This window comes from Bifidobacterium sp. KRGSERBCFTRI (assembly GCF_025908335.1).
Window position 1 is genome coordinate 512,234 of the sequence record NZ_CP109653.1, and the last position, 115,343, is coordinate 627,576.

General features: G+C 62.9%; 92 protein-coding genes and 8 tRNA genes (1 of these 100 cut by a window edge). 74 read left to right on the plus strand and 26 right to left on the minus strand.

Going from position 1 to position 115,343, the window contains the following annotated elements:
* From OGI63_RS14240 to coaD, 9 genes are all read right to left on the minus strand, one after another.
* On the minus strand, positions 1-1,155 hold the 5' portion of the coding sequence (locus tag OGI63_RS14240; protein WP_004268375.1) for an ABC-F family ATP-binding cassette domain-containing protein. The gene continues 1,047 nt to the left of window position 1, outside the view; 1,155 of the gene's 2,202 nt are visible here — the first part of the coding sequence; its start codon is at positions 1,153-1,155; the stop codon falls past the left edge of the window.
* A 165-nt stretch (positions 1,156-1,320) separates the two neighbouring features.
* On the minus strand, positions 1,321-2,058 hold the full coding sequence (locus OGI63_RS02040; RefSeq protein WP_004268376.1) for a type 1 glutamine amidotransferase: 738 nt from the start codon (positions 2,056-2,058) through the stop codon (positions 1,321-1,323).
* A gap of 176 nt (positions 2,059-2,234) precedes the next feature.
* Positions 2,235-2,789: an acetolactate synthase small subunit gene (gene ilvN / locus OGI63_RS02045; protein ID WP_004268377.1), complete on the minus strand. Its 555-nt coding sequence runs from the start codon at positions 2,787-2,789 to the stop codon at positions 2,235-2,237.
* A 15-nt stretch (positions 2,790-2,804) separates the two neighbouring features.
* Positions 2,805-4,787: an acetolactate synthase large subunit gene (locus OGI63_RS02050; protein ID WP_014482615.1), complete on the minus strand. Its 1,983-nt coding sequence runs from the start codon at positions 4,785-4,787 to the stop codon at positions 2,805-2,807.
* Positions 4,788-5,108: 321 nt separating this feature from the next.
* Complete coding sequence (rnc, locus tag OGI63_RS02055) at positions 5,109-5,885, minus strand: ribonuclease III (RefSeq protein WP_004268379.1); 777 nt, start codon at positions 5,883-5,885, stop codon at positions 5,109-5,111.
* 324 nt (positions 5,886-6,209) lie between these two features.
* Complete coding sequence (rpmF, locus tag OGI63_RS02060; RefSeq protein WP_004268380.1) at positions 6,210-6,404, minus strand: 50S ribosomal protein L32; 195 nt, start codon at positions 6,402-6,404, stop codon at positions 6,210-6,212.
* Between the two features lie 78 nt (positions 6,405-6,482).
* Positions 6,483-7,079, minus strand: a complete 597-nt coding sequence (locus tag OGI63_RS02065; protein WP_004268381.1) for a YceD family protein — start codon at positions 7,077-7,079, stop codon at positions 6,483-6,485.
* An 84-nt stretch (positions 7,080-7,163) separates the two neighbouring features.
* Positions 7,164-7,865, minus strand: a complete 702-nt coding sequence (locus OGI63_RS02070; RefSeq protein WP_004268384.1) for a hypothetical protein — start codon at positions 7,863-7,865, stop codon at positions 7,164-7,166.
* 50 nt (positions 7,866-7,915) lie between these two features.
* Positions 7,916-8,395 (minus strand): pantetheine-phosphate adenylyltransferase, encoded by a 480-nt coding sequence (coaD, locus tag OGI63_RS02075; protein ID WP_004268387.1) that lies wholly within the window; start codon positions 8,393-8,395, stop codon positions 7,916-7,918.
* 175 nt (positions 8,396-8,570) lie between these two features.
* Here coaD and OGI63_RS02080 point away from each other — a divergent pair, with 175 nt between their 5' ends.
* On the plus strand, positions 8,571-8,864 hold the full coding sequence (locus OGI63_RS02080) for a DUF3039 domain-containing protein (protein WP_004268388.1): 294 nt from the start codon (positions 8,571-8,573) through the stop codon (positions 8,862-8,864).
* Positions 8,865-8,998: 134 nt separating this feature from the next.
* Here OGI63_RS02080 and OGI63_RS02085 read toward each other — a convergent pair whose 3' ends face one another.
* Positions 8,999-10,006, minus strand: coding sequence for an aldo/keto reductase (locus tag OGI63_RS02085; RefSeq protein ID WP_004268389.1), 1,008 nt, complete (start codon positions 10,004-10,006; stop codon positions 8,999-9,001).
* A 76-nt stretch (positions 10,007-10,082) separates the two neighbouring features.
* A complete protein-coding gene (locus tag OGI63_RS02090) occupies positions 10,083-11,405 on the minus strand; it encodes a nicotinate phosphoribosyltransferase (protein ID WP_004268391.1) in 1,323 nt (440 codons plus the stop codon).
* A 305-nt stretch (positions 11,406-11,710) separates the two neighbouring features.
* Between OGI63_RS02090 and OGI63_RS02095 the strand changes: the two genes are divergently transcribed.
* The 4 genes from OGI63_RS02095 (at position 11,711) to OGI63_RS02110 (ending at position 15,354) form a co-directional block, all read left to right on the plus strand.
* Positions 11,711-12,331 carry a hypothetical protein gene (locus OGI63_RS02095; RefSeq protein WP_004268393.1) on the plus strand — a complete coding sequence of 207 codons (621 nt, stop codon included), beginning with the start codon at positions 11,711-11,713 and terminating at the stop codon, positions 12,329-12,331.
* Between the two features lie 209 nt (positions 12,332-12,540).
* The gene (gene rph, locus OGI63_RS02100; protein ID WP_004268397.1) at positions 12,541-13,281 is read left to right on the plus strand and encodes a ribonuclease PH; all 741 of its coding nucleotides are present in this window, start codon (positions 12,541-12,543) and stop codon (positions 13,279-13,281) included.
* A gap of 28 nt (positions 13,282-13,309) precedes the next feature.
* On the plus strand, positions 13,310-14,029 hold the full coding sequence (locus tag OGI63_RS02105) for a non-canonical purine NTP pyrophosphatase (RefSeq protein WP_004268398.1): 720 nt from the start codon (positions 13,310-13,312) through the stop codon (positions 14,027-14,029).
* A 41-nt stretch (positions 14,030-14,070) separates the two neighbouring features.
* A complete protein-coding gene (locus OGI63_RS02110) occupies positions 14,071-15,354 on the plus strand; it encodes an aminoacyltransferase (protein ID WP_004268400.1) in 1,284 nt (427 codons plus the stop codon).
* 29 nt (positions 15,355-15,383) lie between these two features.
* Here the strand turns inward: OGI63_RS02110 and OGI63_RS02115 are convergent, their stop codons facing one another.
* The 3 genes from OGI63_RS02115 to OGI63_RS02125 all read right to left on the minus strand — a co-directional run bounded on the left by OGI63_RS02115 (position 15,384) and on the right by OGI63_RS02125 (position 16,726).
* Positions 15,384-16,391: an AEC family transporter gene (locus tag OGI63_RS02115; RefSeq protein WP_004268402.1), complete on the minus strand. Its 1,008-nt coding sequence runs from the start codon at positions 16,389-16,391 to the stop codon at positions 15,384-15,386.
* A 120-nt stretch (positions 16,392-16,511) separates the two neighbouring features.
* Positions 16,512-16,593: transfer RNA gene (locus tag OGI63_RS02120), tRNA-Leu, on the minus strand.
* Between the two features lie 57 nt (positions 16,594-16,650).
* Positions 16,651-16,726: transfer RNA gene (locus tag OGI63_RS02125), tRNA-Thr, on the minus strand.
* Positions 16,727-16,842: 116 nt separating this feature from the next.
* On the opposite strand from OGI63_RS02125, the gene OGI63_RS02130 reads away from it, so the two are divergent.
* The 7 genes from OGI63_RS02130 to OGI63_RS02160 all read left to right on the plus strand — a co-directional run bounded on the left by OGI63_RS02130 (position 16,843) and on the right by OGI63_RS02160 (position 25,004).
* Positions 16,843-18,054, plus strand: a complete 1,212-nt coding sequence (locus OGI63_RS02130; protein WP_004268403.1) for a mannose-1-phosphate guanylyltransferase — start codon at positions 16,843-16,845, stop codon at positions 18,052-18,054.
* Between the two features lie 289 nt (positions 18,055-18,343).
* The gene (gene pgi, locus OGI63_RS02135; RefSeq protein WP_004268405.1) at positions 18,344-20,041 is read left to right on the plus strand and encodes a glucose-6-phosphate isomerase; all 1,698 of its coding nucleotides are present in this window, start codon (positions 18,344-18,346) and stop codon (positions 20,039-20,041) included.
* A 323-nt stretch (positions 20,042-20,364) separates the two neighbouring features.
* Positions 20,365-20,730, plus strand: coding sequence for a 50S ribosomal protein L19 (rplS, locus tag OGI63_RS02140; RefSeq protein ID WP_004268407.1), 366 nt, complete (start codon positions 20,365-20,367; stop codon positions 20,728-20,730).
* Between the two features lie 213 nt (positions 20,731-20,943).
* A complete protein-coding gene (gene lepB, locus OGI63_RS02145) occupies positions 20,944-21,669 on the plus strand; it encodes a signal peptidase I (protein ID WP_004268409.1) in 726 nt (241 codons plus the stop codon).
* Positions 21,670-21,713: 44 nt separating this feature from the next.
* Complete coding sequence (locus OGI63_RS02150) at positions 21,714-22,490, plus strand: ribonuclease HII (RefSeq protein WP_004268411.1); 777 nt, start codon at positions 21,714-21,716, stop codon at positions 22,488-22,490.
* A 106-nt stretch (positions 22,491-22,596) separates the two neighbouring features.
* Positions 22,597-23,583: an ABC transporter ATP-binding protein gene (locus OGI63_RS02155; protein ID WP_004268413.1), complete on the plus strand. Its 987-nt coding sequence runs from the start codon at positions 22,597-22,599 to the stop codon at positions 23,581-23,583.
* Positions 23,580-25,004 carry an FtsX-like permease family protein gene (locus tag OGI63_RS02160; protein ID WP_004268416.1) on the plus strand — a complete coding sequence of 475 codons (1,425 nt, stop codon included), beginning with the start codon at positions 23,580-23,582 and terminating at the stop codon, positions 25,002-25,004. The genes OGI63_RS02155 and OGI63_RS02160 overlap by 4 nt, the downstream gene beginning before the upstream one ends.
* A 183-nt stretch (positions 25,005-25,187) precedes the next feature.
* On the opposite strand, the gene OGI63_RS02165 is transcribed toward OGI63_RS02160, so the two are convergent.
* A complete protein-coding gene (locus OGI63_RS02165) occupies positions 25,188-26,129 on the minus strand; it encodes an AEC family transporter (protein WP_004268417.1) in 942 nt (313 codons plus the stop codon).
* A 213-nt stretch (positions 26,130-26,342) separates the two neighbouring features.
* Between OGI63_RS02165 and dapE the strand changes: the two genes are divergently transcribed.
* The 14 genes from dapE to OGI63_RS02235 all read left to right on the plus strand — a co-directional run bounded on the left by dapE (position 26,343) and on the right by OGI63_RS02235 (position 42,087).
* Entirely contained in the window at positions 26,343-27,563 is a 1,221-nt protein-coding gene (gene dapE / locus OGI63_RS02170) for a succinyl-diaminopimelate desuccinylase (RefSeq protein WP_004268418.1), read from the plus strand.
* Between the two features lie 562 nt (positions 27,564-28,125).
* Positions 28,126-31,212, plus strand: a complete 3,087-nt coding sequence (locus tag OGI63_RS02175) for an Rne/Rng family ribonuclease (RefSeq protein ID WP_004268419.1) — start codon at positions 28,126-28,128, stop codon at positions 31,210-31,212.
* A gap of 987 nt (positions 31,213-32,199) precedes the next feature.
* Positions 32,200-32,508 carry a 50S ribosomal protein L21 gene (gene rplU / locus OGI63_RS02180; protein WP_004268422.1) on the plus strand — a complete coding sequence of 103 codons (309 nt, stop codon included), beginning with the start codon at positions 32,200-32,202 and terminating at the stop codon, positions 32,506-32,508.
* A 39-nt stretch (positions 32,509-32,547) separates the two neighbouring features.
* A complete protein-coding gene (gene rpmA / locus OGI63_RS02185) occupies positions 32,548-32,799 on the plus strand; it encodes a 50S ribosomal protein L27 (RefSeq protein ID WP_004268424.1) in 252 nt (83 codons plus the stop codon).
* A gap of 184 nt (positions 32,800-32,983) precedes the next feature.
* A complete protein-coding gene (gene obgE / locus OGI63_RS02190; RefSeq protein ID WP_004268427.1) occupies positions 32,984-34,696 on the plus strand; it encodes a GTPase ObgE in 1,713 nt (570 codons plus the stop codon).
* A 60-nt stretch (positions 34,697-34,756) separates the two neighbouring features.
* Positions 34,757-35,890, plus strand: coding sequence for a glutamate 5-kinase (gene proB, locus OGI63_RS02195; RefSeq protein WP_004268428.1), 1,134 nt, complete (start codon positions 34,757-34,759; stop codon positions 35,888-35,890).
* A 113-nt stretch (positions 35,891-36,003) separates the two neighbouring features.
* Complete coding sequence (locus OGI63_RS02200) at positions 36,004-37,221, plus strand: pyridoxal phosphate-dependent aminotransferase (protein WP_004268429.1); 1,218 nt, start codon at positions 36,004-36,006, stop codon at positions 37,219-37,221.
* 146 nt (positions 37,222-37,367) lie between these two features.
* A tRNA-Trp gene (locus OGI63_RS02205) sits at positions 37,368-37,440 on the plus strand.
* Positions 37,441-37,483: 43 nt separating this feature from the next.
* Positions 37,484-37,714 (plus strand): preprotein translocase subunit SecE, encoded by a 231-nt coding sequence (gene secE, locus OGI63_RS02210; RefSeq protein WP_004268431.1) that lies wholly within the window; start codon positions 37,484-37,486, stop codon positions 37,712-37,714.
* 130 nt (positions 37,715-37,844) lie between these two features.
* On the plus strand, positions 37,845-38,837 hold the full coding sequence (nusG, locus tag OGI63_RS02215) for a transcription termination/antitermination protein NusG (RefSeq protein ID WP_004268433.1): 993 nt from the start codon (positions 37,845-37,847) through the stop codon (positions 38,835-38,837).
* A gap of 241 nt (positions 38,838-39,078) precedes the next feature.
* A complete protein-coding gene (gene rplK, locus OGI63_RS02220; RefSeq protein ID WP_004268435.1) occupies positions 39,079-39,510 on the plus strand; it encodes a 50S ribosomal protein L11 in 432 nt (143 codons plus the stop codon).
* A 19-nt stretch (positions 39,511-39,529) separates the two neighbouring features.
* The gene (gene rplA, locus OGI63_RS02225; RefSeq protein ID WP_004268437.1) at positions 39,530-40,219 is read left to right on the plus strand and encodes a 50S ribosomal protein L1; all 690 of its coding nucleotides are present in this window, start codon (positions 39,530-39,532) and stop codon (positions 40,217-40,219) included.
* Positions 40,220-40,341: 122 nt separating this feature from the next.
* On the plus strand, positions 40,342-41,133 hold the full coding sequence (locus OGI63_RS02230) for a PucR family transcriptional regulator (protein WP_004268439.1): 792 nt from the start codon (positions 40,342-40,344) through the stop codon (positions 41,131-41,133).
* A gap of 57 nt (positions 41,134-41,190) precedes the next feature.
* Positions 41,191-42,087, plus strand: coding sequence for a biotin--[acetyl-CoA-carboxylase] ligase (locus OGI63_RS02235; protein WP_004268441.1), 897 nt, complete (start codon positions 41,191-41,193; stop codon positions 42,085-42,087).
* Between the two features lie 21 nt (positions 42,088-42,108).
* On the opposite strand, the gene OGI63_RS02240 is transcribed toward OGI63_RS02235, so the two are convergent.
* Complete coding sequence (locus OGI63_RS02240) at positions 42,109-42,738, minus strand: biotin transporter BioY (protein WP_004268443.1); 630 nt, start codon at positions 42,736-42,738, stop codon at positions 42,109-42,111.
* A 295-nt stretch (positions 42,739-43,033) separates the two neighbouring features.
* Here OGI63_RS02240 and OGI63_RS02245 point away from each other — a divergent pair, with 295 nt between their 5' ends.
* The 6 genes from OGI63_RS02245 (at position 43,034) to OGI63_RS02270 (ending at position 57,594) form a co-directional block, all read left to right on the plus strand.
* Positions 43,034-44,908 (plus strand): acetyl/propionyl/methylcrotonyl-CoA carboxylase subunit alpha, encoded by a 1,875-nt coding sequence (locus OGI63_RS02245; RefSeq protein WP_004268445.1) that lies wholly within the window; start codon positions 43,034-43,036, stop codon positions 44,906-44,908.
* Position 44,909: 1 nt separating this feature from the next.
* On the plus strand, positions 44,910-46,541 hold the full coding sequence (locus tag OGI63_RS02250) for an acyl-CoA carboxylase subunit beta (RefSeq protein WP_004268447.1): 1,632 nt from the start codon (positions 44,910-44,912) through the stop codon (positions 46,539-46,541).
* A 133-nt stretch (positions 46,542-46,674) separates the two neighbouring features.
* The gene (locus OGI63_RS02255) at positions 46,675-55,992 is read left to right on the plus strand and encodes a type I polyketide synthase (RefSeq protein ID WP_004268448.1); all 9,318 of its coding nucleotides are present in this window, start codon (positions 46,675-46,677) and stop codon (positions 55,990-55,992) included.
* Positions 55,993-56,224: 232 nt separating this feature from the next.
* Entirely contained in the window at positions 56,225-56,671 is a 447-nt protein-coding gene (locus OGI63_RS02260; protein ID WP_004268458.1) for a holo-ACP synthase, read from the plus strand.
* A gap of 60 nt (positions 56,672-56,731) precedes the next feature.
* Positions 56,732-56,805, plus strand: a tRNA-Gly gene (locus OGI63_RS02265).
* 78 nt (positions 56,806-56,883) lie between these two features.
* The gene (locus OGI63_RS02270) at positions 56,884-57,594 is read left to right on the plus strand and encodes a hypothetical protein (RefSeq protein ID WP_004268460.1); all 711 of its coding nucleotides are present in this window, start codon (positions 56,884-56,886) and stop codon (positions 57,592-57,594) included.
* A gap of 75 nt (positions 57,595-57,669) precedes the next feature.
* Here the strand turns inward: OGI63_RS02270 and OGI63_RS02275 are convergent, their stop codons facing one another.
* Entirely contained in the window at positions 57,670-58,641 is a 972-nt protein-coding gene (locus tag OGI63_RS02275; protein WP_004268463.1) for a lactate/malate family dehydrogenase, read from the minus strand.
* 307 nt (positions 58,642-58,948) lie between these two features.
* Between OGI63_RS02275 and rpsO the strand changes: the two genes are divergently transcribed.
* From rpsO to OGI63_RS02295, 4 genes are all read left to right on the plus strand, one after another.
* Positions 58,949-59,218, plus strand: a complete 270-nt coding sequence (rpsO, locus tag OGI63_RS02280; RefSeq protein WP_004268464.1) for a 30S ribosomal protein S15 — start codon at positions 58,949-58,951, stop codon at positions 59,216-59,218.
* A 341-nt stretch (positions 59,219-59,559) separates the two neighbouring features.
* A complete protein-coding gene (locus OGI63_RS02285) occupies positions 59,560-62,181 on the plus strand; it encodes a polyribonucleotide nucleotidyltransferase (RefSeq protein WP_004268467.1) in 2,622 nt (873 codons plus the stop codon).
* A 288-nt stretch (positions 62,182-62,469) separates the two neighbouring features.
* Positions 62,470-63,045, plus strand: coding sequence for a LemA family protein (locus OGI63_RS02290; RefSeq protein WP_004268470.1), 576 nt, complete (start codon positions 62,470-62,472; stop codon positions 63,043-63,045).
* An 85-nt stretch (positions 63,046-63,130) separates the two neighbouring features.
* The gene (locus tag OGI63_RS02295) at positions 63,131-65,347 is read left to right on the plus strand and encodes a DUF2207 domain-containing protein (protein WP_004268471.1); all 2,217 of its coding nucleotides are present in this window, start codon (positions 63,131-63,133) and stop codon (positions 65,345-65,347) included.
* Here OGI63_RS02295 and nrdF read toward each other — a convergent pair.
* From nrdF to OGI63_RS02315, 4 genes are read right to left on the minus strand one after another with little or no spacing between them, the layout of a single operon-like run.
* A complete protein-coding gene (nrdF, locus tag OGI63_RS02300) occupies positions 65,344-66,309 on the minus strand; it encodes a class 1b ribonucleoside-diphosphate reductase subunit beta (protein ID WP_004268473.1) in 966 nt (321 codons plus the stop codon). The two genes, OGI63_RS02295 and nrdF, sit on opposite strands and share 4 nt — an antisense overlap.
* A gap of 39 nt (positions 66,310-66,348) precedes the next feature.
* A complete protein-coding gene (nrdE, locus tag OGI63_RS02305) occupies positions 66,349-68,475 on the minus strand; it encodes a class 1b ribonucleoside-diphosphate reductase subunit alpha (protein WP_012619692.1) in 2,127 nt (708 codons plus the stop codon).
* A 9-nt stretch (positions 68,476-68,484) separates the two neighbouring features.
* Positions 68,485-68,910, minus strand: a complete 426-nt coding sequence (gene nrdI, locus OGI63_RS02310) for a class Ib ribonucleoside-diphosphate reductase assembly flavoprotein NrdI (protein ID WP_004268475.1) — start codon at positions 68,908-68,910, stop codon at positions 68,485-68,487.
* On the minus strand, positions 68,907-69,170 hold the full coding sequence (locus tag OGI63_RS02315; protein ID WP_004268477.1) for a glutaredoxin family protein: 264 nt from the start codon (positions 69,168-69,170) through the stop codon (positions 68,907-68,909). The genes nrdI and OGI63_RS02315 overlap by 4 nt, the downstream gene beginning before the upstream one ends.
* Before the next feature lie 308 nt (positions 69,171-69,478).
* Here OGI63_RS02315 and OGI63_RS02320 point away from each other — a divergent pair, with 308 nt between their 5' ends.
* The 18 genes from OGI63_RS02320 (at position 69,479) to OGI63_RS02405 (ending at position 92,147) form a co-directional block, all read left to right on the plus strand.
* Complete coding sequence (locus OGI63_RS02320; RefSeq protein ID WP_004268479.1) at positions 69,479-70,342, plus strand: aldo/keto reductase; 864 nt, start codon at positions 69,479-69,481, stop codon at positions 70,340-70,342.
* Between the two features lie 310 nt (positions 70,343-70,652).
* Positions 70,653-72,188: a peptidase U32 family protein gene (locus OGI63_RS02325; RefSeq protein ID WP_004268481.1), complete on the plus strand. Its 1,536-nt coding sequence runs from the start codon at positions 70,653-70,655 to the stop codon at positions 72,186-72,188.
* A gap of 328 nt (positions 72,189-72,516) precedes the next feature.
* A complete protein-coding gene (locus OGI63_RS02330) occupies positions 72,517-73,722 on the plus strand; it encodes a polyphenol oxidase family protein (RefSeq protein ID WP_004268483.1) in 1,206 nt (401 codons plus the stop codon).
* A gap of 26 nt (positions 73,723-73,748) precedes the next feature.
* The gene (locus OGI63_RS02335; RefSeq protein WP_004268485.1) at positions 73,749-74,576 is read left to right on the plus strand and encodes an IspD/TarI family cytidylyltransferase; all 828 of its coding nucleotides are present in this window, start codon (positions 73,749-73,751) and stop codon (positions 74,574-74,576) included.
* Between the two features lies 1 nt (position 74,577).
* Positions 74,578-75,255, plus strand: coding sequence for a pyroglutamyl-peptidase I (locus tag OGI63_RS02340; protein WP_012619694.1), 678 nt, complete (start codon positions 74,578-74,580; stop codon positions 75,253-75,255).
* 158 nt (positions 75,256-75,413) lie between these two features.
* The gene (locus OGI63_RS02345) at positions 75,414-77,132 is read left to right on the plus strand and encodes a hypothetical protein (RefSeq protein WP_004268488.1); all 1,719 of its coding nucleotides are present in this window, start codon (positions 75,414-75,416) and stop codon (positions 77,130-77,132) included.
* A 180-nt stretch (positions 77,133-77,312) separates the two neighbouring features.
* A complete protein-coding gene (locus tag OGI63_RS02350) occupies positions 77,313-78,653 on the plus strand; it encodes a C1 family peptidase (RefSeq protein WP_004268489.1) in 1,341 nt (446 codons plus the stop codon).
* 471 nt (positions 78,654-79,124) lie between these two features.
* On the plus strand, positions 79,125-80,255 hold the full coding sequence (locus OGI63_RS02355; RefSeq protein WP_004268491.1) for a 3-deoxy-7-phosphoheptulonate synthase: 1,131 nt from the start codon (positions 79,125-79,127) through the stop codon (positions 80,253-80,255).
* A gap of 214 nt (positions 80,256-80,469) precedes the next feature.
* Positions 80,470-82,473, plus strand: a complete 2,004-nt coding sequence (locus OGI63_RS02360) for an acyltransferase family protein (RefSeq protein WP_004268492.1) — start codon at positions 80,470-80,472, stop codon at positions 82,471-82,473.
* A gap of 72 nt (positions 82,474-82,545) precedes the next feature.
* Positions 82,546-83,793, plus strand: a complete 1,248-nt coding sequence (locus tag OGI63_RS02365; RefSeq protein ID WP_004268493.1) for a 3-deoxy-7-phosphoheptulonate synthase — start codon at positions 82,546-82,548, stop codon at positions 83,791-83,793.
* A 78-nt stretch (positions 83,794-83,871) separates the two neighbouring features.
* Entirely contained in the window at positions 83,872-84,564 is a 693-nt protein-coding gene (gene mtnN, locus OGI63_RS02370; protein WP_004268494.1) for a 5'-methylthioadenosine/S-adenosylhomocysteine nucleosidase, read from the plus strand.
* A 31-nt stretch (positions 84,565-84,595) separates the two neighbouring features.
* Entirely contained in the window at positions 84,596-85,819 is a 1,224-nt protein-coding gene (locus OGI63_RS02375; protein ID WP_004268496.1) for a sensor histidine kinase, read from the plus strand.
* Positions 85,816-86,523 carry a response regulator transcription factor gene (locus OGI63_RS02380; protein ID WP_004268504.1) on the plus strand — a complete coding sequence of 236 codons (708 nt, stop codon included), beginning with the start codon at positions 85,816-85,818 and terminating at the stop codon, positions 86,521-86,523. The genes OGI63_RS02375 and OGI63_RS02380 overlap by 4 nt, the downstream gene beginning before the upstream one ends.
* A gap of 86 nt (positions 86,524-86,609) precedes the next feature.
* A complete protein-coding gene (locus tag OGI63_RS02385) occupies positions 86,610-87,725 on the plus strand; it encodes a phosphate ABC transporter substrate-binding protein PstS (protein WP_004268505.1) in 1,116 nt (371 codons plus the stop codon).
* 4 nt (positions 87,726-87,729) lie between these two features.
* Positions 87,730-88,710 carry a phosphate ABC transporter permease subunit PstC gene (pstC, locus tag OGI63_RS02390; protein ID WP_004268506.1) on the plus strand — a complete coding sequence of 327 codons (981 nt, stop codon included), beginning with the start codon at positions 87,730-87,732 and terminating at the stop codon, positions 88,708-88,710.
* Positions 88,707-89,699 carry a phosphate ABC transporter permease PstA gene (gene pstA / locus OGI63_RS02395; protein ID WP_004268507.1) on the plus strand — a complete coding sequence of 331 codons (993 nt, stop codon included), beginning with the start codon at positions 88,707-88,709 and terminating at the stop codon, positions 89,697-89,699. Before pstC ends, pstA begins: the two co-directional genes overlap by 4 nt.
* Before the next feature lie 36 nt (positions 89,700-89,735).
* A complete protein-coding gene (gene pstB / locus OGI63_RS02400; protein ID WP_004268508.1) occupies positions 89,736-90,515 on the plus strand; it encodes a phosphate ABC transporter ATP-binding protein PstB in 780 nt (259 codons plus the stop codon).
* Between the two features lie 237 nt (positions 90,516-90,752).
* On the plus strand, positions 90,753-92,147 hold the full coding sequence (locus OGI63_RS02405) for an NCS2 family permease (RefSeq protein WP_004268509.1): 1,395 nt from the start codon (positions 90,753-90,755) through the stop codon (positions 92,145-92,147).
* Between the two features lie 334 nt (positions 92,148-92,481).
* Here OGI63_RS02405 and OGI63_RS02410 read toward each other — a convergent pair whose 3' ends face one another.
* Positions 92,482-93,405, minus strand: coding sequence for a metal ABC transporter solute-binding protein, Zn/Mn family (locus OGI63_RS02410; protein WP_004268510.1), 924 nt, complete (start codon positions 93,403-93,405; stop codon positions 92,482-92,484).
* Positions 93,406-93,757: 352 nt separating this feature from the next.
* On the opposite strand from OGI63_RS02410, the gene rplJ reads away from it, so the two are divergent.
* From rplJ to OGI63_RS02435, 5 genes are all read left to right on the plus strand, one after another.
* A complete protein-coding gene (rplJ, locus tag OGI63_RS02415) occupies positions 93,758-94,279 on the plus strand; it encodes a 50S ribosomal protein L10 (RefSeq protein ID WP_004268511.1) in 522 nt (173 codons plus the stop codon).
* A gap of 110 nt (positions 94,280-94,389) precedes the next feature.
* Positions 94,390-94,770, plus strand: a complete 381-nt coding sequence (rplL, locus tag OGI63_RS02420; protein WP_004268512.1) for a 50S ribosomal protein L7/L12 — start codon at positions 94,390-94,392, stop codon at positions 94,768-94,770.
* A 225-nt stretch (positions 94,771-94,995) separates the two neighbouring features.
* Positions 94,996-96,627: an FHA domain-containing protein gene (locus OGI63_RS02425; RefSeq protein ID WP_012619698.1), complete on the plus strand. Its 1,632-nt coding sequence runs from the start codon at positions 94,996-94,998 to the stop codon at positions 96,625-96,627.
* Between the two features lie 5 nt (positions 96,628-96,632).
* Entirely contained in the window at positions 96,633-100,271 is a 3,639-nt protein-coding gene (locus tag OGI63_RS02430; RefSeq protein WP_012619699.1) for a helicase, read from the plus strand.
* 34 nt (positions 100,272-100,305) lie between these two features.
* The gene (locus OGI63_RS02435; protein ID WP_004268522.1) at positions 100,306-100,548 is read left to right on the plus strand and encodes a hypothetical protein; all 243 of its coding nucleotides are present in this window, start codon (positions 100,306-100,308) and stop codon (positions 100,546-100,548) included.
* 18 nt (positions 100,549-100,566) lie between these two features.
* On the opposite strand, the gene OGI63_RS02440 is transcribed toward OGI63_RS02435, so the two are convergent.
* From OGI63_RS02440 to OGI63_RS02450, 3 genes are all read right to left on the minus strand, one after another.
* Entirely contained in the window at positions 100,567-101,124 is a 558-nt protein-coding gene (locus OGI63_RS02440; RefSeq protein ID WP_004268524.1) for an SAF domain-containing protein, read from the minus strand.
* 238 nt (positions 101,125-101,362) lie between these two features.
* Positions 101,363-101,554: an FmdB family zinc ribbon protein gene (locus OGI63_RS02445; protein WP_004268527.1), complete on the minus strand. Its 192-nt coding sequence runs from the start codon at positions 101,552-101,554 to the stop codon at positions 101,363-101,365.
* A gap of 131 nt (positions 101,555-101,685) precedes the next feature.
* The gene (locus OGI63_RS02450; RefSeq protein ID WP_004268529.1) at positions 101,686-102,423 is read right to left on the minus strand and encodes a 5-formyltetrahydrofolate cyclo-ligase; all 738 of its coding nucleotides are present in this window, start codon (positions 102,421-102,423) and stop codon (positions 101,686-101,688) included.
* A gap of 156 nt (positions 102,424-102,579) precedes the next feature.
* On the opposite strand from OGI63_RS02450, the gene OGI63_RS02455 reads away from it, so the two are divergent.
* The 11 genes from OGI63_RS02455 to dapC all read left to right on the plus strand — a co-directional run bounded on the left by OGI63_RS02455 (position 102,580) and on the right by dapC (position 110,794).
* On the plus strand, positions 102,580-103,263 hold the full coding sequence (locus tag OGI63_RS02455; protein ID WP_004268530.1) for a GNAT family N-acetyltransferase: 684 nt from the start codon (positions 102,580-102,582) through the stop codon (positions 103,261-103,263).
* A 21-nt stretch (positions 103,264-103,284) separates the two neighbouring features.
* Positions 103,285-104,508: a hypothetical protein gene (locus OGI63_RS02460; RefSeq protein ID WP_004268531.1), complete on the plus strand. Its 1,224-nt coding sequence runs from the start codon at positions 103,285-103,287 to the stop codon at positions 104,506-104,508.
* A 221-nt stretch (positions 104,509-104,729) separates the two neighbouring features.
* Positions 104,730-105,026, plus strand: a complete 297-nt coding sequence (groES, locus tag OGI63_RS02465; RefSeq protein ID WP_004268536.1) for a co-chaperone GroES — start codon at positions 104,730-104,732, stop codon at positions 105,024-105,026.
* A gap of 389 nt (positions 105,027-105,415) precedes the next feature.
* Positions 105,416-105,497: transfer RNA gene (locus tag OGI63_RS02470), tRNA-Tyr, on the plus strand.
* A 1-nt stretch (position 105,498) separates the two neighbouring features.
* Positions 105,499-105,570: transfer RNA gene (locus OGI63_RS02475), tRNA-Thr, on the plus strand.
* Between the two features lie 4 nt (positions 105,571-105,574).
* Positions 105,575-105,648 (plus strand) — tRNA-Met (locus OGI63_RS02480).
* A 46-nt stretch (positions 105,649-105,694) separates the two neighbouring features.
* Positions 105,695-105,865, plus strand: coding sequence for a 50S ribosomal protein L33 (gene rpmG / locus OGI63_RS02485; RefSeq protein ID WP_004268538.1), 171 nt, complete (start codon positions 105,695-105,697; stop codon positions 105,863-105,865).
* Positions 105,866-105,931: 66 nt separating this feature from the next.
* The gene (locus OGI63_RS02490; protein WP_035136474.1) at positions 105,932-107,179 is read left to right on the plus strand and encodes an FAD-binding protein; all 1,248 of its coding nucleotides are present in this window, start codon (positions 105,932-105,934) and stop codon (positions 107,177-107,179) included.
* A gap of 269 nt (positions 107,180-107,448) precedes the next feature.
* A complete protein-coding gene (locus OGI63_RS02495) occupies positions 107,449-109,053 on the plus strand; it encodes an amino acid permease (RefSeq protein ID WP_012619704.1) in 1,605 nt (534 codons plus the stop codon).
* A gap of 165 nt (positions 109,054-109,218) precedes the next feature.
* A complete protein-coding gene (fdxA, locus tag OGI63_RS02500; RefSeq protein ID WP_004268544.1) occupies positions 109,219-109,542 on the plus strand; it encodes a ferredoxin in 324 nt (107 codons plus the stop codon).
* 94 nt (positions 109,543-109,636) lie between these two features.
* Positions 109,637-110,794 carry a succinyldiaminopimelate transaminase gene (gene dapC, locus OGI63_RS02505; RefSeq protein WP_004268547.1) on the plus strand — a complete coding sequence of 386 codons (1,158 nt, stop codon included), beginning with the start codon at positions 109,637-109,639 and terminating at the stop codon, positions 110,792-110,794.
* A gap of 37 nt (positions 110,795-110,831) precedes the next feature.
* Here dapC and dinB read toward each other — a convergent pair whose 3' ends face one another.
* Positions 110,832-112,148, minus strand: a complete 1,317-nt coding sequence (dinB, locus tag OGI63_RS02510; RefSeq protein WP_004268548.1) for a DNA polymerase IV — start codon at positions 112,146-112,148, stop codon at positions 110,832-110,834.
* 168 nt (positions 112,149-112,316) lie between these two features.
* On the opposite strand from dinB, the gene OGI63_RS02515 reads away from it, so the two are divergent.
* The 4 genes from OGI63_RS02515 to OGI63_RS02530 all read left to right on the plus strand — a co-directional run bounded on the left by OGI63_RS02515 (position 112,317) and on the right by OGI63_RS02530 (position 115,264).
* Positions 112,317-112,404: transfer RNA gene (locus OGI63_RS02515), tRNA-Ser, on the plus strand.
* A gap of 363 nt (positions 112,405-112,767) precedes the next feature.
* The gene (locus OGI63_RS02520) at positions 112,768-113,775 is read left to right on the plus strand and encodes a D-2-hydroxyacid dehydrogenase family protein (protein ID WP_004268550.1); all 1,008 of its coding nucleotides are present in this window, start codon (positions 112,768-112,770) and stop codon (positions 113,773-113,775) included.
* 56 nt (positions 113,776-113,831) lie between these two features.
* On the plus strand, positions 113,832-114,467 hold the full coding sequence (locus OGI63_RS02525) for an IMPACT family protein (RefSeq protein WP_004268552.1): 636 nt from the start codon (positions 113,832-113,834) through the stop codon (positions 114,465-114,467).
* 110 nt (positions 114,468-114,577) lie between these two features.
* On the plus strand, positions 114,578-115,264 hold the full coding sequence (locus OGI63_RS02530; RefSeq protein WP_012619705.1) for a hypothetical protein: 687 nt from the start codon (positions 114,578-114,580) through the stop codon (positions 115,262-115,264).
* Positions 115,265-115,343 lie beyond the last annotated feature (79 nt).

Here is a 115,343-nt window from a genome sequence, read left to right on the forward strand (position 1 = left end):
CGCGTTGTAGCCGGTGACGGCCTCGCGGGCCTTGAGCCCATGCTCGGCGGCAATTTGCGCGGCACGCGAGCCGAATGCGGAGATGAGGCGCGGGTCGTCGGCATCGTCGACATCCATCGTCACCGAGCCGAAAGCCTGCGGTTCTTGGACCATCGGGGTGACGATGTCAATCTGCGTGCCGGCGGATGATTCGGAGTCCGTGCCCATGCGTTCCATGTCGGCGATGTCGGGGTCGATGTCGGCCACAGCACCCTGTTCGCGGTCGAAAATCTGCGTCACATCGACCAGGTCGACCACCTGCTTGCCAAGGCGCGAAGTGGCCATCTGCTTGAGTTCGAGCGTGTTGCGCATCGGCGGCACGTCGGCGATGAGCTCGCGCGCGGCCTTCACATGGAACTTCTGCTTGGTCGAGCGGGCACGCGCGCCACGCGACAGCCATGCCAGCTCCTTGCGGGCCAGATTGCGCCGCTTCGTCTCGCGCACATCGGCTTGGCGGTCGCGTTCCACGCGCTGCAGCATGTACGCGCTGTAGCCGCCTTCGAACGGCTCGATCTGCCCGTCATGCACCTCCCACATCGACTCGCACACCTCGTCGAGGAACCAGCGGTCGTGCGTGACGATCAGCAGCGCGCCGGTCCCCTTCGCCCAACGGTTCTTCAGGTGTTCGGCGAGCCAGTGGATCGTCACGACGTCCAGGTGGTTTGTCGGCTCGTCGAGTGCGAGCACATCCCAGTCCTTGAGCAGCAGGCGGGCGAGGTCGGCGCGGCGACGCTGGCCGCCGGAGAGCGTGCCGATCCTCGCATTGAGATTGAGGCCGCCGAGCAGCGCCTCGACGATCTCGCGGGACTCCGTCTGCGCGGCCCATTCGTAATCCTCGCGGCCTTCGAGCGCGGCCTCGCGGATCGTGGCGTCATCGTCGAGCTGGTCACGCTGGTCGAGCATGCCGAACGTCAGGCCGTTGCGCGTGGTGACACGGCCCGAATCCGGAGCCTGCGTGCCTTCGAGCAGGTGCAGCAGCGTGGATTTGCCGTCGCCGTTGCGGCCGACGATGCCTATGCGGTCGCCTTCGAACACGCCTTGCGTGACGTCGGTGAAAATGGTCTTCGTGGCGAAGTCGAGCGAGACATGTTCGAGTCCCAAATCAAAAGTTGGCATGGCAATCTTTCATTGTTCGTGACATCCCGTAAGAGTTTATGACATCCCGTAAGAAAACAAATCACGGGGGAGATGGAGGGAATCTCAAGGAATTCCAAGGAATATCAAGGAATATCAAGGAATTCAGAGAACATCGCGCATTCTGATCTTCCTTACGGGATGTCGTCAACTCTTACGGGATGTCAGAGAGAAACTGTAGGTGCTGCAACGGGCGGCGAAACCGGAGAAGACCTGTTCGCCGAGCGGCTGGATTTGCGGGTAGCTGGCGGCGAACGCCTCGCGCAGCTGCGATTTCGAGCCGCCGGAAGCCTTGAGTTGCTTGACCATGCTCGGTTCGTCAAGCCATTCCTCGAGCAGCTGCGGCGTGACCTCCAAGTGGAACTGCATGCCCAGCGCGGAGCCGAAGCGGAATGCTTGCACTCTCGTGTCGGAGGAGCGGGCGAGGAGCTCGGCGGAATCCGGCAGCGAAATGCAGTCGCCGTGCCATTGGAGCACGTTGAGTTCCTTGCTCCACATGGAGAAGAAGTCGTGTTTGGCCACGCGTTTGATGGGCGCGATGCCGATCTCCGGCGCGCTGGCCTTCTTCACCCTGGCACCGAGCGCGGCGCCGATGAGCTGATGCCCCAGGCAGACGCCGAGCACCGGCTTGCCTGTGCCTATGGCCGCGCGGATGAGCTTCATCTCGGCCTTGAGACCGGGGTAGTCGTCGAAATCGGCGGCGCCCATGGGGCCTCCCATGACCACCAGTCCGGCCACTTCGTCGAAATCGGGAAGGTCGGGTTTCTTCTGCTTCGATATATTGAGCGTCTGCGTGGGAAGATTGATCTCCTCAAGGTCGGACAGAATGAGTCCTGGTTTCTCCCACTCGGCATGTTGCAGAATAAGAACTTCCGGTTTCGTCATGGTTTCATTGTCTCATTGCCCTTAACAATTCGGCTGTCGGTGTGGGGACGACGGGTGAATGAATGCGGAAAACAGGTGTCAGCATGCGGAAAGCATGCATCAGAATGCGTAGAAGGGGACAGTGAGAAGCTTCTCACTGTCCCCTTTACACAGAATATGGAATGCGGAACGCAGATTCAGCGGCCGGTGATCTCGCTGCCGACCACTTTCTCGCTCAGCGCGCGCGGGCCGCGGGTCATCGCGACCGCGCCGGAACGCACGAGCTCGATGATGCCGTAGTGGTCGAGCAGACCGAGCAGCGCGTCGATCTTGCCGCCGGCGCCGGTCGCCTCGATCGTGAGCGACTCGGGATTGACATCGACGACGCGCACGCGGAACAGTCTGACGATCTCAAGCACATCGGAGCGGTTCGATTGGTCCGCGGCGACCTTGATGAGCACGAGTTCGCGCTCGACGGTGGTCGATTCGTCGAGGTCGACGATTTTCAACACATGCAGCAGTTTGTTGAGCTGCTTGATGATCTGCTCGAGCGGCACCTCCTCGACGTCGGCGGTCACCGTGATGCGGGAGATGTCGGGGCGCTCGGTGGGTGAGACGCTCAGCGAGTTGATGTTGAACGCACGGCGGGCGAACAGGCCGGCGATGCGTGCGAGCACACCCGGGCGGTTCTCGACGAGCACCGACAGCGTATGACGCTGGGAACCCGGCTTGGATGCTGGATATGAAGCCATTTCGACCTTCCCCTTTCAGTCCTGTTCCTCGGTGATGATGGCGGTAGCCTCATCTGCCTGCGCATCGGAATCCACCGGCATGGCGGCAAGGCCGTCAGCCTGGTGCAACGGTTTGATGCCGGGCAGGTAGGTGACGTTGTCGTTCGAATCGCCAGCGGCGACCATGGGCCACACCATGGCATCCTTCCACACACGGAAATCGACGAGCACCGGCCTGTCATTGATCTCGTTGGCCCGGCGAATCGCCTCTACCGCCTCGTCTTTGGTGCGCGCGCGCAATGCAACGCAGCCGTACGCATCGGCGAGCTTGACGAAGTCCGGAACGCCCTCCAAGCCGGTCTTCTCCTCCTCATGCAGAATCGTGGCCGAGTAGTGGTTGTTGTAGAACAGGGTCTGCCACTGGCGAACCATGCCATACACGGAGTTGTTGAGCAGCGCAATCTTCACCGGGGCGCCCTCGAGGAACGCGGCGGCGAGCTCCTCACTTGTCATTTGGAACGATCCGTCGCCGTCGATGAGCCACACCGGCTTCTTGCCGTCGAAGTAGCGCTGGGAGCCGATGGATGCGCCGATGGCTGCCGGAAGGCCGAAGCCCATGGTGCCCAAGCCGCCCGAGGAGATCCACTGGTGCGGGTGCGAGAAATTGATGAACTGCGTCGCCCACATCTGGTGCTGGCCCACGCCGGACACCCAGATCGTCTCCGGATTCGCGGCATGCGACAGCTCCTCGACCACCCACTGCGGAGCAAGCGTGCCGTCGGTCGGCTCCTGGTAGGTGAGCGGGTATTTCTCGACCCACGAGTTGATAAGCCCCCACCATGTGGTCAGATTCGGCTTGCCGTGAATGGCGTGCTGGCGTTCGATGCGCGGCATGAGCGCGCTCAGCACCGTCTTCACATCGCCGACGATCGGCACGTCGGGAGTGCGGTTCTTGCCGATCTCGGCCGGGTCGATGTCGATGTGAATAACGCGTGCGCCGGGGGCGAAGGCCTCGAGTTTGCCGGTCACACGGTCGTCGAAGCGCGCGCCGATCGCGACGAGCAGGTCGGAGCGCTGCACCGCGCCGGTCGCGGCGATCGTGCCATGCATACCGAGCATGCCGAGCACGGCGGGGTCATCATCCGGCACAATGCCACGCGCCGGCAATGTGGTGACAATCGGGGCGCCGGTCAGATCGGAGAGCGCCTTCACCTCGGCACCGGCGTCGGAACGCACTGCGCCACCGCCCACGTAGAGCACCGGGCGGAACGCGTGCTGGAACAGTCTGGCGGCATCGTCGAGCACGCGGCCATGCGCCTCGGTGGTCGGGTTGTAGCCGGGCAGAATCATGCGCTGCGGCCAGCTGTAATACATGGTGCCGTTCTGGGCGGTCTTCGTCAGATCCACGACCACCGGTCCGGGACGGCCGGAACGCGCGATGTAGTGTGCCTCGGAGAGCACACGCGGAATGTCCTGCGCGTCGGTGACCAGATAGGAATGCTTGGCGACCGGGTAGGTGGCACCCACGATGTCGGCCTCCTGGAACGCGTCGGTGCCAATGGCGTTGACGCCCACCTGACCGGTGACCACGATCATCGGGATCGAATCCATGTTCGCGTCGGCGATGGCGGTGATCACGTTCGTGGCGCCCGGGCCTGACGTGACGATGCACACGCCCACCTCGCCGGTGGCCACGGCGTAACCCTCCGCCGCATGGCCTGCCGCCTGTTCGTGGCGCATGAGCACGAAACGGAACTTCGTGTGCTCGTCAATGGCGTCGTACACGGGCAGAATGGCGCCGCCCGGAATACCGAACACGACTTTGACACCCAGGTCTTCCAGCGAGCGGACCAGCGCCTGTGCGCCGGTCATCTTCTCGCCGTCGACAATGGTGCGCTTGTGCGTATGCTGGTTGGCGTTCGCTTTGGCCACGCCGCTGAACGCCTGCAGGGGTGTTGGTGACACGGTTCCCTCTTTCGTGAGATGTCTTGTATTCAAGGCATCGGCTGCGGGTGCCATTCGCGTCCCGCGCCGGGCCTTGCGTTGATATCCTACTGGATTTCACCGTGGTGCGGCTCCTGTGACCGCATGCTGAATGCATTTATGGATATGCCCTGCTTCTTCCTGTTACGGGCTGGCATTTTCTGTTACGGGCTAGGGGCATGCAGATTTTCTTCAACAATGGCCCTTGGAAAATGGCGGTTTTGCAATTCCGACGAGGGGAATTCTTCGCGTGAGACCTATCCCGTAACAGAAAATGCCAGCCCGTAACAGGAAAATTAGCCCGTAACAGGAAGGCTAGCCCGTAAGGTGTTGGCTGTGCGGCGCAGGGCGTGCGGCTCAGGCGTCGGTCAGCGGGCGGCGTTCGCGCTTGCGCTCGGGCTTCGGCGCATGCTCGCGCTCGTCGAGCACATGCCACGCCTGTTCGGCCGCGGCCAGCTGCGCCTTGCGTTTGCTGCTGCCGTTGCCCACGCCGAGCACCTCCTTGGAATCGCCGAGCATGGCGAATGCGGTGAATTCGAGCGCGTACTCCGGTCCGCCGACGGACATCTGGTACCGCGGTTCCGGCAAGCCCATCTCGTGGGCCTTCACTGTGAGTGACGTCTTCCAATCGAGCGCCGGACCTTCGGTGGCCACCTCGGCGAGTGTGTCGTCGACGAGATGATGCACGACTTCGCGCGCCTTGTCCACGCCGTACTGCACGAAGGTCGCGCCGATCAGCGACTCCACGATGTCGCACAGAATCGAGCTTTTCTCGGCGCCGCCCTGCTCGCTCTCGCCGTGCCCCAACAGAATGTAGGGACCCACGTGCAGCCGGTCGCGCGCGATCGCGCTCAGCGACTCCTCCGACACGGCCTTCGCGCGAATCTTCGCCAACTGGCCCTCACTTTTGTCGGGATACTGCTTGAACAGTGTCTCGGTGACGACGAATTCGAGCACCGCGTCGCCGAGGAACTCAAGCCGCTCGTAGTTCTTCACACCCTCGTGCTCGTGCGAGAACGAGCGGTGGGTGAGCGCCTCGACGAGCAGATCGGTCTCCAATGTGGTGCCGAGCGCGGTGAACAGCTCCTGCATTGCCGATTCGCCGATTTCCTGCGTGCTTACACGAACACTCATAATGCTCCAGATTCCCTCGATTTGGCTTCCTTGCACAGTGTAGTCTGTGTGCCCTACGCGCGCCCTCCGTACAGGGAGAAGATTCCTTTGCGTAATCGGGGACGGTTTGACCGAATAATCTGTCCCTTTTTACGCAGGGCGGGAGATGCGGTGGGTATAAGAGATGCAGCGGGTATGAGACATGCAAGGTGAGGGGAATCTGCGTAAATGGGGACAGTTTGGGTGGGTATTTCGTCTCCGATTACGCAAGTAAAGCCGAAACAATCTGCGCGCATAAAAAAATCCCCGCCACCCGTCGATGGCAGGGATTTCGTGAAGTTCAACTCACTTGGTGTGGGCGGAACGGATCGCCTCGCGGTAGACGCGGCCGCGGTAGGAGCCGCAGCTCGGGCAGGCCACGTGAGCGAGCGTCGGAGCGCCGCAGTTCGGGCAAGTGATGGTCTGGGCAGCCTTGGCCTTCCAGGTGGAACGACGCGTACGCGTATTGGCGCGCGACATCTTGTACTTTGGCAGTGCCATTGTTTATCCTCTGTTTCGTTCGAACATATGAGCTTAAGCGTTCAGAATCTTAACGCATATGCTGTACAAACGCGCGTCTCACTCGCCCTGCTCGCGTTCGAGCTGCTCTTTGAGCGCCTCCAGATCGGCGAAACGCAGGTCGGTCACCTCATGCACATGCTCGGGACTCTCGTTGAGATCGAGACCGCACTGCGGGCACAGACCCTTGCAATCCGGCTTGCAGAGCGGATTGAGCGGCAACGCGCTCACGAAGGTGTCACGCAGCAGCGGCTCGATGTTCGCGAACGCGCCGTTGTCGATGAGCGGGTACGTGTCGCCCGACTCCTCCTCGCCGGCGATGATCTCCACATCTTCGTTCTTGGTCTTGCCGGCATCGGCATCCTCATACGGGAAGAACGCGGTGACCTGCTCGCTCCAGTCCCCGCTCAGATCCCTGTCGCAGCGCGCGCACACCGCAGTGACCGGCGCCGTGAACGTGCCGGTGAAAATGAGACCATCGATAATCGAGTCGAACTGGCCGTTCACATGGATCGGTTCGCCTTCCTTGACGCCCACGATCGAGTCGCCGATGCCGCCGGGTGCCGGGAAATCACGGTCGACCTGCATGGTCTGGCCCGCGCGCGAGCCGACCTGGGCCACCGGAACCGTCCAATCTGTGTATTCAATACGTGCCATTCGCCTGTTCCACCTTGCTTGGATTGCTTGATACGCTCAGTCAACCCGCGCCGCCGTGTCGCTATTCCGCGTGACGCGAACGGGTCAGTCCTGCGGATAGTCGGATTCCTCGGCGTGCGGGAGCTCCTCGCGCGCCTTTGCCTCGCGCTCCTCGAGCACGTTCAGGCCGCCTTCGACGTCGCGCGTCATCTTGCCGAGCTGACTGTGCAACTCGTTCATGATCTTGATGCAGTACTGGTCGGCGCCCGAGGTAAGACGGTCGCTCGCGGCCTGCGCCTTGTCGATCATCGTCTTCGCCTTCTGACGCGCGATCTCGGTCACCTTCTCCTGGGAGGCGAGATAGTCCGCGCGCTCGTTCGCATCGCGAATGATGTTCGCCGCTCGCGCCTGCGCGGTGGAGATGATCACGTTCGCCTGCGAATTCGCGTTCGCGAGTCTGCCCTCCGCCTCGCGCATCAGCGCGCTCGCACGCTCGAGCTGCACGGGCAGCTTGGTTTTGAGATCCTCGAGCTTGTCGAGGAAATCGTCACGGTCAATCTTCACGCTGGACGGGGAGAACATGGACCCCTTGGCACTCGTGATCATCTCCTCGAGCGAGTCGATGATGTCGTACACCGTGGTGAACTCGGCCTTGCGCAGCGCATCCGGGTCGGGGGCGTTGTCGCGCAGATCCGGCAGATCGTCCATGTTGAACGCGGGTCTGCGGGCGGAGGAGTCCTGCGGTGGTTGCGGGGCGTCGTTGCCGCCGTCGTGAATGGTCTGCGTGCTCGAATCGTTCTGAGTCATGCTCTCTCCTCTCAACGCGGGCGCATACCCATAGGTCCGCGGTCGCGCTACTAACGCAGCGCCTTCTCTAATAATGGCACAACATAGTCTGGAACCATGCCGGTGATGTCACCGCCATGACGTGCGACGTCCTTCACCACGGAGCTCGAGATGTGTTCCAGAACGGGATTGGCAGGCAGGAACATCGTCTCCACATAGGCGAGGTGACGGTTCACGAGCGCCATGCCGAGCTCGGCCTCATAGTCGCCGTTCTGGCGCAGCCCCTTCACAATGACGGGGGAGTCGACCTTGCGGCAGTAGTCGGTGATCAGGCCGTCGGTCCATGCGACCACATAATTCGTCATGCCCGAGTCGGCCAGCGCGTGTTTGATGATGTCCACGCGTTCGGTTTCGGTGAACAGCGGCTTCTTCATGGCATTCACCGCGACCACCACATGCACTTCGTCGAACAGGCGGCAGCAACGCGTGATTACATCGATATGGCCGTTCGTCACAGGGTCGAACGAGCCGGGGCATACAGCGATTGTCATATCTCTACAGCCTAATGGTGGGGCTATGCAATTGGCTGGCCGGGAAATCCGGGAAAGAGATGCGGCACGGGGCTATGAGATGAGACGCAGATGGGGCGAACTGGGCTGGGCGTAGAATCTGTAGACAGGAATAGAGAACGAAGTTGCAGGATTGTATAGCCGAACAGGAGGAATCATGAGCTTTGCATACAATGACGCGCTCGACGACAACACGACGGCGGCAACCGAGCCGAGCAGCGACACCGGTACCGCGGTGCTCGAAAGGCCGAAGGCACAGGAGCGGCGGGCGGACGACGGCGACGCCGACCGGTTCGCGCATTACGTGTCGCGTGACCGCATTGCCGAGTCGCGCCTGACGGGGCGCCCGGTGGTGGCACTGTGCGGCAAGGTGTGGGTGCCGAAGCGCAACCCGAAGGACTACCCGATCTGCCCGGAGTGCAAGCGCATATACGAGGAGATGACGAAGTAATCCATCGCCGCCAGCTGTCTGTTACGGGCTAGGGTTCCGGCTTATGGCCAGGGCACACACTCCGATTTCCGTGGTGTGTGCCCTGGCCATAAGCCGGAACCCTAGCCCGTAACAGTATTACGTAACGGTATGAATTAGAGCGAGATCGAATCGATCCTGGCGAGCTCCTCCGGCGTGAAGTGCGTGTTGTTGAGCGCGGCGATGTCATCGAGAATCTGCTGCGGTTTCGAAGCGCCGACGAGCACGGTGGTCACGGCAGGGTCGTTGAGCAGCCACGCGAGCGACATCTCGGCGAGCGTCTGCCCGCGGGAAAGCGCGAGGTCATTGAGTTCGCGAATCTGGGTGAGACGCGACTCGGTGAGCGCGGACTTGTTCAGGAACCGGTCGTCGTGCCCGATGCGGCTATCGGCAGGAATGCCGTTGAGATACCGGTTCGTAAGCAGTCCCTGCTCAAGCGGCGAGAACGTGATGAGCCCCTTGCCGAGCTTGCTCGTCGCCTCCTTGAGCCCATTGCGTTCGATCGTGCGGTCGAAGATGTTGTAGCGGTTCTGGTTGATGATGAACGGCACATGGCGCTCGGCGAGCATCTGCGCGGCCTGTTCGAGCAGCGGGCCATCGTAGTTCGAAAGCCCCACATACAGCGCGCGGCCGCTCGTCACCGCGGTCTCGAGCGCGCCGACCGTCTCCTCCAACGGCGTGTTCGGGTCGGGGCAGTGGTGGTAGAAAATGTCCACATAGTCCAGGCCGAGCCGTTCGAGCGACTGGTCGAGGCTGGAGAGCAGGTATTTGCGACTGCCGCCCACGCCGTTCGGTCCCGCCCACATGTCGAACCCGGCCTTCGTGGAGATAATGAGCTCGTCGCGGTACGGTCGCAGACTCTCACGCATGATATGCCCGAAATTGCGTTCCGCGGCGCCGTACATGGGGCCGTAGTTATTGGCGAGGTCGAAATGGAAGATGCCGTGGTCGAACGCAGTGAACACGATCTGCTGCATCTGCCCATACGGCGTCAGATCACCGAAATTATGCCACAGGCCGAGCGCGATGCGCGGCAATTGCAGACCGCTCGTGCCGACATGCGCGTACTGCATGCGGTCGTAGCGGTCCGGGGCGGGCGAATAGTGCGTGATGAAATCTGGCATCGGAACCTCTTTGTTTTCTGTGCTTGCGTGTGATATGCCGACTCCAGCATACCGCGAACGTGCCGCGAATTGCGGATCAGAGCACCTCGAGCTTCGTCGGGATCACCGGCTCGCCTCGCATGAGCGACTGCGCGGTGATCGGCAGCTTGGCGAGCGCCTTGGCATGGTAATCCTGCGCCGCCATGAGCCCGTCGTGACCCTGGAACTGCGGGTCAACCGTGCCATTGACGACGAAGTCGGTGAGCAGATCTTCCCAGCCCTCGCCCGGCACGAAGTTCTCGAGCGCGCTCTCCGAGCCGGAGATGACGTGTTCGCAGTCGGCGAGCGAGTATTCGTATGAACGGAAGGCGAGCTTGGCTCCCGGTGCCGTCGCCTTGTCCACAGACTTCTTCGCCACCGGTTCCATATGACCGGCGTTGTTCGCGCGTTCGGTGAGTTTGTAGACCATGGCGCAGGTGGGCGCCCCCGAACCGGTGACCAGCTGCGTGCCGACGCCGTAGGAGTCGACCGGCGCGGTCTGCAGCGAGGCGATCGCATACTCGTCGAGGTCGTTCGTCACCGTGATCTTCGTATTCGTGGCGCCGAGCGCGTCGAGCTGGTTGCGCACACGCTGGGCGAGCGCGGCGAGATCGCCGGAGTCGATGCGCACGCCGCCCAGATTCGGGCCGGCCACCTCGACGGCAGTCTTCACGGCCTCCTCGATGTTGTAGGTGTCGACGAGCAGCGTCGTGTTCGTGCCGAGCGCGGCGATCTGCGATTCGAAGGCCTGGCGCTCGCTGTCATGCACGAGTGTGAAGCAGTGCGCGGCCGTGCCGATCGCCGGCAGGTCGTACAGTTTGGCGGCGAGCAGATTCGCGGTGCCCTTGAATCCACCCACGATCGACGCGCGCGCGGCGGCGACGGCGGCCCACTCGTTCGTGCGGCGACCGCCCATATCCATGCACGGGCGGTTCTTCGCGGCCGTGACCATGCGCGAGGCGGCCGCGGCGACGGCGGAATCGTAGTTGAGGATCGACAGGATGAGCGTCTCGAGCAGCGTGCACTCGCCGAAGGAACCGCGCACCTGCAGAATCGGCGAATTCGGGAAGTACACCTCGCCCTCGCGGTAGCCGCGGATCGAACCCGTGAAATGGTAGTTCTCGAGCCACTTGACGGTGCCCCGGCTCACAATGTGGCGGTCAGAGAGGAACTTCAGGTCGGCGTCATCGAGATGGAAGTCCTCGAGCGCGTCGAGCAGACGTCCAATGCCGGCGACCACACCGTAGCGACGTCCCTCGGGCAGATGCCGCGTGAACACCTCAAACACGCAGGGGCGGTTCGCCGTGCCGTCCTGCAATGTGGCGTCAAGCATTGTGTACTCGTACATGTCGGTCATGAGCGACGGGTCGTAAACCACCATGGTGTCTCCTGTGTTAGCGGTGCGCTTCTCTTGCGTGATCTCTTCGCGATTGGCCGGGGCGGCCGTGGATTCGCCGCGCGCGGATGTCGTTGTTCCCCAGCCTAGTCGAATGAGCGCGCAAATATGCGCGGATGTCATTATTCGGAGTCTTACTCGTGCGGGGATGAGGTCCTTTCTGCTCTCTCTGCCTCTTGTTGCGTAAAAAGGGACAAATCGGAGGCCTGTGTGTCTCTTTTTACGCAAAAGGGCAGTGGCGTGTGTGGCGTGCAGAGGACGCTCGGCAGATGGGCCGGTAGGATGGGAACATGCGATATCTTGCAGGAATCTGGAGACTGGCCATTGCTGCGCTGTGCTTCATCGGCACATCGCCGGCATGGCATGCCGTGAGCCTTTGGGCGTTCCTCATGTACCAGATCGGCTTCATCGCCGGCATCGTCATGCTGTGGAGTGGCTGTGCGAGCATTCTGCGCGGTGTGCAGCCGCCGGCATTGCTGCGCGGCTTCGTGCTCACCTACGCGTTCTCGCTGGCCGCCGTGCATTTCTTCGTCACGCCGGCTGCGGAGTTCGGGGTGCCGGCGCAGCAGGTGATCCCGCTCAGCGCACAGGTGCTCGCGTTGATTGTGGTGGGCATGCTCGCCGTCGACTTCTTCGCATTCGAACCGCACCGTGCGTTCAAGCCGGTGTATCCGCTCGTCTGGCTTGTGTACCTGCCGCTCTATGCAGCGTTCGCGATTGCGCGCGCCTACTGGTTCCCGCATTCCGGCCCCACGGCGAACGCCTACCCCTACGACTATCTCATCATCACGCAATTCACCTGGGGCGGCGCGGGCGTGGCCTGCCTCAAGATCGTCGCCATCTATCTCGCCGTCGGCGTGGTGCTGTGCCTGTTCGACCGTGCGCTTCCTGCGAAATCGGCGGCAGAGTAGGCATCCGAACGATTGCAGATGGGCAGATTCTCGCGGCCCGCTTCTCGCTACCGGCTATCCCACCCCCTTACGGGCTAGGGTTGGAGTGGCTTGCAGGAGTGGGGTGCGCTGGCGCCAGGTGGCGGCAGATGACGGTTGAACACATTCGTTCGCATTCGGCCGATGTTGCCTCTCGGCCTATGATGTGAGAGAACGACGAGAGGATTACCATGACTGTTACCCGAGCAGACGGCCGTGCATACGATGAGCTGCGACCCGTGCGCATCACCCGCGCATTCACCGACGTGCCGGAAGGATCCGTGCTCATTGAATGCGGCAACACGCGCGTGATGTGCACCGCCACGTTCACCGACACCGTGCCGCGCTGGCGCAAGGACTCCGGGCTCGGTTGGGTCACTGCGGAGTATTCGATGCTGCCGCGCGCCACCGCACAGCGCACCGACCGTGAATCGGTTCGCGGCAAGGTGGGCGGCCGCACCCATGAGATCTCCAGACTCATCGGCCGATGCCTGCGCGGCGTGATTGACATGAAGGCGCTCGGCGAGAACACGATCCAGATGGATTGCGACGTGCTCCAGGCCGACGGCGGCACGCGCACCGCGTCGATCACCGGAGCGCACGTGGCCCTCGTGGACGCCCTCAACTGGGCGAAGCAGAACGGCAAGATCAAAAGCGTGAAGAACGTGCTGCTCGACAGCGTCTCCGCCGTGTCGGTGGGCGTGATCGACGGCGAACCGATGCTCGACCTGCCGTACGTCGAAGACAGCCGCGCAATGACCGACATGAACGTCGCAATGACCGGATCCGGCAAATTCGTTGAGATTCAGGGCACCGCCGAACATCGCCCATTCAGCCGCAACGAGCTCGGCGTGCTGCTCGACCTCGCCACCAAGGGCAATAGGGAACTCCAAGCCGCACAGCAGGCCGCGCTCGACGCCGACCTGCGCTAGCACATTCGAATAAGGGAATGGTGGGCATATGAACATCGTCGTCGCCACGCACAACGAAGGCAAACTGGTGGAGATTCGCGACATTCTGGCCGAGGAATTCGGCGATGGCGCGCACGACATTGAGCTCGTCTCCGCAGGCTCGCTCGGGCTGCCGGACCCGGTGGAGACCGGCATCACTTTCGAGGCGAACGCGCTGCTCAAGGCGCGCTTTGTGGCCAGGCTGACCGGTCTGCCGGCGATTGCCGACGACTCCGGACTCATCGTGGACGTCATGGGCAACGCCCCCGGCATTCTTTCCGCACGCTGGGCCGGCGAGCATGGCAACGACGCGGCGAACATAGACCTATTGCTCGCCCAGATCGAAGACATTCCCGACGACGACCGCACCGCTCGCTTCCGCTGTGCCGCCGCTCTCGTGGTGCCGATTGCAGCCGAGGAGGACGTCGCGGACTTCGAGGCGGACCCGTCCGATGGCATGGACGATGGCGACGGGCTTGTCGACGCCCGTGAAACCGTGGTGCTCGGCGAGATGCCCGGCACGATTGTGCGCCACCCGCACGGCAGCAACGGATTCGGCTACGACCCGATCTTCATGCCCGACGAGCAGCCTGCCGGAGCCGAGGAAAGCGGCGAACTGCTCACCTCCGCCGAGATGACCCCCGAGCAGAAGAACGCGATCTCACATCGCGGCAAGGCGCTGCGTGCGCTCATGCCGGCGATCCGCGAACTCGTGGAGACCGGTGAGTGAGCCGGAAGCAATCTGGAAACCCGAGACCGAATACAGGACATATGCGCAAGTTTTCTTTTGAAGTGTTGAACGAGCAGGAATTCCGTGCATTCGCGGAGGCGTCGCCGCAGTCGAATTTCCAGCAGACCGTGGAGATGGCGAATCTGCGCCGCATGCACGGCATGGACGTCGACTTCGTGGGCATGCGCGAGGACGGCGAGATCAAGGCGGGGGCCGTGTTCGCCACGCATCATGCGCCGATGGCGACGTTCTGCAGCGTGATCAGCGGCCCGCTGTGCGACTACGATGACGACGAGCTCGTCGCCGAATTCCTGCGCGCGCTCGCCCGATTCGCGAAGAAGAAGGGCGCTGTGCACCTCGACATCGCGCCGAACCAGCGCTACCGCGTGCGCGACGACCACGGCGAGGCGCTGCCCGAGAGCGAGGGCGGCGCGCCGGACAAGCGCATGATCCGCAACATCGAACAGGCAGGATACGAGCACGGCGGATTCGTGCGCGGCTACACGTCGACCGTGCGCTGGCGGTTCGCCAAGGACATGACCGGGATCGGCGACGAAAGCGAGCTGCTCAAGTCGTATTCGAAACGCACGCAGTGGAGCATCAAACGCGCCAGGTCGATGGGTGTGCATGTGCGCGAGATCGGCGTCGACGAGCTCGACACCTTCGCGCGGATAGAACAGCAGACCGCGGAACGCCGGCATTTCGAATTCCGCGGACCGCAGTATTTCAAACAGTTCGCGCAATGCTTCGGCGAACGGGCCCGATTCGTGCTGGCCGAGATCGACACCGCAGAATACCAGCGGTCGATGCAGCGCAAGGCCGACGATCTGCGCGCGCTCGTCGACGGGCTCGAAGCGAAGATCGCACAGCGCGAGACGACCAAGCTACGGCGCAGGCTCAACGAGGAATCGAGCAATCTGGCGGCCGCGAACAAGCGGTTGGCGGAGGCGAACGAGCTCGTGGAGAAGGGCGACCTCATTCCGGCCGCCGCCTCGATGTTCGTGCTCGGCCCGCGCGAAGTGGTCTACCTGTTCTCGGGCAGCGTGGAGGAATACAAGCCGTTCTATGCATCGGCACTCATTCAGCACGAGGCGATGCTGCGGTACTGCGTGCAGGGTGTGGAACCGTTCGGGCATGTGAATCTGTACGACTTCTACGGCATCGACGGCATTTTCGACGACCCGGATGACGAGGGACGCGGCGTGCTCGAATTCAAGCAGGGATTCAACGGCTACGTGGTGGAGATGCCGGGCGACTTCATGAAGGTGCTGCGGCCGGTCACCTACCGTGCCCAGCGCCTCGCGCACAAGCTGCTCGGCAGGTAGCCGAGGCGTCAGCCCGCACCGGTACCGAATCAGATGATGCCGGCGGCGATCATCGCGTGGGCGCCGGTCATCATGCCAAGACTGATCACCGCGCTCACCGACAGCGTGAAGCCGGCGAGACGGGCGTTGCCGAGCACCTCGTCGGTGAACAGCGTGGAGAAGACGGCAACCGGGGCGAGGCAGCACATCATCGTCGCCTCGCGAATGCCGGCGTCGAACGGCAGCAGGAACCAAGCCACGGCGGCGAACGCCAATCCGAAGGGAAGACGCCAGGCGAGCACCTTGAGCACGGCGAAGGTGTCGGAACGGTTCGCGGGCAGATCCATCATCATGCCCACCATGAGCATGGCCACGCAGGCGTTCGCATTCGACAGCGGCCGGAAGAGATCCGCGAACCAGGCGGGCAGCGACAGTCCGCAGACCATGAGCACGATCATGATCACATACGTGTCGAACGGAATGGAACCCACAAAACCCTTGAGCACCGTGTGCAGCAGCGAACGCCGGGCGAGACGCTTGGCATCGCGGTCCGTGGGGCGCGTGTAGGGAAGTGTGGGAGCGTCGCCGGCGCCTTGCTCGGTGAGGGGACGGCCGGGTTGAATGTGCAGGAGCGTCTGCGTCATCACATTCGTGCCGGCGGCCACCATGATGCAATTGCCAATGTCGAACATGGCGGCGGGAACGATCGCCTGTTCGCCAAGAAACGCCTGCACCACCGGGAAGCAGAAGCAGCCTATGTTGAGACCGGTCGCATTGAGCATGAGGAACGCGCGCTGCGTGACCGGCGAGTGACGGGTGGCCGAGAAGATCACGAGCACCGGCACGAGCGCCACGACGAAACCGAAGGCCGAAAGCCATAACAGCGACGGATCATGCGGATTCGTGGCGAACGAGTAGACGATGGCACCGGGCAGCACGAGATCGAAGAGCATCACCTGAATGATGCGGTAATCGCGCTGGCCGAACAACCGGCAGCGTTTGAACAGGTAGCCGGCGATGATGATAGCCAAGAGGGCGATCGGTTGTAGGAGCGTCACGGAGTACAGCCTACGCCGGGATATGGCTCGGGTGAGGGGGAACGTCCACGGGACAATCTGGAAACATGGGGAGAACGTCCACGGGACAATCTGGAAACATGGGGAGAACGTGGAGAAGGGTGCGCGAGATGGGACTCGAACCCACACGACCGAAGTCACAGGAACCTAAATCCTGCGCGGCTACCAATTACGCCACTCGCGCGCGTTGGATATGCAAAACCCTAGGCGGCGAACGCGTTTGCGCCGACGTCTAGGGCAATGGAGCCACTTGACAGAATCGAACTGTCGACCTGCTCATTACGAGTGAGCCGCTCTACCGACTGAGCTAAAGTGGCACATGCTTGGTGCACAAGAAATACAGTGTAGCCGAATTGCTGGATTTGACGAATCGGCGTGTCGCGTTTGGGCAGCATGAGGGAGCCGAATGCGCGCGAGCGGATAGAATGAGGGCATGAGTAACGGATTCGACGATTTCTACGCCATCATTCCCGCGGGCGGCACCGGGACGCGCCTGTGGCCGCTGAGCCGCGAGGCCAAACCGAAGTTCCTGTTCGACCTGCTCGGGTCGGGGCGCACGCTGATTCAGTCCACCTTCGACCGCCTCGCCGCCATCGCCGGCATGGACCATGTGTGCATCAGCACCGGCGAACGGCATGTGGACGCCGTGGAGGAGCAGATGCCCGAGGTGGCGCCGGAACACATCTTCGCCGAACCGGCACCGCGTGATTCCACGGCCGCCATTGCGCTCGCCACCGCCGTGCTCGCCCGCAGGCACGGCAACGACATTGTGGTCGGATCGTTCGCCGCCGACCATGTGATCCGCGGCAAGGTGGCGTTCGTCGACGCCGTGCGGCAGGCCGTCGCCACCGCCCGCGCCGGCTATGTGACCACCATCGGCATAGCAGCCTCGCGCCCGAGCACCGCATTCGGCTACATCCACGAAGGCGAGTCGCTCGCGGCCCGCGTTCCCGACGCCCCGGACGCCGTGCTCGTGGAACGCTTCGTGGAGAAGCCGAACGCCGCCACCGCGCAGGCCTACCTGAACACCGGCGAATACCGCTGGAACGCCGGCATGTTCGTGATGCGCGCCGATGTGCTGCTCGACCACCTGCACCGGGTCAAGCCACAGCTCGCACGCGCGATCGATGCGATAGCAGACGCCGTGATCGAAGACGATCGCGATCTCGCCCGCGCGCAGGCCGAGGCACATGAGCGCGGCGAGAACGTGCGCGAGACCGTGAATCCCGACGACTTCCACGCCCACCGCGACGAGGCCATGCGCAAGTACTGGCAGGGAATCGAGAAGATCGCGTTCGACTACGCAGTGGCCGAGCCGCTATCGGTGGAGGGCGGCGTCGCGATGATCCCGGGCGACTTCGGCTGGGATGACATTGGTGATTTCAACTCGGTGGCGGCACTGTTGCCGAGCGTGGACGAGCGGAATCTGAAAATACTGGGCAACACCGAGCAGGTGGTCACACTCGACTCCGCCGGCGACATCGTGGTGCCGAACAGCGAACGAACCGTTGCGTTGCTTGGCGTGAACGACATGGTCGTGGTGGATACGCCGGATGCATTGCTCATCACGCCACGTGCGCGGAGCCAGGAAGTCAAGTCAATGGTGAAAACGCTCGCGGAGTCGGGGTGCGACGAACTACTGTGAGAGCCAATAACTGAAACGAGACACAGGCTTGCGGATGACGCCATATGCGCGGGCGAATGTTTGAAAACGATTTCATAGGTTTGCCTGCGTGAAAGCGAACAGCGAAAATGTTCGCTTTCGTCCCGATGTTCGCACTGTTTACGATTCGTGTGCGGTCGTGGGGCAAAACTGTCGTATTTTGTGAGTATGGTGAAGCTTGATAAGCAAATGCAAACGCATGCCTTGCTAGTCTGCAATGCAGCACGGGCAACGGCGCCGCAGTGCTTGTCTGATGATGAAAGGATCACGAATGGCAATCAATCCTCCTGTCGACGCCACGGGCACCGCGGCGTGGAAGAAGCTGCAGCAGCACTATGACGAGCTGCAGGCACAGGGCATCGATCTCAAGCAGTGGTTCGAGGACGATCCCACGCGCGTGGACTCGCTGTCTTTCGACGTGGGCACGCTGCGCTTCGACTTCTCGAAGAACCTGATCAAGCCTGAGACCCTCGCACTGTTCGCAGAGCTCGCCGATGAGGTCAACCTCAAGCAACGCACCAAGGACATGTACTCCGGCGTGCACATCAACAACACCGAGGACCGCGCCGTGCTGCACACCGCACTGCGCCGCGACGCCAGCGACGAAGGCAAGCTGATCGTGGATGGTCAGGACGTGGTCAAGGACGTGCGCGAGACCCTCGACCGCATGTACGCCTTCGCCGACAAGGTCCGTTCCGGCGAATGGAAGGGCGTGACCGGCAAGGAGATCGAGACCGTGGTCAACATCGGCATCGGCGGCTCCGACCTGGGCCCCGTCATGGTGTACGAGGCGCTCAAGCCGTACGCCGACGCCGGCATCAAGGCCCGCTACATCTCGAACATCGACCCGAACGACCTCGCCGAGAAGACCCGCGACCTCGACCCAGAGACCACGCTGTTCGTGGTCGTGTCGAAGACCTTCGGCACGCTCGAGACGCTCACCAACGCCCGTCAGGCCCGCGCATGGCTGCTCGAGCAGCTGCAGGCCTCCGGCGCCATCGACGGCACCGCCGAGCAGAAGGCCGAGGCTGTTGAGAAGCACTTCGTCGCCGTTTCGACCAACCTCGAGCGCGTCAAGGACTTCGGCATCGACCCGGCGAACGCATTCGGCTTCTGGGATTGGGTCGGCGGCCGTTACTCCGTCGATTCCGCCGTTGGCCTCACGCTCGCCATCGTGTTCGGACCGGCCCGCTTCGAGGAGTTCCTCGCAGGCTTCCGCCAGGTCGACCAGTACTTCGCCGAGACGCCGTTCGAGAAGAACGCCGTGGTGATCATGGGCATGATCAACGTGTGGTACCGCAACTTCTTCAAGGTCGCCTCGCACGCCGTGCTGCCGTACGACCAGTACCTGCACCGCTTCCCGGCCTACCTGCAGCAGCTCACGATGGAATCGAACGGCAAGTCCGTGCGCTGGGACGGCACTCCGGTGACCACCGAGACCGGCGAGATCTTCTGGGGTGAGCCCGGCACCAACGGCCAGCACGCGTTCTACCAGCTCATCCATCAGGGCACGCAGCTGATCCCGGCCGACTTCATCGCGTTCGCGAACACGCCGAACCCGCTCAAGGATGGCGACCAGGACATGCACGAACTGCTGCTGGGCAACTACTTCGCCCAGACCAAGGCGCTCGCGTTCGGCAAGACCGCCGACGAGGTGCGCGCCGAGGGCACTCCGGAAGACATTGTTCCGGCCCGCGTGTTCTCCGGCAACCGCCCGACCACGTCGATCTTCGGCGTGCGTCTCGATGCCTTCACGCTCGGCGAGCTCATCTCGCTGTACGAGATGGTCACGTTCGTCGAGGGCACCGTGTGGGGCATCGACTCCTATGACCAGTGGGGCGTTGAGCTCGGCAAGCAGCTCGCCAAGCAGATCACGCCTGCGATCTCGCAGAACGACGAGGCGCTCGCAGCTCAGGACGCCTCGACCCGCAGCCTGATCAACTTCTACCGCAAGGTGCGCGAGTTCTGATCCGCACACGCTGGCTGTAATTCGCGGTGGGGCGGCGATTCACGAATGTGGGTCGCCGCCCTTCCCTGTTGTGATGCAAGGTCGGTCCGCTCGGCTTGGTTCGTCGGAGGCCGTGGGTAATCCAGTGCGCTTTGTATAATGTGAAGTCGCTGTGCCGGCACGCGGATCGCCGCATGAATCCGCCTGCCCACGAGTCCAGCCGAACCTGACTTTCGGCGGATCGGCACGCGCGTCGCAGACAAATCTGCGGCGATATTCCAGACATCCGCGAGCATGCGAATGTCGCGACCATACGCTGGCATGCGGCAGGGTAGAGGAACACCATGGTTAACGCTATTGAGGCATTTGACGCCAAGCACATGAAGCCGGCCGACGAGATCCCGGCATTCCGTCCGGGTGACACCGTCGACGTGAACGTGAAGATTCAGGAAGGCAACAACTCCCGTATCCAGACCTTCACCGGCGTGGTCATCGGCCGTCAGGGCGCCGGCGTGCGCGAGACCTTCATCGTGCGCAAGATCAGCTTCGGCACCGGTGTGGAGCGCCGCTTCCCGCTGCACTCCCCGTCCATCGACTCGATCAAGGTCGTTCGTCGTGGCCGCGTTCGCCGCGCCAAGCTGTACTACCTGCGCAATCTGCGTGGCAAGGCAGCTCGCATCGTCGAGCGCCGCGACAACTCCGCCAAGTGAGTTTCGCCATAACGGTCTTGTGAAGGCCGGGTTCCGTGTTCGGGCCCGGCTTTTGCTTTTGCGGGCGGATATGCGGCGATCTGCGGCAGAGAGCAGTATGCGCGCCGGCGATTTGTCGGCCATGGAACATTTGTTGTGAATGGTGAACGCCACAGTGGGTCTCCGCCGAAAATGATACATTGGAGTGCGGTAATCATTTCGACAGGAGGGGTCATGGATTCTTCGAACGAGCCCATGCCGCAGAGTCCGGCGCCAATGGAGACGCACGGCAATCGCGATGCGGGGGCGGGGAATCTGGACTCCGCCGGGACGGAGCAGCAGCTCGCCTCGACAAGGGGGACGGCAATACGGGATTTCTTCCTGTGGTGCGCGATTCCCGTGGCCATTGTGGTGCTGCTGCGCATCTTCGTATTCGGCATGTACGTGATTCCGTCACGCTCCATGGAGAACACGATCATGCCAGGCGACCGTGTGATCACCACCAAGCTCTCCCCGCGGCCGGTCGCGCTCAAACGCGGCGACATTGTGGTGTTCAAAGACCCTTCCAACTGGCTCGCGAGCGAGGAGACCACCTATCACAGCGACTACTTGATCAAACGACTGATCGGCATGCCCGGCGACACGGTGGAGTGCGAGGGGGCGGGCCAGCCGGTGAAAATCAACGGCGTGGCGATTGACGAATCCGCGTATGTCAAGCCCGGGGACCAGCCCAGCACCTTCCCGTTCAAGGTCACCGTGAGCGAGGGGCACGTGTTCGTGATGGGAGACAATCGCAGCAATTCCGCGGATTCGCGCTTCCATTTGAACGATGCGCAACATGGTCAGGTTCCCATCCGCGACATCGCCGGCGTCGCATTCGCGCGGTACTGGCCGCTCAACCGCATCTCGTGGCTGAGCAATTACAGCGACGTGTTCGCGAACGTGCCCGACGCGGGCTGATCTGTGCTGGATGCGCGGGTTTTCGGAGTCGAGAAAGGGGCGGTATGGCGCCGTCGTTTGCATTGGAACGGCAGATTGCCGCCGACGGGTTCGATGTAATCGTCGGATTCGACGAAGTGGGACGTGGTTCGCTGGCAGGTCCGGTGATGGTGGGCGCGGCCGCGTTCCTTGCGCGAAATCTCGACGAAGCACAGACTGCCATGCCGCAGTATCTCGCAGATTCCAAGACGCTCACCGAGCATAGGCGCGAGAGTCTGTACGAGCCATTGCAGGCGTGGGTGGACGGTTTTGCAATCGGTTCGGCGAGCAATGCGGAGATCGACGCATGGGGCATCTCGCATGCGCTCGGCATCGCCGCACTGCGCGCACTCGATGGTGTGGAACGCGCCCTCGGCATGGGTAGCCCGGGTGACAGCGAGATTCGCGGATTCGACGAGCGCTGCAAATACTCGGGAACATGGGCGTATACGAAACACAGTCCACAGCAGCATGCGGATGGGCTGCACGTCGGCGCGATACTCGACGGGCCGAACGACTACATATCCAAGGCATTGGGCACTTTCGAAGCCCCCGCGGTGCCCATGCCGGCACAGGTGCGCACGCTTGTCAAGGCGGATGCGCAGTGTGCCAGCGTCGCAGCGGCGGCGGTGCTGGCGAAAGTGACCCGAGACCGTCTGATGGAACAGTTGGCGCGCGATCATGCCGAATACGCGCGCTATGGGTGGGAGCGCAATAAGGGGTACGGCTCGAAGGCGCACCGCGAGGCGATCGCGCAATGCGGGCCGAGCGATCTGCACCGCGTGAGCTGGCATCTCGCGTGATATGCCGGTGGGCATCATCCTTAAGGCTGAGAGCGGGCGTGGTGTGCCGGGGAATTCATCCCGTTGCATGATGGGGCGTGCGGGCGCGACACCGTAGCTTGGAAGCATGAACGCAATGCAGAACAACAATCCCGGCGCGCCGATGCCACAGGCGCCGCAGAACGCGCCGCATCCCTTGCCGCAAACCCCCGCAGATGCCATGCCCCACAACGGGTATGCTCCACAGCCCCCAATGACTGCGGCACCCATGCCGTACCCTGACGGAGCGCCGATGGGAGGCCAATCACTCGCGCTGCAGGGAATCGACCTGGTGATGGATTACAACACAAGCGCTTCCGGCAACCCGGCGGCGACACAACCCGCGGCATGGCAGATGGGTCAGCCACTCGCGCTGAACCACGCGAACTTCCAGCTTGGCGAAGGCGAACGCGTGGCGATCATGGGACCGTCGGGTTCGGGCAAATCGACGCTGCTGCATGTGCTCGCCGGCATCATGAAGCCGACGGCCGGCCAAGTGCTGTTCCGCGGTGCCAACATCGACCGCATTCCGGACGCCGAACGCACCCGCATGCGCAGGCAGGCGTTCGGATTCGTCTTCCAATCCGGGCAACTGCTGCCGGAGCTGCCGGCGATCGAAAACGTGGCATTGCCGCTCATGCTCGGCGGCATGGCGTACTCGCAGGCGACCGATCAGGCCGCCATGTGGCTGGAACGCATGGGATTGCGCAATCTGATGCGCAATCGACCCGGCCAGATGAGTGGCGGCCAGATGCAACGCGTCGCCATTGCGCGCGCACTATGTGTGAATCCGGCCATCATCTTCGCCGACGAGCCGACCGGCGCGCTCGACCAGAACACCGGGCACGAGGTGATGAATCTGCTCATGCAGGCGGCGGCCGCGAACAACGCCGCAGTGGTGCTCGTCACCCACGACCCGAACATCGCCGCATACTGCGACCGCACCGTGAGCATGCGCGACGGCATGATCCTCGACGCGGCCAACCGGCGCGCAGGCATGCAGCGCCAACCGCAGAACGACGCCCCGGCACAGGCAGTGCAGATGGGCGCCCAACCACAAGGAGCGTTGCAATGAGCACCTTCGCACTGTGGAGACTCTTCCACCGGCACATGTTCCACCATGACGATGAACCGGATGCGCCGCGCGACCACACAGGCCTGCTCGCCGTCATCGCCTTCGCCGCGGCGACCGCGATCTTCCTCACCGTGCTCGGCGGTCTGCACGGCTTCATCTGGCGTGCGTCACCAGACCATACGGTCGGCTGCTTCTTCAATGATTCCGCCTGCTCCACGCACGCCAACGTGAGCGTCAACGGTGAGTTCTACGTGGTGCTCGCCATGTTCGCCTGCGTGCTGCTCGTGGTGCCCTTCACCACCCTCGCGGGTTCTGCGGCGCGCCTTGCCGCCACACGTCGCGACGAACGACTCGCGGTGCTGCGACTGGCTGGCGCCACGACGTCGCAGGTGGTGCGGCTGATCGCCCTCGAAGCGGTCGGACAGGCCGTGATCGGCTCCGTGCTGGGCATTGCCGGGTACTTCGCCGTGATGCCGCTCATCATGATGCTGCACTTCGAGAACCACACCTTCGACTTCGAACAGCTGTGGGTGGGGCCGTGGGCGCTCATCGGCACCGTCGTCGGCGTTGCCGCACTGGCCTTGGTCTCCGCGCTGCTCACGTTGCGCAAGGTGGCCATCACGCCATTGGGGGTCACCGCCCGCCAAGGCGCCGCAATGCCCGGCAAATGGCGCGTGGCGCTGTTCGTCGTCGCCCTCGTGTTCGGTTTCGCCATGCTCAATAACATGAACCTCGTGGCCGGCGCCGGTGTGGCGGTGGCGTATGGTGTCGTGTTCGCGATCATCGGCGGCTGCTTCATGCTGCTCAACGTGATCGGTTCGTGGGTGATCGCCGCCGTGGCGAAGTCGCGTGCGCACCGGCCGAAATCCGCCGCCACGATGATTGCGATGCGCCGTATTCTCGACAACCCGAAGCGTGCATGGCGCAATGTCTCGGGCATCGCGCTCGCCGTGTTCATCGCGGGCATCACCGCCGTATGCGGCGCACTGGGCACGGCATCGGGCGACGCCGACGCGGAGACGCTGATGATGATGCACGACATCTCGCTTGGCGGCACGCTCACGCTGGTGTTCGCCGCCGTGCTGGCCGCGGTGAGCTCGGGCATCATGCAGTCGGCCAGTGTGTTCGACCAGGCCGACGAATACCACATGCTCATGCTCGAAGGCACCGATGCGCTCACACTGCGCAAGGCGCGGTTCTCGGAAGTGCTCACGCCGCTCAACACGGTGATCGTCATCTCCGCAGGCTGCTCGTTGCTGCTCATGCTGCCGCTGGTGGGCTCGATGCTCAGCAACCCGGCCGTGCTGCTGCGTTGCCTGTTCGGCATTGTGCTGTGCTATGCGCTGGTGACCGTCGGCGCGGTGAGCGCGAACCACACCGCCACGCGCCTCGATTCGATCTCGCGCCGCCGCGACGACTAGTGGTGCGCATCGCCTCATAATTCTTAATCCTTACGGGATGTCATCAACGCTTACGGGATGTCGCGATTGAGTATCCTCACATTGATATCGTTGGAACATAGCCGTTTGTTTTGTGATCTACTTCGAAGAATATGAAAACCTGACATCCCGTAAGCGTTGATGACATCCCGTAAGGAGCAGGCGTCAGCTGAGGAGCGCGGCGATGATCGCGATGACGATGGGGCTCGTCATCGTGGAGATGAGTATGCCGTCGCGCGCGAAGGTCATGCCGACATTGTAGCGGGCCGCGTAGTTGTACACGTTCTGGCCGGTGGGCAGTGCGGCGAGCACGACACAGCCGTACAGCGTGGGCCCGCGGAAGCCCATGGCGAAGGCGATGCCGAATGCGATGAGCGGCATCACGATGTTCTTGAGCGCCGCCACCGTCCAGATCGCCGGCAGATTCGACTTGTTCTGCATCGGCTTCGTGCCGTGCAGCGACATGCCGAATGCCATGAGGATCATCGGCACCGCGGAATCTCCAATCATGTCGATCGGGTCGAACAGGAAGTTCGGCACAATGAAATGGCCCACCTTCGACGAGACGACCGAGACGATGATGCCGAGCACGGTGCCGATGAGCAATGGCTGGTGCAACGGCTGCTTGAGCACCTGCTTCACCGAGAACTTGCCCTTGGTGGTCACGTCGAGCACGGTGAGTCCGACCGGCGTGAACAGCGCCTGCTGCATGACGAGAATGGGCGCGACGAGCGCCGGGTTGCCGAGAATGTACGTGGCGATGGGCAGGCCGATGTTGTTCGAATTCAAATACAGCGAGTTAAGCACGCCGATCGTGGCATCCGGTGCCTTGAGGTGGAAGAACAATCTGTTGAGCACGAGGAAGACGAGTCCGACGCCGACCGCCGAGCAGAACGCGACGATGATCGTGGAATCGAACAGATGTGTGATGTTCTCCTGCGCCAGAATGGCGAACATGAGGCACGGGCTCGCAATGAAGAAGCTCAGGCGATTGAACACATACTGTGCCTGGGCGCCGCCGATCTGCAGACGCGCGGCCGCATAGCCGGCCGCGATCACGATGCCGATGACGCAGAATCCCTCCATTGCGCTGATGAGGCCGCCCATGCTTCTCCCTTGCTCCGCGTTCCTGCTCTGCCGAGTGCAAGTATATGCACGCACATGCATTTCATGCGGGCAGATTTCATTTGCATGCAGGCGCGCGGAATCTGGCTGGCGCATCGCAGATGCATTTGGAATGCATGCGCCCGCATGCGCGCGGCACTGGTAGAGTGTTGGCGAATGGACCGCGCGAGTGCGCGGCAGGCGTTTGGAGGGACTATGCAAGACGTGATCGATCGCGCGGGGGAGCCGCTCAAGCTGACGGTGGACGCCGGTGTGGGCGAGCAGGCCGCGCTCACCGACCTGTGCATGCAGGTGATGCGCGTGTACTCGGTGAGCGACGACGAGACGCATCTGACCGACATGACCGAGGCGTTCCTTCGCACGCTGCCGCATCTGGACGTGCAGCGGCATGGCGACACGCTCGTCGCGCGCACGAATCTCGGCCGTGACAGGCGCGTGGTGCTCGCCGGCCATCTCGATGTGGTGCCGGTGATCGACAACTTCCCGCCGAAACTGCTCGAACCCGGAGACCCGCTCATTCTGCCGGGCGTCGCGGAGGCGCACCCGGGCGAACGCGTGGTGTGGGGACGTGGCGCCACCGACATGAAATCGTCGGACGCCGTGCTGCTTTACCTTGCCGCGACGCTGACGAACCCGAAATACGATCTGACTTACGTGTTCTACGACCACGAGGAGGTGGCCGCCGAGAAGAACGGCCTGCGCAAGGTCGCCGAAGCGCACCCGGACTGGATCGCCGGCGATTTCGCGATCATAGGCGAGCCCACCTCATGCGGCATTGAAGGCGGCTGCAACGGCACGATCCGCTTCGACGTGGTCACGCACGGCATAGCCGCACATTCCGCACGCGCGTGGATGGGCCACAACGCCATCCACGACGCCGCCGAGATTCTGCGCCGTCTGAACGAGCATACGGACGCCACTGTGAGCGTGGACGGTCTCGTCTACCGCGAAGGGCTCAACGCGACGCTGATCAGCGGCGGCAAGGGCACCAATGTGATCCCCGATGAATGCCGCGTGCACGTCAACTACCGTTTCGCTCCCGACAAATCGCTCGCCGAGGCGAAGGCGCTGATGATGGGCGCAGACTGCGGTGCCGAACTCGGCAACGGCGAGCACCAGGCGACGGGCGGTGTGTTCGAGGGCTTCGGCATTGAGATGAAAGACGAATCGCCGTCGGCACGACCCGGCATGGATTCCGAACTCACGCGCTCGCTGGCGGCTCTGGCGAAGGCACGCACCGGCAAGGACCCCGAGGCGAAGCTCGGCTGGACCGACGTCGCCCGATTCTCGCAGCTCGGTGTTCCGGCCGTCAACTTCGGCGCCGGTTCGCCACTGCTCGCGCACAAGCACGACGAGCAGGTGGCGGAAGGCGAACTGACGCTCATGGCCGGCATTCTGCGCGACTGGCTGAGCTGAGCGCAGCAGCATGAGAACACGGCGTCTGTCTTTCCTTCTCGCTCTCTTGCTCTTCCCTGCGTAATTTGGGACATTTGGAGGCCTCTATTTGTCCCCTTTTACGCAAGAAGACGTAATTTGGGACATCTAGTGGCTGCTATCTGTCTCTTTTTACGCAGAGGAAGGCGTGGAGGAGGGGGAGGGAGAAGAGTGTAGTGTGGGGCCGCGAGGGGAGAGTGAATGACGTCCGCATGGTGGCGGAATCTTCTCGCATTGCCGTACGGATGTGAACAGATTGTTTAATCTGCATACCTTGTGGCATACTGGGCAGAGAGCGGTGCTGCAACGCCGCTCCGCAATCGATGGCGTCGATCCCGTCGCGGTTGAGCCGTACTGCATGCGTATGCATTTCGACGTGCACGCGCGCACACGCTTAGGTTCCCCGCACGCTGGTGTCCGCCCTCGACCATTTGACTTTTGGATGCTTCCATGGGCGCGAAGCGCGACTGCCGTGAGAGGGCGGGGTGACACCGTGCGAAGCCATGATTCGCGACGCCGTTGCAGCGCGCCGCACGAGGAACATATGCCCGATTTGACCGAGAACGGCTTGGGTTCGCCCGAGTTCGACAATACCGATACCACCAACACCACCAACGATTCCACCCCCACACGCCGCCGTCGCGGACGCCGTGTGGTGAGAGGCGCCGGCGAGGCGGGCGCCCAGATGCAGCTCGAAGTGCACGACCGCGTGCCGCTGTTCCAGGAACCAAGCGCCGCAATCGAAGCCGGCAAGCCGACCAAGGCGCTTCCTGCGGGCAGCCACGAGGAGGAATCCGCGGAATCCGGAGACTCCAACGAGCCTACGGCAACGCGCCGCCGCTCGCGCCGTGCCAGCACCTCCACCAGGTCGCGCAGCACGCGCACCACGAATGACGAGGCAGAGGAGCCCACGACGACGCGTTCGCGCCGGGGCCGGGGCGCGGCACAGAACGATGATGAGGAGCCGACCGTTCATACGCGCCGCCGCTCGCGTGCGCAGGCAGACGAAGCCGAGGAGCCGCGCAGCACCCATTCGCGTCGAAGCCGCCGCACGGTGTCCGACGAATCTGAGCAGACCAATGACGACAGCTATGAGAGCCGCACCCAGCACGTGCTTGATGCGTTAGATGAGTCTTTCGACGACGATGCCGAGACCCACGAGACCGGCCGCGGCCGTTCACGCTCGCGTTCCCGTTCCACCTCCCGTTCCCGCACAAGCCGTCGTGAGGTGCTCGAAGACGCGGATCAGCATGAATCTGCAGATGTGGAGAACGACGAGGAGGAAAGCAGCGCGCGCGGCAATCGCCGTGCCGGCCGCCCGATGACCTCCCTGCTGTTCCAGGAGCCGGTGCTGCCGGCACGTTCGCGTTCCACCCACGACGAGGAGAATGACGAAGGCTCCGACGACGAGCCGCTGCACGATCTCGATCTCAACGAAGGCAGCACCCGCTCCCGCAAGCGTTCACGCAATCGCCGACTGAACGCGCAGGAGCGCCGCGCGGCCGCCGAAGTCGAGCAAATCGAGGAAGACCTCGTGCTCGACGACATCGTCTATGCGCCTATCGACGACGAAACCGGAAAGTCGGGCGACGAATCCGACAGCGAGGAGAGCGGCATCCATACGCGTCGCCGTCGCCGCCGTAAGTCGCAGGAGAACGCGAATGCGGAACGCGAGGAATCCGAGAACGAGGAGGGCACCCGCACCCGTCGCCGTTCGCGCGCCGAGGACGAGGAGGAGAATGACGAGAGCACGGTGACGCGTCGCCGTCGCCGTCGCCGCAACTCGAAGGGCGGTGAGGAAGAGGAACAGCCACGCCGTTCACGCAAGCAGCAGTACATCGATGAGATCACCGATGTCGAAGGCTCGACGCGTCTCGAGGCGAAGAAGCAGCGCCGTCGCGACAACCGCCGTGAACGCAGCCGCCAGAACCAGCTGCTCGAACAGGACTTCCTCGCGCGCCGCGAGAACGTGGACCGGCTCATGGTCGTGCGTGAACGTGGACGCCATACGCAGATCTCGGTGATCGAAGACAACGTGCTCGTCGAGCATTACGTCTCCGACATCCAAGAGGTCGCCACCGTGGGCAACATCTACCTTGGCCGTGTGCAGAATGTGCTGCCGAGCATGGAGGCCGCATTCGTGGACATCGGTCAGGCCCGCAACGGCGTGCTGTATGCCGGCGAGGTGAACTGGGACGCCACGCGTTTGGAGGGTCAGCCGCGCAGGATCGAACTCGCATTCAAGTCGGGCGATCCCGTGCTCGTGCAGGTGACGAAAGACCCGATCGGGCACAAGGGCGCACGACTGACGAGCCAGGTGACGCTCGCCGGGCGCTTCCTTGTGCTCGTGCCATCCGGCGGCATGACCGGCGTGAGCCGCAAGCTCAGCGACCGCGAACGCAACCGCCTGAAGTCGATCGTCTCGAAGATCGCACCGAAGGACATGGGCGTGATCATTCGCACCGCGGCCGAGGGAGCGTCCGAAGAGGCGATTGCGAAGGATCTCGAGGGGCTGACCAACCAGTGGGCCGAGATTCAGCGCAAGCGCGAGGAGTTCCTGCACGGCAAGCGTCCGAAGCTGCTGCAGGGCGAGCCTGACGTGGCGATTCGCGTGGTGCGCGACATTTTCAACGACGACTTCAACAAGATGATTGTGGAAGGCGACGGCGTGTACCACCGCATCGAGGAGTACCTCGACCACATGGCACCCGATTTGCATAACAAGCTCGAGAGATGGGACCCGGAAGAGCACGGCGGAAAGGACGTGTTCGACAGGTGGCAGATCGACTCGCAGCTGCGCAAGGGCATGGAACGCCAGGTCTACCTGCCCAGTGGCGGCTCCATTGTGATCGACCGCACCGAGGCAATGACGACGATCGACGTGAATACCGGACGTTTCATCGGCAAGGGCAAGTCGCTCGAGGAGACGGTGACGCGATGCAATCTGGAGGCGAGCGAGGAGATCGCGCGCCAGTTGCGCCTGCGTGACATCGGCGGCATGGTCATGATCGACTATGTGGATATGGTGATGCCGGCGAACCGCGACCTCGTGCTGCGTCGTCTGGTGGAATGCCTGGCCCGCGACCGCACCAAGCACCAGGTGGCCGAGGTGACGTCGCTCGGACTCGTGCAGATGACGCGCAAGCGCATCGGGCAGGGGCTCGTCGAGGCGTTCTCCGAGGAGTGCCCGGAGTGCAAGGGACGCGGGTTCATTGTGCATGACGAGCCCACGATCTCCGCGGAATTCGACGATCCGTACGCGATGAAGGGCGGCGATCCGTTCGTGCGCACGAACAAGCACGGGCATGGCACGCCCGAAGTACATGCGCCGAAGGGCTCGTCCGCGGCGGTCAAGGCCAAGCTCGCGCAGATTGCCGCCGCGGCGGTGGCTGCGAATGTGGCCGCGGAGGCCGAGGAGAGTGTGGAGGCTCCGGCGGCCGACACGACGGAGGAAACCGCCAAGGTCGACGTGGCAGTGGAATCCACCGTGGAATCTGCGGCGGAATCTGCAGGCAACGCTGGCGACACCGAACGCGTCGAGCAGGTCGAAGGCGAAGTGATCGACGACGCCGAGCAATCTGCCGATGACGCCGCCGCGGTGACGGTGGAGGACGCGGCCGAGGAATCCTGAACCTGGCGCCGGTTCCGCGGGCGGGCAAGCGCGAACAAGTGTGAAAGAGCTGTGAAGCATGGGCGAATACGCCTGCCCGTGCGGCACAAGGGAGCATAATAGAGGTTGTGGCGGTTCACCCCTTCTCCAAAGAACCGCCGACATATTCGTAATGGCCGATTACCCAACCGGCTGTTATAATATCTCCTTCTCTCTCTGGGGCGACCGTTTTCCCGCGGCCGCCCCTCCTCGTATCTGCGTATCTGCCGATTTGCAGACGTGTCATGCGTGCGGTTTCGTTATCACTGCGCGCATAGGCGAGTGAATGGCGAAAGGAAGACTGAAGTTTCGTCATTCGCGCGGTAATCTGCGAGCCGATTACGAAAGTGGTATGCAGATTTCGTCGTTTCGCCGCGGGGAGCCGAGCAATTGACAAAAGATGTGATGCCCGCAGTGACAAGACATGCTGTAGACGGGTTGTGCGGGAATGTGAAACTCATGCCGGCACAGATGTCGGTGCCCAGCGAGCCGGTAGAATGACGAGCAGAGAAAATGCCCGCATCAACGGCGATGTGGCGTTTTCCTGTACATAGCATGTCTTGTGGCGTCCAGAAATTCGCAGATTTCGTAATATGTTCGTAGTAATTCAGTTTCGAATACGCTGCAAAGCCTCTTTGAGGTCAATGTTCTCAACAGATTTCGAAATATTGTGCATATGGACACGCGTCTTGGCGTTCGGTCGGAAGCGCGCGTATGATAGGCACGGTGGTTGATTCCCGATTCTAGCAGGTTCTACTAGTAGGTTCTATTAGTGTTGAGACCCGACTCCTCTCCTTATATCGACCGGGGCTGTTTCCACCTTCCATGCCCCGGTCTTCTCTTGCCCCGTGGAATCTGCGTGTTGAAGGTTGCGTTGTTCGCGGGGGTGTGTATAGTTGATTGATGGTGTCTGGCCGTGAGCTCGTGCGTGCTGGGCAGTAAGCTTTCCAAGTGAATAAAGGAACGGATATGTACGCAATTGTGAAGGCCGGTGGCCATCAGGAAAAGGTCGAGGTTGGCGACACCATCCTCGTGAACCGTCTCGACGCAAAGAATGGCGAAACCGTGGAGTTCCCGGTTGCGCTCGTGGTCGACGGCGAAAAGGTCATCATCGCCGCTGCCGATCTGGCAAAGATCTCCGTCAAGGCCGAAGTCGTGAACGACGACGCCAAGGGTCCGAAGATCCGCATCCAGAAGTTCAAGAACAAGACCGGCGTTGCCCGCCGCAAGGGCCATCGCCAGAAGCTGACCCAGCTCAAGATCACAGCGATCGCCTGAGCAAGCTGACAGCAGGTACAGGTACCGAAAGGAACAACAATGGCACATAAGAAGGGCGCGTCCAGCTCGCGTAACGGTCGCGATTCGAATCCTCAATACCTCGGCGTGAAGAAGTTCGGCGGCGAAGCGGTTGTCGCCGGCAACATCATTGTTCGCCAGCGCGGCACCAAGTTCCACGCCGGCAAGAACGTGGGCGTCGGCAAGGACCACACGCTGTTCGCTCTGGCTGACGGCAACGTGCAGTTCGGCGTGCGTCGTGACCGCAAGGTCGTCGACGTCGTCACCGAGTGACGCATTCGCGTACAGCACACTTTGAAAGCCTCCGCCCGTTGTGGCGGGGGCTTTCGTGTTTTCGGCGAGGTCGTCGAATGCGCACGCGGGAATCTGCAGAACGGGCACGCGGTATGGAAATGGTTCGGCGCCGGAATCTGTAGAACAGTGCAGCAATAGAAACACACCGATAGAATGAGGCGTTATGAGTGATTTTGTGGATAGAGTGACCGTACATGTGAAAGGCGGCGACGGCGGCAATGGGTCGGCCGGCATCCGCCGCGAGAAATACAAGCCGTTGGCGGGGCCGAACGGCGGCAATGGCGGCAAGGGTGGTTCGGTGATCCTCAAAGCCGATCAGAATGCCACGTCGCTGCTCGACTTCCGCTTCATGCCGCATCGCACGGCGGATTCCGGCACCATGGGTCTGGGGGACACGAAAGACGGCTCGAATGGTGCGGATCTCGTGCTGCCGGTTCCCGTGGGCACTGTGGTGTTCGAGGCGCGCGGCGCGCAGGGTTTCCCCAAGAAGCCGGGTGCGGTGCTTGCCGATCTGCGTCATGCCGGTGACACGTACGTCGCGGCGGCGGGTGGCGCGGGCGGCCTGGGCAACGCGGCGCTGGCGAACAGGACACGCCGTGCACCCGGGTTTGCGCTGCTCGGCGAACCGGGCGACGAACGCGACATCATTCTCGAGCTCAAGTCGATCGCAGACGTCGCGCTCGTGGGCTTTCCCTCGGCGGGCAAGTCGTCTCTGATCGCTGCGATGAGCGCGGCCAAGCCGAAGATCGCGGACTACCCGTTCACCACGCTCGTGCCGAATCTGGGCGTCGTGCAGGCCGGCGACATGCGCTACACCATCGCCGACGTTCCCGGGCTCATTCCGGGAGCCTCGCAGGGCAAGGGCCTGGGACTGACGTTTCTGCGGCATATCGAACGCACCGAGATCATTGCGCATGTGATCGACTGCGTGACGATCGATCCGGATCGCGACCCGCTCTCGGACTACTACGCGCTCGAAAAGGAGCTCGGCGAATACGCGGACGACCTCGATCTGCCGCTCGGCGCGATTCCGATTCCCGAACGCCCGCGCGTGATCATCCTCAACAAGATCGACGTGCCCGACGCCAAGGAGCTCGCCGATTTCGTGCGGCCGGAATTCGAGAAGCTCGATCTGCCGGTCTATGAGATCTCCACGGCCTCGCATGCCGGTTTGAAGGAGCTCAACTTCGCGTTGGCCAAGCTCGTGAAGGAGATGCGCGCGCAGATTGCCGAGCGCGAGGAGAGCGTCGACGAGGAGCGCGTGGTGATCAAGCCGCTCGAGGAACCGGGCACGCAGCGCCGCAATGGGCGCAATGCGCAGGTGCGCGAATTCGAGATCGAACGCGAAGACGATGGCCATGGCAACTTCTGGTTCACCGTGACCGGCGTGAAACCCGAACGCTGGGTGAGGCAGACGAACTTCGACAACGACGAGGCCGTGGGGTACCTGGCCGACCGTCTCGCCAAGCTCGGTGTGGAGGACTCGCTGCGCAAGCACGGCGCCCATGCCGGCGACGAGGTGCGCATCGGTCGCGGGGAGCGTGCCGTCGCCTTCGACTGGGATCCGACGATTGCCGCCGGAGCCGAGATGCTCGACGGCACCCAGCTCGGCTCCCGTGGCAAGGACCTGCGTTTGGAGGAGGAGGACGGTCGCAAACGCCGCCGCACCAACTCCGAGCGCCGCCGCGAATACCATGAGATGATGGATGCTCGCGCCGCCGTGCGCGCCGCCATGCAGGCCGAGCGCGCCGCAGGGCATTGGGCGGATCCGTCGATCGACGACGACAGGCACGATGAGCAGTCGTTGTTCGGCCGTGGCGAGGTGGAGGAATACGAGGATGAGCCCGGCGCTGACGGGTCGCGTCAGCTGGACTGAGATCCGGCACGGTAGAGGAAACAGCAGCGAGAAGGACCGAGAAGAACAGTGAGTGGAGCTATGCAGACCCCGTCCCAGGAGGAAGTACGCCGGGCGGTGGCAGCCGCGCGAACCGTGGTGGTGAAGGTGGGGTCGAGCTCGCTCACGCAGCCGTCCGGGCACTTGGACGTAGACAAGCTCAATGCGCTGGTGGGCGCGATCGCGCAGGTGCGCATGCTCGGCGGCAACATCGTGCTCGTCTCGTCCGGCGCCATCGCCGCGGGTTTCGGTCCGCTCGGCTTCGAATCGCGCCCCACCGATGTGGCCACACAGCAGGCGACCGCGTCGGTGGGGCAGGGGCTGCTCATGGCCCAGTACGAGATGGCGTTCGGCCGCTACGGCATTCGCGTGGGCCAGCTGCTCATCACCGCCGAAGACACGATGCAGCCACGGCAGTACCGCAATGCGCGGCGCACCATGGCCAAGCTGCTCGAACTCGGTGTGGTGCCGATAGTCAACGAGAACGATGCGCTTGCCAGCAACGAGATCCGTTTCGGCGACAACGACCGGCTTTCCGCGCTCATCGCGAACATGGTGCGTGCCGACGCGCTGATTCTGCTCACCGATGTCGACGCGCTCTACACCGCACCCCCAAGCGAACCGGGCTCCCATAGAATCGGCTTCGTGCCGAACATCACCGAACTGCTCGATCAGGTGCGTGTGGGCGGTTCAGAGTCGGGCGTGGGCACCGGCGGTATGGTCACGAAGCTCGAGGCCGCGCGCATGGCCGCCGTCTCCGGCATTCCGGCCGTGCTCACCGCCGCCCGCAACGCCGGTCCGGCACTCATGGGCGATGAGGTGGGCACGGCATTCGCTCCGGTGAAGCAACGCGGTTCGGCGCGCAGGTTGTGGATCAAATTCGCGGCCCATCCGCGTGGAGTGCTCGTGGCCGATTCCGGCGCGGCCAAGGCGGTGCGCGGCGGACGGGCGAGTCTGCTTGCTGCGGGTGTGCTCGAATCGCGTGGTGATTTCGCCGCCGGCGACCCGGTGTGGATCGACGACGAGGCGGGCAATCATCTGGCGCGCGGCCTTGCCGGTTACGATTCCGAGGAGATTCCGAATATGCTCGGACGCAACACCGCACAGCTGCGCCGCCTGCTTGGCGAGGAATATGCGCACCCGCTCGTGCACCGCGACAATCTCGTGCTCGTGTGATTGCCGGCCTGGTGCCTCGCGGGCAGATTCCGGCCATTGCGGCCGTCTCATATGCCGGCGCATCGGTCTTGCACCGGGGGCATGTTGTTAGTGTTTGGCAGTAGCATGGAGCCATGCCTACAGATCAGACGAGACTCCCACTTTCCAACCGCATCGACAAGGTCGCGCCGAGCGCCACTCTGGCCGTCGACATGAAGGCCAAGGCCATGAAGGCGCAGGGCATTGACATCATCGGCTTCGGTGTTGGCGAACCGAACTTCGCCACCCCCGAGGCGATTGTGGAGGCTGCGGCGGCGGCTGTGGTGAACCCGGCGAACTACAAGTACTCGCCCACACCGGGTCTGCCGGAACTGCGCCAGGCCATTGCCAGCAAGACGCTGCGTGATTCCGGCTACGAGGTGGAGCCGGAACAGGTGGTGGTGACCAACGGCGGCAAGCAGGCCGTGTACGAGGCGTTCCAGCTCATCGTCAACGATGGCGACGAGGTGATTATTCCGTCGCCGTATTGGACGAGCTACCCGGAGATGGTCAAGCTCGCCGGAGGCAAGCCGGTGGAGGTGTTCGCCGGTGCCGACGTGAACTACGAGCCGAATCTGGATGATATCGAAGCGGCGCGCACCGATCGCACGAAGGCGATCATTGTGACGAGCCCGAATAACCCGACCGGTGCCGTGTGGAGCGAGCGGACGATTCGCGACATCGCCGAATGGGCACTCGACCACAACATCTGGGTGATCAGCGACGAGATTTACGAGCACCTCACCTATGACGGCGTGAAGACCACGCACATCGGCGCCGCCGTGCCGCAGATTCGCGAACAGCTGATCGTGCTCGACGGCGTGGCCAAGACCTACGCGATGCCGGGTTGGCGTGTCGGTTGGATGGTCGCCCCGCTCGCCGTGGCCAAGGCCGCGTCCAAGCTGCAGGGGCATATGACCTCCAATGTGAACAACATCGCCCAGCGTGCCGCCATCGAGGCCGTGAGCGGCCCGCTCGACGCCGTGGCCATGATGCGCGATGCGTTCAATGTGCGCCGGCTGGCCATAGTCGCCGCGCTCAACGACATCAACGGCGTGCATTGCCCGATGCCGGAGGGCGCGTTCTACGCGTTCCCGAACGTCGAGGGGCTGCTGAACCGACCGATGGGTCCGAACGGCACGACGTTCACCACCTCCGCCGAGCTTGCCGAGGCATTGCTCGAGGAGGGCCATGTGGCGGCCGTTCCCGGCGAGGCGTTCGGCGCCCCCGGTTACATGCGCTTCTCCTACGCGGTGGCCGACGAGGAGATTACCGAGGGCATGCGCCGATTCAAGGAGTGGGCCGAGGCCTGAGCGACGTGGCCGGAGCCGTTTGCATGCAGCCTAAAATGTGTGCAAACGGCAAAGGCGGCACGCGCGAGTGGACTTCGTCGGAGCAATCCGCTACTATTTCCTCTTGGCGGTTTCACCGGCTCGGCGACGAGCTGATGGAAACACTTAGGGAAGTGGCGCAATTGGTAGCGCAACGGTCTCCAAAACCGTAGGTTGTGGGTTCGAGTCCCGCCTTCCCTGCAAAGGAACCCGAGTAAGTTCATATGAAGCCAATGGAGGGTGTATGGCACGCAAGACCGATCACGGTGAGGAAGTCATCAAGCCGAATGTGTTCATGCGCATTGGCCTGTTCATCAAGCAGATTATCGACGAACTGCGCAAGGTGGTCACCCCGACCCGCAAGCAGCTGTTCTACTGGTCGCTCGCCGTGTTCATCTTCGTCGCATTGCTCATGGTGTTCGTCACCGCAATGGACTTCGGACTCGGCAAGCTCTCATTCCTCATCTTCGGCTGAGCCGATATCCCGCAAATCGCCTACAATACCGTTAGCAATGAAGAATTGCTAACGGTATTGCCGTTAGTAGACACTGGAAAGTACCGTGTTCTCAAGGAACACGTAAGAATCCCCACGAAAGTGAAGCCGCATGACTGACGAAGTGAACTTGGAAAACATTGACGATCTGCCGATCAATTTGGACGCCGTCTCGGCCGACGACAACACCGCCGACGCGCAGGAAGTGCAGATTGACCAGGTCGAGGCCGCTTCCGAGAGCGAGGACATCGCCGAAGGCATGGCCTACGATGCCGTGAGCGCCGGCGACGACGCGCAGCCGTCGGACCAGGCGGCCGCGCAGGAGGATTCGCTCACCGATTCGGTGGACGACTCCGCCGCAGTCGATTCCGACGCCCATTCCGAAGGCACCGCCGACGAGGACACCCAGCATGCCGATGCCGAGGAAGCAGCCGCCGACGAAGCTCCCGAGGCCGCGGCCGAAGCCGAGGAAGAGGCGGAGGAAGACGCCGGAAGCAAGGCCGTGAAGGAATTCTCCAAGTCGCTGCGCACGCTCGAAGGCAAGTGGTACGTGCTGCACACCTACTCCGGGTATGAGAAGCGCGTGAAGAGCAACATCGAATCCCGCGTGCAGAGCTTCGGTTTGGAAGACACGATCTTCCAGGTCGAGGTGCCCATGGAGGAAGTGGAGAAGCACACCGAGAAGGGCAAGAAGGTCGTCACCCGCGTGCGTGTGCCCGGCTACGTGCTCATTCGCATGTACCCCGATGAGAACGCCCGCCGCATCGTGCGCGAGACCGAAGGCGTGACCGGCTTCGTCGGACCGTCCCGTGAGCCGGCTCCGCTCAGCCGCAAGGAGGTCGTCTCGATGATGGCCCCGATGATCGCCTCGCATGCGCTCAAGGAGGCCGGTGACAAGCCGGCTGCCGCCAAGAAGCGCACGCTCGAGGTCTCCTACAAGGTAGGCGATCAGGTTACCGTCACCGATGGCCCATTCACGTCGATGTCGGCCGTCGTTTCCGATGTGGAGCCGGCCACGCAGAAGCTCACTGTGCTCGTGTCGATCTTCGGCCGCGATACGCCGGTCGAGCTCGGCTTCGATCAGGTGCAGCGGCTCGACGCCTGAGCCCTGCTCCGCCGCCGCACACTCACGCACACTCATTTGCCGAACGCATCCCGCGTCCCATACGCGGGATGCGTTCTGTTATTCAGGCAGCCCGTGGCGTATGCGGGAGTCGTCCGGAATAGGTGGCATAATTGTGGGGTTGTGTGTGGAGTGCGACTTCGCATACACAGGAAATATCGATTGCGGAAGGCGTGCCATACGGCCGCCGCCACTACCGCGTCATAGAAAGAAGAACCATAACATGGCTCCAAAGAAGAAAGTCTCGGCGCTGATCAAGCTCCAGATCGAGGCTGGCAAGGCCAATCCTGGCCAGAAGCTCGGCCCGGTCCTGGGTTCCCATGGCGTGAACATCATGGACTTCTGCAAGGCGTACAACGCTGCCACGCAGGACAAGATGGGTCAGGTCATCCCAGTCGAGATCACCGTGTACGAAGATCGTTCCTTCGACTTCGTGCTCAAGACCCCGCCGGCTTCGGATCTGCTGAAGAAGGCCGCCGGCGTCGCCAAGGGTGCCTCCAACCCGCTGACCGACAAGGTCGGCTCGGTCACCAAGGCCCAGGTCAAGGAGATCGCCGAAACCAAGATGGCCGATCTGTCCGCTCGTGACATCGATGCCGCAATGAAGATCATCGAGGGCTCTGCGCGCTCGATGGGCATCACGGTGAACGACTGAGCTGAGAGGATAGAGACAAATGGCTAAGCACTCCAAGAAGTATCGTGAAGCGGCCGAGCGCATTGACCGCAACAACCTGTACACGCCAGAAGAGGCCATCGCCCTGCTCAAGAGCATGCCGGCCTATAACTTCGACCAGACCGTCGAAGCCGTGCTGCGTCTGAACGTCGACCCGCGCAAGGCCGACCAGCTCGTGCGTGGCTCCGTCAACCTGCCGAACGGCACCGGTAAGACTGCTAAGGTCCTCGTGTTCGCACGTGGCCCGAAGGCCACCGAGGCCCTCGAGGCCGGCGCCGACATCGTCGGTGACGACGATCTCGTCGAGAAGGTCGCCAACGGCTTCCTCGACTTCGATTCCGTGGTCGCCACCCCGGACATGATGGGCAAGGTCGGCCGCCTCGGCCGTGTGCTCGGTCCGCGTGGCCTCATGCCGAACCCGAAGACCGGCACCGTGACCATGGACGTCACCAAGGCGATCAAGGACATCAAGGGCGGCAAGGTCGACTTCCGCGTCGACAAGAACGGCAACCTGAGCTTCCTCTTCGGCAAGCTCTCGTTCTCCGCCGAAGCCCTCGACCAGAACTTCCGCGCCGTGGCAGACGAGGTCAAGCGCCTCAAGCCGGCCACCGTGAAGGGTCGCTACATCACCAAGGCGACGATCTCCTCCACGATGAACCCGGGCATCCCGGTCGATCCGGCCTCGATCTGATCCAGATCAGCGCTCTACGGCGCAACGCCAATCCGTTCGCCGTCCAGACACCCCGTGCAGATTCTGCACGGGGTGCTTGCTATTGAGCCCACTATTTAGGGCGTGAATCGTACACTGGAACCATGACCAAATTCGAACATGCGGACATTCTCGATTTGCTCGGCGGTGACATCGACGACAATGCCGTGATGCGACTCGTGTTCGAATGCCTGATCAGCGGGATCGACGACGACCGCGTGGTCTCGCTGATGAATCTGATCGGCTGGCGGGGTTCGTTCAGTTGCTTCGCGCTCGGGGGAACGCCGGCGGATTCCATGGGCGCCACATTCACGCAGATCAGCTCGGCGGTGCGCGATTTCGGCGGCTCGCATGCGATCTTTGGTATGTACGGGCGGTTCGTGATCGCCTGCATCGAGCTGGAGGCGGCGGTGAGCCCGGAGATAGTCTGCACGGCAGCGTTGCCTGCCTTCGCGCAATCCGAGGCCGTGTATTTGAGCCCGGTCCGGGAAGGCGTGCCGGGAGCTTCGCACGCGGTGCGTGAAACACTGTTCTCGCTGCAGGCCGCGCCGTCGCTGAGCACGCAGTCGCGGCCGCTGCGCGCCGACGAACTGCTGCCCGAGCGCGCACTGCTCGGCGACGAGGTAGCGCGCGAGGAGCTCTACCGCAACGTCTACCTGGTGTTGCATGGCGACAACGAAGACGACCCCTCGTACATCACCGTCTCCACGTTCCTGCGGCACGGTGGCTCGCTTGAGGCCACCGCGAAGGAACTCAACGTGCACCCGAACACCGTGCGCTACCGTCTGAAGAAGGCGGCGGAGACCACGGGTTGGGATGCCACGAATCCGCGCGACGCATTCGTGCTCAACACGGCGATTGCGCTGGGCCGCATGCGCGAGGCCGGCGTGCGTTGAGCGCTGTGCTCACAGAGGAATGCACCCGGCGTACATATCCGCATCAATAATCGAAGTATGACGACTGAACTGAACGGCGACTACCGGCGCGCCCGTGAGAAGGCGCATGTGATTTCGCTGGATACCGTGACCTCGACCAATGACTATGCCGCACAGCTCGTCGCTGACGGCAGACTCGACCGCAATGGCATGACCATTGTACTGGCGCGCGAGCAGACGCAGGGCAGGGGCAGACTCGACCACACCTGGGTCTCGGTGCCAGGCAAATCGTTCATCGCTTCCGTGATCTGCATCGTGAACGCCGATACCGCAAAGGACCCGCAGGTAAATGGCTGGCTGCAGATGATCGCCGGCATGTCGGTGATCGACGCCCTTCGCGAGACCGTGATGTCGGCGAATATGGATTGGCTCGACCACACCAGGGGCAACCCCTCCATGCGCAGCGAACTCCAGCTCAAATGGCCCAACGACATCGTCTACCAAGGCATGAAGCTCGGCGGCATACTCGCGCAGCTGGTGCAGATTCCCGGTGACGAGAACAGTGTGGCGATCATCTTCGGCGTCGGGCTCAACCTCGATCTCGCCCCCGACCAGCTGCCCACCGCGCAGTCGACGTCGTTGCAGCTGATCGCCTCGTGCGTCAACGGCGCGGCCTGCGTGCCTGCCGATCAGTTGGCCGATATGATCGCCGCCGGACTCGTCAACGCCCTGTCGAAACGGTTGTGGTACTTCGGCGAGAACCCGGCCGGTTACGCGCAGAATCTGCACAGGCGCATCGCTGAGGAATGCTGGACACTAGGCAAGCCGGTGCTCGTGCACCGCACGGATGGCACGACGCTGACGGGCGAGGCGGTCGCAATCAACGAAGACGCCTCGCTGAGCGTGCGCGACGACAGCGGCCAAGTGCATGTGGTGCGCACCGGCGACGTGGGCGTGCTGCCAGTGGAAGACTGACGACGCGGTATAGCGCGCGAGTCAGCGTGCGGAATCCGCAGAGGCGAGTACCGGCAGTGCCAGCAGTGAGGCGACGGCGATCTTGATTAGGTCGCCGGGCACGAAGACGAGCGTGGAGGCGGCGGTGATGCCCAGAGGCATGCCGGTGACGGTGGACTGGAAGGCGGCGCCGAAGCCGTAGCCGGCAATGAGGAACCCGAATGCGCAGGCCATGAAGCATGCGATGAAGCGGGCTGCGCCGGCAAGTGCCGGGTGCATATCGTGCTTGGTGCGCAACGAGGTGATTGCGCGGTTGGCGGTGCCCGCAAGCACGGCGGTGAGCATCACCGACGGCACGAATCCGAAGAGGAATCCGCCCGAGGGGCCGATGAGAGACAGCGTGGAGCCGCCGCCCGAGAACACGGGAAGGCCGGCGGCACCCAGCCCCAGGTACAGGACGGTGCCCGCGGTGGCGCGACGCCAACCCAAGGTGAGCGCGGCGGTCATGAGCACGAAGGTCTGCAGGGTGATCGGCACGGGCGTGCCGGGGACCGGGATCTTGCCCGCCATCGTCGAGCCGCACAGCAGCAGCGCCACGATGAGCGACGGGGCGAGGGTGCGGACGAGCGACCTGAGATTGACACGGGTGACGCTATGCATAAGTTCGTGCATAAGTATTCCTTCCGTCTCTGTGCGTGACCGGCATGTGTCCAGTGTGGCGCATGGAAATTGTGAGTGTGCAACGGGAACGTTACGGTTCGGCAACGGGCAGTGAGATTGCCCAGCCTGCGCAATACCTGCCAAAATAGGCGGAATCATAAGGCTTTGCGGGCATGCTCCCGGGTGCTGCTCGTAATCCTAGACGCAAACACAGGTGTGCATTTTGTAGAGGTCACCAAAAACGAGCGGTCAGATTTGTTCAAAGCGACGTTTCGCGAATATTCAAAAGAGAGCAAAGTTATGCACCATGACCGATACTGTCTCCAAACTACTCATCGTCAACCGCGGCGAGATCGCCCTGCGTGTGGTGCGCACCGCGCGTGAAATGGGCATCCCCACCGTGGTCGTGTACGCCGAGCAGGACCGCCATTCGCAATATGTCAAGATGGCGGACGAGGCATTCCTGCTCTCGGGTGACACCTACGCCGACACCTACCTCAACGAAGACCTCCTCATAGACATTCTCCGGCGTTCCGGCGCCGACGCGGTGCACCCGGGCTACGGATTCCTCTCCGAAGTGCCGAGTTTCGCCGACAAGGTGATTGAGGCCGGCGCCACATGGGTCGGCCCGTCGTCGCGCGCGCTCACCGATCTGGGAGACAAGATCAGCGCACGCCGCGTGGCCGTGTACGCCAAGGTGCCGCCGGTGCCGGGCATCTCGCATTCGCTCGGCGACATGCGCGTGCTGCTCGACTTCGCACACACGCACGGCTACCCGCTCATGCTCAAGCGCGCGGACGGCGGCGGCGGACGGGGCATCACGCTCGTGCGCGACGACGACGAGCTGCGCGGCTTCTACCTGAACCACAACGCCGTGCAGGGCGGCGACCTCGACGAGTACTTCGTGGAGCGTTTCATCGACCATGGCAGGCATGTGGAGACCCAATGCGGCCGCGATTCGCACGGCAACTTCACCGTGTACTCGACGCGCGACTGTTCGGTGCAGCGCCGCAACCAGAAGCTCATCGAGGAGGCGCCGGCCCCGTTCCTGGGCGACGACGTGGTCGAGCAGCTGCATGCCTATTCGCACCGGCTGTTCGACGCAGTGGACTATGTGGGCCTGGGCACCTGCGAGTTCATGGTGACCGATGCGGGCAAGGTGTACTTCCTGGAGGTGAACCCGCGCCTGCAGGTCGAGCATACGGTGAGCGAGGAGGTGAGCGGACTCGATTTGGTTCGCGAACAATTGCAGATTGCCGCCGGCGGCAAGGTCTCACCGGAACCGACCGCGCGCGGCCACAGTTTCGAACTGCGCATCACCAGCGAGGACCCGAAGACGAACCTGACCCCCAGCTCCGGCACGCTCGAACGCGTGCAGTGGCCAGCGGGACCCGGCGTGCGGGTGGATTCCGGCGTAGTCGAAGGAGACACGATCTCGCCGAAGTTCGACTCGATGATGGGCAAGCTCATCGTGACCGCACATAGCCGCCAGGCCGCCGTGGCCCGTGTGAGGCGCGCACTCGACGAGCTGCGCATCGAAGGCGTGCCCACGCCCGTCGAACTGTACCGGCAGGTGTTCGGCGACGACGAGTTCACCGCCGAGCACGGCCATGGTTTCGACGTGAGCACGAAATGGCTCGAGCGCAAATACCTGAACCATGAACCGGCCACCGTGCACGGCGGCCAGCCGGCTTCGCTCGATGCCGGCGCAGGGGCGGCGGAACCCGAACTCGACCATAGCGAGCAATTCGTGATCGAAATGAACAATCGGCGCGTGGTGCTCAATGTGCCGAGCGATATGTTCGCCAATCTCACCGGCGCGGCCCGCTCGCACGGCGAACGCAGGCCCACGCAGCCATTGCGGGGCCAGGGCTCGCACCATGTGGACCGCGGCAACGCGCGCACCGCGGAACGCCCGGGCGTCATCTCCGCGCCAATGCAGGCCCTGGTCACGCGCATCAACGTGAGCGAAGGCCAGCAGGTGGCGAAGGGCGACCTGCTCGTGGTGCTCGAATCCATGAAGATGGAGAACTACGTGTATTCGCCCGCGAACGGAACGGTGAAGGAGATCTTCGCCTCGCCAGCCACCGGCGTGGAGGCCGGCGAAACACTGCTGACCATGGAGGTCGCCGGAACGTCGAAACCAGCCAATCCCACCACCGACACCACCGAGGAGGCGTGACATGATCGACAGCATCGATGCCAATCTCGCCGCGGTCGAAGCCGCCGATGCCGCCGCAGCCAATGGCGCGGACGCGCAGGGGGCCATGCGCCAGCCGATCCGACCCGCGGTGACCAAGGCCGCGGAACTCGCGCGGGACGCAGAGAACAGGGCGCGCGACCGCCAGCATGTGAAAGGCAAGTTCACGGCGCGTGAACGCCTCGACCTGCTGCTCGACTCCGGAACCTTCGAGGAGATCGGGCGGTTCCGCGGCGGTGACATCAACAAGGGCGTCGCCGGTTCCGCCGTGATCACCGGATTCGGCGAGGTCTGGGGGCGCAAGGTGGCCGTCTACGCACAGGACTTCTCGGTGCGTGGTGGTTCCCTGGGCGTTGCGGAAGGTCGCAAGATCTGCCATCTGATGGATCAGGCGCTCGCGCTGCGCGTGCCGATCATCGCGCTCATCGACTCCGGCGGCGCGCGCATTCAGGAGGGTGTCGCGGCGCTCACCGAATACGGCAACATCTTCCGCAAGACCTGCGAGGCCAGCGGATTCGTGCCGCAGCTCTCATTGATTCTCGGACCGTGCGCCGGCGGCGCCGTGTATTGCCCGGCGCTGACCGACCTGATCATCATGACCCGGGAGAACTCGAATATGTTCGTCACCGGGCCCGACGTGATCAAGGCCTCCACCGGCGAGTCGATCAGCATGGACGATCTCGGTGGCGGCATCGTGCACAACGTGAAATCTGGCGTCGCGCACTATCTGGGCGCCGACGAGGCGGATGCAATCGACTACGCGCGCACGGTGCTCGCCTATCTGCCGGCCAACAGCGGGCAGACGGCCCCGCGCTACGCCTATATGGCCACGCGCGCGGACCGCGACATCGCCGAACGGCTCGGCACCGTGGTGCCCGGGAACGAACGCCAGCCCTACGACGTGCTCGACGTGATCCGCTGCCTCGTCGACTACGGCGAGTTCGTGCAGGTGCATGAGCTGTTCGCGCAATCCGCCGTCGTCGGTTTCGCCTGCATGGACGGCCAGCCGGTGGGCATCGTCGCGAACCAGCCGAACGTGAACGCCGGCGCGCTGGACGTCGATTCATCGGAGAAGGTGGCGCGCTTCGTGCGTCTGTGCGACGCGTTCAATCTGCCCATCATCACCCTGGTCGACACGCCCGGGTACAAACCGGGCGCCGAGCAGGAGCACGCCGGCATCATCCGCCGCGGCGCGAAGGTGATCTACGCGTATGCGAACGCGCAGGTGCCGCTCGTCACCGTGATCATGCGCAAGGCCTACGGCGGCGCCTACATCGTGATGGGATCCAAGGCGATTGGCGCGGACCTCAACTACGCGTGGCCCACCAGCCAGATCGCCGTGCTCGGCGCGGCGGGTGCCGTGAACATCATCCATCGCAAGGACCTGCAGAAAGCCAAGGACGCCGGTCGTGACGTCGAAGCGGTGCGCGCGAAGTACATCGCCGAGTACGAGGAGACGACGGTGAACGCGAATCTGTCGATGGAGATCGGCCAGGTGGACGCGATGATCGATCCCGAGCAGACCCGCGAGGTGCTCGTGGACTCCCTGAAGACGCTCGCCTCCAAACGCCGCGTGAGCCGCACCGGCAAGCATCACGGCAACCAGCCGCTCTAGGTCGGGCCCAGCATGCCGGGTTATCCACACCAGACCGTGTGCATTTGTTGACGCGCGGGAAAAGTTATCCACAATCCACATCCGCAGAACCCATCCGTAATTCATACCCACACAAGAAATGAGAGACAGCAGTATGAGCACCCCGGAATTCTTTGTGAACCGACTCAATTCGGAGCCACACGCCCTTATGTTCGCCGGCCAGTCCACGCCATGGGTCGTGGCCGTCAAGCAGCTCATGGACGATCCAGAGCTGGCACAGCGGCTCATCGACCACGTGGCTGCCGCCCACGACCTGCTCACCCCGGTTTCGGCGCAATTGCTGGCGACGACCGGCCGTGAGACCGATCTGTTCTCCTTCGAAGCGAACCCGGCCAAGCTCGGCCCCGCAGCCGATGCCACCGCCAGCATCGAAGGCATCGCGCTCGCACAGCTCGGCGCCCTGCTCGACCTCGACCAGCTCGGCTACACGCTGGCCAGTGCGAATCCGGTGGCCTTGCTCGGCCATTCGCAGGGCATTCTCGGCGTGCATATGGCGCAGGCCATCATCGACGCCGGCTCGATCGAAGCCGCACGCCCGCAGATCGACGAGATTCTCGCCATCGCCGCACTCATCGGCGCGGCAGGCACCCGCGAGGCCCGCGCCCACGGCTTGGTGCGCAAGTACGGTGACGCCACGCCGATGCTCTCGGTGAAGGGCATTCTGCCGGCCCAGGCCGACGAGCTCATTCGCCGCGTGGACGACGCCCGCGGGCCGATCGCCGTGGCCGTGATCAATTCCGCGAACCACGTCGTGCTCTCCGGCCACCCGCAGGACCTCGCCTCCTTCGCCGTCGAAGTGGCCAAGGAGCACAAGCACCAGGCGCAGCTGCGCGCCGAGAAGGTGCGTGGCGGCAGCGTGTTCGACCCGGTGCTCGAATACCTCGAGGTGACGCTGCCGTTCCACAGCCCGATCATGGAACAGGCCGTCGAGCAGACGGTGGCCTGGGCCGAGGAATGCGGCATCGACGTGGCCCGTGCCCGTGTGCTCGCCGGCGAGGTGCTCGTCAATCAGGTGGATTGGAGCGCGCAGGTGGCGAATCTGTTCAAGGAGAACGATCCGCGCACGTTGTGGGCCGTGGATCTCGGTCCCGGCACCACGCTCGCCAAGCTGTTCGGCACAGTGGCCGAAGGCACCGGCGTGGGTGTTGTGGAGGCGGCGAACGTTGCCGACCGCGCCAAGCTTGCCACGGAGACCGACGCCCCCGCCCGCATGCAGGATTGGACGCAGTACGTTCCGCAGGTGGTGCGGACCCTGCAGGGCGAGCGCATCGAGACCGCGTTCACCCGCCTGACCGGCAAGCCGCCGGTGCTGCTCGCCGGCATGACGCCCACCACCGTGGACCCCGAGATCGTGGCCGCGGCGGCCAATGCCGGCTACTGGGCCGAGCTCGCGGGCGGCGGCCAGGTGACCGCCGACGTGTTCGACCGCCATGTGGCCGAGCTCGAGGAGCAGCTCGACGAAGGCCGCACCGTGGAATTCAATGCGATGTTCATGGACCGCTACCTGTGGAATCTGCAGTTCGGCACCTCCCGCATCGTGCCGAAGAAGCGTGCCTCGGGCGCCCCGATCGACGGCGTGGTCATCTCCGCCGGCATCCCCGAGCCCGACGAGGCGGTGGCTCTGGTGAAGGAGCTCAACGCCGAGGGGTTCCCGTATGTGTGCTTCAAGCCGGGCACCGTGGACCAGATTCGCCAGGTGGTGCGCATCGCCAAGGCGGTTGCGCCCGCGAACATTCTCGTGCAGGTCGAAGGCGGCTCCGCCGGGGGCCACCACAGCTGGGAGTCGCTTGACGACCTGCTGCTCAACACGTATGCCCAAGTGCGCGAGCAGAGCAATCTCGTGCTCGTCGTCGGCGGCGGCATCGGCACCCCGGAACGCGCCGCCGACTATATCTCGGGCGAATGGTCCACACGTTACGACCATCCGCTCATGCCGGTGGACGGCGTGCTCGTCGGCACCGCGGTCATGACCGCCAAGGAGGCGCACACGTCGCCGGAGGTCAAGCAGCTGCTCGTCGCGACGCCGGGTATTGCCGACGCCGGTTCCGACGCCGCAGCCGACGTGTTTGCCCCGCTCGGCGAGGCCTGGGTGCCGAGCGGCAAGGCCGTGGGCGGCGTTTCCAGCGGCCTGAGCCATTTGCACGCCGACATTTACGAACTCGAGAACGCATCGGCCCGCTGCGGCCGCCTGCTCGTGCGCGTGATGAAGCACCCGGAGGAGCTCGAAAGCCGCCGCCAGGAGATCATCGACGCCCTGAACGAGACCGCCAAGCCCTATTTCGGCGACCTGAGCGGCATGACCTACGAGGATTGGGCACGTCGGTTCGCCGAACTCTCGTTCCCGTGGGCCGACGGCACGTATGCGGACCGCTACCTGCACCTGCTGCAGCGCATCGAAGCACGTGTGATTGACCTCGAACAGGGCGAGTTCACGCCGATGTTCTCCACGCGCGCCGACGTGGAGTCCGATCCGTTCGCCGCACTCGCCGCATTGGTGGAGGCCTACCCGCAGATGGGCGAACTCAAGGTGGTGCCCACCGACGAGGCGTGGTTCATCGAACTCGTACGCGAATACCCCAAGCCAATGCCGTTCGTGCCGGCCATCGACAACGACCTGTTGCGCTGGTGGGGGCAGGACCAGCTGTGGCAGAGCGAGGATCCGCGCTATTCCGCAGACTCCGTGCGCATCATCCCCGGCCCGATCTCGGTGGCCGGCATCACCACCGTGGACGAGCCCGTCGCCGACATTCTGGGCCGCTTCAGCGATGCGATGACCGCGCGCGTGGCGTCCAACGCGGCTTCCCGGACCGATCGCTTCGCATTGCTTGCCGACTGCGAGGACGCCGAGGACTTCATTCGCCGCAGCCCGAACATCTCGTGGATCGGCCACCAGATGGCCAACCCGGCCTTCGGCACCGCCCGCGGCGACGCGAACTACGAACTGAAGCACCTCGGCCGCGACGAGCAGGCCGGCGTGGAACAGTTCGACCTCGACATCCACCTCGACACGTTCTGGGACGACGACCCGGACGGCGGCCTTTCCAAGCACGCCGTGCGCGACATCGTCATTCCGCTCAACGTGACGCTCGACGCCACCGGCATGATCCCGGTGGTCGACCGTGAACGCCTGCCCGAACACGTGTACCGCATGCTCGCCGACACCGCCGGCATCGGCAACACCGCCATCACCGGCGACAAACTCGAGGCGATGCCGCAGATCACCGAGGTGGCCGACACCGAGACCTTCCCGTTCGGCCAGGCGCATGCGGGCTACACGCTCTCCGCCAACCTCGGCTTCGACCACGAGGCGGCCACCGGTGGCGCACTGCCAATGGATCTCACGCCGTCCCGCATCGCGCCCGACGCACTCGTGGGACCGGCATGGCCGGCCATCTATGCGGCGCTCGGCTCCGTCATGGTGGACGGGTACCCGGTGATCGAGGGCCTGCTCAACGCCGTCCATCTCGACCATCTCATCGAGCTCGAGGTGAGCGAGGACGAGCTCCTCGCACATACCGGCGAGGAAATCTCGCTGACGGGCTGGGCCGAACCCTACTTCGAATCCGCCAGCGGACGCGTCGTCACCATCCATGTGCGGCATACGGCCGCCGACGGCACCGTGTTGGCCAACGAAACCGAACGATTCGCCATTCGCGGCCGTGCCTACAACGACGCCCTGCCGGCCGCGGCACCCGACTTCGGCGGCATCGATGAGCAGATTGTCTCCACGCCACGCCGCATGCTGCGTCGCGTGAACGTCAGGGCACCCCATGAGATGACCGCGTTCGCCCGCACTTCGGGTGATTTCAACCCGATCCACACCTCGCACCGTGGCGCGGCGATCAGCGGCCTGACGCAGCCGCTCGTGCACGGCATGTGGCTCTCCGCCACCGCCCAGCACGCCGTGCAGGCGCTCGACGAGCAGGGTGCGCACTACGAGATCGCAGGCTGGACCTACAACATGTACGGCATGGTGCAGCTCGACGACGAGGTGGAGATCTCCATCGAACGCATCGGCCGTGTGGCGCACGCCGGCCTCGTGCTCGAGGTGACCTGCCGCATCGACGGCAGCATCGTCTCGCGTGCCACGGCGATCGCCCGTGCGCCGATCAGCGCGTTCGTATATCCCGGTCAGGGCATTCAGCAGCAGGGCATGGTGCTTGACGAGCGTGCCAAGTCGCCGGCCGCCCGCGACGTATGGGAGCGCGCGGACAGGCTCACCCGCGAGCGCCTCGGGTTCTCGATTCTCGCCGTCGTGCGTGACAATCCGAAGGAACTCACCGCCAACGGCGTCACCTACCGTCACCCGGAGGGCCTGCTCAATCTCACCCAGTTCACACAGGTCGCGCTCGCCACTGTTGCGTTCGCGCAGACCGCACGCATGCAGGAGGCGGGGGCAGACATTCGCCCGTCGTACTTCGCCGGCCATTCACTCGGCGAATACAACGCGCTGAGCTCCTTCGCCCATGTGATCCCGCTGGAGACCGTGCTCGAACTCGTGTTCCACCGCGGCTCCACCATGCACCACCTGATCGACCGTGACGCGCAGGGCCGTTCGAACTACCGCATGGGCGCCCTCAGGCCCAACCAGTTCGGCGTGGACGACGCGCATGTGAAGGAATACGTGGAGTCGGTGGCCAAGGCGAGCGGCGAGTTCCTCGAGATCGTCAACTACAATCTCGCCGGCCAGCAGTACGCCATTGCCGGCACGATCGCAGGCCTCAAGGCGCTCCAGGCGGATTCCGCTCGGCGCGTGGCCGAATATGGCGGCAAGCCGGCGTTCATTCTCGTGCCCGGCATCGATGTGCCGTTCCATTCGACGCTGCTGCGCAAGGGTGTGCCCGAGTTCCGCGACAAGCTCGACGCGCTGCTTCCCGCCGAGATCGACTACCGTGGCGCGCTCGAAGGGCTCTACATTCCGAATCTCGTGGCCGCGCCGTTCGAGATGACGAAGGAGTTCGCGCAGAAGATTCTCGACGTGGTGCCCAGCGAGCGCATCGCCGCCGCATTGGCCGACGACGCCGTGTGGGATTCCTATGCCGCCGACGACCAGAAGCTCGGCCGTCTGCTGCTCACCGAGCTGCTCTCCTGGCAGTTCGCCTCGCCGGTGCGCTGGATCGAAACGCAGGCGCTGCTGTTCGGTTCGGCCGAACAGGGAGGCTTGGGCGTCGAGGAGATTGTCGAAGTGGGTCTGGGCAATGCGCCCACGCTTGCGAATCTTGCCTCGAAGACGTTGCGTCTGCCGGAGTTCTCCCGCCGCCATGTGACCGTGTACAACGTGGGCCGCGACGAAGGACGCGTGTATATGACCGATTCCGACTCGCTCGTGCCCGAGGTCGACGATGTGCGGACCCCTGCGGCCGACCCGGCCGCCCCTGCGCAGGCCGTCGCCGCAGCGAACGCCTCCGCGAGCGTCGTCGTGGAAACCGCCGAGCCCGTGGCACCCGTGGCACCTGCGGGCGGTGTTTCCGGCGCCAATGTGCCGGACCTCGACTACCGTGCCCATGACGCCATCGAGATGCTGCTCTCCTACGCCGCCAAGGTGCGTCCGGAGCAGATCGGCGAGAACGACACGACCGACACGCTCACCAATGGCGTCTCCTCGCGTCGCAACCAGCTGCTCATGGACATCAGCTCCGAGCTCGGCGTGGCCAGTGTGGACGGCGCCGCCGAGGCGAGCATTCGCGACCTCAATGCGTTGGTAGACAAGGTTGCGCCGAATTACAAGGCATTCGGCCCGGTGCTTTCCGACATCGTACGTGACCGCGTACGCAGTCTCTTCGGTGCCGCCGGCGTCAAGCTGCCGCAGATCACCAAGCGCGTGACCGAGACCTGGCAGCTCGGCGAAGGCTGGGCCAACCATGTGGTGGGCCAGCTCGTGCTCGCCACCCGTGAGGGCACCAGCTCCCGTGGCGGCGACCTCGCCACGCTGGGCACCGATGCGGCGTCCAATGCGGCGGCTGCGAACGCATTGATCGATGCGGCCGTGCAGGCCGTGGCCGCGGCACACAGCGTGCAGGTGGCCATGCCGAGCGCCGGTGGCGCGTCCGGTGGCGTGGTCGATTCGGCTGCCCTCGACGCCTACGCGCAGTCCGTCACCGGTTCCGACGGTGTGCTCGCCGCCACCGCGCGTTTCGTGCTGGGCCAGCTCGGTCTCGCCGAACCGAACGCGGTGGAGGCGGAAGACGAGAATGCCGCCATCGTGGCCACGGTGGAGGCCGAACTCGGCTCCGACTGGCCGGCACAGGTGGCCCCGCGCTTCGACGAGCGCCAGGCCATTCTCTTCGACGACCGTTGGGCCTCCGCCCGTGAGGACCTCGCACGCGCCTACTACAACGGGGAAACCGACGCGATCGCCGGCGATTTCACCGGTGCGGGCGCGGCAGTGGCCCGGCAGGCGGCATGGTATGCCCAGCAGTCCGCGGGCAGCGCGCTTGCCGAGCAGTACGAGCGTATCGCACAGCAGGCCATGGAATCCACGCAATCTGCACACCTTGAATATGACGGCGAAGTGGCGGTGGTCACCGGCGTCGCCCCGAACTCGATCGCGGCACAGGTGGTGAACGGTCTGCTCGCAGAGGGCGCCACGGTAATCGCGACCTCGCACAGCTTCAAGCCGAGCGTCAAGGCGTGGGCGCAGCGCACCTACCGCGAGCATGCACAGGGCGATGCCAAGCTGTGGCTCGTGCCGGCGAATCTGTCGAGCTACCGCGATGTGGATGCGCTCGTGAACTGGGTGGGCCACGTGCAGAAGAAGACGAGCGGTGCCACCACCACGGTGCTCAAGCCCGCATACGAGCCGAGCCTGTTCTTCCCGTTCGCCGCGCCGCCGGTGCACGGTTCGCTGGCCGATTCGGGTGCATTGTTCGAATCGCAGGCGCGCCTGATGCTGTGGGGCGTGGAACGTGCGATCGCCGGATTCGCGGCGATCGGCGCCGACACCGACGTGCAGCACAAGCTCCATGTGGTGCTCCCGGGTTCGCCGAACCGTGGCGTGTTCGGCGGCGACGGCGCGTACGGCGAGGTGAAGAGCGCCTTCGACGCCATCGTCAACCGTGCGCGCAGCGAACAGGTGTGGTCGAATCGCGTCACCTTCGCCCATCCGAAGATCGGCTGGGTGCGCGGCACCGGTCTCATGGGCGGCAACGACCCGCTCGTCGAAGTTGTGGAGCGGCACGGTCTGAAAACCTATTCCACCGAACAGATCGCCGAGGAACTGCTCAAGCTCACCACGGCGGCCGCGCGTGAGCAGGCGCAGGTGGCGCCGCTCGACGTCGACCTGACCGGCGGCCTTGGCTCCGAGCCGATCGACATCAAGGCCCTGCGTGCGCAGGCCCTCGCCGATGCGGCTCCTGACGCGGCGGAGGAGACGTCGGAAACCGAAGCGGACGCGCCGATCAAGGCATTGCCGAGCCCCCGCGTGCCGCATCAGGCCGCCGTCGACCTCGCCGAATGGGAGCGCGTAAGCGCGAAGCCGGAGGACGAGATCGTCATCGTCTCGATCGGCGAACTGGGCCCATGGGGATCCGGTCGCACCCGTGCAGAAGCCGAGCTCGGCATCCATGCGGACGGCGAGGTCGACCTCTCGGCGGGCGCGGTGCTCGAACTGGCATGGAACATGGGCCTGCTCAGCTGGCAGGATTCGCCGAAGCCGGGCTGGTACGACACCGACGGCAATCTGGTCCCCGAAACCGACATCGCGGAACGCTACCATGACGAGGTCGTGGCGAAGTCCGGCGTGCGGCCGTTCGAAACCGGCATGGGGTCGGACTACCGCAGCGGCACCGACGAGGAGGAGGCCGAGGTCTACCTCGACCACGACGTGACCTTCGGTGTGCCGACGCGCCAGATCGCCGACGAATACGTGGCGATGGACCCCGAGCACACGAGCCTGGCTCAGGACGGGGAGAGCGGCGAGTGGAACGTCACCCGCCATGCCGGATCCATGATCCGCGTGCCGCGCCGCGCCGCGATGACGCGCACGGTGGGCGGCCAGTTCCCCGACGGCTTCGACCCGCTCAAGTGGGGCATCCCGGCCTCCATGGTGGGCGATGTGGACGAGATCGCTCTGTGGAACATCGTCACCACAGTGGACGCCTACCTGTCGGCAGGATTCACGCCAGCGGAGATTCTCGAGGCCGTGCACCCGTCGATGGTCGCCTCCACGCAGGGCACGGGCTTCGGCGGCATGTCGAGCATGCGCAAACTCTATCTCGACCGGTTCCTGAACCACGAGATCCCCACCGACATTCTGCAGGAGGCATTGCCGAACGTGGTCGCCGCGCATGTGATGCAAAGCTACATCGGCGGCTACGGCAACATGGTGCAGCCGGTCTCGGCATGCGCCACGGCGGCCGTCTCGCTCGAGGAGGGCGCAGACAAGATCGCGCTCGGCAAGGCCGACTTCGTGGTGACCGGTGCGATCGACGACATCGGCGTGGAATCGGTGATCGGCTTCGGCAACATGAACGCCACCGCCAATTCGCAGGAGATGCTCGACAAAGGCATTGCGCCACGCTTCTTCTCGCGGGCGAACGACCGTCGCCGCGGAGGGTTCGTGGAATCGCAGGGCGGCGGCACGATCCTGCTCACCCGCGGCGACATCGCCTTACGTCTGGGCCTGCCGGTCGCCGGCGTGGTCGGATTCGTGCATTCGTACGCCGACGGCGCGCACACCTCGATCCCGGCACCCGGTCTCGGCGCCCTGGCCGCCGGCATGGGTGGCCGCTCGTCGAAGCTCGTGCGTGACCTGGCACGGCTCGGAGTCGACCCCGACGACATCACCGTCGTGTCGAAGCACGACACCTCCACGAACGCGAACGACCCCAACGAGTCCGAGCTGCACAACACGCTGGCCCACGCCATAGGCCGCGAGGACGGCAATCCGCTGTTCGTGATCTCGCAGAAGTCGCTCACCGGCCACGCGAAGGGCGGTGCGTGCATCTTCCAGGTCAACGGCATCACCCAACTGTTCAAAAGCGGTGTGATCCCGGCGAATGCCTCGCTCGAATGCGTCGACCCTAAGCTCGAGCGTGACGACCTCATGGTGTGGCTGCGCGAGCCACTGCACATCGGTTCGCGCCACACGGTGAAGGCGGCGTTGGCCACATCGCTCGGCTTCGGCCACGTGAGCGGCTTCACGGCCATTGTGCACCCGGGCGCCTTCGAGGCCGCCGTCGAGCACACCGCCGGCGTCGAGGCCCTCAAGGCCTGGCGTGCACGCGCCAACGAGCGTCTGGCAGCGGGCCGCCGCCACTTCGAGGAGGGCATGATGGGCCGGGCGGCACTCTACGAGCCGATCGACAACCGCCGCTTCCACGAAGACGGCCGCGGCTACGACGCGCACGAGGTGGAGAAGGCCATGCTGCTCGACCCGGACGCGCGTCTCGGCGCCGATGGGTACTTCGCCTGACGGTTCACGCGGATTTCGCCGCACATGCGCGAATCTGCCCGCAATGATCCGCCACTATGACGGAACAATGCCATGAGTTTCGCCATAGCGGCGCAGATTCCCGCGTGGAGGACGAAATCTGCGGCATTCGTGGATAATCAGTGTGTTCGCCAATGTCTCGGCGAACACGAAAGACCCTCGCGAAGATGGTCGGGTAATCTGCAGCCAGAGCGCAGCGAGGGTGGAGGTGACGATGATGCTCGGTCTGGGGCACGATGTGGTCGACGTCGGCGCGTTCGCGGAACAGCTCGAGATGCCAGGCACGCGTATGACGCGGCTCTTCTCCGCGCGCGAGTGCCGGCAGGCGAGTCTGCGCGCGTCGATCAAGCACGACGGCGAGGCGTTGCATCTGGCGGCGAAGTGGGCGGCGAAGGAGTCTGTGGTCAAGGCGTGGTGCGAGGCACTCGTCGGCCGTGGAATCACCGAGCGCCCATACACGGTGGACGACACGCCATGGTCGCGCATCGAGATCGTCGACGACGCCACAGGGTGCCCACGCGTCGTCATGGCAGCGGAAGTCCATGTCGAGCTGTGCCGCTCGCTGGCAGTGACGGAAAGCGCTGAGCCGGTCTGGCACGTGTCGATTTCGCACGACGGCGGCATCGCATCGGCGGTAGCCGTGCTCGACATGCGGGAGTGACCGCCGTGGATTGCCTGCGGGGGGAGGGTTGTGTATAATGGCAACGTTGCCTCGGCACACGCGGATGTAGCTCAATGGTAGAGCCTCAGTCTTCCAAACTGATTACGCGGGTTCGATTCCCGTCATCCGCTCCACTCGAAATGGCTGGATGTGAATCCAGCCATTTTCGCTATATGGCAGAATATGCAGCAGCACGAACGGGGAGGGCACGCATGCCGGATTCCGAGCAGCAGGAGATCGCCAGGCTCCGATCCGAGCCTGCCGCCACACCGACGACGCCGAGCAGCGCGGGCGTGATGGCCCAGAACATCGTCTCGAAGCACCCCGAGGCGACGATACCGGAATCTGACATCTCGCTGGCCGACATCGAACGCAAGCAGTCGAACCCGGTGAAGTGGACCGTGTCAATCGTGCTCGTGCTCGCCGCGCTCATCGCACCGTTCTGGGTGGGGCGCTCGTTCGCCGTGCACAGCACCGCCCGCGTGATCGAGCAGCTCGGCCACTTCACGTCCTACGGCATCGCTCTGGTGAGCTGGGGCGTGACCACGATGATCTTCGTCTCGCTCATCATGATGATCGTGGACAACCGCCGCATGGCATGGTTCGGCTCGTTCATCGTCTTCCTCTCGCTCGAACAGTTCATAGGCGGCCTCTCGCTGTTCAAACTGAACTTCTGGAGCTCCACGTACGTGATCTACGGCAGTCATGCCTATGTGGCGAATGCGGCGAATCTGGGCGTCATCGCGTCGGCGCTCGCGCTCGCCGTGTTCGCGATCGTGTGGGTCGGTCTGCTCGTCATGATCCGCAAGGATTCGCCGCTCAACGTGCTCACCCATGTGTGGGTCTCGTTCATCATGTTCCTCGTCTTCGAGCTGGCCGCGCTCGCGATTCTGTTCTGCGGCGGATTCATGGCCGTCGCATAGCACACCCGGTTGCCGTACCTGGTTTGTCTCACCAAGAGGACACCAAGGGGAACCGAGGACGCGGACGAAGTCGGATCATAGAATATGCGTGCGCGCAAGGTTCTCTTTCACGTGTGCGCAGCTCTTGCGGAATTCGTCGATCTCCGCGTCGGACAGATCGAGGCGCATGACCTCCTCCACGCCGTCGGCGCCCACCACGCACGGCAGTGAGATGAAGAAGCCCTCCTCGCCATATTCGCCGGTGAGCAGCGTGGAGCATGCGGTGATGTAATGCTCGTTCGAGATGACCGCGCGCACGAGTCTGCACGCGGCGTCGGCCACCGCGAACTCGGTGCAGTGCTTGCCGGCGTACGTGACATATCCGCCCTTGCGCGCCTCGGCCTCGAGCTCGGCGTAGTCGAAGGCGAAGCGCTCCGGCTGCTCCATGGCAAGCTGGGAGAGCGGCTTGCCACCGAAATACACATTGCTCCATGCGGCGAACTGGCTGTTGCCGTGCTCGCCGAGCATGTATGCGGTGATCGAATGCTGGTCGTAGCCGGTGACGCGCGACAGCACATACTTGAGTCTGCTCGAATCGAGCGCGGTGCCGGTGCCGATGATGCGCCGCGGATCCATGCCCGATTCCTTCCAGATTTCAGTGGCCACCACGTCGCAGGGGTTCGCGATCGTGATCCAGATGCCGTGGAATCCGGCGTCCGCGATCGTCTTGATGAACGTCTTCGCCGTGTCGGTGGTGAAGAAGAGCTCGCCGTCGCGGTCCTTGGACGACAGCGAGACGTCGCCGGCGCAGTTCACGATCACATCGCACTGCGCGAGCTGCGCGTAGTCGTCGCCGCAGTTGTGCAGCGCCACATTGTGCGGGCAGAATGCGAGCGAATCGCCGAGGTCCTGCACTTCGGCGGCGAGTTTCTTGCTGCGGTCGCGCTCGCCCGAGCAGATCTCGGTCATGTACAGTTCGTCCGCGATGCCCTGCAACACCAGGCTGTTCGCCACGTGCGCGCCGACGTGACCCATGCCGACGATGCCGATCTTCGTGCAGATTCCCATTTCCTCTTCTCCTCTCTCATGCGTCTGTGACGCGGGTGTGACGCCGCCCCGCACAGATTCCGCGAATGCGGGGCGGTAAATGACTCTGAGTATATGAAGCGCAGATATCGTCAAAAGCTGGTGTGTCGGTCGCGTACGTCGTGGGCGAACAAAAAGGCCGCATCATGGTCGCCTGAGGCTGTGGTGTGCGTGAGGATGTCCATCGTCCGCTCCAGTGCGTAGAATGGTCGATTGGCGTGTTTCGCCCGCGGATAGAGAGCGCTCCGGCATGAGGTCGGTGGCACCGCGCAGTTACAAGGAGGATGCCGTGGCACTGACGGCTGAAGAAAAGCAGGACATCATCGCTAAGTACGCTACCCATGAGGGTGACACGGGCTCCCCGGAGGTCCAGATCGCACTGCTCACCAAGCGCATTGCCGATCTCACCGAGCACCTGAAGTTCCACAAGCACGATCACCACTCCCGTCGCGGTCTGCTGCTCATGGTCGGCGATCGTCGTCGTCTTCTCGACTACCTGAAGAAGGTCGACATCGAGCGTTACCGCTCCCTGATCGAGCGTCTCGGCCTGCGCCGCTAGTCTTGTGCCCGAGCTCTGCCGGAGTTCGGGCCTTTTTGTATTCGGTTCGTACCCGGCAATCCGCAAATGGGTTCGTGGATTGCCGGATTGCCGTGGAATGCTGGGAGCGCATGCGGAAGATGACGTGGCCGCCTGCGACATCGCTTAATTCGTGAGAGAACCCACGCGGGGGCGCGCGGGAGGCGGTATACAATCTGAAGTTGGTGAGAATGCGCCGGGACGGCGCAATCGGCATGTTCGCCGGCAGGGTACCGGCGATGCGGGATACGCCCGTGGGTGCGTGGATGCTTGCGCGCCTGAATGTATGTAGGTAAAGAAAAAATAACTAAAGGAGGAACCCTATGGAGGGTCCCGAAATCAAGGCTGTTGAAGCCGTAATTGACAATGGTTCGTTCGGCAGGCGCACGGTGCGCTTCGAGACCGGACGGCTCGCCCGGCAGGCGGACGGCGCCGTGGCCGCCTACCTCGACGACGATTCGATGGTGCTTTCCACCACGACCGCCGGCTCCAGCCCGAAGGAGAACTACGACTTCTTCCCGCTCACCGTGGACGTGGAGGAGAAGATGTACGCGGCCGGCAAGATCCCCGGCTCGTTCTTCCGCCGTGAAGGCCGCCCGAGCTCCGAGGCCATTCTGGCTTGCCGCATTATCGACCGTCCGCTACGCCCGCTCTTCCCGCACACGCTGCGCAACGAGGTGCAGGTCGTGGAGACCGTGCTCGCCGTGAACCCGGAGGATTCCTACGACGTGCTCGCCCTGAACGCGGCCTCCGCCTCCACGCTCATCTCCGGCCTGCCGTTCACCGGCCCGGTCGGTGGCGTGCGGCTCGCCCTGATCGACGGCCAGTGGGTCGCGTTCCCGCGTTGGAGCGAACGTGAGCGCGCCGTGTTCGAGATCGTGGTGGCCGGTCGTGTGGTCGAAAGCGGCGACGTCGCCATCGCCATGATCGAGGCCGGTGCCGGCAAGAACGCATGGAACCTCATTTATGACGAAGGCCAGCAGAAGCCGGATGAAGAGGTCGTGGCCGGCGGTCTGGAGGCCGCCAAGCCGTTCATCAAGGTGCTGTGCGATGCACAGAACGAGCTCAAGCGCCTCGCCGCCAAGGAGACCCGCGAGTTCACGCTGTTCCCGGAGTACACTGACGACCTGTACAACCGCATCGACGAGATCGCGCACGCCGACCTAGATGAGGCGCTGTCGATCGCCGAGAAGCTGCCGCGTCAGGAGCGCATCGCCGAGATCAAGCAGCGCGTCAAGGACACGCTGTCCGTCGAGTTCACCGACATGGACGAGATGGAGAAAGACAAGGAGATCGGCAACGCGTTCAAGGAGCTGCAGCGCCAGATCGTGCGCCGTCGCATCCTCACGCAGGACTACCGCATCGACGGCCGTGGCCTGCGTGACATCCGCACGCTCTCCGCCGAGATCGACGTGGTGCCCCGCGTGCATGGCTCCGCCCTGTTCCAGCGCGGCGAAACCCAGATTCTGGGCATCACCACGCTCAACATGCTCAAGATGGAGCAGCAGATCGACGCCCTGTCGGGCCCGACCACCAAGCGCTATATGCACAACTACGAGATGCCGCCGTATTCGACCGGCGAGACCGGTCGCGTCGGCTCCCCGAAGCGCCGCGAAATCGGCCACGGCGCCCTCGCCGAGAAGGCCATCGTGCCGGTGCTTCCCAGCCGTGAGGAGTTCCCGTACGCCATCCGCCAGGTCTCCGAGGCCATCGGATCCAACGGTTCCACCTCTATGGGTTCTGTGTGCGCCTCAACGCTGTCGCTGCTCGCAGCCGGCGTGCCGCTCAAGGCACCGGTGGCCGGCATCGCGATGGGTCTGGTCTCCGGTGACGTGGACGGCCAGCACATCTACAAGACGCTCACCGACATTCTCGGTGCCGAAGACGCCTTCGGCGACATGGACTTCAAGGTCGCCGGCACCGCCGACTTCATCACCGCCCTGCAGCTCGACACCAAGCTCGACGGCATTCCGGCCGACGTGCTTGCCGGTGCGCTCAAGCAGGCCCATGAAGCACGCAAGACCATTCTCGAGGTGATCAACGAGTGCATCGACGGCCCGGCCGAGATGAGCCCGTTCGCACCGCGCATCATCACCACCACCGTCCCGGTGGACAAGATCGGCGAGGTCATTGGCCCGAAGGGCAAGATGATCAACCAGATCCAGGAAGACACCGGCGCCGAGATCGCGATCGAAGACGACGGCACCGTCTACATCTCCTCCGAAGGTGGCGAGGCCGCCGAGAAGGCGAAGCAGATCATCGACGAGATCGCCAACCCGCACGTGCCGCAGGCCGGCGAGACCTACAAGGGCACCGTGGTGAAGACCACGTCGTTCGGCGCCTTCGTCAACCTGACGCCGGGCATCGATGGCCTGCTGCACATCTCGCAGATTCGCAACCTCGCCGATGGCCAGCGCATCGACGCCGTCGAGGACGTGCTCAAGGAAGGCGATTCCGTGGAGGTCGTGGTGCAGGGCGTCGACGACCGCGGCAAGATCTCCCTGGCCATCCCGGGCTTCGAGAACCAGGAGAACAATGCCGGTGGACGCCGTTCCGACGACCGTCCGCGCCGTGATGACCGCCGTCATTCCGACGACCGCCGCCGTGACGACCGTCCGCGCCGCCGTTCCGACGACCGTGACCGTGACTACGACGACCGTCCGCGCCGTCGCCGTGACTACGACGATGACCGTGATTACGATGATCGTCCGCGTCGCCGCTCACACCGTGACTACGATGACGATCGCGATTACGATGATCGTCCGCGCCGCTCCGACCGTCGCCGTGACTACGACGATGACCGTCCGCGCCGTCGCCGCAATGATGATCGCAATCCGCGCTATGTCGCCGATGAGAACTACGACGAATACCGCGAGGGACGTGAGGTGCGCCACGAGCGTCCGCGTCGTCGTGTGCGCCGCGACTTCGATCCGTTCGACGACTGAGCCGAACATCCGGGCGTTCTGAATCGACTGGATCGATTTAGATAGCGTGTTTGCATAAGGGAGGATCCGGCAATGCCGATCCTCCCTTTGTCATATCCGGGCGCCTTCCATCCATGTGTCGAGACGGACAGACATCTATGTGGTGTCGGGGAATCCGGACATTCGCAGCCATGCTGATGGGCGTGATCCGCAAAGCCTCTCATGAGCTGGACACCGATTATGTGAGGGTATGGTGAAATGCGATAATCGTGCCATTGCGTGCGCACCGGGCGCATGGAAGGAGAAGATATGAGCGGTTGGATTATCGCGCTGATTGTGATTGCAATCATTCTCGTGCTGACAATCTGGGTCATCGGCATGTACAACAGTCTCATCGGCATGCGCAACCGGGTTGGCAACAGCTGGGCGCAGGTGGATGTGCTACTCAAGCAGCGTGCGGATCTCATTCCGAATCTCGTGGAGGTCGTGAAAGGGTACGCCACGCATGAGTCGACCGTGTTCGAACAGGTGACGAAAGCACGCGCCGGCGTCGTGGAAGTCGCGAACAACCCAAATTCCACGCTCGAGCAGCGCGCTGCAGCCGAGCAGGCACTCACCAACGCGATGGTGAATCTGCGGGCGATTGTCGAAGCATACCCGGACCTCAAGGCGAACCAGAACTTCCTCGACCTGCAGGGACGCCTCGCCAGCCTCGAAGACAAGATCGCCTATGGCCGCCAGTTCTACAACGACACCGTGCTCAAGTACAACAACCGCATCATGCAGGTGCCCACGAACATCATCGCCGGCATGTTCCACTTCCAGCCGGCCCAGTATTTCGCCGCGGACGAGGCCGATCGCTCGGTCCCGCAAGTCAAGTTCTGAGTTCCCGCGCCCCGCGTATGCGCATGGCCGTATACGCGGGGCGTTCGTATACTCTGCGCGCTTCGCGTGCGATGCAAGGACATCGATGAAGAAACTCTCACGCTCCGTTTTCAGCTCATTCACCATCAGCTGCATCATCATTGTGGCGACGCTGCTCCTCGGCTACTTCGTGGCCACCGACGCCAACAATTCGGATCTGAGCTACCGTGCGCTCGACTACAATGTGCGGGTGGAAGACAACGGCGATCTGCGCATCCGCGAGACCGTCGACGTCAAGCTCGACTCCCGCAAGGACGAAGATGACAATCCGAAGCCGTGGAAACAGCTGTACCAGCAGTACACGCTCAGGTCGTCGAATCTGACCAACATCACGAACATCAGCGTGAAGAACCTCACCTCGGGGGAGGAATACACGCAGACCGAACCGCAGTCGCCCTCCGGCATCTCGAACTCCACCTGGAACGAGAAGTTCGCCAGACGCTGGTACATAGCCGATGTCACCGACGGCGACACGAACCCGAAGCCCTATGAACCATTGACCGACGGTCTCGCCTCAAGCGGCAGTGATGGTGTGGTGACGAAGACGGTGGAGATAGGTTGGAACATCCCAGCCACACAATCGTCCAGCAGCAAGCGATTCCAGATCGACATGACATGGGAGGGCGTGACGACCGCCTACAACGACGTCGCGAAATTCCAGTGGGAGCCCTTCGGTGCGAAGAACCAGACGCCGATCGGCGTGATGACGACGACCGTGGAGTTCCCCGCAGGCGTGACGAGGAGCGACTCGTGGGCATGGCTCCATTACAGCGGCAACTCAAGCACGGAGCGAACGGCCAACGGGCTCAAGTTCACCGCCTACAACGTCAGATCCGGGCAGTACCTCGACCTCGTGGCGATGATCGGCGCCAACCACATGCATGGTGTGACACGTCATGTGGACGAAGACACGAAGCAGTGGACGCTCGACGACGAGGCCCGTCAGGAGCGCGAATGGCATGAGCGGCAACGCCGGAATGCACAGCTGCGCATCGTGCTGTGGGTTGCCATTGCGGTGGCAGGTGCGCTGCTCGCGTTCTTCGGCATACGTTCCGCCATTCGCAGCGTGGATGCGGCCAAATACAAGGGCAACATCGAATACTGGCGTGAGCCGCCCAATATGAGCCCTGCGGCGGCGGCCCAGCTCTACGACATCGTGATGGGCGTGCGCAATGGTGGGGTGACACTCGCGAACCGCGAGATGGCGTCGACCATGATGTCGCTGGTGAGCAAGGGGGCAATCGCCGTGTATCCGGGCAAGGCCGAACTCTACCGTGGCATCGACATGTCGCGCGCCAACTCGGCCGGTCTCGCGCAGATGCTTTCGTCGAATGGGGCGAGCGAGAAGGAGCTCATGAAGACGAGCACGATTGTGATCATGCCGCGCGCGCTGGCCGAGCATCATGAGGAGCTGAACCTATGCGGTTCGGAGGAACGTCTGCTCGGCATTCTGATGGAGGCGTACAAGCGCATCCACTCGCCGGTGTTCGACCTCAGGCAGATGAACAAGGCGTTCAGGAAATGGACGAACGGATACAAGGCGATCGAGAAGTTCAATGCGGCCTGCAAGGCCGAACTCGAATCGCTGCACGCCACCAGATCCGTCGGCACGGCGGCGGTGACCTGCGGCATCCTCGGCATCATCGTCGGCATTGCAAGCGCGTTCTACTTCATTGCGGCGGAGCATAATTTTGCACTCGCATTGTGCATCAGCCTGCCGATCACCGTGCTGTGCCTGTTCGCGCTCGTCTACTGCACCACCACCGGCATCACCGATTCCGGCCAGCAGTATGCAGGGCAGGTGCGAGGGCTGGCCAAATACCTCGAGGACTTCAGTGAGTTCAGCGACCGCGGCGTGCTCGACCTGACGTTGTGGGACCGCTACCTCGTGTATGCGACGGCATTCGGCATCTCGAAGAAGGCGCTGCGGCAGCTGGCCGCCGCCTACCCGCAGGTCGCCGATCAGGATTGGCTCGATTCGAACGCCTCGAATCTCGGCCTGCTCTACTGGTCCACCAGACCGTCGACGATCGTCGGTTCGGGCATTGGCAATGCGCTCGCCAACGGCACCGGCTCGTTTGGTGGTTTCGCCGGCGGATTCGTGGACATCGGCACGCAGCTCAATTCGGGCTTCTCGTCGATTCAGTCCACAATCCGTTCCGCGGCCCCTTCGTCAAGCTCCGGTTCGGGCGGCTCGTTCGGTGGCGGCGGTTTCGGCGGCTCCGGCGGTGGTTCGGGCGGCGGCTCATTCGGCGGCCGTTAGAAGTCCCAATCGTCGTCGTCGGTCTCCTCGGCCCTGCCCATGACGTAGGAGCTGCCGGAACCCGAGAAGAAGTCGTGGTTCTCGTCGGCATTCGGCGAGAGCGCGGCCAGGATCGCCGGGTTCACGTCGCAGATCTCGCTCGGGAACAGGGCCGGGTAGCCGAGGTTCATCAACGCCTTGTTCGCGTTGTAGTGCAGGAACTTCTCCACGTCGTCGGACAACCCTACCTCGTCGTAGAGCGAGTGCGTGTACTCGACCTCGTTCTCGTACAGCTCGTTCAGCAGATCGTAGGTGTAGGTCTCCATCTCAGCGCGCTTGGCGTCGCTCGCCATCTCGAGGCCTTTCTGGTATTTGTAGCCGATGTAGTAGCCATGCACGGCCTCGTCGCGAATGATCAGTCGGATCACGTCGGCCGTGTTCGTCAGCTTCGCATGGCTCGAGAAGTACATGGGCAGGTAGAAGCCGGAGTAGAACAGGAACGATTCGAGCAGCGTCGACGCCACCTTGCGCTTCAGCGGGTCGTCTCCCTCGTAGTAGTCGAGCACAATCTGCGCCTTGCGCTGCAGGTGCGGGTTCTTTTCGCTCCAGTCGAAGGCCTCGTCGATCTCGCGTGTGGAGCACAGCGTGGAGAAGATCGACGAATAGCTCTTCGCATGCACGCTCTCCATGAACGCGATGTTCGTGTACACGGCCTCCTCGTGCGGGGTGAGCGCGTCGGGAATCAGGCTCACGGCGCCCACAGTGCCCTGGATCGTGTCGAGCAGCGTGAGCCCGGTGAACACGCGCATCGTGAGCGTGTGCTCGGCGTCGCTCATCTGCCGCCAATCCGGAATGTCATTCGAAACCGGCACTTTCTCGGGCAGCCAGAAATTGCCGGTGAGACGATCCCAGACCTCCAGGTCCTTCTCGTCATCCAATCGGTTCCAGTTGATGGCGGTAACGCGGTCGATGAGTTTTGGCATGACAGATCCTTTCAATAAATTTCGGCGAATGCGTGCCCGTCAGAGCATGCAGCTGACGCAGCCGGCGACTTCGGTGCCTTCGAGCGCCTGCTGGCGGATGCGTATGTAATAGAGCGTCTTGATCCCCTTGCGCCACGCATAGATCTGCGCTTTGTTCAGGTCGCGCGTCGTCACCGTGTCGGGGAAGAACAGCGTGAGCGAGAGTCCCTGGTCCACATGCGGCGTGGCCTCGGCGTAGGTGTCGACGATCGCTTTCCATCCGATTTCGTAGGCGTCGTCGTACAGGTCGAGGTTGTCGTTCGTCATGTATGGCGCCGGGTAATACATGCGGCCGATCTTGCCTTCCTTGCGAATCTCGATCTTCGAGGCGATCGGGTGGATCGAACTCGTGGCATGGTTGATGTACGAGATCGATCCGGTGGGCGGCACCGCCTGCAGATACTGATTGTAGATGCCGTCGCGCAGAATCTCGCCCTGCAGTTCGCGCCAGTCGCGTGCGGTGGGAATCCGCACACCGAAGCGTTCGAACAGTGCGCGCACGGTCCCGGTACGCGGTTCGGTGTCGAGGGAGCCGTCGAGATACTTGTCGAAGTAATTACCGTCGCTGGGCTGCCTGGCGTACGCGGAGTCGGCGAAGCGCGCGAACGCGTGGCCGTTCTCGACGGCGAGGGCATGCGAGGCGCGGTAGGCGTGGAACGCGACCGTCTCAAAATACATGTTTGTGAAATCGAGCGCTTCCGGTGAACCGTACCGTATGCCTTCGCGGGCGAGGAAGCCGTGCAGATTCATCTGACCAAGCCCGATGGCATGCCCCTCCTCGTTCGCGCGGGCGATCGAGGGCACCGCGCCGATATGCGTGTGCTGCGAGACCGCGGTGAGCGCGCGAATCGCCGTCTCCACCGGACCGGCGAGCCCGGCGTCCATCGCGCGCGCAATGTTGAGCGAACCGAGATTGCAGCTCACGTCACGGCCGACATGCGCATAGCTCAGGTCTTCGTAGTACGTGCTCGGTTCCTGCACCTGCAGAATTTCCGAGCACAGATTGCTCATCGTGATGCGCCCGTCAATCGGATTCGCCGCATTCGCCGTGTCTTCGAACAGCAGGTACGGGTAGCCGGATTCGAATTGGATCTCGGCGAGCGTGGTGAAGAACTCGCGCGCGTCGATGAAGGTCTTGCGAATGCGGTCGTCTGCAAGCATCTCCTCGTATTTTGCAGTGACATTGACATCCGCGAACGGCACGCCGTACACGCGCTCCACGTCGTACGGGCTGAACAATGCCATCTTCTCGCGGCGCTTCGCCAACTCGAACGTGATGTCGGGGATCACCACGCCGAGCGCGAGCGATTTGATGCGGATCTTCTCGTCCGCGTTCTCGCGCTTGGTGTCGAGGAACTTCAGGATGTCGGGGTGATGCGCGTGCAGATACACCGCGCCGGCACCTTGGCGAGCGCCGAGCTGGTTCGCATAGCTGAACGAGTCCTCGAGCAGTTTCATCACGGGGACGACTCCGCTCGACTGGTTCTCGATGTGCTTGATCGGCGCGCCCTCCTCCCGCAGATTGCTCAGCAGCAATGCCACGCCGCCGCCGCGTTTGCTCAGCTGGAGCGCCGCGTTGATGCCGCGTGAGATCGACTCCATATTGTCTTCAATGCGGACCAGAAAGCAGCTGACCGGCTCGCCGCGCTGCGCTTTGCCGAGGTTGAGAAACGTGGGCGTGGCCGGCTGGAACCGGCCGAGCACGATCTCGTCCAGCGTGCGCATGGCCATCGGCTCGTCGCCGTCGGCCAGCGCGAGCGAGACGGCGGCCGCGCGCTGCGGGAAGTCCTCCAGGTAATGCTCGCCGTCGAAGGTCTTCAACGCGTAGGAGCGGTAGAACTTGAACGCGCCCAGGAACGTCTCGAAACGGTGCGGCAATGCGTCGGCATGCGCATAGAACGCGTCGAGGAACTCGGGGGAGTATTTGCTGAACACGTCGTATTCGTAGTAGTGGTGGTCCACCAGATAGCGCAGGCGTTCGCGGGTGCTTTCGAAACGGATCATGCGCGGGGCCACGTGTTCGGCGAGGAAGGCATCCACGGCCTCGTGGTCCTTGTCGAACTGGATGTTGCCGTCCTCGTCGTAGAGGTTCAGCATGGCATTGAGGGAATGGTAGTCTGCGGTCATTGCGGTCTTTCAGTCGGTGGGGGTATCGGAGAAGAAGCGGCGGACGCCCTCGCGCACGGCATGGACGTCTTCCCGGGTGCCCATGAGTTCGAAGCGGTACATGAGCGGCACATGGCATTTGCGGGAGATGATGGGGCCGGCGGCCGCGTACGCCTCCCCGAAGTTCGTGTTGCCGGAGGCGATCACCCCGCGGATCCACTCGCGGTTCGCGGGGTCGTTGAGGAAGCGCTTGACTTGCGGGGGCACCGCTTTGCGCGCATCGCCGCCGCCATAGGTGGGCACGATGATGATGTACGGTTCGCGCACGTTGAGCGGTGCCGCATTGGGCTGCAGCGGTATGCGGAACACGTTGACGCCGCACGAGGGGAAATCGCAGTGTTCCACGAACCGTTCGGTGTTGCGCGACGCCGACGAGAAGTAGACAACGGCGCTCATGCGAGCACGCCGCTCGCTGAGGAGACCGTCTGCAGTCTGCGTGCGACATCGCGAATTCTGTCGGGGCGGTAGCCGGTCCAGAAGTCCGAGTCCACGAACACTACCGGCGCCTGACGGAAACCGGCTTCCTGCAGTGTGGCGAGCGCGACCGGGTCGGTGGTGATGTCGACGACGGTGTAGGGGGCGCCGAGTCTGTCGAACGCGCGTTTGGTGGCCGCACACTGCGGGCAGTTCGGTTTCGAATAGATGGTGATGTGCATTCGGTTCCTTCCGCTGTGCATGGGTGGGTACGTCTGCCAAAAACAATACCTTGTGTTTGAGTTTGCAGTGAACCACTACATCTAGTGTTTCGGTGTGTGAGGAACGCCACAAAGCGCCCGCTGCGTGCGTGTTTCAACGCGTGTTGCGCGCGGAGTGTGGATGCGCGGCTGTCGGGAGTGTGAGATTTCCCACACGGCACGCCGTCATGTTCGCCGCCAGCATGCCCGGGTGTGTCGGAGGTGAGGCGCAGTCTGTTCCCGCGCGCGCATACCATGTAAGGAAACACCGGTAGCAGATAAGGAGCAGCATGGTATTGCATAGGAATCTGGGCCCGTTTGACACCACGGCCATAGGCTTGGGCGAGATGCCGCTGACGATCGAGAACAATCTGGGGCCAAAGATGGGTGTGGAGACCATTCACGCCGCACTCGATGCGGGTTGCCGCCAGATTGACACGGCATGGGCGTACTACTGCTCCGGAGGCGAGGAGCAGACCGGCGAGAAGCTCGTGCGCGAGGCGCTCGCCAGCTGGGACGGTCCGCGTGACGAAGTGCTCGTGGCCACCAAGGTGGGGCACTTCCGCAACTTCACCGACGGCAAACCCACCTGGGATGTGGACGGCAGCCCGGAGAACCTGATCAAACGCGCCAAGCAGAGCGCATTCGAACTCGGTGTCGACATGATCGACCTGCTGTACTTCCACCGCCCCGACCCGAAGATCCCGTACGGCGAATCATGCGAGGCGATGAAGGAGATTCGCTCCATGGGCATCGCGCGCGAGATCGGCATTTCGAACGCGTCCATCGAGCAGATCGACATTGCGCGCGAGATTCTCGGCGACTCGCTGATCGCCGTGCAGAACCAGTTCTCGCCGATCTACACCGAGACAGCCGACACACTCGACTACTGCGGCAAGGTGGGGCTGAGCTTCGTGTGCTGGAGCCCGCTCGGCGGCTTCCGCAAGCCGAAGGACGAGTCGAAGTTCGACCCGTTCCGCGAGGTGGCCGAAGCGCATGGCGTGAGCTACCAGCAGGTCGTGCTCGCGTGGGAGCTCGCCAAGGGAAGCCACGTGTTCGTGATTCCGGGTGCGCACCGCCCCGCCACGATACTCGACTCGCTCAAGGCCGGCGATCTCGAACTCACGCCGGAGGAGCTCGCCAAGCTCGGCTGAGTCCGGGCGCCCGGCATAGGTTCGGCATAGGTCATGCGGCACGTTGCGCGGAATTTCCGTGTGGCGTGCCGTTTTGATGTCTCGTTGTGGTTCGTTTCGCGGAAGCATCCGTGTGATGTGCCGCAGATGCCCCCTCTTTGCGGTCGGTTGTTAGGAAGGTTCCGTGAAATGGGTCGCGGAACGGTCTGGAGACGGCACGGCATACGGAATGTTCCCAGAGACGGGGCATGGCTGTGCCGCCCGCTATACTGTGTGGTCTGCATATCCCATGTGGTCTGCATTCCCGTGAATCCAAGCGAAGTGTGGTGGCATGAAACGTCGTGGCAAACCAGAGGTGCTCGCGCCGGCAGGCAATCTGCGCGGGTTGAAGACCGCCGTCGATTACGGCGCCGACGCCGTGTATTGCGGCGGCAAGTCGTTCGGCATGCGTTCGGCGCCGCGCAATCTGAGCCTCGACGACTTCCGCGAGGGCGCCGCGTATGCGCATGAGCGCGGCGCGCGCGTCTATGTCACGCTCAACATTCTGCCGCGCAACAACGAGATCACGGCGATAGAACGGTACATCGAAGATCTGCGCACCACCGGCGTGGACGCGCTGATCGTCACCGACATCGGCGTCATGATGCTCGCGCATAGGATCGCGCCCGAACTCGAACTGCATGTGAGCACGCAGGCCGGTGTGACGAATTACCTGGCGGCGAATGCATTGCATGACCTCGGTGCGCGTCGCGTGGTGCTCGCGCGCGAGATGGATTTGCAGGCGGTGCGCGACATTCGCGCGAACATTCCCGACGACTTAGACATCGAGACGTTCGTGCACGGGTCGATGTGCATGGCGTTCTCCGGGCGCTGCCTCATCTCGAACTACCTGACCGGCCGCGACGGCAATCATGGCGAATGCGCACAGCCGTGCCGTTGGAAATACTCGCTCGTCGAGGAGAAGCGGCCCGGGCAGGTGTTCCCGGTGGAGGAGACCGCGCAAGGCACGTATCTGTTCAATTCGCAGGACATGAACATGATGGCGCATCTCGACGATCTGATCGATTCGGGGGCGACGTCGTTGAAGATCGAAGGGCGCTCGAAGTCCGCGTACTATGTGGCTGCGATGACGAACGCGTACAAGACCGCGGTGAACGAATACATGGTGCAGCGCGGGTTCGAAGACGAAGCGGGCAACGAGCTCAAGCCGTTCCATGACCGTGTGGTGCGCGCCGGTGAGGAAGGGTTTGCAGATTCCGCACGCGACACGATCATGCTCAATGCCGACGCCGCGTTCGCCGGCATGCCGAACTGGGACAGCGCGAACGACGAAGGCGAGGCCGGCGGGATCTCGAACCGCCAGGCGCGCAGAACCGGTCTCAAGCGCCAGGGGCAGCTCGTGGAGGAGTCCGACGACGGATGGCGGCATGCACCTGTGCGACCGGCACCGCATGTGGAGTTGCCGCAATGGCTCATGGAGGAGCCGTACAAGGTGGCGCACCGCGATTACAGCACCGGTTTCTACTACCCGGAGCAGAAGGTGACGCAGAACACCGATCGCAGCGCATACTTCCGCGATTGGCTCGTGGTGGGCGAGGTGCTCTCGTGGAGTCCCGAGGAGGGCGGTCGCGTGACGATCATGAGCCGTAACAAGATGGAACCGGGCCAGCTCGTCGAGTTCCTGCTGCCCGGGCGCGCGCCGCTCGAGTACGTCGTACCGGACGGCGGCATACGCGACGCCGACGGCAACGAGGTGCCGATGGTGAACAATCCGGCCCATGTGTTCTCGTTGCCGTTGGGCGTGGAGGTTCCGGTGAACGCCGCGTTGCGCTCGCGCACGAAGAAGCCGACGCTCAAGGCGGAGTGAGCGCTGCTCGTTGGCCATTGTGTGCATTGGGCGCAGATTGGCCGACGGACAGCGCTGCCCATTGGCCATTTTGCGCTGCAATGCGGAAAGAGGTCAATGGGTGGGGCAGGATTGTCGAAGATGCTTTCGGTCCGGCTCGTCGGTCGGTCATTTCGTGCAGGTGGGCACGATTCGGCCGGTGAGGAACGTGCCTCAACGACATTTTCGAGCCGAACTGTGCAAAGTGGCCGCAGGAAGACGCGACAGGATGTGTGCAAAGGGGCGCAGGATGCTTAGACCAGAGCTGAAGGCGCTTGTGCGGTTGGCGTTGGCGGCTATTGTGTGACGTATGAGTGAACAAGAACAGCATACGGATGAACAGAACGCGAACGCGGCACCCAAGCCGATGCAGATCAATCTCGATGACCTGCTCAAGGCGGTGCAGGCGCATGGGCAGAAGACCGTGGAGCAGGAAGACAAGGCCGCACGCGAAGGGGGGAAGGACGCCGACGGCAAGACCTATGACGATGCCATTCTCGACAGCTCGGCCATCGAACCCACCGACGACGAGGGCAACCCGATTCCAGTGACGATTCCGGTGGTGCTCTCGCCCGGCATCACCGTCATTTACACCACCCGTCTGGGAGGCGTGAGCGCCGAGGAATGGGCGCACTTCAATCTTGGAGGCAAGTCCGGCGACGACCCCGTTGCTGTGGAGCGCAACCGCGAGGCGCTTGCCGACGAACTCCATGTGAAGCTCTCGCTCATCGACCAGGTGCATTCGGGCAAGTCGGTGGACATCGACGAGGTCTATACCGAGAACAAGCCGTTCGGTTTCGACGCATCCGGTTCCCATACCGAGGCCCAGGCCAAGGCGAAGCGTGCGGGCGAGCCGGTGGTGGACGACGTTGAGTCCGAGAACGCCGAAGTGCAGGTGATCGAGGGCGATGCCCAGGTGACCTGCCGCAAGGACATCGCCATTGGTGTGTTCGCCGCGGACTGCCTGCCGGTGCTGTTCGCCGACCCGCAGGCCGGGGTCGTCGCCGCCGCACACTGTGGGCGTAAGGGCCTGCAGCGCAATGTGATCGCCGCCACCGTCGACATGATGGTGAAGAAAGGTGCCTCCAAGGAGAACATCGTCGCCACGCTCGGCCCGGCCATCTGCGGCGATTGCTACGAGGTGGGCGACCAGATCGCCGACGAATTCGACGCGCAGTTCCCGGGCACCTTCACGCTGACCCGCTTCGGCGGCCCCGGCATCGACCTCAACAAGGCGGCGCTGATGGAGTTGCACCAGGCCGGGATCAAGGACGACCGCATCTTCTCCTCGCAGCCGCGCGTCAATGCCGCCACGCAGTACCTGTCGCAAGACGCCGAGCTCGAGGAGCTGTGCCGTGAGGACAACGAGGGAGACCCGGCGCTTGAGGAGCGCATCAAGGGCATTCGCTACAGCATGTGCACGCTGGAGAACCCGCTGTGGTTCTCGCATCGCCGCGCCGAACTCGCCCACAAGAGGCATGAGGGCCGCATGCTGGCGCTCATTGTGCGTTCCTGAATGTTCATACACAGATTGGATACAACATGACTCAGCAAACCAAGGTCCCCGTGGTCGCCGTCGTGCTCGCCGCCGGCTCGGGCGTCCGTTTCGACCCCGCAAAGCCAAAACAGCTGGTGGCATTGAACGGCAAGCCGATCGTCGCATGGAGCATCGAGGCATTCGAGAACGACGAGCATGTGGACGACATCGTTGTCGTGGTGAACAACACCGTGCGTGAGGCCGTCGAGCAGCTCATTGACGATGCCTCATACGCCAAGGTGCGCGCGATCATCACCGGAGGCGCCGAGCGCAGCGATTCCACCGAGGCCGCGCTCACCACGCTCGCCGACGCCGGCATTCCGCAGGATGCCAAGATTCTCATCCACGACGCCGTGCGCCCGTTCGTCTCCCGTCAGGAGATCGACGGCTGCATCGACGCACTCGACGAGTTCACGGCGGCCACCGTGGCCTGCCCCTCCACCGACACGATTCTGCTCACACAAGACCTGGGTGACCGCGAGGTGATCCAGTCGGTGCCCGAACGCCGCCATTCGTTCCGCGCGCAGACCCCGCAGGCCTTCCGCTTCGGCACAATCCGCGACGCCTATGCGAAGGCGGCCGGCGACCCGGATTTCCGGCCCACCGACGACACCCGCGTGGTCGTCGACTATCTGCCCGACCAGCCGGTTGCGATCGTCGGCGGATCGCCGCGCAACATGAAGGTGACCACGCAGGACGACATGCCGCTTGCCCGCGCGCTGGCGAATGCGCTTGCCGGCGCCCCGCGCGGGCCGCAGAACGAACGGCAGCGCGCCGCCAAGGAGCAGCTGCATGCCATGTTCGGCAAGGCATTCGGCGTCGAAGGCGAGTGACATGCAGGAACTATCGGTGGTGATGTCGGGCTTCGACCCGTATGAGGATGTGACGGCGAATCCGGCGCTGATCGTGCCGGACACCCTTGCCGAACAGGGCATGGGCGGCGCAATGGACAGTGACGACGACCTCAAGGACGTCGCCATCACCGTGCACGCCGTGCACATGCCGGTCAGTTTCTCCAAGGCGTGGCCGATTCTCGAGGCCGCGCTCGAGGAGCACCGTCCGCAGATCGTCGTGGCGACCGGTCTGAAGCGGGCGTCCCGTGGCATTCTGCTGGAACGCTGCGCCATCAACGTCAAAGACACGAACCGGCCGGACGCCGACAACAAGGTGCCGAGCCACCATGTGATCAATGCGGCCGGCCCCGCAGCATACTGGACCGGGTTGCCGTTGAACGCCATACTCGGTGCGTTCGCCGCCGACGAGATTCCGGCATCGCTCAGCTCGAACGCCGGCACCTTCGTATGCAACGCGCTGTTCTACAAGCTGCAGGACTGGGCATCGCGCCAGGGTCGCACGCTGAGCGGCTTCGTCAATCTGCCGCCCGTGGACGAGCGCGAACACTCGCAGCATGGGCTCACGCTCGACCAGCAGATTCGCGCCGGCCGCGACGTGATCCGCGAGACCGCACGCTACTATGTCAAACCGATCGGCGTGAACACGCTCATTGCATAGTCGGCGCCCTCACCTGCAGATTGCCGCATGTCTGTGGGGTAATCTGCAAAACATACGCTCAATGTGATTTTTGCGGACGTCTGCGCGTTTTCCGCGGACCGACGCATTAAAGTGCAGTTATATATGCGTTTGCATTCGGCAATCGGAAAGGTTTGAACATGGTGGATCGTTTCCCGGTAGTTCTGCGCGGCTACGACAAGGAGCGCGTGGACGAGGCGATGCTGGCGGCACAGAACAGCATCGACCGTTTGCGCGAACAGGTGAAGGCAGGCGACGACACGGTGCTGCAGCTGCAGGCGCAACTGCAGGAGGAGAAGAACCGCAAGGCGAACACCGACAACTCGTTTGCCTCGCTGGGCGCCAACGCCCAGCAGATGCTCGCCTCCGCCGAGCAGACGAGCACCGAGCTGCTCGAACGTGCCAAGAAGGACGCGGCCTCCGCGCGCACGGAAGCGCAGTCGCAATCCCAGACGCTCGTGAACAACGCCAAACTCGACGCCCAGCACCTGGTCGACGACGCGCAGGCGAAGGCCGACACCATTCTCAAGAACGCGCAGAGCGAGGCGAACACCATCGTGACGAACGCCCGTCAGGAAGCCGAGCAGCTGCGCGCCTCCACTGCGAAGACGGTGAGCGACCAGCGTCAGGCGCTCGACCTCGAGCTGACGAACTCGCGCGAGGAGCACAAGAAGCGCCTCGCCTCCGAACGCGCCCAGCAGGAGCGTGAGCTCGCGGATCTGAGCGCACAGACCGCCAAGACGATCTCCGAGCAGCGCAAAAGCGCGAACGAGGAGATGGCGCGACTCAAGAGCGAGACGAACGACCAGATTGAGACCGCGCTCGCCGACGCCAACAAGAAACTGGCCGATGTGCGCGAGCAGGTGTCGAAACTCATGACCGAGGCGCAGCGCAAGGCCGGCGAGATCACCGATGCCGCCAAGGCGCATGCGCAGGAGATCACCGATGCCGCCGAGGTGAACCGCACGCAGACGATGAGCCAGGTGAATGCGGAGGTGGAGCAGATTCGCGCCGACATCGCCGCCCAGCAGGATGAGGCGACCAAGAAGGTGCAGGAACTGCTGCAGAGCCTTGAGGAAAGCCGCAAGAGCGCCAAGGAGGAGGCCGAGAAGGAGATCGGGCAGGCCAAGCAGGCCCGCGAGGAGGCCGACGCCTACGCCGCCGAGAAGCGCGAGTCGGCCGACACCGAGGCCCGTGAGATCGTGCGCAAGGCCGGCGAGGAGGCCTCCAAGCAGATCGAGGACCGTCGCAAGGCGGCGCAATCCGAGCTCGATGGGCTCCGTAAGCGCATCGGCGAACTGCAGACCCGTGAGGCAGACATCACGCAGCGCGTCTCCGAACTGCGCTCCATGTTCGCCAACGCCTTTGCAGGCTTCGGCTTCGGCATCGACAAGCATTCGACCGACACGATGTCGGTGGTCAACACCGTCGCTGGCGACAACGACTCTTCGGACACTCCGCAGGCCCCGGCCGACAACGGCAGCGTTCGCAGCGATCTGGCGAACACCATGCTCATCAATCCCTCCGATTCGGCTCAGCATGAGGCCTCGCACCCGATGTCGCACGTCACGGTGCCGGTCGCCCCGGCCCTCCACGATCACGCAGCACAGGCGAACGCGGCGGACGACGACAACGCCGGCACGAACGATGAGGCGCAGGTTCCGGCGGTGGACATTCCAGCGGATCCGAACACGCCGTCCCCGGAGGCACCGGAGGCTCCCGCTGCGTCGGCAGCCGAGGTGATGGAGGCCATTGACGGCGACGAACCGATCAGTGACGACACCCATGTGACCGGCGACGCGGATTCGCTGTTCGATTCGAGCGACAACATGCCGGTGGCGCCGAACAACGAGCAGTGACCCGCGAAAACCAAACGGGCACATCATCATCCGATTGCATAGTCGCGCAGAGCGGCCGGAGTATTCCGGCATTCACTCTGCGCGACTTTTCTCATATGCGAGTACAGTGGCAGACAGCCGGTACCAGGCAAGAAGAACAATCACAAGCATACGAAGCAGACGAGTGGAACAGAGGAGCATATGAGCGACAAGATCAGCCCACTGAGCAGCCATGATCTCGATGATCTCACCAGCGAATTCGAAGGCAGCAAGTCCAATGTGATGGCCATGAACGCCGTGACCGCGGCAGGAATCAACAAGGTGGCGCGCAACTACGACCGTGCCCGCCTGCTGCAGCGTCGTTTCTCCACGTCGCTCGACAACGGCGAGGCCACCCATCAGGACCGCTCGGGCCGCTGCTGGCTGTTCAGCTCGCTCAACGTGGCGCGCTATGTGGCCAAGAAGACCATGAACATCAAGGAATTCGAGTTCTCGCAGAACTATGCGATGTACTTCGACAAGCTCGAGCGCGTCAACTACTTCCTGCAGGACATCGCGAACCTGATCCGCGAGGGCGAGCCGACCGACTCGCGTCTGTTCCAGCACATGCTGCACGATGTGATGGGCGACGGCGGCCAGTGGACCATGGCCATGAACGTGTACAAGAAGTACGGCGCCGTGCCGAAGGACCTGTACCCGGAGACCGAATCGTCGAAGAACACCGGCGAACTCGACACGCAGCTGCGCCGCATGCTGCACACCGCCGTCTCCCAGATGGAGAAGAGCCCGGAGCACATCGACGAGATCATTCTCCAGGCCACGAAGGCCGGCCACCGCATTCTCACCATCCACTTGGGCGAGCCGCCGAAGAGCTTCGACTGGGAGTGGACCGACAAGGACGGCGAATTCCACCGCGTGGGTGAGATCACGCCGGTCGAGTTCTGGAACCGCTATGTGGGCGACGCCGATCTGGAGAGCTACGTCTGCCTTGTCGACGATCCGCGCCACGAGCACGCCAAGGGCAAGAAGATCGGCATCGAGCACCTCAACAATGTGGCCGGCGGCGACCCGACCGAATACCTCAACGTGCCGATCCAGTTCATGAAGGACTGCGCGCGCGATGTACTGGTGGAGCAGGGCATTCCGGTGTGGTTCGGAGCCGACTGCCATCCGATGATGGACCGTGAGGACGGCGCCTGGGCCACCGACCTGTTCGAGTACGGCAAGGTGTATGACTACGACTTCACGATGGACAAGGAGGAGCGTGTGCGCTTCGCCGACTCCGCGATGAACCATGCAATGGCCTTCGTGGGCGTTGACGTGGCCGATGACAACAAGACCACCCGCCGTTGGCGCGTGGAGAACTCGTGGGGCACGAAGATCGCCGACAAGGGCTACTTCACGATGGGCGACGACTGGTTCGACCAGTACGTGTTCGAGGTGGCCGTGCCCAAGGCGCTGCTGCCCGACGAGTACCTCAAGGCCCTCGACGAGCCGGCCCAGATGCTGCCGGCCTGGGATCCGATGGGCGCCCTCGCCTAGGTTCTCCTTTCTTCCGTCGCTGCTCGGCAGCGGGACTTGACCTGAAAGGTTCAGGCATGCCCCCGCGCGCTGCCCGTTTGGCCTCGTCGCTGGATCGCAAGCGCCCTTGACGTTCCTCAGCCAAACGGGCAGCGCGCGGGGGCATGCCGTTCGCTTCGCTCACATGGCAGCCCGACTGAAACGTTGTTGTCCCGAGCTTCCCCTGGGAGGAAACGGATGCATTGATGGCGTGGCAATGCCGAGAGGGGCCGATGGCGGGGCGGGAGGTGTGAGGAACGTCAAGGGCGCTTGCGATCCAGTGACGAGCGCCTCCCGCCCCGCCATCGGTCCCTCTCGAAGCCGTTCCACCCATGAACCGCTTCTTGCCCCCCATGTGTCCATTCTGCAACATCGCTTTGCACGGTGTTGGGCAAACGCCTAATATAAGGACAGTTATTCGCCGGAATTGGAAGGAAGAGGAAAGAGGTAGCGATGGCTGCGATGCGAGGGCCCGACAGCTCACAGGATTCGGTGCTTGACGCCAATGCGGTGGTGCCCGAGACCGTCGATGTGAACATTCGTCAGCTCGATCCGATTCCCGCGCCACGCTATTTCATCAAGGAGCTGCCGCTCACCGAGCAGATGGGCAAGCAGGTGCTCGAGCAGCGCGCGCAGATCCGCGACATTCTGCATGGCCGTGACGACCGCATGCTTGCCATTGTGGGGCCCTGTTCGATCCACGACCCGAAGGCCGCACATGAATACGCCACCAGACTGGCCGAGCTCGCCGATGAGCTCAAACGCGATCTGCTCATCGTCATGCGCGTGTACTTCCAGAAACCCCGTACCACCATTGGCTGGAAGGGCCTGATCAACGATCCCGACATCGACGGCGAGTTCGATATTCGCAAAGGCATGTGGCTCGCCCGCAAGGTGCTGTGCGATGTGGTGGGTATGGGGCTGCCTGCGGCCACGGAATGGCTCGACCCGATCACCCCGCAGTACCTGTGCGACTTGGTGAGCTGGGGTGCAATCGGCGCCCGCAACACCGAAAGCCAGGTGCATCGTGAACTGGCCAGCGGCCTGAGCATGCCGATCGGCTTCAAGAACGCGACCGACGGCTCGGTCAAACCCGCCGCCGACTCCTGCTACACGGCGGCATTCGAACATCATTTCCTTTCCATCAACCTCGATGGCCATGTGATCGCCGCCGAGACGAAGGGCAACCCGGACTGCCATCTGGTGCTGCGCGGTTCCAACCACGGGCCGAACTACGATGCCGAGTCGGTGGCCGCGGCATTGCGCGACCTGCATGAATCGAAGGCGGAAGGCCCCAGCAAGCATGGGCTCATCATCGATGCCGCCCATGGCAACTGCGGCAAGAACGAGGTGGTCGAGGCGGCCGTCGTCGAGAACATAGCCGAACGCATCGCCGGTGGCGAACGTGGAATATTGGGCATCATGATGGAATCCTTCCTCAAGGGCGGTCATCAGGCGCCGGCGCCGTTGGCGCAACTCGAATACGGACAGTCGATTACGGACTCCTGTGTGCCGTGGGCTCGTAGCGAAGAGGTGTTGCGTAAGCTCGCCCAGGCCGTGAATGCGCGTCGTGCCGCACGGTAGTATATGTGACAGTTTCCATTCACATCGCGCGTGAGGCATGCCCGCGCGTGGGGTGGGGAATCGGACTCGTGTCATATGAGGGAATATGCGTAGGTTCTTTGCTCGTAAGGGCTCTACGCCGGCCGGTGCGATCGACCGGGCGGCACAGCACGATCACACTCCCCGGGCGCCGCGTGCGGTGGAGGGGGAGGCTTCGAACGCGCCTGATCTTCCAGTGGCCGCCGGCACAAAAGTTTCACGCGATGTTCCACGCGGCGTTGCGCAGGCGCGCCATTTCAACGGCGTGGACGGCCTGCGTGCAATCGCCATTGTGGCGATCATCGCCTACCATGCACGCCCGATGCTGCTCAAAGGCGGTTTTCTGGGCGTCACGTTATTCCTTGTCGTCTCCGGCTTCTTCATCACCCGTTCGCTCATGAACGCGGTGGACGGCCATCGCTTCCTGCTGTTCGACTACCTGCGCAGACGCGTGAAGCGGCTGTGGCCGGCGGTGATCTCGACGATCGGTCTGACCGCCGTGCTCGTCTATGCCTGCGCGCCGCCGCTTATTCTGAAGATGCGCGGCGATGCCGTGCCGAGCGCACTGTTCTATAGCAACTGGTCGTTCATTTTCCGCAAGCTCTCGTATTTCGATGCGGCCGGCTTGCCCTCGCCGCTCACGCACCTGTGGTATACGAGCCTGATCATGCAGTTCTACCTGCTGTGGCCGCTCCTATTCATTCCGCTGTTCCTGCACTGCCGCAGGCACTGGGTGCGCGTCGGCGTGCTGGGCGCGCTCATCGCCGCCGGCACGCTCGAGATGATGATGCTATACCGGCCAGAGGCCGACACCTCGCGTCTGTATTACGGACTCGACACCCGTGCCGCCGAGATTCTCGTGGGCGTGCTGCTCGCCATGCTCGTGCACGACAGCGCCTCGCGCAGTGATCAGGAACGGCGTGCAGCCGACGGGCGAATCGTGTTCGACAGACAGATTGGCCGATATCACGCGGTGCTGCGGCGTGGCGATCTGGGCGTTGTGGCAGCGGGTATCTGCGCTCTGGCATTGGCTCTCGGATTCCTGCTGGTGGATGCCCGTGCCGCATGGATGTACCACGGCGGTTTCCTGTTCTTCGCGGTGGTGAGTGCCGTGCTGCTGTATGCGAGCATGCAGGATGCACGGGTTGGCCGCATACTCGGTGTGAAGGCGTTGCGCTACTTGGGTTCGCGTTCGTTCTCGCTCTATTTGGTGCACTACCCGCTGCTCGAGGTGATGAACCCGGCCACGCGCACCACCGGCATACCCTGGTATGAGTGGATAGGGCAGTTCCTGGTGATTCTTATGGCAGGCGAGGCGTTCTACCAGATTGTCGAAGCGCTGACGGGCACCCCGTGGCTGCCGTGGATGCGTTGCCGCATCACCTCCGTGGGTGCGGGCAGATTGCGCACCAGCGCATGGATTCTGACGATCGTTGGCGTCGTCATGACCTTCGTCATGGCCCTGCCGCTCGACTGGCGAGCCATTGCGCACGCGCGCTCCGTCAAGGCGCGTCCCGAGCTCGCGCTGACCGCCGAGCAGGCGCGTGAACGGCTCGCGCAGCAGCAGAAGCGCGAATCTGAAACCAGTAAGGAGAACGGCAAAGAGCACAAGGACTCGAGCGGCAAGCCGAATGCGCAGGCCAAGCCCAAAGTGGCGCCGCCGGTGGTCAAGGCGCTCAAGGTGCCGGCGAATCTGGAGCCGCAGCGTTGGGCGTGCGACCGCAAGGCAATGGTCTGCCAGGCGAAGGTGCTCATGATCGGCGACTCGGTGACCGAAGGGGTTTCCGACACGCTTCGTGAGCATTTCCCGAACGCGACGATCGACGGTGCGGTGAGTCGCCAATTCGACCAAGGCGTGCAGATCCTGCGTGACGATCTCGCACGCGGCATGGATCCGCAGGTCATCGTGTTCGCACTCGGCACGAACGGTCCGGTGAGCGAGCAGATGGCGCAGCAGGTGATTGACCTCGCGGGCGGCAGACCGCTGTATTTCGCGACGACGCGCGCGCCGGTCGACTGGGTGCCCGGCAACAACGCCACGTTCATCGGCATGGCGGAACGAAACCCGAATGTGGGCATCATCGACTGGTCGGGCACGTCACAGGGGCGCGACGACTACCTGTACGACGACGGCATTCACCCCAACCAACTCGGCATGCAGGCGTATTTGCAGATGTTCCTCAACGCGTTCTGCGCATGAGCGCGCGCCGCCATTCGGCACGCCCGCGCATTCCCCGCGGATTTGCTATATTGTGGCACAGTGAGGAGGAACATGAGCGAGAATCCGTACGAGCCGATGTCCAAGGAGCAGAAGGACGCCATAGTGCAAGGGAACGGCCTCACCTACACGCATGAGCAGATGCGCCAGGTGCAGCACGCCATCGCCGCAGGCAAGAATCCGCTGGTGGTGCTCGAGAATGTGCCCAGATGGGAAGACATGGCCGGCGTGGACCGCATCATCAACCGACGCGTGCTCGAACTCGACCCGTTGCCCACACCGGCGCAGGTGCTCGCGGAACTGCCGCTCACCCGGCAGATGCAAGACATCGTCGCCTATTCGCGAGACGAGGTGCGCGCCTGCCTGTACGGCCAGGACGACCGTCTGCTGGTGATCGTGGGCCCGTGCTCGGTACACGACCCGAAGGCCGCGCTCGACTATGCGCACCGTCTGCGCACGCTCAAGGATGAACTCGGGGAGGACCTGCTCATCGTCATGCGCGTGTACTTCGAGAAACCGCGCACCACGGTGGGATGGAAGGGGCTGATCAACGACCCTGACATCGACGGCTCGCACAACATTCAGAAAGGGCTGCTGCTCGCCCGACGCACCTTGCTCGATGTGCTTGGCGCGGGCGTGGCCACGGCCACCGAGTTCCTCGAACCGACCAGTCCGCAGTATATCGCCGACGCGGTCAGCTGGGGAGCCATAGGCGCGCGCAACACGGAAAGCCAGGTGCACCGCCAGCTGGCCAGCGGCATGAGCATGCCGATCGGCTTCAAGAACGCGACCGACGGCTCGGTGAAAGCCGCCGTCAACAGTTGCATTGCAGCCGAGGACCAGCACACGTTCTTCGGCATCGACCACCGCGGGCGAGCCTGCGCCGTCGAGACCCTCGGCAATCCGGACTGCCATGTGGTGCTGCGCGGTTCCAGCTCCGGCCCGAACTACGACGCCGAATCGGTGGCGCAGGCGCTCGCCTCCATTCGCGACAAGATGGGCGACGAGGCGGCCGCCTCGCATGGGCTCGTCATCGACTGCTCGCATGGCAACTCCGGCAAGGACGACGTGCGGCAGGCGCAGGTGGTGCGCGAGATCGCCGAACGCATCGCAGGCGGCGAGCGGGGCATCAGCGGTGTGATGATGGAGAGTTTCATCGTGGGGGGCAATCAGGCGCCGGCACCGCTCGCCGAACTCACCTATGGCCAGTCGATCACCGACAAGTGCCTGAGCTGGCCGGTCACCGACGAGCTGCTGCACACGCTCGCCGATGCCGTGCGCACCCGCCGCTGGAACCGCTGACGCAGCCGCCCGCGTTCCAACCGCGGAGTATATTCGGGTGATATCGATTGCCGTATGCGCTTGCAGCGAAGGAGAACCATGCAGACCGTCGCCATCATTTCCGCCCTCGACGAGGAAGCCGCACATATCGCGGACTCGCTTGACAACATGACCGTGACCGAGCGTGCGAGCCTCAGTGTCGCCCGGGGCACGTTGACGACCGATGCGGGGGAGGAACTCGACGTCGCCGTGACCGTGGGCGGCATGGGTTTGGTGAACGCGGCCGCCACCACGCAGTTCCTCATTGACCTGGTGCATCCCGAGGCCGTGATCTTCTCCGGCATCGCCGGCAACCTCAACAAGAGCCTGCACATCAACGACATTGTGCTCGGCAAGACGCTGCGCTACCTCGACACCGACATGCGCCTGGTGGGCCAGTGGAAGCCGGGCACCAGCGAGTTCCATTCCGACCCGGCACTGCTTCAGATCGCCGAGGGCGCCCTTGACGAGATGGGCATCAACCACATCCAGGGCACCATCGCCTCCGGCAACTACTTTGTCGACACGCCGCAGAAGGTGAGCCAGGTCATCGAACAGACGCATGCGGACGCCGTCGAGATGGAAGGCGCGGCCGTTGCCCATGTGGCCGCGCGCAACGACGTGCCGGCGCTCGTCATCCGCGCCATGAGTGACTCTGCCGACACCGACTACGAGGAGTTCAAGGACTTCGACATCTCCGAATACGCCGATACGGCGGCCCGTCTCGTTGTGCGGATTCTGCGCGGGATGTGAATGGGGCACCGGTTCGCGATGGAAGGGCGTCATGACACCAGGTGAGATTGCCATGGCGATTGCCATGGGCGTGCTGCTCATAGCTGGGGGCTATGCCATCGCCTACCGTGCCGGTCGCAACCGGGAGCGCGAGCGGGAGCCCAGTGAGGCCGCGTTGTTCGCCGGGCATGCCGATGCCGATGCCGTGGATGGCGAACGCCGCATGCTTGCGATGCTCGAGGAGGCCGTCATCGTCACCGATTCCAGCGCCAATGTGCTCGTCGCGAATGAGGCGGCCATTGAACGTGGCCTGAGCGTGGACGGTCTGATCGTGGACGCCGGCATTCGCGATCTCGTGCAGGAGGCGGCGCAATCCGACGCGGCGGTGGAACGGGAGCTCGAACTCGCCCGAGATTCGCAGCGGCTGCATGTGGCCGTGACCGCGCAGTGCACGGCCGACGATCGGGTGACGGTGGTCTGTGCCGACACCGGGTACCGACGCAGCGTGGACCGCGTACGGCGTGATTTCGTGACCAATGTGTCGCATGAGCTCAAAACGCCGGTCGGCGCGATCATGCTGCTGGCCGAGACGATTGACGATGCCGGCGACGACGTCGACATGATCCGCCATTTCGCCGCGAGAATCGGTGTCGAGGCGAAACGGCTCGACGGCCTCGTGCGCAGACTCATCGAACTCGGCCGCATGCACGGCGATCGGGCCACGACGCGACGCACGGTGGATGCGCGGGAACTCGTACGGCAGGCGATCATCGACACCGAGGTCACCGCAGGGGCACGCCATACCATGGTGCGCATGCGCGATGACGCCGGCGAGAATCATCCGCTGCCGGTGACGGTCGATGCGGCGGCGGTGCATATCGCGCTCAAGAACCTCGTGGAGAATGCGATCAACTACTCACCCGAACATGCCGAGGTCACTGTGGAGGTCTCCCGCGGGGAAGACCAGGCTCGCATTCGCGTCGTCGATCACGGCATCGGCATACCCCGGCAACTGCAGGGCCGCATTTTCGAACGGTTCTACCGGGTGGACCCGGCGCGCTCGCGGCTGACGGGCGGCACCGGGCTTGGTCTGTCAATAGCCAGCCATCACATTCTGGCCAATCAGGGCAAACTCGAGGTATGGTCGAAACCAGGGGAGGGGTCCACATTCACGGTAATGTTGCCGTTGGCGATGCGAGACGATGACACCCCATGCAATCGGGATGCGGATGCCGAGGGCGATCCGGACGGAACAGGCAAGGAGGCCGACAGATGACGCGCATTCTCGTGGTGGAAGACGAACCTTCCTACCTCGACCCATTGCTCTACCAGCTCACCCGTGAGGGGTACGAGGCCCATGGAGCCGCCACCGGGGAGGAGGCGTGGGAGCTGTATGAGGAGATGGAGTTCGACCTCGTGTTGCTCGACCTCATGCTGCCCGGCATCTCAGGCACCACACTCTGCAGGCGCATGCACGAGCTGCGCCGTGTGCCGATCATCATGGTGACAGCGAAATCAACCGAGAATGATGTGATCGTAGGGCTCGAAATCGGTGCCGACGACTATGTGACCAAACCGTACTCCTTCCGCGAACTGCTCGCCAGGATCCATGCGGTGTTGCGTCGCAGTCTCGAGCCACGGGCTTCTGGAACACCCGGAGGGAACGATGAGACGCTTACATGCGGGCCCATCGAGATGTCGGTGGCCTCGCACGAAGTGCGCATTCACGGTGAACTGACCCAGTTCCCGCTCAAGGAATTCGAGGTGCTCGAATACCTGATGCGCAATAAGGGCCGCGTGCTCACCAGACAGCAGCTGATCGGCCGCGTCTGGGGCAGCGATTACGTGGGTGACACGAAAACGCTCGACGTGCATGTCAAGCGCATCCGGGCGAAGATCGAGGCCGATCCGTCGAATCCGGCACTGCTGACGACGGTGCGCGGTCTCGGGTACAGAATCTGCGACGAACGTTCACGCTAAATTCACCGTTCGCCTCAATACGACTCCCCACCCTCCTCTACACTGAATTGGTTGGATACAATGGCATCGTGACCAAAGGAAACCACATGCGTAGCAATCTTGCACGGCGCGTGCTCGCGGCACTGTGCGGCATGGCGTTCATTGCCACGACCACGGCGTGCGGAGACAACACCGATCCGGCGAATCGCCCGGTCGCCAACGCCTCGTCGATCTCAGGCAGTTTCGCAGGAGCAGGGGCCTCCTCGCAGCAAACGGCGGTCGAGGCATGGGTGGCCGGCTACCAGAAGACGAATCCGGATGCGCGAATCTCCTACAATCCGTCGGGCTCAGGTGCCGGCGTGGCCACATTCCTCACCGGGGCGACCGTATGGGCCGCCTCTGACAAGCCACTGGATGCCAAACAGGTCGAGGAGTCGACATCGGTATGCGCCGGCGCAAGCGCGTTCGACGTGCCGGTGTACATCTCGCCGCTCGCCATCGTGTTCAATCTGCAGGGCGTCTCCGATGCCGGCAAACACATCAACATGGATGCGGCCACCATCGCGAAGGTGTTCGACGGCAGAATCACACGGTGGAACGATGCCGAGCTCACGGCGCAGAACCCCGGACTCAGCCTTCCCGATCTGCCGATCACCGTCGTGCATCGCTCCGACAAATCGGGCACCACGCTCAATTTCCTCGAATACATCAAGGCGGCTGCGCCGGCCGATTGGCCGTACGAGCTTTCGGAGAACTGGCCCAACGACGTCGGGCAAGGCGCCAAAGGCACCTCGGGTGTGATCAGCACCATCGACCAGGCGAACGGCACCATCGGCTATGCGGACTTCTCCCAGGCGGGAGGCATGGGAACCGTCGCGGTGCAGGTGGGCGACACCCCTACCGTGATCTCGGCCGAGGCCGCCTCGAAGGCAGTCGCCGACTCCACACTCGACAAATCCGTTCCTGGCAAACACCGTGTGGTGCTCGACATCAACCATACGACCCGCGTGACGGGCGCCTACCCGATCGTGCTGGTCTCGTACGACATCGCATGCCCCGCCTACACGGATGCGAACACGGCGCGATTCGCCAAATCCTGGCTGAGCTACGTCACCAGCGAGGAAGGGCAGGCGCAGGCGATGAACGCGACCGGATCCGCGCCATTGCCCGCCAACATCGCCAAATACGTGCGTGAATCCATAGACGCCATGGAAGTGAAGTGAGCATATGTCATCGGCACCGAAACCACCCGCACAGCCAGCCGCAGACTCGTCGCTGACGAAACCGGTCAGCGGCGAGAAAGCCGACCGCATCTTCCGCGGCATCGCCTACGCATGCGGCATACTCATCCTCGTCGTGCTCGCCGCAGTCGCGCTGTTCCTGCTGTTCCGCGCATGGCCGCTCATCGGCGGAGACCAGCGGACGAACAGCGACGTCATCTCGAGTTTCACCGGCGGCAAGGCGACGAGCTTCTGGGGCTACGTCGGCCCGCTGCTGTTCGGCACCGTGCTCGTGGCGGCGCTCGCGCTCATCATCGCGTTCTTCGTCTCGATAGGCATCGCGCTGTTCATCTCGCACTATGCGCCCAAACGCCTCGCGGCCATGCTCAGCTACATCGTCGACATTCTCGCGGCGATCCCGTCCGTCATCTACGGCCTGTGGGGCGGCCTTGTGCTCGTCCCGGCAATCTATCCGTTCTGGAACTGGATCGCCGAGCATCTCGGATGGATCCCCATCTTCGCAGGCCCGGCCTCGAACCCGCCGCGCACCGTGGCGACGGTGGCACTCGTGCTCGCCATCATGATCCTGCCGATCATCACGTCGATCACGCGCGACATCTTCCTGCAGACCCCCAAGCTGCTTGAGGAGGCCGCCCTCGGCCTTGGCGCCACCAAGTGGGAGATGATTAAGATGTCGGTGCTGCCATTCGCCCGCTCGGGCATCATCTCGGCGTCGATGCTCGGCCTTGGTCGTGCGCTCGGCGAGACGATGGCCGTGCTCATGATCCTCTCGCCGGGCCTCAAATACTCGTTCAAACTGCTGCAGGCCTCGCAGAACCAGACAATCGCCGCGAACATCGCCGCGCAATACCCCGAGGCCGATAGCATCGGCGTCTCCGTGCTCATCGGCACAGGTCTCGTGCTGTTCGTGATCACGTTCCTCGTGAATCTGCTGGCACGCCGCATCACCGAGAAAGCGAGCAAATGATGAGTGAACCGCAGTCCACGCCGCACGCCGATGCGGCACCGGTGATCGACTTCGACAAATTCAAGCCGACGCGTTCGTACACCGCCGCGCGCAAACGCAAGGACATGGTGATGCGCGCGCTCATCATCCTCGCGTTCGTCGTCGCGCTCATCCCGCTCATCTCTGTGCTGTGGACGACATTGGCGCATGGCATACGCCGACTCAACTGGGATTTCCTCAGCCACAACATGACGAACGTGATCGGCGGCAACCAGACGCCGTCGGGCGGCTACGGCGGCATCCTCCATGCGATCATCGGCACGTTGGAGATCACGCTGGGCGCGATGGTCATCTCGATCCCGATCGGCGTGATGTGCGCGGTCTACTTGATTGAATACGCGGGCAAATCCAAGCTCGCGCGCACGATCCACCTGCTCGTCGACGTGATGAGTGGCATCCCGTCCATCGTGGCCGGCCTGTTCGCCTACTCCATGTTCGCGATCCTCGTCGGTCCCGGCACGCTCAACGGTTTCGAAGGCTCGGTGGCGTTGTCGCTGCTCATGATCCCGACCGTGGTGAAGACGACAGAGGAGATGCTCAAGATCGTCCCCAACGACCTGCGGGAGGCATCGCTGGCGCTCGGCGTGACCAAGCAGCGCACGATCACGAAGGTCGTGCTGCGCACCGCCCTTTCCGGCATCGTGTCGGGTTCCATCCTCGCCATCGCCCGCGTGATCGGCGAGACGGCTCCGCTGCTCATGACCGCCGGCTACATCGTCTCGACGAACGCGAATCTGTTCTTGGGTGAAATGACCACGTTGCCGGTGTACGTCTATCAGGAGTATTCGAAGTACCATGCGAACTGCCCGGCCGACGCCGGCAGCGGCTGCGTCACCGCCATACCGATGGAGCGTGCGTGGTCGGCCGCGCTCGTGCTCATCGTCATCGTGCTCATCCTCAACCTCATCGGACGGATCGTCGCGAAGGTGTTCGCGCCGAAGAAGAAATAGCACGCCAACACCATCACACCTAGATAAGGAATACGAATGGGACAACAAATCGACATTCGCCATCTCAACATCTATTACGGCAGTTTCCTTGCGGTCGAGGATGTCAATCTGCATATCGCCGCGAACAAGGTGACCGCGTTCATCGGGCCGTCCGGCTGCGGCAAATCCACCGTGCTGCGCACGCTCGACCGCATGCACGAGATCACGCCGGGCGCCCACGTGAAAGGCGACGTGCTGCTCGAGGGCAAGAACCTTTATGCAAAGGATGTGGATCCGGTGGCCGTGCGGCGTGACGTGGGCATGGTGTTCCAGCGGCCGAATCCGTTCCCCACCATGTCGATCCGTGAGAACGTGCTCGCGGGGGTGTCGCTCAACAACCGCAAGATCTCGAAGTCGGATGCCGATGACCTCGTGGAGTGGGCGTTGCGCGGCGCGAATCTGTGGAACGAGGTCAAGGATCGCCTCGACAACCCCGGCATCGGGCTCTCCGGTGGCCAGCAGCAGCGCCTGTGCATCGCTCGCGCCGTGGCCGTGCATCCGCAGGTGCTGTTGATGGACGAGCCATGCTCGGCGCTCGACCCGATCTCCACGCTCGCTGTCGAAGATCTCATCGAGGAGCTCAAGCAGGACTACACGATCGTCATCGTCACGCACAACATGCAGCAGGCCGCCCGCATCGCGGACTATACGGCGTTCTTCAACCTCAAGGCCGTGGGGCAGCCCGGGCACCTGGAGTATTTCGCCGATACGTCGACGATGTTCAACAACCCGCAGAACGAGGAGGCCGAGCGCTACGTTTCGGGCCGCTTCGGCTGAGAGAGAGGTTTGTTCCTGTGCCGTGGGGCTGGGCGGATGCGGGGCATCTTGCTGAGGAACGCCACGGAACGCGGACAACCGACGAAGCGGGAGACCTGCGGCCGACTGGGGGCATATCCGTGGCATAACGCGCCCATGTAACGACCGTGTTTTACACACCCGTGCTAGTTTTTAGCTGTCCTGTCGTTTGCGGCGGGGCGGCAGAAAAGAGTTCACGAGAAGAATACAGGGTTACTCATGGAGAAGTTTTTCCATTTGAAGGAAAACGGAACGTCGGTTTCCACTGAGGTCATGGCAGGCCTCACGACGTTCTTCGCAATGTCTTACATCATCGTCGTCAATCCGCAGATCCTGTCGCAGACGGGTATGCCGTGGGGCGGCGTCTTCCTGGCGACTATCATCGCAGCCATCATCGGCACGCTCGTCATGGGCCTGTTCGCGAACGTCCCGTACGCGCAGGCTCCTGGCATGGGCCTCAATGCCTTCTTCACCTACACCGTGTGCTTCGGTCTGGGCTTCACCTGGCAGGAAACGCTTGCCATGGTGTTCCTGTGCGGTCTGATCAACATTCTGATCACCGTGACCAAGGTGCGCAAGATGATCATCAAGGCCATCCCCGAACCGCTCCAGCAGGCGATCGGCGGCGGCATCGGCCTGTTCGTCGCCTACGTGGGCCTGCTCAACGTCAACTTCATCACCTTCACCCCGAAAGACACGAAGGCAGCCGGGCAGGGCCTCGCAACCGGCGCCACCCCGGGCATGGCCACGCTCAACAGCCCGGTGCTGTGGCTGTTCCTCATCGGCCTGCTGCTCGCCATCGTGTTCACGATCCTCAAGGTCAAGGGCGGCCTGCTGCTCACAATCATCATCACCGCCGTCATCGGCATCCCGATGGGTCTGACCACCATGAGCAACTCCGTTTCGCTCGGCGAGACCTTCTCGCAGCTGCCGCAGACCTTCGGCGCCCTGTTCACCGGCGAGGGCTTCGGCTCGCTGTTCTCCGACCCGGCCAAGCTCCCGCTCGTGCTGGTGACGATCTTCGCGTTCTCGATGTCCGACACCTTCGACACGCTGGGCACCTTCATCGGCACCGGTCGTCGCACCGGCATCTTCTCGAAGGCCGATGAGGAGTCGCTCGAGAACGGCCATGGCTTCTCGTCGAAGATGGACAAGGCCCTGTTCGCAGATTCCATCGCCACCTCGATCGGCGCGATCTGCGGCACGTCGAACACCACCACCTACGTCGAATCCTCGGCGGGCATCGCCGCCGGCGGCCGCACCGGCCTGACCTCCGTCATCGTCGCTGCCTGCTTCGCCGTCTCCGCGTTCTTCGCGCCGGTCATCTCCGCCGTGCCGAGCGCTGCGACCGCGGGTGTGCTCGTGATCGTCGGCTGCCTCATGGCCGCCTCGCTCAAGGAAGTCAAGTGGGACGACATCACCGAGGCAATCCCGGCGTTCTTCGCCGCCGTGTTCATGGCGTTCTCCTACTCGATCTCCTACGGCATCGCTGGCGGCTTCATCACCTACTGCATCGTCAAGGTGTGCAAGAAGAAGGCCAACGAGGTGCATCCGATCGTGTGGATCGTCTCCGCGCTGTTCATTCTCGACTTCATCTGCATGGCCGTGCTCTGACGGCCGCAGCGGAATCGCATCAAATAAGGCCCCGGCTATCCGGGGCCTTATCGTATGTTGTGAGCCGCTTGCCGCCAGACAATCTGCTGAGTTGTCTGCGTACTTGGTTTGTCTCAGGGTGAGCGGCTGGGTGAGACAAACCAAGTCATGAGAACCGGGTTTGTCTCACCTAGAGCGCGTCAGCGAGACGAACCAAGTCGCAGGAACTTAGTTTGTCTCATATGGAGCGTCTCAGTGAGACGAATCCGGTCATGACAACTTGATTCATCTCATTGAGGGTAGATTGGCGAGACAATCCACCCCACTGCAGCTGCATTTGTCTCGCTCGCGCCGATTACTTCTTCTTCTGCGTGGCCTGAATCTGCTCGGCGATCGCCTTCAGCCACTCGTTGAGCGTCTTGTACTGGCTTGGCATCTGTTCGGTGATGTCGACCACTGGGATGTTGCCCGAGTCCGCCGCGTCCGTCAGCTGGTCGCTCAGCTGGGACTTCTCCTGCGAATTTGCGATCAGCATCTTCATGTCGCCCTTCTTGAGCGCCTCGGTGAAGCTCTTGATGTCGGACGCCGTGGGCTCGCTCTCGTTGCTCGTCGCGTTCTTGTATCCCTTCGGCGTGACGTCGGTCATGCCCATGTCCTGCGCGAGGTAGTCGCCCACCGACTCTATGGCGCCGTACGGCATCTTGCCGTCGGCCTGCGCGACGGTCTGAAGCTGCGCTTCGAGATCGTCCTCCTCGGTATGCCAATCCTTGTTGAGCTTCTCGAATTCCGCCTTCTCGCTTGGCATGAGTTTGATGTAGGCGGCGGTGATCTCATCCGCCGTCTTGTTGCGTACGGCGGCGGAGAACCACACATGCGGATTGTCGCCGGTCTTCTTGCCTCCCGCGGCGGCCGCGTCGATCACGATCGCTTTGGACTGGCCGGCCGCCTTCGCCGCCCACTCGTCGTAGCCAGCGCCGTTGAGTATCGCGACCTGCGCATGCTGGAACTTGGAGATGTCGTTGGTCGAAGGCTCGTAATCGTGCGCATCGGTGCCGGTGTTGTTGAGAATGCTGGTGACGTCCACATACCGGCCGCCGAGTTGCTTGGCCACGGATCCCCACACGTTCGTCGAGGCGATCACCGTGATCACCTTCTCCTTGTCAATCTGGGTATCTCCGGCCTTTGAGTTCGAGCAGCCGGCCACCGCGAATATTGTGGCCAATGCGGCGAGCAGAATCGTGAGTGTGCGCAACAGTCTCTTCATATATTCATTCTCCATTCCGGGGTTTCTTCGAGTCTAACGGCATATGCAATGCCGCTGTATCTGTTTGCAGATTAGCAGAAAGTGAGAATCGTTCTCAATAGCAGTGTTGCGACACGCCGATGTTCACGAAATCCGCCCATATGGTTCATTTGTCGAGATGACTGTGTACCTTAATTCCCGTAAACCACAGACCGTTGGTTGAGCCGTGCGAGCGGTTCAATAATTTGGTTCAAGCCAACGCAGGTTGAGAAACATACTCCCGTCACCGGGAAGCCGATTGCGGCTGGATGATGCTCTGCCTGTGTGCAGGGCAATTTTTTTGCCCGCGCTTGTTCCGAAGTCAACGGCCGACTTAGGAAGGAACGCCATGAAGAGGCCCGAAAAGGAAGCGGTGGTTGCCGAGCTTACGGAACAGTTCCGTAACGCCAGCGCAGTCTACCTGACCGAGTACCGCGGGCTTACCGTTCCGCAGATCTCCGATCTGCGCGAAAAGCTAGGCCGCGATACTTCCTATACCGTGGCAAAGAACACGCTGTTCCGCATCGCTGCCAAGGAAGCTGGCATTGAGGGTCTCGACGAGATGCTCAAGGGTCCTTCCGCCGTTGTCTTCGTCGATGGAGACTTCATTGAGGCCGCGAAGGTGCTGCGTGACTTCGCCAAGACCAACAAGGCTCTGATCGTCAAGGGCGGTTTCGCAGACGGAACCGTGTACGACGCAGAAGGCGCCAAGCAGCTCGCAGACCTCAAGTCTCGTCCGGAACTGCTTGCCGAACTCGCCGGCGCGCTCAAGGGCACCATGTCCAAGGCCGCCTACCTGTTCAACGCGCTGCCCACGAAGGTCGTTCGCACGATCGACGCCCTGCGCGACAAGCAGGAGAAGGCTGCCTGAGACCCATCGCCTCGCGGCGTGAGTCTTGTATTTTCCGGAAAACAACAAAATTTGAGGTGTTGGCCACAACCCAATAATCCGGTCAACGCCATGATTGAAAGGAAGCCATAATGGCTAAGTTCACCCAGGATGAACTCCTCGAAGCTTTCGGCGAGATGACCCTCGTTGAGCTGTCCGACTTCGTCAAGGCCTTCGAAGAGAAGTTCGACGTCGAAGCCGCCGCTCCGGTCGCCGCTGTCGCCGCCGCCGCTCCGGGCGCTGCCCCGGCCGAGGAAGAGAAGGATGAGTTCACCGTCGTCCTCTCCGCCGTTGGTGACAAGAAGATCCAGGTCATCAAGGCTGTTCGCGCCATCACCAACCTCGGTCTGGCCGAGGCCAAGGCCCTCGTCGACGGCGCTCCGAAGCCGGTTCTCGAGAACGCCAAGAAGGAAGACGCCGAGAAGGCCAAGGCTCAGCTCGAAGAGGCTGGCGCCACCGTCGAACTCAAGTGATCCGTGCGGCTTGGCCGCATGACACCGCGTTCGCAGCTCAGGCTGCAAGAGGCTCCCGCATCGATATGCGGGGGCCTCTTTTCTTACCCTGTAGCGAGAAAAGCTCGCTCAATCGCTCCGGTCGCACGGTTTTGTTCACTTGATTGGTAGAATTGCTACAGACAAGAGGCGAGCGCGAATCGCAGATGCCAATACGACGGCGAACGCAGGAAAGGGTGGCCAACGGTGAGCAGCGAGCAGGGTGCTACAACCAGGTGGGTGATTCTTGTAGACGGCACACAATTGGCGAGTGTGGAGCCCGGCACAACCGTGGAGATCGGCCGCAAGCCATTGCGACCCTTGCCGGACGACGGCAAGAGACGCGTCGAGATTCTCGACGACTCCCGCTCCGTGTCGAAAAGGCATGCCCAGCTTATGGTGGCGCTCGATGGCCGTGCCTTTCTGCGTGACCTGAACTCCACGAACGGAACCTTCGTGGTGCGTGCTGGCGACGAGCTCGTGCGGCTGCAGAGTGGAGTCGATTATCCGCTGCAGTCGGATTCCGTACACGTGCAGTTCGGCGACGTGCCCGTGGATTTCACCAAGTTCATTGAAGACGACGATTCCACGAAAGACGACGCACCGGTGGTCAATCTGTTCGACTATGCAGTGGAGGGTTCGTCGAACGAGCCCGAGGCGGCAGACATGTCGGTGGACGACATTCTCAATCTGCGTGCCGGAGAGCCCACCGACATTTTCAATGCGAGCATGGTGCGCGCGCGTGCCAAGCGCATGCATGACGCCGAACAGCAGTCGTTCGTGCCGTTCACGCAGCCGATCAACCCGTTGCCGATGCAGGATCTCGACGACAGTGATGCCGGTGATGCCGCGCCGCGCGATCTGTTCGCCGATGCCAAGGACGTGGCCGAAGGCAAGATCTCGGAACCGGCGGCGGCCCAGGAGCACCCATACATTCCGAAGATGTCCGACAAGCCGAAGCATGCCGGCGCGCCTGCCGACCGTCTGATCAGCGTGAGCGAACTCGCCTCGGCGCATCCGCGAAGCATGCCACAGCCTCAGGAGAACATGCCGGAGCCTGCTGCGGAAGTAGACGCCGCATCCGAGTCGATCGTGGTGGAGCAGACCTCCGTCACGGAGGAGACGACACAGGAAGAACCTGCCGAGCCGGTCGCCGCAGAGCCCGCTGCGCAGGGCATTGGCGAGCACGGCGAGAGCGTGCAGCCATCTGCGAATGCACCCGCTGTTGAGGAGCCGGACGGGAATGCGGAGGAATCCGCGGCAGCCAGCGAGCAGGCGCCCGTAAGCGACGAGGAATCGCGCCAGAATGAGGAACCCTCCGGATCTGCGGGCACCACCTCCGACGAAGCTGCGTCGGAAACGGAAGTGAACGGCGACATCGCGTCACTCGCCGCGCAGGATGTGTCGCAGGACGAACAGGAATTGCGCGGCGACAACGCACCCGAGGTGGCGACGGTGACGGTGGATGCCGCGGACGTGGACTACTCCCGGTTCCAACGGCATGACGAGCCGCAGACGGACGAGTCTGCAGAGGGGGAATACGAGCCGGCGTTCGAACCCGGATCGGTGTTCGAGAAGGTGGCGAACGGCGATTTCGCCAAGTCGGAGCCGCTGGTCTCGGTGGCAGGGTTCACCTCGGACGACGCGCGGCGCAGCGACGACTTCTCGGAGCAGTTCGAAATGGCACGGCACCCGGAACTGCTGCCGTTCCTGGCCATGAACCCGTCGCTGTACGACGATCTGTACACATGGCTCGCCGCACAGGGCAATGCGGATATTGACGAGGCGCTCAGCAAGAACGCAGGATACGAAGACTATCGCAAGGCAATGGGGAAGTGAGCTCGATGTCGAACACCGATACACCAGAAACGAAGGCCCCTACGAGCGGTTCCATAGACAAGTTGCGCCGCTGGCGTGACGAATACAGGGCGAGCCTCATGGCCTCGCCGTTGGAGGATGTGAACCAGCTGAGCGCCAAGCTCGACCTGACCCATGCGCACCCCTCGGGCATCTCACAGCTGTTCGCCAGCGGAAGTGCCCCGTTGCATTCGCTGTTCCGCGACAGCGGCATGCTGCGCGCGGCGGCACGGCGTACCGAGCGTGTGCTCGACGACCAAAGCGCCAAGAAGCGCATCAGCGGCGTTGCCGAGCTCTCCCTGGTGGTGGGCGTGGCCACGTGGAAGGGCAACAAGATGCCGGTGCTGCTCTACCCAGTCGAGGTGGTGCGTGACGGCACTCCCGTGGAGAACCATACGACGATCACCTTCACCGGTCATGTGCGCCTGAACTCGGCCTTCCTCAATGCCATGCGCGAGAACGGTGTGAATCTCGACGAGCGCGCGCTGTTCGATGGCTCGAACTATGCCAGCGGCACGCCGGAGACGGCTGCAGTATTCGCGGTCATCACGAAGGCGGCGCAACAGGTGTTCGCCGACTTCTCAATCGAACGGCAGATCATTCTCGGCTGCTTCGTCGACCCATCCACACAGATCCTCATGGAAAGCCGCATGATCATCGAGCGGCTGGCACGTGGTCCGATCAACAATGTCATGCTCAATGCCCTGGCCGGCTACCCGGAAGCCATCGAGCAACTTTCGCGGATCACCCTTCCACCGTATAGCCCCTTCGACGGCGACCCCCACTCCGAATACGAGGTGGGCGATGTCGACAACACCGTGCGTTATGCCGCCAACGTGGCGGCCGCCGGCCATTCGCTGTTCGTCGACGGCACATTGGGCAACGACACCGCCGAGCAGGCCGCGTCGATCGCCTCCCGTTGCATCATGGCCGGCCGGTCCGTGCTCTACGTGCCATGCGTCACCTCGCAGAAGCGCACATTCGCCATGCTCATGAAGGCCAACGAATTGGGCGAGCAATTGCTCGACGTGGCCAACCCGAACGCCAATGCGGCCATCGACCACCAGCTCATCAGCGCGGTGGGATACCAGCAGGGCGTCGCCACCTCGCGTTTCGAACAGCTCGCCGATGAACTCGTGGGCGTCCGATCCCGCCTCACCCGCTATCTGGGAGACCTGCACGGCGTGAATCAGACGTGGGGCGTCTCCGCATACCAGACGATTCAGAACCTCGCCAGCATCTCCGAATTGCCGGCGCACCCGATGACCCGCGTACGCCTCACGAAGGAATGCGCGCTCGCCATAGGCAAATCGCTGGATGAGTGGGCCAAGAAGCTCGAACGTGCCGGCGAACTCGGCGAATACTCGGTGGGGCCCGATGACACCGCATGGTACGGTGCGTCGCTCTACAGCGAGGAGGAGGCCATCGACGCCTACCAACGCGTGGTGAACGTGCTGCGATCCCTGCTGCCGGCCACGCGTGAACAGGTCACCACCACCGTGAAGGTGTGCGGCTTCTCGATTCCGCAAACCGCCGATGAGTGGAGCAAGCAGGTCACCGTGCTCAAGAACCTGCGCCGTGTGCTCGACGTGTTCCAGCCTGAGATATTCGAGCGTGACATCGATGCGATGATCGAGGCTACGGAGTCGAAGCAGGAGCGCAAGACGAGCGATTCGCAGATGGGCTTCTGGGATCGTCGCAGGCACATCAAGGAAGCCAAGAGCATGCTGCGCGTGGGCGCCCAGGTGGAGGACCTGCACGAGGCATTGCTGGTGGTGAAGCGTCAGGGCGAGCAGTGGCGTCTGTTCGTGCCGCATGGCGGCTGGCCGGTGCTGCCGCCGAAGCTCGACGACATCATCGCCACCCAGGAACAGCTCATGAGCAATCTAACGGCCCTTGACACCGTGCTGGCCACCACGCCGGCCGGGGCGGAGCTCCAGCAGCAGGACTTCAACGCACTGGAGGAACGTCTCAAGGCCCTATTCGACGACCGCAAGGCTCTCGACACCCTGCCGGAACGTTGCGTGATCGAACGCGAGCTCAAGCGCGCCGGTCTCGGTGAGCTGGTGGACGACCTACGTGAACGCAAGGTCAAGGTGGACGCCGTGAGCAACGAGCTCAGACTGGCATGGTGGACCACCGTGTTCGACGACATCGTGCATTCCTCGGCCATCATTTCGAACCAGGACGGCTCGGCATTGCAGGCGGCCTCCGACCGCTTCGTGCAGGTGGATGTGGAGCATGTGCGCTCCATTGGCCCCATGATCATGCAGGAATCGATGCGCAGGCTGTGCGACCTGCTGTTCTCCCGCACGCAGGAGGCCAACATGATGCACACGGCCCTCGCTGGTGCGTCGAGCATTTCGTTGAGCCGCATCCATCAGGACCATCCGGAGATTCTCGCTGCCGCCAAACCGGTGATCATGGCCACGCCGGCCACGCTCGCTGCCGTGACAAATCCGACGCCCATTGCCGACGTCGTGATCATCGATGCCGCGGCACACCTGCCGTCGGTGCTGCTGCTCAGCATTCTGTGCCGTGCACGTCAGGTGGTCATCCTCGCGCATCGCAGCACGGTGACCAGTGAGGGCATCGGCATGCTCATGTCAATGCTGCCGAACATCTCGGTAGCCTCTCACCCCACTCGCCGTGATCCGCGCGTGAATCGTTTCCTCGAGGAACAGGGCTACGGCAAGGTGAACACCGATGTCGTGCGTGAACCGATGCAGGGCCATATACGCTTCCACAAGATCGAGGCCGCGGGCGTACCGCTCATGGCCAGCGGACTCGTGGAAAGCAGCCAGCAGGAGATTGCCGAAGTGGTGCGCCTCATCACCCAGCGCGCGCAGACCTTCACCCTCGTGCCTCCGAGCTATTTGCTCACCGTCGTGTGCCTCACCTCCACGTTCCGCACCCGCTTGGGAGCCGAACTGCGCTCCCTGGCGGCGAAGAGCGAGGCGATGGGTCGATTCCTGCGCCATGTGCGCATCGTCGACATCGCCGATGTGGCCGGCGCCCGCGCCACCGACGTGATCCTGTCGATGAGCTATGCCAAGACCACTCATGGTCGCCTGCTCCAGCAGTTTGGCGTGCTCGAGAACAACGGCGGCCGTGGCATGCTGCTCGATGCACTCGCATTGTGCGATCACCATCTCGACATTGTCAGTGCCTTCGGAGCCAGTGACCTCGACGACGATCGTCTGCATCAGGACGGCCCCAAGATGCTCAAGGTGCTGCTGCAGTGGGCCGAGGACCTCGACGAGGCCAATGTGGTGCGTCCGGCGATTAAGCAAACCGACGAGAACGTGCTGTTCAACGATCTCGCGACCCGCATTCGGGAACGCGGTCTCAATGTGGCTGTCGACTATGGCTATGATGGCGGCATGAAGCTGCCCATGGTCGTTGGTCTCAAAGACAAGCCGTTCGCGCTGGCTGTATTCACCGACGACGCCCAGTTCATGGGCATGCAGTCCACTCGGGAGCGTCACCGCATTCTGCCGCAGGAGATCGAAAGCCTCGGCTGGTCCGTCATGACCATATGGAGCGTCGGCGCCTTTGTGAACCCCGAGAAGGAAGTGGACCGTGTGGTCGCACGTCTCGGCGAGATTTACCAGGACAAGCAGTGACTTCGATCGGCGACAACTACCGAGTAGGCAGGCTATGACCAACAAGAACGAGGAACCGACCTCATCCCACGATGCCGCGCGTCCGTATAGCGCCACGCGCCGTACACCCCGCGTGCACCGGCGCGTCGTGCATCAGGGCACCGAGCGGTTCGACGCCGACGGTGTGAAGCCGGAACCTTCCGAGATGCAGACGGCACAGCAACGCCAAGCTGATGACGATAAGCGCATTCTCGGCGAACTGCCCCCGCATTGGGCTGTATTCGAGGAACGCCAATAGCGGCTGGGCGTATGGCCCTCATGACGCACCTCGTGCCGCAATCAATGTGCCATGCTCCTGTGCGGCAAGCACCTGCAACGCCTCCACGGCGCTCATCGCCATCTGCGTCACTGTCGAGCCGGTGTCGTCGAGTCTCGGTTGTGCCATTACCACCGCGTGACTGCTCACTACGCACCCTTCTGGCGAGGCGCGGGCATCGTCGGCGCATGCCTGTGTCGAACGCAGTTCCACCACGGTGCCAATAGGGAAGGAATGCTGCCCGAGTCCAAGTCGCACATCGATCACGGTATGGTGCTCGGGAACTTGGGGAAGCTCACCGACATCGGTGGTCAGTAGAATATCGCCCTTCTCGATGCGGGTCTGCGTGACCAGCCCCACTGCGTCGTCCGGGCACCCCAGTGCATGGCGCAGGGCGTCATGGTCGGGCATCTCCACCATCTCCACATCGCCGGTTGCAATCACCAGACCGGCATCGAGATCGCGCGCGGCGACCACGGCCTGCCGTGTGGCCGTCGCCAGTGCCACGCATTGCAGTGTGCAGAACAACGCCACGCCTACAGACAGCGCCAGCAGCATGTGGCGAAGCTGCCACAGCAGTCTGCGAGTCTGTAACGACACGCCATGCCTTCTGTCTTCGGTTTCGGACGAAGGCAGGAATCTGCGAGCGAATCGTATAAGAAAAGCCATCATGGTTCCATGATGGCTTGGTGGGATGCGCGAATCCAGCGTGACGGGTGATTGTGGTTAATTAACGGCGTTACTTAATATACAGCGTTACTAATCTACAATGGGTCGACCTGTAAAGGGCATCGCGTCACTTCGACGAGCTATGGCTGTCGGTCCGGTAGAACCCGCTGCCTTTGAACGTGATCGGCACAGCGGCATACACTTTATGCACCTGCTCGGCGCCGCACTGCGGGCATACCTTGATCGGATCGTCGCTGAACGACTGCTCCTTCGTGAAGTCATACCCGCACTTCTTGCAGCGGTAGTGATAGATAGGCATTCCAGACTCCTTACCCCAAACGAATACCGGTCTCGCTCAGACATATCCTAATACGGGAGCCGACACAATGGCCGCATGCACCCGGCGCGCGCAACGGGAATTCCCCTCCGACAACAGCAGTGCGGGCCATCTTATTCGTCAGGTTCACCGGCAGGGGAGTCGCACGAAGGGTCGTCGGTGTGAGCGCGGGTTGGGCCAGTCGAGCCCAATCGTGTGAATCCACGGGGCGTGAGCACGGCATTCATGCGCACATCGTGCTCCTCGCAAGGCAATGGGGCGTCCACGAACTCCCATGGCCAGCACATGGCCATCAGATCAGCCTGCGGACCCGCGAACCGGAGCGCACGGTCATACCAGGCGGCGCCGCGCCCCAAACGCACGCCGGCCGGATTGACGAGCAACGCGGGAACAATCACCGTGGAACACATCTGGAGCGCCTCCGGCGGGTACGTCTGGCCTTCCGGTTCGCCCGGGCGACGCGTTTGCGCATGCGGAAACAGCGACGGCTCCATCTGATCGACGGCGACCTCATCAGGCACATGCAGGCGCAGCAGATCGTCGAGGGAGCGCAGCACACCCCAGCCCAGATCGAGATCGACGCCCATTTTCGGCACCAGCACCGTGTAGCCACAACCGAGCGCGATTGACAGCAGTGGAATCGTGCTGATTTCAGTGCCCATGGAGACATGGCAGGCAATGATGCGCGAAGGTGATTGGAATAGGCCGGCCTCGCAGGCGATCTGCGCACATTGCTCGCCCGCCTGCATGCTCATGCTGAGCGACGTGCCACGCCTTCGCACGAACACCTCATGGCGCAGCATGCGTTTCGCCTCGGCCACGTTCGTGAATTGCGCACCCCCATGCGGCATTGCGTCGATTTCCACGGCAACCCCCTGTGAAACCCTGACTTCCTGTGACTTATAGTAGCGGAAAACTACTATGCGGATGGCTGCCGTCTCAAAATATATAGACAGAACGGTATCGCATGTCGGCGTAAGAAGCTGACGGCGTGGCACAATGTTGGTATGTCGGTATTCCAAGCCTTGCATGATGTGATGAAACGCCGCAGGAACAGCGCCTTCACGGCGCCATTGACGCTCAAATCCCCTGCCGGTTCGCCCGACCTCACGCTGAGGACGATGGACGCGGCGGATCAGGAGGAGTGGGGTCGCCTGCGCAGTGTGAACGAGCGGTGGCTGGCGCCATGGGAATCGTCGGACCCGCACGGCACCGAGCCGCTCACCTTCAAATCGTGGGTCAACAGGCAGCGTGAGGAGGAGCGTGAAGGCACGTCGATCATCTTCCTGATGGAACATGAAGGTGAAATTGTTGGGCAGATTTCGCTCGGTGCGATTTACCCCGGACCTATGCGCACCGGAATCATCGGCTACTGGATCGACGAGGATCATGCCGGGCGGGGACTTACGCCGCTCGCCGTGGCCATGCTCGCCGACTGGGCGTTGCTGGACCCGACGGGACCGCAGCTGCACCGTCTGGAAATAGATATAGTGCCGGAAAATGAGCGTTCCCGCCGCGTGGTGCAGAAGGTCGGGGCGAAGTACGAAGGCGTGCGCCGTCAATATATGTATGTGCATGGGGAGTGGCGCGACCACGAGTCGTACAGTCTGCTGGACACCGATGTGCCACAGGGGTTCGTGCATCGTCTTTTAGGCGACACGCCCGGAGAATCGCTACACAACTTGTCATAAGTTCTTCTATTCTTAGGAACTATGGATTACGAGTCGCTCAGCACCATTGTTCTGGTGGTGATCGTCGCCATCCTCATGGTGTCTTGGCTGCCCAGACGGACGGTTCAAGGCATGAAGCAGGTGATCAAACACCAGTCCGACCGGTACTCGGCCTCGCTTCATCTCATAGATGAGGGCGATGGCACCAGATTCTCGGATGCGCGGACTGTCGAGCTGAAAGGGACGCCCATGGCTTCGCCACACACTGTGCGGGACCGCGAATATGTGGCACAGGTGCGCGATCTACGTCGCGCTGCAGCACGCCGACGCAAGATTCTCGTCGGGGCGTTGCTGGGCATCTCGGTGCTCGTGTTTGTGCTCGCGGTGATTCTCGTCTTCAGCCCATACTTCACTCTCATACCTATTGCACTCATGTGCGTGGTGCTCGCACTGGGGGCGCATGCCTCCCGACAGGCCCGCGAATGGGAGGACAGACACGCGCAGCGGCAGCGTGAACTCAAGGAACGCAAGGTGCGTGAGAACAAGCGTGTCGTGGAGGAGCGCACGCGTGCGGCACATCCTGAGCCTTCGGCCCGCAGGCAGATGCAAGACGGTTCGCAGACCGACGTCATGGAGGCACGTGAGATTCACCAGGCCTTGCAGCGCGCCCGCGAGGAGCAGGCACGGGCGATTGCGCGACGCAAGGCGCAGGATACTCGTGACCATCATGCGGATGAGGCGTCACTGCGCTCCGGCATGCGTGCGGAACATGCCGACGTCGATGCCGCGGTGCAGGCCGCCGAAGAGGCCACTCATAATCCAGGGCATCTGACGATTCGCGAGGAGCGTGCAGCGCAGATGAGCGATGAGACGAACGAGCTCGCGCAGATCAATGCGTCGTCGGCACCGGATGCCTTCGACATGGCGGTGAATCAGGACCTCATCTCGTTCTCGCTTGGTTCCGATCCGTTCGACGGGCCGGAAGTCGTTCAGAGCATGGAAATCAAGTCGACCCGTCAGGTCTCCAAGGCCGTGCCGAAGGACAGCTCATCGGCCAAGCCGGCGGATGCCGGCGCTGCGGAATCTCGGGATGCCGCAGCCGACAACGCCGACGTAAAGGAGGCGCAGACCGTCTCCGCCGTCTCGGTGAACGACTCGGTCGCCTTCCACAACAGCGAGGCGCAGGCGAATGTGGAGGCCCCGGATGCGTCCTCCGATTCGCTCGGTGTGGATTTGCAATCCATTCTTGCCAGACGCGGCAACTGAAACGCCAAACCTGAATTGCAAAGCCGGCCGGAAGGTCGGCTTTCGTGTTCCTGGGACATTGGCGTCAGCTGTTCTCTCAAAGCGTTAGCACTCGAGTTGGCAGAGTGCTAACGAACGCGCTACTATGTGTGAGTAGCGCAAAGGAGTGTGCAACGGTGTTCGTCAGCCGCCGCCGCATGTTCTGGCGCGGAAATACTGAACTCTAGAAAGAGAGGCGCGCAGTGTCGTTCCCACTCACACCGTTGGAAGACAAAATCATCGTCAAGCAGGCGGAGGCCGAGACCCAGACCGCATCGGGGCTGATCATTCCGGACAACGCCAAGGAGAAGCCGCAGCAGGGTGAAGTCCTCGCCGTTGGCCCAGGTCGTCGCGACGACGAGGGCAAGCGTGTTCCCATGGACGTCAAGGTCGGTGACAAGGTGCTGTACTCGAAGTACGGCGGCACCGAAGTCCACTTCAAGGGCGAGGAATACCTCATCGTCTCCGCTCGCGATTTGCTCGCGGTGGTCAACGACTGAACTAGTTCGAGCTAGTCCTGCCTTTCGAAGCCGGTCCGTTGCGGGCCGGCTTTTCGTTTGTCTGGCGTCTCTGTTGGCCTTTCCGTGTCACTGTGCGCAATGTGGACAATGAAGGATGCCGCACACTGGCTGTTTCGTGCCTGCGTGCACGATATGACCGTGGGGCGATGTAACGTACGGGCGGTGCGCCCGCATCCGCATCGTTGGGTGCCTCGATATCTGGCGTGAGTGCTTTGAATAGGCGCAGGCGGAATCGGACTGGATATGGCGCGGGAGCTCGAAGCCCGGATTGTGGCGAGCATGTGAATGCGACACGCCGAGGGTTGCTGATGTACGGCTTATGTGCCATACTAGCCAAGTTGCCGGTTGAGACCTCAACCGAAAACGATGGCGGATTTCCCAAGCGGTCAAAGGGACCTGACTGTAAATCAGGCGCTTCGTGCTTCAGTGGTTCGAATCCACTATCCGCCACGCCTCGATAGCTCAGTGGTAGAGCACTTCCTTGGTAAGGAAGAGGTCGTGAGTCCGATTCTCACTCGAGGCTCGATGGCGGGATAGCTCAGCTGGCTAGAGCGTACGACTCATAATCGTAAGGTCAAGAGTTCGAGTCTCTTTCTCGCTACTACGTCGGGTAACCGGCAGCTTAACGACAAGATGAGGTGAATTCAATGGCAAGCAAGAGCGCAGACATTCGTCCGGGCATCACGCTGGCGTGCACCGTGTGCAAGGAGCGTAACTACATTACGACCAAGAACCGCCGTAACACCCCGGATCGTCTCGAACTCAAGAAGTTCTGCCCGAAGTGCGGCAAGCAGACCCTCCACCGCGAGACCCGCTGATCCAAGGCTTCTAAGCTAATCTTAAAACCCGGCCAGATGGTCGGGTTTTTTGTTACTGTGGGCTGTATGACAAGTTTTGCTGAACTCACCACCATGGATGTTGGTGGCTATATCGAACGTTTCGTCGAACCGACCACACGCGTGGCGCTGATCGAGGAGGTGGAGGACGCCGACTCCAAAGGCATTCCGCTCTGCGTGATCGGCGGCGGTTCGAACATGCTCGCCTCTGACGACGAATTCCACGGTGTGGTGATCCGTGACGCACGCCGCAACATCATCGTGCCAGATGAAGCGGCCCCCGTTGAAGGCGGCGACTACACCGTGCATGTGAACGCGGAGGCCGGCGTGAACTGGGACGACCTCGTACAGTTCTGCGTGGAACGGGGACTTGAAGGTCTTGAGGGGCTTTCCGGCATTCCGGGCACGGTTGGCGCGAGCGTGGTGCAGAACATCGGCGCATATGGCCAGGAGGTCGCCTCCGCGGTGGAATCCGTTGAGGTGTGGGACCGCGAGGAGAAGAAGACGCTCGATATGAGCAATGTCGACATGCAGTTCGGCTACCGGTTCAGCTTGCTCAAACGCAGCATGTACAAGGCTCCTGGCGTCCCGAACGCGCAGTATTACCCGACGCCGCGCTATATTGTGCTGTCCGTGACCTTCGCACTCGTGCACACCGGAACCGGCACCGTGAACTACCCGCAGCTGGCGAGCGCGTTGAATGTGAATCTACATGACCGCATGCCCATCGACCGCATCCGTGCCGCCGTGCTCGAGGTGCGCGCCTCCAAAGGCATGCTTGAGGACGCCACGCGGTACCGTGAGCCTATCATGATGGGCACGAAGCGCGCAGACCAGGTGGAGGCTGCCATCGCCGCCCAGCATGCTTTCCGTGAGCAGCATGATGGTGCCGCTCGGGACATGATCATCGACATCGCTTCCGACACCGGCACGAATTCCGATCCGAACCGCCGTTCTTGCGGCTCCTTCTTCATGAACCCCATTATCAGCGAAGCTGACGCTGCCCGTCTGCCAGAGGATGCGCCGCGCTTCCCGGCCACGTTGCCGGATGGCTCGACCGGAGTGAAGACCTCCGCCGCCTGGCTCATCGACCATGCCGGCTTCCACAAGGGGTACAAGCTGTCTGACGATGCACGGGCGGGCCTGTCTACACTCCATACGCTGAGCATCACGAACCGCGGTGGCGCTACCTGCAATGACATCGTCAAGTTGGCCGATGCGATTCGCGATGGGGTGCGCAAGCAGTTCGGTGTGACGCTGATTCCCGAGCCCGTGCTCGTGAACGTGACATTGTGACGGTGCCGGACAATCTGGACCGTATTCCAGATGGTGCACACCCGTGTTCTGTGTTCATACGGCGATATTCGAAGAAACGCCCATATATTGTTCCTTGGGGAGCAATATATGGGCGTTTCCCGTATATGTGGCCGGATTTGTTACGCTGTGCGGATTACTCAGAGCGTAATCCGTAAACAAGGGGTCGTACTATGACGTCAATAGAACCGACAGAGAGCCAAAAGCACACTGGACCGGTGAGTTTGTTCATGGGAGTATAAGGGCACATCGTGCAGATTTTTAGAACGAAGTCCGTCGAGCAGACGCTGGCGGAGACAGAGGAAGAGGGACATTCTCTCAAGAGGAATCTTGGCTGGTGGGATCTGGCCGTCATGGGCGTGGCCGTCGCCGTGGGCGCGGGCATCTTCTCGGTGGGTGCGCAGGCTGCGGCATTCCACGCGGGGCCGGCGGTTATCATCAGTTTCATCATCGCCGGCATCGTGTGCGGGGCGGCGGTCATGTGCTATGCGGAGTTCGCGTCGGTGATGCCGGTGGCGGGTTCGGCGTACACGTTCACGTATGCCACGCTTGGTGAGATTTTCGCGTGGATCATCGGCTGGGACCTGATTCTCGAGATGCTCATGGCCGGTTCGGTCATCTCCAAGTTCTGGGGCGTGTATCTCAACGATTTTCTGCGTCTCATGGGCGTCAACTTCAACACGAACATCATGATCGGCTCGTTCCATCTCGACATCGCGCCCATCGTGATCGTCGCGTTCTTCACCACGCTGCTGGTGCTCGGCACGAAGATCGGCGCACGCGTGGACGGCGCGATGACCGTGCTCAAGATAGCCGTCGTGCTGTTCGTCGTCATCGTCGGCTTCTTCTATGTGAAGGCCTCCAACTACACGCCGTTCATCCCGCCGGCAGAACCCTCGGCGGACGTGGCGAATGCGACCACGGTGCACGGGACCCTGGGCCAACCGCTGTTCCAGTGGCTTACGCATATGAGCCCGACCATCTACGGTGTTCCAGGCATCATCTCGGGTGCTGCACTCGTGTTCTTCGCCTTCATCGGCTTTGACGTCGTCGCCACTGCATCCGAGGAGACCCGTAATCCGAAGCGTAACGTGCCGCTCGGCATCGGCGTGGGCATGTCGCTCATCATCGTCATGTACGTGCTCGTCGCCATCGTGACCACCGGCATGGTCTCCTACAAGCAGCTCGCCTCCGTCGAGAGCCCGTCGCTGGCCACTGCATTCGAGTTGGTGGGGGCGGACTGGGCCGCCAAGATCATCAGCTTCGGCATCTGCCTTGGCTTGGCCACCGTGGTCATGGTGCTGCTGTTGGGACTCACGCGCGTCGTGTTCGCCATGAGCCGTGACGGTTTGCTTCCGCGTACCCTTTCGACCACCGGCAAGCACGGCACTCCGGCACGTCTGCAGATTGTCGTCGGCGTGGTCGTCGCCATCATCGCCGCGTGCTTCAACATTGACGTGCTGAGCGACATGGTGAATATCGGCACGCTTTCCGCGTTCACGCTGGTGGCCCTCGCCATCCCGATCATGCGCAAGCGCAGGCCCGATCTGAAACGCAGCTTCAGAATGCCGGGCAATCCGTGGGTTCCGCTGCTCGTCGCGCTTGCGAACTTCTACCTCATGCTGAACCTCACCGTGCTCACTTGGATTCGCTTCCTCATATGGCTCGTGGTTGGCTTCATCATCTACTTTGCCTACGGGTACAACCATGCGCGCGTGGGCACCGGTGAACTTGACGCCGAGGTGGTCAAATACGAGAAGCAGCGCCAGCTCAAGGCGCAGCGCGCGAAACAGTCCGGTTCCGTCGGCCGGGGGAATGACGCGGCCGTGACCAAGGTCGAAGCCGGCAAAGACTGAAATCGATTTGCCCGCCATTTCACACGCCAGTGCTGAATGGACGGTGAATGGCCCCTATTGCCGCTTTGCGCACGCGCGGACATGTTCGCCAAGGACATGCCCGCGCTTTGTTTTATGGGTGTAGGCGGGTAGTCTGGTAGGGACTTTGAGAAACAAGGAGGAGCCATGGCCTACGTGATCGCGCAGCCCTGCGTCGACGTGAAAGACAAGGCGTGTGTAGACGAATGCCCGGTGGATTGCATCTACGAGGGCAAGCGCTCGCTGTACATCAATCCGAACGAATGCGTCGACTGCGGCGCATGCGAACCAGTGTGCCCGACCGAGGCAATCTTCTATGAAGACGATCTGCCGCCGGAGTGGGAGTGGTACAAGGATGCCGCCGTTGAGTTCTTCGCCGAGGTGGGCGATCTCGGTGGCGCACAGGCTGCCGGTCCCATTGGCAAGGATCCGCAACGTGTCGCCGATCTGCCGCCACAGAACGCCGCCTGAGCATAGTAATCTGCAATCGCGTGCGCCTTCCCAGGCGCACGCGATGCCATAGTGATACAAGTCACTCGCATTCGCCCGTATTCGTAGGAGAGCCATGGGATTCAAGGATTTCAGCACACCATATGATTGGTCTCGCGTCGGCCGGTACAAACGCATCGCGCAGGCGGTGCCCGGTGGCATGGTCGATCTGTCGGTCGGTTCGCCGGTGGATGCGGTACCGGATTCCGTGCGCAAGGCGCTCGCCGTCAGCGCGAACGACGCAAACGCCTGTGGCTACCCGGTGACTGGCGGCACGGCAGACCTGCGCCGTGCGATCTGCGAATGGTTCCGCGGCTGTCGTGATGTGGAGATCGAGGCGATAGGGGCTGATGTGGTGCCGACGGTCGGCTCCAAGGAGGGTGTGGCGATGATGGCGTCGCTGCTCCAACTCAGCTCCGGCGATGTGGTAGTCCAACCGCGCGTGAGCTACCCCACCTACGAGATCGGCACCCAGGTGGCTGGTGCCACGGTGGTCAAGGTCGACGACGTCGCCGCAGTGGATTCATGGCGCAACATACCCGGTGTGAAGGCGATCTGGGTGAACTCGCCGAGCAACCCGACAGGCGCGGTGCTCTCCGCCGCGCAGCTGCATGACATCGTGAACGCCGCCCGTGAGATAGGCGCCGTGGTGCTCAGCGACGAATGCTATGCGTTGATGAACTGGACCAAGGCCAATGACGACGAGGGGAACCGCGAGGCCGCCATCGAGTCGTCCCCCTGCGCATTGCGCGCCGACGTGTGCGACGGACGTGCAGATGGTGTGGTCGTGTTGTATTCGCTGAGCAAGCAATCGAATATGGCCGGGTACCGTACGGCACTGCTCGCAGGCGATGCACAGATCATCTCGCGTATGACCGCGTTCCGCAAACAGCTCGGCCTCATCATGCCTGGACCGGTGCAGGCGGCGATGGCGGCCGGCTTACGAGACGCGGCATCGGTGCGTGCACAGCACAACCGGTATCATGACCGTCTCGGTGAGCTCGTCTGCGCATTGCGTGGCTACGGATATCGGGTGAACATGCCCCAGGGAGCCTTGTACGTATGGACGAAGGCGAAGTCGGCTGATTGCTGGACCGATATGAAAGCGCTCGCCTCCATCGGTATCATCGCCAGCCCCGGCGAATTCTATGGTGCTCCGGAATATCTGCGGTTCTCGGCCACCGCCACCGACGAGCAGATTCACCGGGCGTGTGAGCGGCTCGCACAGGCCTGACGCCGCCTCTTATTCAATTGCTCGTATTGGGCGCATGCTATGCGCCGAGATGTGCGCTATCCTGCCCGAATTTACGCCGGATCTGGTCTACTGCCTCTTCAGCGCAGCGCAGGCGTGTCGACCTCGTGCCGTTTGCGGGGGAGGGAATCGATGACGATGCCTGTGGCATGGGGGCCACACGCTCGTTCTCCTCGAGCAGTTCATCGAGCGTGGGTTGGATCACCGTCTCCTCACGCTTTGTCAATGTGCTCGTGCTGATGCCGGCGAGCCGTATGGGGCGTGTGAGTTTGACCTCAGTGCCGCGGCAATCCGCCGGCATGCCCATCATGCGCAACAACAGGTCGATGGCATGCGGGTACAACGTGCTCGCGGCGTCGGTCGGTTGTTCCAGTTGCATCTGCTTGGTGGAGTAGGCAAGGTCGGGGAACCGCAGTTTCACGGTGAGCGTGCGCGCCATGAGCCCCTTGGCGCGCAGTATGGAGGCAACCTTGTCGCAGCATTGTTTGATCAGCGTGCTCGCTGTGGCCAAATCATTGCAGTCCGTATCGAAGGTGCGTTCCTGCCCGATTGATTTCTCGGGGGCGTGTAGCGTGAGTGTGCACGGGTCGATGCCATGCGAGGCCTCCCACAGGTGTGTTGCGGCGGCTTTCGATCCGGTCGCCTGTATGAGCTCCTCCACCGAACAGCGTGCGAGCTGGGACACGGAGTTGATTCCCCATGCGTTCAGCCGCTTCTCCTGGGCGGGGCCAAGCCCCGGAATGCCTCGCAATGGCATCAGCTGCACGAACTGCGCATGCTTGTCCAGCGGAATGAGCAGCATGCCGTTCGGCTTCGCATTCGTGCTCGCCATCTTCGCCACGAGTTTGTTGCCGGCTATGCCCACCGAGCAGGTGATGCCGAACCGTTCCGCGACCTGCGCCCGTAACCATTGGGCTATGCGCGTCGGGCTGTGCCATGCGAGCAGCGCACCGGAGACATCCATATAGCATTCATCGACGGAGACCTGTTCGATGCGGTCCGTCACCTCGCGGAAGACCGTGTGGAAGATCTCATGGGAGACGGCGCTGTAGTAGTGGTGGTCGACGGGCAGGAAGATTCCGTTCGGGCAGAGTTGGTGCGCGCGTGCGGCCGGCATTGCCGAATTGATGCCGTACTTGCGGGCCTCGTAGCTTGCAGCGGAGACCACGGCGCGGTTGCCGGTTCCTACAATAACCGGTTTGCCGCGGAATTCCGGGTGTCTTGCTATCTCGAGCGAGGCGAAGAACGCGTCCATGTCGATATGCAGTATGGTGCAGCCGGTCTCGTCATGGCCCCAATCCCTTTTGGCAGCTTCGATACGCGGTGCTGTGCTCATGTCTCAACTGTACCTGAACAGATGTTCGAATGGAAGCGCCGGTGTATTCGCGCCCGTCGCGGAACAGGGAGGGGCTCCACAACAAGGTCGTTTTCGCTGAATTGGCGAATATCGGTGTTTCGTCTGTCGAATCTGCTATGATGTTCTTTTGTTGCGCTAATGCAGCATGGAGTCATGCCTGAGTGGCCGATAGGGGCACCCTGCTAAGGTGTTAGTCGTGTTTAGCGGCTCGAGGGTTCGAATCCCTCTGACTCCGCGATCAGGGCGAATCCGTTGGGATCCGCCTTTTTCCGTTTCGGACGGCTTCTGTCTGTTCCATGGGTTCCAGTAGGGTTGCACGTCCTGTGTCGGCCATTTCGGGCGAGTCGAACGACATTGATTGTCGTATGCCATTCCCTGTCGTCAAATCCGCGATATGATGTGCACAATGGCCAGCAAGGGGATTGTGAAGTTAGTTGAAGCAGCGGTACGTCATTGTCCGTTGCTTCGCTTGCCGAGTGTAGTGCAACGGCATGCGTGAGGCAAATCGCCGGTCTCGATATGAGACGGGTCCGAGGTGGTCTGCTGTGGCATTCGATTCGGAAACTCGCGGAAATATGGTGCCGCTACAGTGTCGGCCATGACACAGATTCTTGAGACCCAACCGGAACGCACCGATCTGCCCCTCACAGTGATGCCATGTGTGGTGGCCGACATGATCGAGCCGTTCAAGGCGAACTTCGAGGTGCTACGCGATGTGACGCGCCTGAGAATGTACACTGACACCACTCTGGACCCGGACGAGATCGTGCGGCGTTGCGAGGGTGCCGACGCCGTGATTGTGATCGGCGTGCACATCGACGACAATCTGTATACACGGCTCACGCATACGCAGGGACATGCGAAGTGCTTCGCATTCGGCGGTACCGGGGTGGCCAGCTACATCGACCTCGCCCGTGCGCGGCAGGATGGCGTGCGCGTATGCAATGTGCGTCGATATGGGGACGCCGCGGTCGCCGAGCTCGCCATCGCGCTCATGATGGAGTTGGCGCGCCATGTAGGAGAGCTCGACACGCAGGTGCGCGAGGGCAGTTGGCATGGTGTGTTCGGCACCGAGCTCGCCGGCAAAACGCTTGGTCTTGTGGGATTCGGTGGCATCGGGCAGCATGTGGCGCGCATCGCCAACGGTTTTGGCATGCGAATCCAGGTTTGGAACTCGCATGTGCACGCCGACGCGCTCGCTGCGAATCCCGAGATCGCGCTCGTCGATGGCATCGACGACCTCATGGCCACCAGTGACATCGTGTCGCTGCATTTGCCGCTCACCGATGAGACGCGTGGCGGCATCACCTTCGAGAACCTGAACCATCTGCGACCCGGAAGCATGCTCATCAACACCGCGCGCGCCGAGATCATCGCGCCGGGCGCGCTCGAACGGCGCTTGGAACGCGGCGACCTGCTGGCCGGTCTCGACGTGTTCGACAAGGAGCCGTTGCCGCAGGATTCCCCACTCCGTTCGGTTCCCGGCGTCGTGCTCACCCCGCATGTCGCCTGGCGGGCCGATGGCGCCTATGCCAGCCTGACCCGACAGGTGATGGAGGCGATCGTCTCGTTCTACGAGGGCGGCGATTTCAACGTGGTCGTCTAGCGGGCGGTAGTGTGGTTCTGCATACCCAGAAGTGACGAGACCGTTTGCGAGGAGCCATGCGTACCTTGTTGAATCCGGCCGACGAGCCGGCGCACGATGCATTCGTGGAGAAGAAGTCCGAGTTCATAGGCGACGCCTGCCATGTCGATTCGCTTGAGGATGCGCTCGCGTTCGTCGAGACCGTGCGCGAGCGTCACCCGAAAGCACGACATGTGGCCTATGCGGCGATTGTGACCGGTGACGATGGCCGTGTGATGGAGCGCATGAGCGATGATGGCGAGCCGAGCGGCACGGCGGGCAAGCCGATCCTCGATGTGTTGCGTGCGAATGAACTCACAGATTGCGTGATTGCCGTCACGCGATATTTCGGCGGCATTCTGCTCGGTTCGGGCGGTCTCATCCGCGCATACTCCACCGGAGCGTCGATTGCGGTGAAGGCAGCGGATGTCGCACAGATTGTGGTCTGTGCCCGGTATGCGGTGCCGCTCGACTACTCGCAGCTCGGGCCGATGCGCCATCTGGTCGAGGTGATGGGCGCGGTGGAGGAGTCTGCCGATTTCTCGGATCACGTGGTGCTCATCGTGCTCGTGCGCGATGATGCGCGCGAATCGTTCGAACATCGTGTGCGCGAGCAGTTCAGTGCGACGGTGACGCCGGAGTATGTGGGCCGATGCCACCGCGCGATGCGGTGACACGCCGCACGCCGCCTCGTGATGCCGGTGCCGCGCCCATTGCCGCATGTGCATTAGACTTGGGGTGCACGGCACGGAGCGCAGACGATGCGCATGAGGTGGAGGTCAGCATGGCAGATGGCGAGCAGACGGCACAGACTGCGCGGAATACGCAGGCGGACGGCGTGCAGGACGCGGCCGGGAATCAGGGGGAGGCTTCCGAAGCCCAGACTCCGCAGTTCGAACCGCTCACCGTGACCTATGAACGTCTGCGCCATTCGACGGATCCGCAGGAGCTGCACGAATTCGCACGCAGGCCGTTGCCGGATCGCGCGAAACAGGCGGCGTTCTCACGTGCGACGGCATTGCTCGAGGCGGTCGCCGGCAATCAGCACACGCCGTTGGAAGACCGCGTGTTCCTCGCGGAGACGATGCCGTTCCCGAATGTGCTCGTCAAGCTGTCTGAAGACCCTTCCCCCGAGGTTCGGCGTGCGGTCGCCGCGAACCGCGACGACAAGAACTGGCTGGTGGGGCGCCTGACCAAAGACGAGGTGCCCGAAGTGCGCGACGAGGCACTGCGTAATCCGCAGACGTCATGGAAAATGCGCATGGAGGGGGCGCAGAATCCTGAGGTGGACGCGCAGACCCTCGATTTTCTGAGCAGACTCGGCGTTGAACTTGAGCCGGACGCTCCGCGGATCCTGTCGACGATGGTGCGTCGCGGCGTGGCGCTCAATCCGAATGCCGGTGCGGAGACAATCGAGCGACTCAAGGAAGATCCGGTGCCCGAAGTGGCGAAGGCGGCACAGCGCCGGTGACCTTCCGAGCGTAACCCACGGCTATCTCGGTGAGAGGAATGAAAACGTTTGCTCCTTTATGGGCGTAGCCGGGAACGTC

Coding starts and splice junctions, on each gene's coding strand:
- OGI63_RS02040 (WP_004268376.1), bottom strand. CDS start 2,058: ATGACGAAACCGGAAGTTCTTATTCTGCAACATGCCGAGTGGGAGAAA.
- ilvN (WP_004268377.1), bottom strand. CDS start 2,789: ATGGCTTCATATCCAGCATCCAAGCCGGGTTCCCAGCGTCATACGCTG.
- OGI63_RS02050 (WP_014482615.1), bottom strand. CDS start 4,787: ATGGCACCCGCAGCCGATGCCTTGAATACAAGACATCTCACGAAAGAG.
- rnc (WP_004268379.1), bottom strand. CDS start 5,885: ATGAGTGTTCGTGTAAGCACGCAGGAAATCGGCGAATCGGCAATGCAG.
- rpmF (WP_004268380.1), bottom strand. CDS start 6,404: ATGGCACTGCCAAAGTACAAGATGTCGCGCGCCAATACGCGTACGCGT.
- OGI63_RS02065 (WP_004268381.1), bottom strand. CDS start 7,079: ATGGCACGTATTGAATACACAGATTGGACGGTTCCGGTGGCCCAGGTC.
- OGI63_RS02070 (WP_004268384.1), bottom strand. CDS start 7,865: ATGACTCAGAACGATTCGAGCACGCAGACCATTCACGACGGCGGCAAC.
- coaD (WP_004268387.1), bottom strand. CDS start 8,395: ATGACAATCGCTGTATGCCCCGGCTCGTTCGACCCTGTGACGAACGGC.
- OGI63_RS02080 (WP_004268388.1), top strand. CDS start 8,571: ATGAGCTTTGCATACAATGACGCGCTCGACGACAACACGACGGCGGCA.
- OGI63_RS02085 (WP_004268389.1), bottom strand. CDS start 10,006: ATGCCAGATTTCATCACGCACTATTCGCCCGCCCCGGACCGCTACGAC.
- OGI63_RS02090 (WP_004268391.1), bottom strand. CDS start 11,405: ATGGTGGTTTACGACCCGTCGCTCATGACCGACATGTACGAGTACACA.
- OGI63_RS02095 (WP_004268393.1), top strand. CDS start 11,711: ATGCGATATCTTGCAGGAATCTGGAGACTGGCCATTGCTGCGCTGTGC.
- rph (WP_004268397.1), top strand. CDS start 12,541: ATGACTGTTACCCGAGCAGACGGCCGTGCATACGATGAGCTGCGACCC.
- OGI63_RS02105 (WP_004268398.1), top strand. CDS start 13,310: ATGAACATCGTCGTCGCCACGCACAACGAAGGCAAACTGGTGGAGATT.
- OGI63_RS02110 (WP_004268400.1), top strand. CDS start 14,071: ATGCGCAAGTTTTCTTTTGAAGTGTTGAACGAGCAGGAATTCCGTGCA.
- OGI63_RS02130 (WP_004268403.1), top strand. CDS start 16,843: ATGAGTAACGGATTCGACGATTTCTACGCCATCATTCCCGCGGGCGGC.
- pgi (WP_004268405.1), top strand. CDS start 18,344: ATGGCAATCAATCCTCCTGTCGACGCCACGGGCACCGCGGCGTGGAAG.
- rplS (WP_004268407.1), top strand. CDS start 20,365: ATGGTTAACGCTATTGAGGCATTTGACGCCAAGCACATGAAGCCGGCC.
- lepB (WP_004268409.1), top strand. CDS start 20,944: ATGGATTCTTCGAACGAGCCCATGCCGCAGAGTCCGGCGCCAATGGAG.
- OGI63_RS02150 (WP_004268411.1), top strand. CDS start 21,714: ATGGCGCCGTCGTTTGCATTGGAACGGCAGATTGCCGCCGACGGGTTC.
- OGI63_RS02155 (WP_004268413.1), top strand. CDS start 22,597: ATGAACGCAATGCAGAACAACAATCCCGGCGCGCCGATGCCACAGGCG.
- OGI63_RS02160 (WP_004268416.1), top strand. CDS start 23,580: ATGAGCACCTTCGCACTGTGGAGACTCTTCCACCGGCACATGTTCCAC.
- OGI63_RS02165 (WP_004268417.1), bottom strand. CDS start 26,129: ATGGGCGGCCTCATCAGCGCAATGGAGGGATTCTGCGTCATCGGCATC.
- dapE (WP_004268418.1), top strand. CDS start 26,343: ATGCAAGACGTGATCGATCGCGCGGGGGAGCCGCTCAAGCTGACGGTG.
- OGI63_RS02175 (WP_004268419.1), top strand. CDS start 28,126: ATGCCCGATTTGACCGAGAACGGCTTGGGTTCGCCCGAGTTCGACAAT.
- rplU (WP_004268422.1), top strand. CDS start 32,200: ATGTACGCAATTGTGAAGGCCGGTGGCCATCAGGAAAAGGTCGAGGTT.
- rpmA (WP_004268424.1), top strand. CDS start 32,548: ATGGCACATAAGAAGGGCGCGTCCAGCTCGCGTAACGGTCGCGATTCG.
- obgE (WP_004268427.1), top strand. CDS start 32,984: ATGAGTGATTTTGTGGATAGAGTGACCGTACATGTGAAAGGCGGCGAC.
- proB (WP_004268428.1), top strand. CDS start 34,757: ATGCAGACCCCGTCCCAGGAGGAAGTACGCCGGGCGGTGGCAGCCGCG.
- OGI63_RS02200 (WP_004268429.1), top strand. CDS start 36,004: ATGCCTACAGATCAGACGAGACTCCCACTTTCCAACCGCATCGACAAG.
- secE (WP_004268431.1), top strand. CDS start 37,484: ATGGCACGCAAGACCGATCACGGTGAGGAAGTCATCAAGCCGAATGTG.
- nusG (WP_004268433.1), top strand. CDS start 37,845: ATGACTGACGAAGTGAACTTGGAAAACATTGACGATCTGCCGATCAAT.
- rplK (WP_004268435.1), top strand. CDS start 39,079: ATGGCTCCAAAGAAGAAAGTCTCGGCGCTGATCAAGCTCCAGATCGAG.
- rplA (WP_004268437.1), top strand. CDS start 39,530: ATGGCTAAGCACTCCAAGAAGTATCGTGAAGCGGCCGAGCGCATTGAC.
- OGI63_RS02230 (WP_004268439.1), top strand. CDS start 40,342: ATGACCAAATTCGAACATGCGGACATTCTCGATTTGCTCGGCGGTGAC.
- OGI63_RS02235 (WP_004268441.1), top strand. CDS start 41,191: ATGACGACTGAACTGAACGGCGACTACCGGCGCGCCCGTGAGAAGGCG.
- OGI63_RS02240 (WP_004268443.1), bottom strand. CDS start 42,738: ATGCACGAACTTATGCATAGCGTCACCCGTGTCAATCTCAGGTCGCTC.
- OGI63_RS02245 (WP_004268445.1), top strand. CDS start 43,034: ATGACCGATACTGTCTCCAAACTACTCATCGTCAACCGCGGCGAGATC.
- OGI63_RS02250 (WP_004268447.1), top strand. CDS start 44,910: ATGATCGACAGCATCGATGCCAATCTCGCCGCGGTCGAAGCCGCCGAT.
- OGI63_RS02255 (WP_004268448.1), top strand. CDS start 46,675: ATGAGCACCCCGGAATTCTTTGTGAACCGACTCAATTCGGAGCCACAC.
- OGI63_RS02260 (WP_004268458.1), top strand. CDS start 56,225: ATGATGCTCGGTCTGGGGCACGATGTGGTCGACGTCGGCGCGTTCGCG.
- OGI63_RS02270 (WP_004268460.1), top strand. CDS start 56,884: ATGCCGGATTCCGAGCAGCAGGAGATCGCCAGGCTCCGATCCGAGCCT.
- OGI63_RS02275 (WP_004268463.1), bottom strand. CDS start 58,641: ATGGGAATCTGCACGAAGATCGGCATCGTCGGCATGGGTCACGTCGGC.
- OGI63_RS02285 (WP_004268467.1), top strand. CDS start 59,560: ATGGAGGGTCCCGAAATCAAGGCTGTTGAAGCCGTAATTGACAATGGT.
- OGI63_RS02290 (WP_004268470.1), top strand. CDS start 62,470: ATGAGCGGTTGGATTATCGCGCTGATTGTGATTGCAATCATTCTCGTG.
- OGI63_RS02295 (WP_004268471.1), top strand. CDS start 63,131: ATGAAGAAACTCTCACGCTCCGTTTTCAGCTCATTCACCATCAGCTGC.
- nrdF (WP_004268473.1), bottom strand. CDS start 66,309: ATGCCAAAACTCATCGACCGCGTTACCGCCATCAACTGGAACCGATTG.
- nrdE (WP_012619692.1), bottom strand. CDS start 68,475: ATGACCGCAGACTACCATTCCCTCAATGCCATGCTGAACCTCTACGAC.
- nrdI (WP_004268475.1), bottom strand. CDS start 68,910: ATGAGCGCCGTTGTCTACTTCTCGTCGGCGTCGCGCAACACCGAACGG.
- OGI63_RS02315 (WP_004268477.1), bottom strand. CDS start 69,170: ATGCACATCACCATCTATTCGAAACCGAACTGCCCGCAGTGTGCGGCC.
- OGI63_RS02320 (WP_004268479.1), top strand. CDS start 69,479: ATGGTATTGCATAGGAATCTGGGCCCGTTTGACACCACGGCCATAGGC.
- OGI63_RS02325 (WP_004268481.1), top strand. CDS start 70,653: ATGAAACGTCGTGGCAAACCAGAGGTGCTCGCGCCGGCAGGCAATCTG.
- OGI63_RS02330 (WP_004268483.1), top strand. CDS start 72,517: ATGAGTGAACAAGAACAGCATACGGATGAACAGAACGCGAACGCGGCA.
- OGI63_RS02335 (WP_004268485.1), top strand. CDS start 73,749: ATGACTCAGCAAACCAAGGTCCCCGTGGTCGCCGTCGTGCTCGCCGCC.
- OGI63_RS02340 (WP_012619694.1), top strand. CDS start 74,578: ATGCAGGAACTATCGGTGGTGATGTCGGGCTTCGACCCGTATGAGGAT.
- OGI63_RS02345 (WP_004268488.1), top strand. CDS start 75,414: ATGGTGGATCGTTTCCCGGTAGTTCTGCGCGGCTACGACAAGGAGCGC.
- OGI63_RS02350 (WP_004268489.1), top strand. CDS start 77,313: ATGAGCGACAAGATCAGCCCACTGAGCAGCCATGATCTCGATGATCTC.
- OGI63_RS02355 (WP_004268491.1), top strand. CDS start 79,125: ATGGCTGCGATGCGAGGGCCCGACAGCTCACAGGATTCGGTGCTTGAC.
- OGI63_RS02365 (WP_004268493.1), top strand. CDS start 82,546: ATGAGCGAGAATCCGTACGAGCCGATGTCCAAGGAGCAGAAGGACGCC.
- mtnN (WP_004268494.1), top strand. CDS start 83,872: ATGCAGACCGTCGCCATCATTTCCGCCCTCGACGAGGAAGCCGCACAT.
- OGI63_RS02375 (WP_004268496.1), top strand. CDS start 84,596: ATGACACCAGGTGAGATTGCCATGGCGATTGCCATGGGCGTGCTGCTC.
- OGI63_RS02380 (WP_004268504.1), top strand. CDS start 85,816: ATGACGCGCATTCTCGTGGTGGAAGACGAACCTTCCTACCTCGACCCA.
- OGI63_RS02385 (WP_004268505.1), top strand. CDS start 86,610: ATGCGTAGCAATCTTGCACGGCGCGTGCTCGCGGCACTGTGCGGCATG.
- pstC (WP_004268506.1), top strand. CDS start 87,730: ATGTCATCGGCACCGAAACCACCCGCACAGCCAGCCGCAGACTCGTCG.
- pstA (WP_004268507.1), top strand. CDS start 88,707: ATGATGAGTGAACCGCAGTCCACGCCGCACGCCGATGCGGCACCGGTG.
- pstB (WP_004268508.1), top strand. CDS start 89,736: ATGGGACAACAAATCGACATTCGCCATCTCAACATCTATTACGGCAGT.
- OGI63_RS02405 (WP_004268509.1), top strand. CDS start 90,753: ATGGAGAAGTTTTTCCATTTGAAGGAAAACGGAACGTCGGTTTCCACT.
- OGI63_RS02410 (WP_004268510.1), bottom strand. CDS start 93,405: ATGGAGAATGAATATATGAAGAGACTGTTGCGCACACTCACGATTCTG.
- rplJ (WP_004268511.1), top strand. CDS start 93,758: ATGAAGAGGCCCGAAAAGGAAGCGGTGGTTGCCGAGCTTACGGAACAG.
- rplL (WP_004268512.1), top strand. CDS start 94,390: ATGGCTAAGTTCACCCAGGATGAACTCCTCGAAGCTTTCGGCGAGATG.
- OGI63_RS02430 (WP_012619699.1), top strand. CDS start 96,633: ATGTCGAACACCGATACACCAGAAACGAAGGCCCCTACGAGCGGTTCC.
- OGI63_RS02435 (WP_004268522.1), top strand. CDS start 100,306: ATGACCAACAAGAACGAGGAACCGACCTCATCCCACGATGCCGCGCGT.
- OGI63_RS02440 (WP_004268524.1), bottom strand. CDS start 101,124: ATGCTGCTGGCGCTGTCTGTAGGCGTGGCGTTGTTCTGCACACTGCAA.
- OGI63_RS02445 (WP_004268527.1), bottom strand. CDS start 101,554: ATGCCTATCTATCACTACCGCTGCAAGAAGTGCGGGTATGACTTCACG.
- OGI63_RS02450 (WP_004268529.1), bottom strand. CDS start 102,423: ATGCCGCATGGGGGTGCGCAATTCACGAACGTGGCCGAGGCGAAACGC.
- OGI63_RS02455 (WP_004268530.1), top strand. CDS start 102,580: ATGTCGGTATTCCAAGCCTTGCATGATGTGATGAAACGCCGCAGGAAC.
- OGI63_RS02460 (WP_004268531.1), top strand. CDS start 103,285: ATGGATTACGAGTCGCTCAGCACCATTGTTCTGGTGGTGATCGTCGCC.
- rpmG (WP_004268538.1), top strand. CDS start 105,695: ATGGCAAGCAAGAGCGCAGACATTCGTCCGGGCATCACGCTGGCGTGC.
- OGI63_RS02490 (WP_035136474.1), top strand. CDS start 105,932: ATGACAAGTTTTGCTGAACTCACCACCATGGATGTTGGTGGCTATATC.
- fdxA (WP_004268544.1), top strand. CDS start 109,219: ATGGCCTACGTGATCGCGCAGCCCTGCGTCGACGTGAAAGACAAGGCG.
- dapC (WP_004268547.1), top strand. CDS start 109,637: ATGGGATTCAAGGATTTCAGCACACCATATGATTGGTCTCGCGTCGGC.
- dinB (WP_004268548.1), bottom strand. CDS start 112,148: ATGAGCACAGCACCGCGTATCGAAGCTGCCAAAAGGGATTGGGGCCAT.
- OGI63_RS02520 (WP_004268550.1), top strand. CDS start 112,768: ATGACACAGATTCTTGAGACCCAACCGGAACGCACCGATCTGCCCCTC.
- OGI63_RS02525 (WP_004268552.1), top strand. CDS start 113,832: ATGCGTACCTTGTTGAATCCGGCCGACGAGCCGGCGCACGATGCATTC.
- OGI63_RS02530 (WP_012619705.1), top strand. CDS start 114,578: ATGGCAGATGGCGAGCAGACGGCACAGACTGCGCGGAATACGCAGGCG.